Annotated in this window: 90 protein-coding genes, 2 tRNA genes and 2 pseudogenes (1 of these 94 running past the window's edge); 27 read left to right on the top strand and 67 right to left on the bottom strand. The window is 38.0% G+C overall.

Going from position 1 to position 115343, the window contains the following annotated elements:
• Positions 1–2350, top strand: the 3' portion of a protein-coding gene (locus PVV70_RS04615; protein ID WP_273758121.1) for an EAL domain-containing protein. 536 nt of this gene lie to the left of the window's left edge; 2350 of the gene's 2886 nt are visible here — the last part of the coding sequence; its start codon lies off the left edge, out of view; it ends in the stop codon at positions 2348–2350.
• A gap of 402 nt (positions 2351–2752) precedes the next feature.
• Here the strand turns inward: PVV70_RS04615 and PVV70_RS04610 are convergent, their stop codons facing one another.
• Positions 2753–3337, bottom strand: coding sequence for a YqgE/AlgH family protein (locus PVV70_RS04610; RefSeq protein ID WP_273718997.1), 585 nt, complete (start codon positions 3335–3337; stop codon positions 2753–2755).
• Between the two features lie 71 nt (positions 3338–3408).
• Between PVV70_RS04610 and PVV70_RS04605 the strand changes: the two genes are divergently transcribed.
• On the top strand, positions 3409–4287 hold the full coding sequence (locus tag PVV70_RS04605; RefSeq protein WP_273758120.1) for a protein-disulfide reductase DsbD domain-containing protein: 879 nt from the start codon (positions 3409–3411) through the stop codon (positions 4285–4287).
• A 28-nt stretch (positions 4288–4315) separates the two neighbouring features.
• Here PVV70_RS04605 and rnhA read toward each other — a convergent pair whose 3' ends face one another.
• From rnhA to cyoE, 4 genes are all read right to left on the bottom strand, one after another.
• Positions 4316–4783: a ribonuclease HI gene (gene rnhA, locus PVV70_RS04600; RefSeq protein WP_273758119.1), complete on the bottom strand. Its 468-nt coding sequence runs from the start codon at positions 4781–4783 to the stop codon at positions 4316–4318.
• Positions 4784–4788: 5 nt separating this feature from the next.
• Positions 4789–5748 (bottom strand): homoserine kinase, encoded by a 960-nt coding sequence (locus tag PVV70_RS04595; protein ID WP_273758118.1) that lies wholly within the window; start codon positions 5746–5748, stop codon positions 4789–4791.
• Positions 5748–6794 carry a 4-hydroxy-3-methylbut-2-enyl diphosphate reductase gene (gene ispH, locus PVV70_RS04590; protein ID WP_273758117.1) on the bottom strand — a complete coding sequence of 349 codons (1047 nt, stop codon included), beginning with the start codon at positions 6792–6794 and terminating at the stop codon, positions 5748–5750. The genes PVV70_RS04595 and ispH overlap by 1 nt, the downstream gene beginning before the upstream one ends.
• Before the next feature lie 189 nt (positions 6795–6983).
• The gene (gene cyoE / locus PVV70_RS04585) at positions 6984–7919 is read right to left on the bottom strand and encodes a heme o synthase (protein ID WP_273758116.1); all 936 of its coding nucleotides are present in this window, start codon (positions 7917–7919) and stop codon (positions 6984–6986) included.
• Between the two features lie 429 nt (positions 7920–8348).
• Between cyoE and PVV70_RS04580 the strand changes: the two genes are divergently transcribed.
• Positions 8349–8888, top strand: a complete 540-nt coding sequence (locus PVV70_RS04580; RefSeq protein WP_273758115.1) for an invasion associated locus B family protein — start codon at positions 8349–8351, stop codon at positions 8886–8888.
• 130 nt (positions 8889–9018) lie between these two features.
• The gene (gene tldD / locus PVV70_RS04575) at positions 9019–10440 is read left to right on the top strand and encodes a metalloprotease TldD (protein WP_273758114.1); all 1422 of its coding nucleotides are present in this window, start codon (positions 9019–9021) and stop codon (positions 10438–10440) included.
• A 540-nt stretch (positions 10441–10980) separates the two neighbouring features.
• On the opposite strand, the gene PVV70_RS04570 is transcribed toward tldD, so the two are convergent.
• The 8 genes from PVV70_RS04570 to PVV70_RS04535 all read right to left on the bottom strand — a co-directional run bounded on the left by PVV70_RS04570 (position 10981) and on the right by PVV70_RS04535 (position 19607).
• On the bottom strand, positions 10981–12234 hold the full coding sequence (locus PVV70_RS04570) for a class I SAM-dependent RNA methyltransferase (protein ID WP_273758113.1): 1254 nt from the start codon (positions 12232–12234) through the stop codon (positions 10981–10983).
• Positions 12231–12974 carry a TlyA family RNA methyltransferase gene (locus PVV70_RS04565; RefSeq protein WP_273758112.1) on the bottom strand — a complete coding sequence of 248 codons (744 nt, stop codon included), beginning with the start codon at positions 12972–12974 and terminating at the stop codon, positions 12231–12233. Before PVV70_RS04565 ends, PVV70_RS04570 begins: the two co-directional genes overlap by 4 nt.
• Positions 12975–12990: 16 nt before the next feature.
• Complete coding sequence (dxs, locus tag PVV70_RS04560; protein ID WP_273758111.1) at positions 12991–14898, bottom strand: 1-deoxy-D-xylulose-5-phosphate synthase; 1908 nt, start codon at positions 14896–14898, stop codon at positions 12991–12993.
• Positions 14899–15142: 244 nt separating this feature from the next.
• On the bottom strand, positions 15143–15397 hold the full coding sequence (locus PVV70_RS04555; RefSeq protein WP_273758110.1) for an exodeoxyribonuclease VII small subunit: 255 nt from the start codon (positions 15395–15397) through the stop codon (positions 15143–15145).
• A 7-nt stretch (positions 15398–15404) separates the two neighbouring features.
• Entirely contained in the window at positions 15405–16508 is a 1104-nt protein-coding gene (gene ribB / locus PVV70_RS04550; RefSeq protein WP_273758109.1) for a 3,4-dihydroxy-2-butanone-4-phosphate synthase, read from the bottom strand.
• 15 nt (positions 16509–16523) lie between these two features.
• A complete protein-coding gene (gene aroC, locus PVV70_RS04545; RefSeq protein ID WP_273758108.1) occupies positions 16524–17612 on the bottom strand; it encodes a chorismate synthase in 1089 nt (362 codons plus the stop codon).
• 145 nt (positions 17613–17757) lie between these two features.
• Positions 17758–18576: an enoyl-ACP reductase FabI gene (gene fabI, locus PVV70_RS04540; RefSeq protein WP_273758107.1), complete on the bottom strand. Its 819-nt coding sequence runs from the start codon at positions 18574–18576 to the stop codon at positions 17758–17760.
• Positions 18577–18704: 128 nt separating this feature from the next.
• Positions 18705–19607 carry a J domain-containing protein gene (locus PVV70_RS04535; RefSeq protein WP_273758106.1) on the bottom strand — a complete coding sequence of 301 codons (903 nt, stop codon included), beginning with the start codon at positions 19605–19607 and terminating at the stop codon, positions 18705–18707.
• A gap of 331 nt (positions 19608–19938) precedes the next feature.
• Between PVV70_RS04535 and pdxH the strand changes: the two genes are divergently transcribed.
• Positions 19939–20562: a pyridoxamine 5'-phosphate oxidase gene (pdxH, locus tag PVV70_RS04530; RefSeq protein ID WP_273758105.1), complete on the top strand. Its 624-nt coding sequence runs from the start codon at positions 19939–19941 to the stop codon at positions 20560–20562.
• Between the two features lie 380 nt (positions 20563–20942).
• Here pdxH and ubiA read toward each other — a convergent pair whose 3' ends face one another.
• Entirely contained in the window at positions 20943–21947 is a 1005-nt protein-coding gene (gene ubiA, locus PVV70_RS04525) for a 4-hydroxybenzoate octaprenyltransferase (protein WP_273758104.1), read from the bottom strand.
• A gap of 90 nt (positions 21948–22037) precedes the next feature.
• Between ubiA and purD the strand changes: the two genes are divergently transcribed.
• Positions 22038–23312 (top strand): phosphoribosylamine--glycine ligase, encoded by a 1275-nt coding sequence (gene purD, locus PVV70_RS04520; RefSeq protein ID WP_273758103.1) that lies wholly within the window; start codon positions 22038–22040, stop codon positions 23310–23312.
• 875 nt (positions 23313–24187) lie between these two features.
• Here the strand turns inward: purD and PVV70_RS04515 are convergent.
• The 7 genes from PVV70_RS04515 to PVV70_RS04485 all read right to left on the bottom strand — a co-directional run bounded on the left by PVV70_RS04515 (position 24188) and on the right by PVV70_RS04485 (position 31126).
• The gene (locus tag PVV70_RS04515) at positions 24188–24715 is read right to left on the bottom strand and encodes a DUF6101 family protein (RefSeq protein WP_273758102.1); all 528 of its coding nucleotides are present in this window, start codon (positions 24713–24715) and stop codon (positions 24188–24190) included.
• 143 nt (positions 24716–24858) lie between these two features.
• Positions 24859–26268, bottom strand: a complete 1410-nt coding sequence (locus PVV70_RS04510) for an FAD-binding oxidoreductase (RefSeq protein ID WP_273758101.1) — start codon at positions 26266–26268, stop codon at positions 24859–24861.
• Between the two features lie 2 nt (positions 26269–26270).
• Complete coding sequence (locus PVV70_RS04505) at positions 26271–27233, bottom strand: L-threonylcarbamoyladenylate synthase (protein ID WP_273758100.1); 963 nt, start codon at positions 27231–27233, stop codon at positions 26271–26273.
• Positions 27230–27871, bottom strand: a complete 642-nt coding sequence (locus PVV70_RS04500) for a ribonuclease HII (RefSeq protein WP_273758140.1) — start codon at positions 27869–27871, stop codon at positions 27230–27232. Before PVV70_RS04500 ends, PVV70_RS04505 begins: the two co-directional genes overlap by 4 nt.
• 280 nt (positions 27872–28151) lie before the next feature.
• Positions 28152–29060: a 4-(cytidine 5'-diphospho)-2-C-methyl-D-erythritol kinase gene (locus PVV70_RS04495; RefSeq protein ID WP_273758099.1), complete on the bottom strand. Its 909-nt coding sequence runs from the start codon at positions 29058–29060 to the stop codon at positions 28152–28154.
• Between the two features lie 242 nt (positions 29061–29302).
• A complete protein-coding gene (locus PVV70_RS04490) occupies positions 29303–30148 on the bottom strand; it encodes a S49 family peptidase (RefSeq protein ID WP_273758098.1) in 846 nt (281 codons plus the stop codon).
• A 189-nt stretch (positions 30149–30337) separates the two neighbouring features.
• Positions 30338–31126 carry a tRNA1(Val) (adenine(37)-N6)-methyltransferase gene (locus PVV70_RS04485; RefSeq protein ID WP_273758097.1) on the bottom strand — a complete coding sequence of 263 codons (789 nt, stop codon included), beginning with the start codon at positions 31124–31126 and terminating at the stop codon, positions 30338–30340.
• 259 nt (positions 31127–31385) lie between these two features.
• On the opposite strand from PVV70_RS04485, the gene PVV70_RS04480 reads away from it, so the two are divergent.
• From PVV70_RS04480 to glyS, 4 genes are all read left to right on the top strand, one after another.
• On the top strand, positions 31386–32402 hold the full coding sequence (locus tag PVV70_RS04480; protein WP_273758096.1) for a polyprenyl synthetase family protein: 1017 nt from the start codon (positions 31386–31388) through the stop codon (positions 32400–32402).
• A gap of 94 nt (positions 32403–32496) precedes the next feature.
• Positions 32497–34191 (top strand): tetratricopeptide repeat protein, encoded by a 1695-nt coding sequence (locus tag PVV70_RS04475; RefSeq protein WP_273758095.1) that lies wholly within the window; start codon positions 32497–32499, stop codon positions 34189–34191.
• Positions 34192–34288: 97 nt separating this feature from the next.
• Positions 34289–35230, top strand: a complete 942-nt coding sequence (locus PVV70_RS04470) for a glycine--tRNA ligase subunit alpha (RefSeq protein ID WP_273758094.1) — start codon at positions 34289–34291, stop codon at positions 35228–35230.
• Positions 35230–37452, top strand: coding sequence for a glycine--tRNA ligase subunit beta (glyS, locus tag PVV70_RS04465; protein ID WP_273758093.1), 2223 nt, complete (start codon positions 35230–35232; stop codon positions 37450–37452). The genes PVV70_RS04470 and glyS overlap by 1 nt, the downstream gene beginning before the upstream one ends.
• A 1535-nt stretch (positions 37453–38987) precedes the next feature.
• Here glyS and PVV70_RS04460 read toward each other — a convergent pair.
• From PVV70_RS04460 to PVV70_RS04425, 8 genes are all read right to left on the bottom strand, one after another.
• The gene (locus PVV70_RS04460; protein ID WP_273758092.1) at positions 38988–39482 is read right to left on the bottom strand and encodes a F0F1 ATP synthase subunit B; all 495 of its coding nucleotides are present in this window, start codon (positions 39480–39482) and stop codon (positions 38988–38990) included.
• An 11-nt stretch (positions 39483–39493) separates the two neighbouring features.
• Positions 39494–40060: a F0F1 ATP synthase subunit B gene (locus PVV70_RS04455; RefSeq protein ID WP_273758091.1), complete on the bottom strand. Its 567-nt coding sequence runs from the start codon at positions 40058–40060 to the stop codon at positions 39494–39496.
• Between the two features lie 129 nt (positions 40061–40189).
• Positions 40190–40420: a F0F1 ATP synthase subunit C gene (locus PVV70_RS04450; protein ID WP_012231167.1), complete on the bottom strand. Its 231-nt coding sequence runs from the start codon at positions 40418–40420 to the stop codon at positions 40190–40192.
• Positions 40421–40474: 54 nt separating this feature from the next.
• Positions 40475–41233: a F0F1 ATP synthase subunit A gene (locus PVV70_RS04445; protein ID WP_273758139.1), complete on the bottom strand. Its 759-nt coding sequence runs from the start codon at positions 41231–41233 to the stop codon at positions 40475–40477.
• A 7-nt stretch (positions 41234–41240) separates the two neighbouring features.
• The gene (locus PVV70_RS04440; protein WP_273758138.1) at positions 41241–41675 is read right to left on the bottom strand and encodes an AtpZ/AtpI family protein; all 435 of its coding nucleotides are present in this window, start codon (positions 41673–41675) and stop codon (positions 41241–41243) included.
• A gap of 1820 nt (positions 41676–43495) precedes the next feature.
• A complete protein-coding gene (gene der / locus PVV70_RS04435) occupies positions 43496–44920 on the bottom strand; it encodes a ribosome biogenesis GTPase Der (RefSeq protein WP_273758090.1) in 1425 nt (474 codons plus the stop codon).
• A gap of 4 nt (positions 44921–44924) precedes the next feature.
• Entirely contained in the window at positions 44925–45596 is a 672-nt protein-coding gene (locus tag PVV70_RS04430; protein ID WP_273758089.1) for a tetratricopeptide repeat protein, read from the bottom strand.
• Positions 45597–46059: 463 nt separating this feature from the next.
• Positions 46060–47832, bottom strand: coding sequence for an SLC13 family permease (locus PVV70_RS04425; RefSeq protein ID WP_273758088.1), 1773 nt, complete (start codon positions 47830–47832; stop codon positions 46060–46062).
• A gap of 356 nt (positions 47833–48188) precedes the next feature.
• Here PVV70_RS04425 and PVV70_RS04420 point away from each other — a divergent pair, with 356 nt between their 5' ends.
• Together PVV70_RS04420 and nhaA are read left to right on the top strand one after the other, a co-directional pair.
• Positions 48189–49895: a hypothetical protein gene (locus PVV70_RS04420; RefSeq protein WP_273758087.1), complete on the top strand. Its 1707-nt coding sequence runs from the start codon at positions 48189–48191 to the stop codon at positions 49893–49895.
• A gap of 150 nt (positions 49896–50045) precedes the next feature.
• Positions 50046–51407, top strand: coding sequence for a Na+/H+ antiporter NhaA (gene nhaA / locus PVV70_RS04415; RefSeq protein WP_273758086.1), 1362 nt, complete (start codon positions 50046–50048; stop codon positions 51405–51407).
• A 493-nt stretch (positions 51408–51900) separates the two neighbouring features.
• Here nhaA and tmk read toward each other — a convergent pair whose 3' ends face one another.
• A complete protein-coding gene (tmk, locus tag PVV70_RS04410) occupies positions 51901–52560 on the bottom strand; it encodes a dTMP kinase (protein WP_273758085.1) in 660 nt (219 codons plus the stop codon).
• A 557-nt stretch (positions 52561–53117) separates the two neighbouring features.
• Positions 53118–54374 carry an aspartate kinase gene (locus PVV70_RS04405; protein WP_273758084.1) on the bottom strand — a complete coding sequence of 419 codons (1257 nt, stop codon included), beginning with the start codon at positions 54372–54374 and terminating at the stop codon, positions 53118–53120.
• A 189-nt stretch (positions 54375–54563) separates the two neighbouring features.
• Between PVV70_RS04405 and ubiG the strand changes: the two genes are divergently transcribed.
• A complete protein-coding gene (ubiG, locus tag PVV70_RS04400) occupies positions 54564–55307 on the top strand; it encodes a bifunctional 2-polyprenyl-6-hydroxyphenol methylase/3-demethylubiquinol 3-O-methyltransferase UbiG (protein ID WP_273758083.1) in 744 nt (247 codons plus the stop codon).
• Positions 55308–55344: 37 nt separating this feature from the next.
• On the opposite strand, the gene grxC is transcribed toward ubiG, so the two are convergent.
• Positions 55345–55599 (bottom strand): glutaredoxin 3, encoded by a 255-nt coding sequence (gene grxC, locus PVV70_RS04395; RefSeq protein ID WP_273758082.1) that lies wholly within the window; start codon positions 55597–55599, stop codon positions 55345–55347.
• Positions 55600–55645: 46 nt separating this feature from the next.
• The gene (locus PVV70_RS04390) at positions 55646–56434 is read right to left on the bottom strand and encodes a ComF family protein (protein WP_273758081.1); all 789 of its coding nucleotides are present in this window, start codon (positions 56432–56434) and stop codon (positions 55646–55648) included.
• A gap of 197 nt (positions 56435–56631) precedes the next feature.
• On the opposite strand from PVV70_RS04390, the gene PVV70_RS04385 reads away from it, so the two are divergent.
• Entirely contained in the window at positions 56632–57510 is an 879-nt protein-coding gene (locus PVV70_RS04385; protein WP_273758079.1) for a methyltransferase domain-containing protein, read from the top strand.
• Between the two features lie 7 nt (positions 57511–57517).
• Here the strand turns inward: PVV70_RS04385 and PVV70_RS04380 are convergent, their stop codons facing one another.
• Entirely contained in the window at positions 57518–58861 is a 1344-nt protein-coding gene (locus PVV70_RS04380) for an L-cystine transporter (protein ID WP_273758078.1), read from the bottom strand.
• A 723-nt stretch (positions 58862–59584) separates the two neighbouring features.
• Here PVV70_RS04380 and PVV70_RS04375 point away from each other — a divergent pair.
• Positions 59585–59809 (top strand): hypothetical protein, encoded by a 225-nt coding sequence (locus tag PVV70_RS04375; RefSeq protein WP_273758077.1) that lies wholly within the window; start codon positions 59585–59587, stop codon positions 59807–59809.
• A gap of 862 nt (positions 59810–60671) precedes the next feature.
• On the opposite strand, the gene PVV70_RS04370 is transcribed toward PVV70_RS04375, so the two are convergent.
• Entirely contained in the window at positions 60672–62045 is a 1374-nt protein-coding gene (locus PVV70_RS04370) for a glutamate--cysteine ligase (RefSeq protein ID WP_273758076.1), read from the bottom strand.
• A gap of 68 nt (positions 62046–62113) precedes the next feature.
• Positions 62114–62857, bottom strand: a complete 744-nt coding sequence (locus PVV70_RS04365) for a 16S rRNA (uracil(1498)-N(3))-methyltransferase (RefSeq protein ID WP_273758075.1) — start codon at positions 62855–62857, stop codon at positions 62114–62116.
• Between the two features lie 231 nt (positions 62858–63088).
• Between PVV70_RS04365 and PVV70_RS04360 the strand changes: the two genes are divergently transcribed.
• Positions 63089–63232 carry a hypothetical protein gene (locus PVV70_RS04360; RefSeq protein WP_273758074.1) on the top strand — a complete coding sequence of 48 codons (144 nt, stop codon included), beginning with the start codon at positions 63089–63091 and terminating at the stop codon, positions 63230–63232.
• A gap of 322 nt (positions 63233–63554) precedes the next feature.
• Here the strand turns inward: PVV70_RS04360 and PVV70_RS04355 are convergent, their stop codons facing one another.
• Positions 63555–65435, bottom strand: coding sequence for an AsmA family protein (locus tag PVV70_RS04355; RefSeq protein ID WP_273758073.1), 1881 nt, complete (start codon positions 65433–65435; stop codon positions 63555–63557).
• Positions 65436–65755: 320 nt separating this feature from the next.
• On the opposite strand from PVV70_RS04355, the gene folD reads away from it, so the two are divergent.
• Entirely contained in the window at positions 65756–66655 is a 900-nt protein-coding gene (gene folD, locus PVV70_RS04350) for a bifunctional methylenetetrahydrofolate dehydrogenase/methenyltetrahydrofolate cyclohydrolase FolD (protein WP_273758072.1), read from the top strand.
• Positions 66656–66721: 66 nt separating this feature from the next.
• Here the strand turns inward: folD and edd are convergent, their stop codons facing one another.
• The 5 genes from edd to PVV70_RS04325 all read right to left on the bottom strand — a co-directional run bounded on the left by edd (position 66722) and on the right by PVV70_RS04325 (position 73681).
• On the bottom strand, positions 66722–68545 hold the full coding sequence (edd, locus tag PVV70_RS04345) for a phosphogluconate dehydratase (protein ID WP_273758071.1): 1824 nt from the start codon (positions 68543–68545) through the stop codon (positions 66722–66724).
• Between the two features lie 57 nt (positions 68546–68602).
• Complete coding sequence (gene pgl / locus PVV70_RS04340; RefSeq protein WP_273718948.1) at positions 68603–69355, bottom strand: 6-phosphogluconolactonase; 753 nt, start codon at positions 69353–69355, stop codon at positions 68603–68605.
• 10 nt (positions 69356–69365) lie between these two features.
• Positions 69366–70838 (bottom strand): glucose-6-phosphate dehydrogenase, encoded by a 1473-nt coding sequence (gene zwf, locus PVV70_RS04335; RefSeq protein ID WP_273758070.1) that lies wholly within the window; start codon positions 70836–70838, stop codon positions 69366–69368.
• A gap of 120 nt (positions 70839–70958) precedes the next feature.
• Positions 70959–72242, bottom strand: coding sequence for an FAD-binding oxidoreductase (locus tag PVV70_RS04330; RefSeq protein WP_273758069.1), 1284 nt, complete (start codon positions 72240–72242; stop codon positions 70959–70961).
• An 11-nt stretch (positions 72243–72253) separates the two neighbouring features.
• Positions 72254–73681, bottom strand: coding sequence for a glutamine synthetase family protein (locus PVV70_RS04325; RefSeq protein WP_273758068.1), 1428 nt, complete (start codon positions 73679–73681; stop codon positions 72254–72256).
• A 334-nt stretch (positions 73682–74015) separates the two neighbouring features.
• Here PVV70_RS04325 and PVV70_RS09805 point away from each other — a divergent pair.
• Both PVV70_RS09805 and rhuM read left to right on the top strand, forming a co-directional pair.
• Positions 74016–74626, top strand: a pseudogene (locus PVV70_RS09805) (virulence RhuM family protein).
• Entirely contained in the window at positions 74592–75002 is a 411-nt protein-coding gene (gene rhuM / locus PVV70_RS09800; protein ID WP_404977259.1) for a RhuM family protein, read from the top strand. Before PVV70_RS09805 ends, rhuM begins: the two are co-directional and overlap by 35 nt.
• 131 nt (positions 75003–75133) lie before the next feature.
• On the opposite strand, the gene PVV70_RS04315 is transcribed toward rhuM, so the two are convergent.
• From PVV70_RS04315 to PVV70_RS04290, 6 genes are all read right to left on the bottom strand, one after another.
• Positions 75134–76477, bottom strand: coding sequence for an MATE family efflux transporter (locus tag PVV70_RS04315; protein WP_273758067.1), 1344 nt, complete (start codon positions 76475–76477; stop codon positions 75134–75136).
• Between the two features lie 627 nt (positions 76478–77104).
• Positions 77105–78334: an MFS transporter gene (locus tag PVV70_RS04310; RefSeq protein ID WP_273758066.1), complete on the bottom strand. Its 1230-nt coding sequence runs from the start codon at positions 78332–78334 to the stop codon at positions 77105–77107.
• Positions 78335–78671: 337 nt separating this feature from the next.
• Positions 78672–81866, bottom strand: a complete 3195-nt coding sequence (locus PVV70_RS04305) for a DEAD/DEAH box helicase family protein (RefSeq protein ID WP_273758065.1) — start codon at positions 81864–81866, stop codon at positions 78672–78674.
• Positions 81867–81894: 28 nt separating this feature from the next.
• Positions 81895–83811, bottom strand: a complete 1917-nt coding sequence (locus tag PVV70_RS04300) for a site-specific DNA-methyltransferase (RefSeq protein ID WP_273758064.1) — start codon at positions 83809–83811, stop codon at positions 81895–81897.
• Between the two features lie 664 nt (positions 83812–84475).
• Positions 84476–84748 (bottom strand): hypothetical protein, encoded by a 273-nt coding sequence (locus tag PVV70_RS04295; protein WP_273758063.1) that lies wholly within the window; start codon positions 84746–84748, stop codon positions 84476–84478.
• A gap of 240 nt (positions 84749–84988) precedes the next feature.
• Positions 84989–85477 (bottom strand): hypothetical protein, encoded by a 489-nt coding sequence (locus PVV70_RS04290; RefSeq protein WP_273758062.1) that lies wholly within the window; start codon positions 85475–85477, stop codon positions 84989–84991.
• 348 nt (positions 85478–85825) lie between these two features.
• Here PVV70_RS04290 and PVV70_RS04285 point away from each other — a divergent pair, with 348 nt between their 5' ends.
• Genes PVV70_RS04285 through PVV70_RS04275 form a run of 3 tightly spaced genes read left to right on the top strand, consistent with a single transcriptional unit; the run spans position 85826 to position 88719 of the window.
• Positions 85826–87247 carry a coproporphyrinogen-III oxidase family protein gene (locus PVV70_RS04285; protein ID WP_273758061.1) on the top strand — a complete coding sequence of 474 codons (1422 nt, stop codon included), beginning with the start codon at positions 85826–85828 and terminating at the stop codon, positions 87245–87247.
• A 10-nt stretch (positions 87248–87257) separates the two neighbouring features.
• Positions 87258–88583 (top strand): MFS transporter, encoded by a 1326-nt coding sequence (locus PVV70_RS04280; protein ID WP_273758060.1) that lies wholly within the window; start codon positions 87258–87260, stop codon positions 88581–88583.
• A complete protein-coding gene (locus PVV70_RS04275) occupies positions 88576–88719 on the top strand; it encodes a hypothetical protein (RefSeq protein WP_273758059.1) in 144 nt (47 codons plus the stop codon). The genes PVV70_RS04280 and PVV70_RS04275 overlap by 8 nt, the downstream gene beginning before the upstream one ends.
• Before the next feature lie 91 nt (positions 88720–88810).
• Here PVV70_RS04275 and PVV70_RS04270 read toward each other — a convergent pair whose 3' ends face one another.
• The 11 genes from PVV70_RS04270 to PVV70_RS04220 form a co-directional block, all read right to left on the bottom strand.
• Positions 88811–89002, bottom strand: a complete 192-nt coding sequence (locus tag PVV70_RS04270; RefSeq protein WP_273758058.1) for a hypothetical protein — start codon at positions 89000–89002, stop codon at positions 88811–88813.
• Positions 89003–90316: 1314 nt separating this feature from the next.
• A complete protein-coding gene (locus PVV70_RS04265) occupies positions 90317–90820 on the bottom strand; it encodes a DUF6622 family protein (RefSeq protein ID WP_074380593.1) in 504 nt (167 codons plus the stop codon).
• A 1-nt stretch (position 90821) separates the two neighbouring features.
• Positions 90822–91223, bottom strand: coding sequence for a hypothetical protein (locus PVV70_RS04260; protein WP_273758056.1), 402 nt, complete (start codon positions 91221–91223; stop codon positions 90822–90824).
• A 454-nt stretch (positions 91224–91677) separates the two neighbouring features.
• Entirely contained in the window at positions 91678–92592 is a 915-nt protein-coding gene (locus PVV70_RS04255; RefSeq protein WP_273758055.1) for a hypothetical protein, read from the bottom strand.
• 2 nt (positions 92593–92594) lie between these two features.
• Complete coding sequence (locus tag PVV70_RS04250) at positions 92595–93482, bottom strand: hypothetical protein (RefSeq protein WP_012231114.1); 888 nt, start codon at positions 93480–93482, stop codon at positions 92595–92597.
• Complete coding sequence (locus PVV70_RS04245) at positions 93475–94308, bottom strand: hypothetical protein (protein WP_273758054.1); 834 nt, start codon at positions 94306–94308, stop codon at positions 93475–93477. The genes PVV70_RS04250 and PVV70_RS04245 overlap by 8 nt, the downstream gene beginning before the upstream one ends.
• A 137-nt stretch (positions 94309–94445) precedes the next feature.
• Complete coding sequence (locus PVV70_RS04240; RefSeq protein ID WP_273758053.1) at positions 94446–94601, bottom strand: hypothetical protein; 156 nt, start codon at positions 94599–94601, stop codon at positions 94446–94448.
• Complete coding sequence (locus PVV70_RS04235; RefSeq protein WP_273758052.1) at positions 94598–95497, bottom strand: hypothetical protein; 900 nt, start codon at positions 95495–95497, stop codon at positions 94598–94600. Before PVV70_RS04235 ends, PVV70_RS04240 begins: the two co-directional genes overlap by 4 nt.
• Positions 95498–95585: 88 nt before the next feature.
• A complete protein-coding gene (locus tag PVV70_RS04230) occupies positions 95586–95900 on the bottom strand; it encodes a hypothetical protein (RefSeq protein ID WP_273758051.1) in 315 nt (104 codons plus the stop codon).
• A 545-nt stretch (positions 95901–96445) separates the two neighbouring features.
• Positions 96446–96522: transfer RNA gene (locus PVV70_RS04225), tRNA-His, on the bottom strand.
• 139 nt (positions 96523–96661) lie between these two features.
• The gene (locus PVV70_RS04220) at positions 96662–97744 is read right to left on the bottom strand and encodes a quinone-dependent dihydroorotate dehydrogenase (RefSeq protein ID WP_273758050.1); all 1083 of its coding nucleotides are present in this window, start codon (positions 97742–97744) and stop codon (positions 96662–96664) included.
• 1245 nt (positions 97745–98989) lie between these two features.
• On the opposite strand from PVV70_RS04220, the gene mscL reads away from it, so the two are divergent.
• Complete coding sequence (mscL, locus tag PVV70_RS04215; RefSeq protein ID WP_273758049.1) at positions 98990–99397, top strand: large conductance mechanosensitive channel protein MscL; 408 nt, start codon at positions 98990–98992, stop codon at positions 99395–99397.
• 18 nt (positions 99398–99415) lie between these two features.
• Here the strand turns inward: mscL and PVV70_RS04210 are convergent, their stop codons facing one another.
• On the bottom strand, positions 99416–101116 hold the full coding sequence (locus PVV70_RS04210) for an ATP-binding protein (protein ID WP_273758048.1): 1701 nt from the start codon (positions 101114–101116) through the stop codon (positions 99416–99418).
• Positions 101117–102262: 1146 nt separating this feature from the next.
• Positions 102263–104857 (bottom strand): DNA translocase FtsK, encoded by a 2595-nt coding sequence (locus PVV70_RS04205; protein ID WP_273758047.1) that lies wholly within the window; start codon positions 104855–104857, stop codon positions 102263–102265.
• A gap of 462 nt (positions 104858–105319) precedes the next feature.
• Here PVV70_RS04205 and PVV70_RS04200 point away from each other — a divergent pair, with 462 nt between their 5' ends.
• From PVV70_RS04200 to rpoH, 3 genes are all read left to right on the top strand, one after another.
• Positions 105320–106750, top strand: coding sequence for an aldehyde dehydrogenase family protein (locus PVV70_RS04200; RefSeq protein WP_273758046.1), 1431 nt, complete (start codon positions 105320–105322; stop codon positions 106748–106750).
• A gap of 29 nt (positions 106751–106779) precedes the next feature.
• Complete coding sequence (locus PVV70_RS04195) at positions 106780–107784, top strand: RluA family pseudouridine synthase (RefSeq protein WP_273758045.1); 1005 nt, start codon at positions 106780–106782, stop codon at positions 107782–107784.
• Positions 107785–107933: 149 nt separating this feature from the next.
• Positions 107934–108818 (top strand): RNA polymerase sigma factor RpoH, encoded by an 885-nt coding sequence (gene rpoH / locus PVV70_RS04190; RefSeq protein ID WP_273758044.1) that lies wholly within the window; start codon positions 107934–107936, stop codon positions 108816–108818.
• Positions 108819–109007: 189 nt separating this feature from the next.
• On the opposite strand, the gene PVV70_RS04185 is transcribed toward rpoH, so the two are convergent.
• The 3 genes from PVV70_RS04185 to PVV70_RS04175 form a co-directional block, all read right to left on the bottom strand.
• A complete protein-coding gene (locus tag PVV70_RS04185; RefSeq protein WP_273758043.1) occupies positions 109008–110429 on the bottom strand; it encodes a hypothetical protein in 1422 nt (473 codons plus the stop codon).
• A 238-nt stretch (positions 110430–110667) separates the two neighbouring features.
• Positions 110668–111957 carry an adenylosuccinate synthase gene (locus PVV70_RS04180; RefSeq protein ID WP_273758042.1) on the bottom strand — a complete coding sequence of 430 codons (1290 nt, stop codon included), beginning with the start codon at positions 111955–111957 and terminating at the stop codon, positions 110668–110670.
• A gap of 387 nt (positions 111958–112344) precedes the next feature.
• Positions 112345–113508, bottom strand: coding sequence for a phosphoserine transaminase (locus PVV70_RS04175; RefSeq protein WP_273758041.1), 1164 nt, complete (start codon positions 113506–113508; stop codon positions 112345–112347).
• Positions 113509–113909: 401 nt separating this feature from the next.
• On the opposite strand from PVV70_RS04175, the gene PVV70_RS04170 reads away from it, so the two are divergent.
• Positions 113910–113985, top strand: a tRNA-Phe gene (locus PVV70_RS04170).
• A gap of 100 nt (positions 113986–114085) precedes the next feature.
• On the opposite strand, the gene PVV70_RS04165 is transcribed toward PVV70_RS04170, so the two are convergent.
• The 3 genes and pseudogenes from PVV70_RS04165 to PVV70_RS04155 all read right to left on the bottom strand — a co-directional run bounded on the left by PVV70_RS04165 (position 114086) and on the right by PVV70_RS04155 (position 115084).
• Positions 114086–114454, bottom strand: a complete 369-nt coding sequence (locus tag PVV70_RS04165; RefSeq protein WP_273758040.1) for a helix-turn-helix domain-containing protein — start codon at positions 114452–114454, stop codon at positions 114086–114088.
• 112 nt (positions 114455–114566) lie between these two features.
• Positions 114567–114836, bottom strand: a pseudogene (locus PVV70_RS04160) (type II toxin-antitoxin system YafQ family toxin).
• 2 nt (positions 114837–114838) lie between these two features.
• Positions 114839–115084 (bottom strand): hypothetical protein, encoded by a 246-nt coding sequence (locus PVV70_RS04155; RefSeq protein WP_273758039.1) that lies wholly within the window; start codon positions 115082–115084, stop codon positions 114839–114841.
• Positions 115085–115343 lie beyond the last annotated feature (259 nt).

Below are 115343 nucleotides of genomic sequence, written 5' to 3'. Positions count from 1 at the left end.
CGCCATTAATTCTTATACGCTTTATCATGGTATTCTTCTTGGGATATCAGGTCTCTTGGCACTTCTGTTAACCGTTCTCTTCGTTGTCCGTGGGACAGGGCTGTTTCCTGCAACAGCTGCTGTCGCTTGGGCTGTGCTTTTTTATATTGGTATTGACTTCAACTTTTTAAATAAATTCTTTGCAGTTACACTCACAACACAACCAATCTGGCGTGCAGGTACAGAAGTAGCCCTTGCTGCAACACTCTTCATTTTTCTTTTTACCTATCTCAATCTCAATCGCTGGCATTATCATTTTAGTTATGGTGCTATCGCTTGGACCATTGCCTTTTGTAGTCTAGGAGCCTTTGCTATTTATGATCCAATCAGAGCAGCAGGTATTGCCCGTCTATCATTTGGTCTTACCGCTGTGCTTGGTATACTGTTCATCATCTATTTTTCAATCCGAAGTTATGATCGCGCCATTATGCTTATTCCAACATGGTTGCTTATTAGCTTTTGGTGTGTGGGAGCCTATGCCTGCATAGAAGGACATCTAAATAATGACATTATCCAGCCAGCATTAGCGGGAGGATTAGTTCTCATTGTTCTTCTCATTAGCTTTACTGTCCTGCAACAAACTTTTTCTCATGACGCTTTCCATGAAGGAATATTTTCCGATCTTGAACAACAAGTCCTCGCAGCAAAAGGAGCTGGAAATATTATTTGGGATTGGAATATTGAGCGTGATCGTATTGTTGTTCATCCAAACATGAAAACCCTTTTTGGTACTGAAATCCACAACCTCAATGGGACGATGCGCAACTGGATCTCAGCCTTGCATTATGATGATCGTGAACGCTTCCAAGCGGTATTGGATATCATTCTTAAAAATAAAAAAGGGCGTATTGATCAAATTTTTCGGCTTTCTTCTGGGGGTGGTTATTATCACTGGTTTTCTCTTCGCGCACGTCCAGCGATGCAAAAAGATGGGAAAATCACACGTGTCATTGGAACCATTGTCAATATTACGAACCATAAAAAATCTGAAGAACGCTTATTGCATGATGCAATTCACGACAGCTTAACTGGCCTTCCTAACCAACAAATTTTCTTTGATCGGCTACAAAACTATACCTCTTTGGCAAAAGCAAATATTAAAATTAAACCGACCGTCTTTATGATTGATTTTGATAATTTTCGCCAAATTAATCGCAAGTTAGGCATAGCCGTTGGGGATACTGTACTCCTTATAATCGCCCGTCGTTTAAATCGTCTTATTAACTTTCAAGATACCTTGTCGCGCCTTTCAGCAGACCGTTTTGCAATCATTTTACTCAGTGAAACTGAACCACAAAAAATTGCAGCATTTGCGGATCATTTGCACAAAACAATTTCAGCACCTATTTCACTTTCGGAAAATAAAATAATTCTTTCAACGTCTATCGGATTAGTTACATGGAGTGAAAGCCGATCAACAGCTAAAGATATTTTTAATGATAGTGAATTAGCAATGATTCGTGCAAAACAAATGGGTGGAAACCATATTGAACCTTTTCGTCCTAATTTTCGCACTCTAGGTCTCGAACAGAATACTCTGGAAAAAGATATTCATTATGCTATAAAGCGTCATGAGATGAAAATTCTCTACCATCCTATTCTTAATTTATCAGACGGACATATTATTGGTTTTGAAACCATTGTGGAATGGCATCATCCAACTTATGGAAAATTAAATGTCTCTGATTTCATAAAAATCGTAGAAAATGAACAAATCGTTATGGATTTGTCACAATTTATCATCGACAATGCCATTATCGATCTTATGAATGTAGAAGAAAAATTTCCCCAGCAGTCTTTCTTTATTTCAATTAATTTACCAAGCGCAGAAATGATTCATCCTCGTTTTATCAGTCAACTGCGTGCCGCTCTGCTTCGCCATCCGCTCCACAAAGGGCGCTTGATGATTGAAATATCGGAATTTGTCTTAAGAAACAATCCTGAACAATCAGCACACTTTCTCGAACAAATTAAAACACTTGGAATGAACCTCGCACTCGATAATTTTGGAACAGGTTATTCGTCACTGACCTATCTCGTGCGTTATCCATTTGATATGGTTAAACTTGATCGTTCACTGATCTCTATCGACTCTCTCAAGAAGAAACTTGTTCTCAAGTCTATCATTAATATGGCAACAGATCTTAACTTGCAAATTATCGCAGAAGGTGTTGAAAATGAAAAAGAAGCAATCTTTCTCCGTCAAGAAGGCTGTAAATATGTTCAAAGCACACTTGTGACAAAACCAATTGCCATAGAAGAGTTAATCACTCTCGTTCAAAGCCATTTCCCTTATAAGCAAAAATATTGATTTATAATAATAAGTTAGCGTTATTCAACTTGAATTAAAACTCTAAATATCATAAAATTCTCTTATTTCAAACTCTCTCTCATGTTTGTTAAATCAATCAAAACTACTCGATTGACTTATCACAAGTAGGGAGAGCCTAGGTGGAGAAATAACTATTAAAAAAGGGGGAAAATGCCTTTTCATGAATCGTCTTAACTGCCAAGCGCTGTTGCAACATTGAGGGCTGACAAATATGACGATAGTGCCCAGCTTGTTACTTTACAAGCGTAAAGATGGGGGACTTAATGGGGATACCGTAAGATCACTTACAAAAGCCATTGCGAAATGAGCTTGGGCGTACTGAAGGATATTTCCTTAAAATAAAAACATAAGGGATAGAATAACGTGTAAAGTTAAAAAGCTCTATGCGTGTCCCATTTCAGAAGCAAGATAAGTTGGATCAATCCCCATGCGTGTTAAACTTTTATCATATTTGCAACTTAAATCACTTTCAAAAAGAAAACTAGGTGATGTAGAACTGATTAACCAACCGTTTGTAGAAATTTCCGCCTCAAGTTGCCCCGCTTTCCATCCAGCATAACCTAATGCTACCAGTGCATGTTGCGGGCCTTGTTCACAACTGATTGCTTTTAATATATCAATTGTCGCAGTAAAACAGACCTTATCAGCAATAAAAACAGTTTCTTCACAAGCATAATCATCTGAATGAAGGACAAAACCGCGCGAAGGATCAACAGGACCACCATAGCGAACTGGAAACTGTTTTATTGGTTCAGAAAGATGTTTTTTTTGTCTACTGTCTATGACTCCAAGGTGAAGCAAAAGCTCTGGAAAATCAATATGATGCAATTGATTGAGAATAATGCCCATCGCACCAGAATCAGAATGCGCACAAATATAAATAACAGAACGAATAAAGCGTTTGTCATTCATCCCAGGCATTGCTATGAGTAATTGTCCACCCAAAAAGCCATTACATTGCTTCATTAATCTGTTATTCTCCATAATTTACATGATAAAAGTTCGTCCATTTAGTACACTAGGAAAATAAAACTCCAATGAGAAAAAGTAACATATTTACAAATTTACAAAATATCGCAACTTTCTTTTATAAAAAGCTTGTCGTTACTTTAAGCTTAACACTCATAGTTTTAGAATTACTTAATATTCCTGTAAAGGCTCAAACAGAACAAAAACGCCAACTCTTCCCAACATCTTGGTATGAATCAGAGGGTGGTCGTATCCGATTAGCGATCACTCAACCTTCTCTTTCTGGAATAAGAGAAGGCATTATTGAAATTGAGCTTAAACTAGGATGGAAAACTTATTGGCGTAATCCAGGTAATTCAGGCATGGCACCCTTTTTTAATTTCAACCAACAAGTTTCTTATGAAATTTTTTATCCTACTCCACAGCTTTTTGAAACAGAAAATGATTGGTCATTAGGCTATAAAGATGAAGTAATATTGCCCTTTAATGTATCTTCTTCAAGCCAAAATTTAAGTGGTACTTTCACTCTTGGATTATGCCATAAAATCTGCCTTCCTTTGACTGTTAACTTTGATTTTTCGCCATCTTCTCTTAAAAATAAACCTCTGCCCATTTTCTTGTTAAAAAATGCCCAAGAGTCTTTGCCGCGCACAACGCAAAATGCCCTAAAAATAAGTGCTGAAACAAATAACAATACCCTTCTTATAAAAATACAAAATCATAACAAAAACACTCCTTCCTCTCTCTTTTTAGATGGAGGAGAAATGCAAATTGGGACTGCAAAAAAAATCAGCGAGAATGCAGAATATACACTCTTTAGCGCTCCACTCTATTTCGTACCAGAAGAAACCAACCATAAAATTTTTTATACAGTCTCTTTTAAAGAGCACGCCTTAAGTGGAACATTTATATTCCATACGCCATCAACCCCTCTTGCTATCCCATGATAAAAGAGAGAAGTTTCTCAAACAATAATTATGCTGGGAAACGCCCATTTTCGCGATATTGCGCAATTGCTTTGCGAGCAAGAGCATCAGCACGTTCATTCTCTAGATGGCCCGCATGTCCTTTGATCCAGTGCCATCTGACTGTATGGCAAGAACAAACCCCCTCAAGAGCTTGCCATAGCTCCATATTTTTTACAGGACTTTTTGATGCAGTACGCCAATTATTCTTTTTCCAACCTTCAATCCACTTAGATATACCGTTACGCACATAAACTGAATCTGTATAAAGATCGACCAAACAAGGCTCTTTAAGTGCCTTTAATGCACAAATTGCCGCCATGAGTTCCATTTGATTGTTTGTTGTATGAGCCTTACCACCATAAAGCTCACGTTCATGACTATTCCAGCGTAAAATTGCTCCCCAGCCTCCAACTCCAGGGTTTCCTGAGCAAGCACCATCTGTATAAATTTCAACGACTTTTTGTTGAGTTGCCATAAAATTTAAAAACCTAATTCACTTAGCGAATTTACATTACTGAAAAAACACAGCTTGTGCCAATACTCCCATGGATCTTTCTTAATAACAAAGCTATCAGGCGGTGTATTAAACCAATCATAAAGACGTGTGAGTAAAAAACGTAAAGACGCACCACGAACCAATAAAACAATCTTATCCAATTCTAAAGGAATCAAGGGTCTTATTTTTTGATAATTTTCCAATAACTTACGTGATTTTGTAAGATTATAGGAATGATCAGGCTCAAAGCACCAAGCATTCAAACAGATTGCTAAATCATAAGCAAAAGAATCATTACAAGCAAAATAGAAATCTATCATCCCAGAAAGACGATGATTCACAAAAAAGACGTTATCATTAAATAAATCCGCATGAATAATGCCTTTTGGTAAATTGAACGGCCAATTTTCCTGTAAAAAAATCAATTCCGACTCAATTTTTTGTCCAAATTCTTTTAACAATGCATCTTCTGTGATTTGACAACGTTGCCACAATACCTGCCAGTCCATAACAGAAAGCGTATTTTTACGACTGAGTGTAAAATCCTGTCCTGCTAGATGCAATTGTGCTAACCCTGTCCCCACTTCGCCGCAATGACCTATATCGGGCTGACGGATCCACTCTCCTTCCAGAAAGGTAATAATAGCAGCAGGGCGTCCTGCTAGTTCACTAATCATCGTCCCATCATTTTGAAGAACCGGTTGTGGACAAGGAATTCCACGTTTCCCCAAATGCTGCATCAAACGACAAAAAAAAGGTAAATCATCTTTTGAAATACGCTTTTCATAAAGTGTTAAAATAAACCGCCCTTGTGTTGTCTCCAGCATAAAATTAGAATTTTCAATCCCTTCCTCTATCCCTTGATAAGACAAAAGTGCTCCTATTGCGTAACGGGTTAAAAACGCTTTTAAATCATTTGGATAAATATCTGTATAAACGGCCATTATTCTGCTTTCGTTGTAGACATGTCTGTATTATGATTTGCATTATTTTCTTGACCATTCACAAATGCCATATCTTGAGACGTTAAAATGACGTCACGCAATTCGCGACTCACTAGAAATCTTTCCGTTTCCACCACTGTTTCAGCTAATTCTATTGTCACATCATAACGCGCACGAAACGCTGAAATAATTTCATCAATAATAATTTCAGGTGCCGAAGCCCCTGCTGAAAGACTCACAACAGAAAGAGCTTTTAGGTTTTCAAAATTAATTTCATCAGCGCGTTGAACTAAAATAGCTTGCCGCGCACCAGACTTTTCAGCAACCTCTACCAAACGTCGTGAATTAGAAGAATTTGGCGCTCCAACAATCAAAAACAAATCACTCCCCTTTGCTGCTGCCTTAACCGCATCTTGTCGATTCGTTGTCGCATAGCAAATTGACTCAGCTGCTGGAGCTGCTAATGTGGGAAAACGTTGTTGTAATACATTGAGAATTCCTGCAGTATCTTCAACAGAAAGCGTTGTTTGTGTAACAAATCCCAACTTATCTGGATCATTTGGTTGATAATGCAAAGCATCTTCTATCGTTTCAATAAGCGTCACAGCCCCATCTTCAAGCTGTCCCATTGTCCCTATAACCTCAGGATGCCCCGCATGACCAATCAATATAACATGGCGACCATGACGTTGATGGCGTATCGCTTGTTTATGAACTTTCGAGACTAACGGACATGTTGCATCGAGATAAAACAAATTATAACGTCGTGCCTCTTCTGAAACAGACTTTGGTACACCATGGGCAGAAAAAACAACCGGTTGATTGCGATGCTCTTCTGGAATCTCATCAAGCTCTTCAACAAAAACAGCTCCCCTTTGCTGTAATCCCTCAACCACGTAGCGGTTGTGTACAATTTCATGACGAACATATACGGGAGCACTATATTTTTTTAATGCAAGCAGAACTATCTGGATAGCACGATCAACCCCTGCACAAAATCCACGTGGACCACAAAGACGTATCCTTAAAGGGGGAAGTCCAGACATAAATCATCCTTAATCTCTATAGCTTTAGTCTCATATTTAAACAAGCTATCATTATACATGAATAAGCAATGTAAAAAAAACGTGCAATATCACCTTTTGTATAAGAACATACTCTACCGTGTCTTTTTACAGTATTTTCTTACAGAAAAACTTTTTTAAAATTTACTTTTTCATTTTATTTTTATTTGCCTAAAGATCGGTAAAATACCAAACAAGAGATTCAATTAAAAGAGCTCCAAAGATCGCTGCCAAATAAAGTAACGAAAAGAAAAATGTTTTTTTGGCCATCAAAATAGTTTCATCATGGGTATCAGCTTTCCACAAACGATAGGCATAATAAATAAAAATAATACCTAAAATTGTCGAAAAAATTCCATAAAAAACTCCACCAAGACCAGTAAAATAGGGAGCAGTGGCACATAGTACCATCAAAATAGTATAAAATAAGATCTGTTTTTTTGTTGAGTATTCACCTCGTACATTAGGCATCATCGGAATACCTGCCGCCTCATAATCAAGAGATGAAAAGAGAGAAAGAGCCCAAAAATGAGGGGGGGTCCACATAAAAATAATTAAAAATAATAAAAAACTATCAAAACTTACTGTCCCAGTTGTTACAGCCCATCCAATCATTGGTGGAAAAGCCCCAGAAGCACCACCAATAACAATATTTTGTGGTGTGATACGCTTTAACCAAATTGTATAGATAACGACATAAAAGAAAATTGTAAACGCAAGAAAAAGTGCCGCAAACCAATTAATGAAGCTCCCCATAACCAATACCGAAAGCAGAGACAGAGCCATGCCAAAAATAAATGCCTTTTGGGAGCTGATTTTACCCATAGGAATAGGGCGCTTTTTGGTCCGTTCCATCACGGCATCAATGTCAGCATCATACCACATATTCAGTGCTCCCGCACCACCGCCGCCAGCAGCAATACATAAAATTGCTAAAAAACCATACCACGGATTAATGGAAAGGGGAGACACCATTAAACCAACCAGTGCTGTAAAGACCACAAGTGACATAACACGTGGCTTTAATAATGTGATATAATCACCAATACTGGACTTTGGTGGCATTGATTTACCATTCGCAACCGATAACTCTCCTGAAACAGACATTCCACTCAAAACCCTTTTCCTTTTCCGTCATTCACAAACAAATATTATTTAGCAAATACTCTCTAGCGTATGAGAATGACCCATTAAGACCAACCGTATTTTTGAGAAAAGAAAATATGGCATACCCTTCTTGTACCCATCCCCTAAAAATCGATAAAAATATTTGTAACAAAAATACATTTTTTCAATCAACATTTTCTCTTACATGACAAATTTATCATAAAAATGTATCCTACCAAACATCATAAAGCCATGCTGAAAATTTATCTCCTATAAAATGCTCTTTCTGCTCATTTTCCTTTATTTTTTGCATAGAGATGACTATATTTGGTAAATATTGGTTTTGTGTTATAGGTTTTATGTGGGGAATTCATTTTTTATGCAAATCTATGCATGATTGTGTATGTGTTGAATCGGATAGGATTTTCTGTGATACTTTATAAATTATTCAAAAAAACTTTTTTTGTTGGCGCTGTTCTTCACACACTTTTTAGTAGTTTGATCAATCATGCTTTTGCACAAACGCCCTATGCGCAAAATGTCCCCGCACCACAAACCTATGGTGCATGGACAAAGGTTTGTGCTCTCCCACCAGGGACACCTAATATGCAGTGTGAAGTTGTACAAAACGTCCATACACAAGGTCGTCATGATATTACCTTGCGCGTTACATTTTATAAACTTCCTCAAAAGCAAGGTGCTTTAATGCGTGTTTTTGTTCCGATTCGTGTTGAGTTACGTCCTGGCGTTGGAATTAAAATTGACGGTAAAAATATGGGCCGAATGGAATATCGTCGTTGTCTTGGTGATAATTGTGTTGCTGAAGCTTTTCTTAAAGAGGATATATTACAACTCTTTTTAAAAGGAAAAATAGCAACCTATTTTATCTTTACAACCCCTGAGCAAGGAATTGGAGGTCTCGTTGACCTACATGGTCTTGGCGATGCTTATGCAACTTTACCCACATGAATGAAATCAACGCACATGGAAAATCAACGCACATGGGATGATTAAAATCTCCTCATCTATTTTGAGAACGTCTTAAATTAGATCAATAAAAATCTTCTACCCCCCCCCCCAATAAAATAGGATAATTCTTATGAAATCGCTGATTGATCATTTTGATATTGCTTCCCCTAAAGTGCAATCACTTGTACAGGAAACGCTTCATCATGCTGATGATGGCGAACTCTATCTCGAGTATAAAGAAAGTGAAACCCTTTTATTTGATAATGGACAACTTAAAAATGGCTCTTTCCATCAAGATATGGGGTTTGGTCTGCGTGTCGTTGCTGGAGAAGCGACTGGATATGCACATTCGAGTGAATTATCAGCTGTTGCACTCAAACGTGCTTGTGAAGCAGCTAAAGCTGTTACCTATAATAATCACACTGGACCTTATAGCATAGCTCCTCAACAAACAAATAAGAGACTTTATCAACCGCATAATCCTCTTGATGCCCCATCATTTGAAGAAAAAAGTGCTCTTTTGCAAAAAATTGATGCTTATTTAAGGACAAAAAGTGATAAATTGCATCAAGTGACAGTTTCTCTTTCTGGCTCACTACAACACATCGAAATTTTACGTGCAGATGGATATTTGGTTCGGGATATTCGTCCTCTTGTACGGCTTTCTATCTCTGTGGTTGCGGCTGAAGGCAATCGACGTGAAAATGGTTTTTATGGATGTGGAGGGCGACAAGCATTTGACCAATTTATTCGTGAAGACAATTGGAAACAAGCCGCGGATGAAGCCTTACGTATGGCTTTAACAAATTTAGAAGCAGAAGCAGCACCTGCGGGAACATTTGATGTTGTCTTAGCCAATGGATGGCCTGGCGTTATGCTCCATGAAGCCGTAGGTCACGGCTTAGAAGGTGACTTTAACCGCAAAAAAACATCTGCTTTTGCTGGACTTTTAGGACAACAAGTTGCGGCAAAAGGTGTAACAGTTGTTGATGATGGAACCATTCCTCATTGCCGTGGTTCTCTAACTATCGATGATGAGGGGACCCCTTCAGGATATAACGTTCTCATTGAAGATGGAAAACTCGTTGGCTTTATGCAAGATAGGCTTAATGCACGACTTATGGGAGGACAATCAACTGGAAATGGACGGCGTGAATCCTATGCTTATGCCCCAATGCCACGAATGACCAATACAATCATGCTAGGAGGAGATAAAACACCTGAAGAAATCCTTTCTTCCCTTAAAAGTGGTATCTATGCTGTTTCATTTGGTGGAGGACAAGTAGATATTACTTCTGGAAAATTCGTCTTTGAATGTACTGAAGCATACCGAGTAGAAAATGGTAAAATTGGTGCACCCATCAAAGGTGCAACTCTTATTGGAAATGGACCAGATGCTATGAAACGTATCACTATGATTGGAAATGATAGTAAACTGGATAACGGTATTGGTATGTGCGGAAAAGCAGGGCAAAATGTTCCTGTTGGTGTTGGACAGCCTCATCTGCGAATCAATAATATGACAATCGGTGGAACTGCGCTTAAAGAATAAATTTGCTCATTTCTGCCCAATATTGCCTTTCCCGTCTATTCAACCGATTTATGAGAGAGAATATTTTTGATGCAAGGCATTGATTTTAAATATAATATAGCGTCATTCAACTTGAATTAGAACCTTGATACCGTAGGATTCTCTTATTTTAAATCTGTATATGTTGAATCAATAAAAACCATTGTTTTGTACGCTACAAGCGGAGAGAGTCGTGTGGAGTGAAACTGTACAAGAAAGACATGCCTCTCATAAACCGTCTCAAATGCTAAAGGCTGTCACAATATTGGGGGATGGCAAATATAATGATGGTGCCGGCTTGTTCAGATATACCTTTTTTGTAATATGTTCATCTTTTATGTGGGAGTAACACTATCTTTTGTATTTCATAATAAAAAAAGTTTAAAATAAAAACACTGTCTATATTCAGTGCTCTTAATTCAATGAGAAAAAAGTTATTACTATAGATAAATTTTGAAGAGATTTTTATTAATACGAAAGTAAACTTTTTATAAATCTTCATAGCGTTAAAAAAAATTTAGGCTAAAGCTTCCAGCTTTTCTTCTTTTTCTTTTTGCTCAAAACAGCAACAATTTCAACATGGGGTGACCATAAAAATTGATCAATTGGTGTGATTTTTTCTATTGTATATCCCCCTGAAGTAAGAAGAGATAAATCACGTGCAAATGTAGCAGGATTGCACGAAATGGCCACTATACGGGGTATTGTTGCCTTCGCCAGTTCACGGACTTGTTCCTCTGCACCCGCACGAGGAGGATCAAAAACAACACTCTCAAAACACTCAAGTTCCTTTACAGAAAGTGGATGGCGAAAAAGATCGCGTTTTTCACAAGTGACTGTTTTTAAACCTGTTGAAAAACGTGCTGCTGAACTTAAATTTTCTAATGCACTCTCATCATTTTCTATTGCATGAACATTCATCTTTTTTGCCATACGCAAGGTAAATGTTCCTACCCCTGAAAACAAATCAAGAGCATTCTTTGTTTTTTTTAAATGAGTCAAAATAATATTGCCCATTATATTTTCGGCTTCACAGGTCGCTTGAAGAAACCCCCCAGAAGGAAATTCAACACGGACATCTCCAAAGTAAATAACTGGTTTTTCTCGTTCAATCAAAACTTCACCGTCAACAGATAAACGTGTAATCCCATATGAAAGCGCTGCGCTGATCATTTTCTGACGAAGTGATTCATGGTTTACAATGCAACCACTTAAAGCAACATCTAAGCCATTTTCAACGCGTGTTATCGTAACATGAAACCGTTTGGTAGAGCTGCTTAGAAAAGCACAGAGCTCTCTAATATTATGCAATTGAGAAATAAGTTCTGGATGGCTTACTGGACATTCCTCAAGAGCTACAATCTCATGAGAAAGATAACGGTTAAAACCAACTTTTTGACCTTGCGGAGTCATAAATGCCGTTAGAGTTATCCGCCGTCGGCTATAGGGTTTACATTCTATTAAAGGTGCAACCACACTATTAATTCCATAGTTTTTAAGCGCATCAACAACCAATTGTCGTTTCCATACGCGATAAGCATCAGTACGCCAATGCTGAAGAGTACAGCCTCCGCATTCTCCAAAATGCCGACAAAGAGCATCAATGCGTTCTGGTGATTTTTGTTTTAATGCTATATATGTTGCATATTTTCCATGAACAATAATTTCTGCACACTCTCCTGGCAAAGTAAAAGGAACATCAACAAAGCCGTACGGCGTCTTAGCAGCACCATAACCATTTGCTCCTATATGGTCGATTATGACATTGTCACTCACTGTTGCTTTTCTCCGAATAGTAAATATTCTACATTACCATCACCCCCTGTAATGGGGGAAGGAAGTAAATCTTTTGCACACCACCCTGTTTGAGTATTTAACCAGACAAAAAGTTCTTCAGCGGTTTCTTTAGCTCTTGATGGATCTAATACTCCTCCCTTACCAAGGTGTTTACGACCAACCTCAAACTGAGGCTTTACCAGTAAAACAGCTTGGGTTCCCTTTTGGGCTAAAGAAAAAACAGGAGGCAATGCAAGTCTGAGAGAAATAAAGCTAACGTCTGAAACAATAAGATCAATTTCCCGCCCGCCTAAATGTTCCTGTTGAAGGTCTCTAACATTCAAGCCTTCTAATAAGGTTATAGCACTATTGCCCAATAAACGTTTATCAAATTGATGATGTCCAACCTCAACAGCAATGACATGTGCTGCTCCACGCTCTAAGAGAACTTGTGTAAAACCACCTGTTGATGCACCAACATCAATGGCCGTCACTTTATCCGTTACAATTGGAAATGCATCAAGTGCAGCAATCAATTTTAATGCTGCCCGTGAAACATAATTCTGAGCTGGATCACAAACAACAATCTCTGCATCATCAAAAAAAGTTTCCCCCGCTTTAAAAACTCTTTCACCATTAACTTTAACAGTTTGGCGCATGACAGCATCACGTGCGCGGGAACGTGTCGTAAAAAAGTTTCTTTCAACTAAAAGAATATCGAGCCTTTTTCTGGAAGCCATCTCATACTCGAATTTTCTATTCCATTTGAATTTTGCGTCCCAAAGCCATCAATACCGTGTTGACAATACCCACCGCATCAAGCCCAATCATTGAGAGAACTTTTTCTGGTGGACCATGATTCAAATATTCATCAGGAAGTTTTAATGTACGAACTTTCAAACCATGCTCTAAGAGCCCTTCTTGTGCTAAAAATTGTAATAAATGCGCTCCAAATCCACCGATTGCCCCTTCTTCAATTGTCACCAATACTTCATGCTCACGAGCTAAACGACGCATTAAATCCTTATCCAAAGGTTTTGCAAACCGTGCATCTGCAACCGTTGTCGATAACCCTTTAGCCCCCAACCTATCAGCAGCTCGCAACGCTTCTGACATTCGTGTTCCAAAACAAACCAGAGCGATCCTATTTCCTTCACGCAGAATACGCCCTTTTCCAATCTCTAATAATGCACCACGTTGCGGTAAATCTATACCAATACCTTCACCACGTGGATAACGAAAAGAAATGGGCCCCTGATCATAAGCTGCAGCTGTACGCACCATATGCATCAGTTCAAGTTCATCTGAAGGCGCCATAACAACAAACTCAGGAAGCGTAGCTAAAAAAACAATATCAAAACTGCCAGCGTGCGTTGCACCATCTGCCCCCACAAAACCTGCTCTATCAATAGCAAAACGTACCGGTAACTTTTGAATTGATACATCATGAATAATTTGATCATAAGCACGCTGTAAAAAAGTAGAATAAATTGCAACAAAAGGCTTATACCCTTCACAAGCAAGTCCGGCCGCAAAAGTTACTGCATGTTGCTCAGCAATCCCAACATCAAACATCTTTTTAGGAAATTTTTCTGCGAAAGCATCAAGGCCTGTCCCTGTTGGCATCGCTGCCGTTATGCCAACAATCTTATCATCATGGCTGGCTTCTTCTATTAAAGCTTTAGAAAATACCTTGGTATAGGGTAGAATATTACTTGATGCTTTAACCTGTCTTCCTGTTGTGACATCAAAACGGTTAACACCATGATATTTATCAGACGAGGCTTCTGCAGGTGGATATCCCTTTCCCTTATGCGTTACAATATGCACCAAAACAGGACCATGAGGATATTGGCGAACATTTTTTAAAACAGGCAATAAATGCCCCAAATTATGCCCATCTATGGGGCCAACATAATAAAAGCCAAGCTCATCAAATAACGTTCCTCCGACCAAAAGTCCACGCGCAAATTCCTCTGAACGACGTGCTTTATCCAAAAAAAACTTTGGCAATTTTTCGCTCAATATCTTTACGCGTTCACGCAAATGACGATAAGAAGGACGAGATACTAATCGTGCAAGATGCCCACTCATAGCACCTGTAGGCGGTGCGATAGACATATCGTTATCATTTAGAACAACAATCAAGCGTGCATCCAAAGCACCAGCGTTATTCATTGCTTCATAAGCCATGCCCGCAGACATTGCACCATCACCAATGACAGCAATGATATTGCGTCTTGTCTCTGCTTTCAAAGCACTTGCCACCGCCATGCCCAGCCCCGCGGAAATAGAAGTCGACGAATGCCCCGCTCCAAATGAATCGTACACACTTTCTGAACGTTTTGTGAAACCTGATAGCCCCCCCTCTTGACGTAATGTGCGAATTTTTTCTCTACGCCCCGTTAAAATTTTGTGCGGATAGGTTTGATGACCAACATCCCAAATAATCCTATCCTCTGGTGTATTAAAAATATAATGTAACGCAACTGTAAGCTCAACAACACCAAGTCCCGCCCCAAGATGACCACCTGTTACAGAGACCGCATCAATTGTTTCGGTCCGCAACTCATCAGCCAACTGTACCAAATCAGACTCAGGTAATGCCCGCAAATCTTGCGGAAAACAAACACGGTCAAGCAATGGTGTTAAGACCTGAGACAAAAAAATTCCTTCCTATTATCTTAACTCAAGAGAAAGCAACAATAAAAATATATCTTTTCTACTCTTTTATTGAGAGTTTTACATCTTTTTCACTGAAAAAATACTCTTCTCTCTTTGAGATGATTGATGATCTTTCCTATTTTTAACTTATTTTATAAAAAAGAAATCAATAAAATTCACTCTCTATCAATGAAGATTATTGCATTTCTTAAGCCCCACAATAAATATCCCCAAATATTTAATATTATTGAGTGTCAAGCGGCTCTACTCCTTCTGGAGAACCTTCCTGTGAAAGCTGAATTTTTTCAACTTTGGCTTCAGCAACCTTCAAGAGTTTTTCACAATGTTTCTTAAGCGCTTCACCACGTTCATAAATATCAATGGATTGTTCCAAAGGCACATCGCCACGTTCTAAATTTTCAACAATAGCTTCAAGTTGCTTAAGCGCTTGCTCAAAGCTTAAGGCTGTAATATCCCCCTCTTGTATCTCTTTTTTCATATGAACCTCAAAAAATTTCTGTTCTAGATATACGAATTCCAAAACCTTCTAAACCTACATAATGATGCTCTTTAGAAGTATAAACAATAACAGAGCCTATTCCTAAATATTTTAAAATTTGCGATCCTAAACCGATTTTGCGCCATTCTTCTTCGCGTTCAATCGCCTGCAAATGGTTTTCTACACCGTCTCTTGCCATATTTTGAATGCCAATCGTTGATTGTATAACAGATCCTTCACGCAAATAAACAAATACGCCACGTTTTTCTTTTTCCATCATACGCTGCATCATCACCATGATATCTGAAGATTGACAAAAAACGTCATTTAGAATGTTTTCATGATGTAAATGCACAGGGATATCCTCTCCCTCATGAATATCACCAAAAATAATCGCAATATGCTGAACAGCTTCCCAAGGAAGTTGATAACTTTGAATAATAGCAGGACCTACAGGTGTTTCAATCGGCATTTCTCCAACATGCTTGATCAATATTTCTTTACGCTGTCGGTAAGCAATTAAATCTGCAACCGTTATGATATGCAACCGATGTTCTTGTGCAAATTTTATAATCTGATCACCATGTTTAACGCTTCCATCATCATTGACTAACTCACCAATAACACCAACCGGCGGCAAACCAGCTAATTGACATAAATCAACAGCGGCTTCCGTGTGACCTGAACGCATGAGAACCCCCCCTTCATGCGCAATCAGAGGAAAAACATGCCCTGGACAAACAAAATCATCCGCACTTGCATTCGAATTTGCAAGATTACGCACCGCTAATGTACGGTCATGCGCTGAAATCCCTGTTGTTATGCCGTGTTTAAAATCAACAGTAACCGTAAATTGTGTCCCGTGTGCAGAGTTATTATCTCGTACCATAGGAGAAAGATTAAATCGTTGTGCTTCTTTTTTAGGCATAGGTGTACACACAATACCCGTTGTGTGACGAAGAATGAATGCCATCTTTTCTTCTGTACAATGCGCTGCAGCAACTGTTAAATCACCTTCATTTTCACGGTCATTATCATCTGTCACCACAACAATTTCACCGCGTTCAAAAGCTTTAAGCGCAGAAACAATTTTTTCTTCATTATACGCCATTATTCACCTTCTCAATCACCCAACTTGACCGCGATGTCTTAAATAATGGTCAGCAAGTGCACAAGCAACCATTGCTTCACCAACAGGAACAGCCCGAATCCCAACACATGGATCATGACGTCCCTTCGTTATTACGTCTACATCATGACCATCAACATCAATGGAGCGACGAGGCGTTAAAATGGATGACGTAGGTTTTACAGCAAAACGTGCAACAATTGGCTGTCCACTCGATATTCCCCCTAAAATACCACCAGCATGATTGGATAAAAAAAGTGGTTTTCCATCATTCCCCATCCGCATTTCATCGGCATTTTCTTCTCCCCTCAAGCGAGCTGCCGCAAAACCATCACCAATTTCAACCCCTTTTACCGCATTAATTGACATAAGGTATGATGCAATGTCTTGATCAAGTTTTGCGTAAATAGGTGCTCCTAAACCTGCCGGAACATTTTCTGCAACGATCTCAATAACCGCACCAACAGATGTACCATCTTTACGAATTTTACGGATATAATCACTAAAAATTTGAACCATCTCTGCATCAGCTGTAAAAAAAGGATTATTCTCAACCTCTGACCAATCCCAACGATCACGATTAATCTTATGGGGACCAATTGCTACCACAGCTCCTCGTACAACCAAATGAGGAACAACTTTACGAGCCAATGCTCCAGCTGCAACACGCGCTGCTGTCTCGCGTGCTGAAGCACGCCCTCCCCCTCGAAAATCACGAATGCCATATTTAACATCATACGTATAATCTGCATGACCAGGACGATATTGATGAGCAATTTCTCCATAATCTTGAGAGCGTTGATCTGTATTTCGAATCAATAGAGAAATTGGTGTGCCTGTTGTAACGAATGTTACCCCATCTTCCTGAACAATTGCTCCTGAAAGAATTTCTACTTGATCTTGTTCTCGGCGCTGCGTTGTATATTTAGATTGCCCGGGTCTACGCTTATTAAGATAAGCTTGAATTTCTGCACGCGTAAAAATAATTCCGGGTGGGCAACCATCAATGACACAACCAAGAGCAGCACCATGACTTTCACCCCATGTTGTTATACGAAACAAATGACCAAATGTATTATGCGACATGAAAAAAGATCCATTTCTCTGTCAAATATACGCAACGACAACGCATGTTGAGCTTTACACAAAACCGCTCTTTACTTCAAAATATTCTTAGCCGCTTTAAATTTGGTCAAATCACCGCTGTCCAATACGGGTCCTTAAACCAAACTTATTCTTTAACGACGGAAATATCTGGTGCATCAACGGCTTTCATACCGATGATATTATAACCTGAATCGACATGATGAACTTCACCGGTAACAGAACGAGACAAATCCGAAAGAAAATAAAGGGCAGAATCACCTACCTCTTCAATTGATACCGTACGACGTAAGGGAGCATTATATTCATTCCATTTTAGAATATAACGGAAATCACCAATACCTGAAGCTGCTAACGTTTTAATGGGTCCAGCAGATATCGCATTAACACGAATATTTTGGGGACCTAAATCTACCGCTAAATATTTCACGCTCGCCTCAAGAGCTGCTTTGGCAACCCCCATGACATTATAATTGGGAACAACCTTTTCTGCCCCATAATAGGTCAATGTTAAGATTGAACCACCGCCTTGCATTAACTTTTCTGCACGCTTTGCTAGAGCTGTTAGCGAATAAACAGAAATATTCATGGTCATCATAAAATTTGATTCGCTGATGTCAATATAACGACCACTTAATTCATCTTTATCAGAAAAACCAATAGCATGAACTAAAAAATCAAGTTTGCCCCATTTCTTCTCTATGGTTCTAAAGGCCGCATCAATAGAGGCACTGTCAGAAACATCACAATGTCCACAAACAAACCCCTTTAATTCGTCAGCCAAAGGCTCAACACGCTTTTTCATTGCTTCACCCTGATAGGTGAAAGCAAGCTCTGCTCCTGCAGCACTCGCTGCTTTAGCGATTCCCCAAGCGATGGAGCGATTATTGGCCAACCCCAAGATTAAACCACGCTTACCATACAATAAACCATTACCCTTAGCCATCAGCACTGCCCCATTGTTACTTAAAATAATATTATTCATCTGCCTATGACACAGGTCAACTTTTTCTTCAAGTAATTGGTTTAAAATCAAACAAAAACGACGCTTTGTATATATAAAAATTTTAAAAATTAATCCTTTTGCGTTTGCAAAAACTGTTCTAGCGCAGCATTTCCACCCTCCGGCAACATAACACGAACATGCACATAAAGATCATCTCTTGTACCATTTTTCAAACGAAGCCCTTTTCCTTTCAACCGCAAAACGCGATCAGAACTTGACCAAGCAGGTATCGTTAAGACCACACGTCCTTCCAATGTCTCAACTTCTTCTTTTGCTCCCAAAACAGCATGTTTAAGAGAAACTGGTAAATCAAGATGGAGTGCTCTTCCTTCAACCCGAAAACGACGATGTTTTTGAATTTGAATGGTTATCAACGCATCTCCTGCTTGTCCGTGAAGAACCTCTTCTCCCTGACCTTTTAAACGAATAGTTTGCCCATCTTCAATATAATCTGGAAGTTTAATTTTTAACTTTTTTCCATGAGGGAAAACAGCTTCCACTTTTTCTGCACCAACCATCTGCTCTAATGTTATGGTAAGATTAGCGCGAATATGGTCTCCTTGTTGAGGGCGATTATAGTGTGTGGAGTTCGAGAAGCTACCGGCTCCTCCAAACAGATCGCGAAAAATATCACTCGCATCAAAACCTGCCCCCCCTGAAGAGGAAAAATCAAATCCTTTTGCTCTTCCTGAAAAGGGATTTTGTTTATTGCTAAAATTTTCACCAGCACCATAGGCTTGATAAAGCGGTTTGCCTTCTATATCAATTTCACCGCGGTCAAATTGTGCCTTTTTATCTTTATCACCTATAATCTCATAAGCTTGATTAATTTCAGCAAACTTTTCTTTAGCCTTTGCATCATCTTTATTGTGGTCTGGATGATACTTCTTTGCTAATCTTCTAAATGCTGATTTAATCTCTTGCGGTTTTGCGGTACGTGTCACACCCAGAATCGTGTAGGGATCACGCATATTGCCCTCTTTTCAATTTTTTCGTTTTCACAATATCAACGGATATGTTGCTCAATATTCCTCATAGCTTCATCTGTCTATTCTAGAGAATAATTTCTTCTTTCCTTTATATGTCTATCAAGAAAGTAAAATACCAGATAAAATGAGATATTTATTTAATATAGCTCATTGTCTTCTACGCTAAAGACAAAAATAATGAAACCACCATAAAAATACTTGTTAAAAATATATAAAAGCATTGGCTTTTTGAAAATAAGAAAAAATGGTACTTTACTTCTTGATAGAAAAGTAAATGAGAAAATGTCCATGATTCCTGCCATTTGGAGACACTATGAGTGATAAAACACCAATAGACGATCATTTTATGCACATGCAAAAACCTTTTGAACTTTTTGCAAAGTGGCTTGAAGAGGCAACGATAAGCGAAATAAATGATCCGAATGCTATGGCACTCGCGACAGTTGACGAAACAGGACTCCCTAATGTTCGAATGGTTCTCCTTAAAGACTATAGTCCTCAAGGCTTCGTCTTCTATACCAATTATGACAGCTGTAAAGGACAAGAAATTTTAAAATCAATGAAAGCATCCTTAGGGTTTCATTGGAAATCACTCCGTCGTCAAGTTAGAATAAGAGGAATTGTTGAAAAAGTAACTCAGCAAGAAGCCGATACTTATTTCCAATCGCGCCCCCGTAGGAGTCGAATTGGTGCATGGGCATCTAAACAATCTCAACCATTAGAAAATCGTTTTGTACTCGAAAAAGCCATTGCCCAATATACTGCGCGTTATGCTCTAGGCAAAATTCCACGACCACCTTATTGGTCTGGTTTTCGTGTTAAACCCCTTTCTATAGAATTCTGGTGTGATCGTCCATTTCGTTTACATGATCGTCTACTTTTTACCCGCGATTGTGTTGAACACAACAATTGGAAAAGACAAAAACTCTACCCTTAATCCTTCAAGCTTCATCGTTATAAAGTTTTTCCTCACGGTTAAACGATTATTTTCTATTTGCGAAATTCTAAAAAGAGGTGTTTTATTTCATTTCAAGAAGAATTTTATTTTTCTATAAACGTTGGTTGATAATATCCTCCATCGCTTGAAGCTAGATTAGCGACAAACTTATTGAAGAAAAAAACCGCATTCACCAAAACGATGATTTCACTTTTGAACTTCTAGTAAGAGAAACAGTGATATGCAAAGAAAGACTAGAATAATACAATTATCATATATATTTTGATTCTAATGAATACATAGAAAATGCACTTTCAATTAAAAAGTTGTTCATTCCTCTCCCCATCATCACAGAACATATGACTTTACCTAACGTGTTGTTAAACTGCAGGATAAAATATCATCCATAAACCACCACAAACTAAACCAGTAAAAATTACAAAACCAATAAGCGAATTGGATTTGAAAAGCCTGAGGCATTGTGCACTGTCATCGATATCAATGACTTTAATTTGAATAAACATATGGATGCTTGCTAAAAAAATTCCTAAAAAACTCAATGGAGGAACTTTAGCCAAATAAAATGCTAAACTCACGAATACGACAAAACCACCATACAAAAAGACTAAAGCACGCTTAGTTCCTTTACCAAAGAGAAGCGCCGTAGAACCAATACCAACAGTAGCATCATCCTCTTTATCTTGATGTGCGTAGATGGTATCGTATCCTATGGTCCACAAAATTGATCCCACATAAAGTAAAATTGGTGCCCAGCTTAAACTTCCAAACACAACGGCCCACCCCATTAATGCTCCCCAATTAAATGCAATACCTAAAAAAAACTGTGGCCAATAAGTTACGCGTTTCATAAAAGGATAAAATGCAACAGCTATTAAAGACGAAATACCTAGAAAAAAACTAAACCTATTAAATTGTGACAAAACACCTAAACCAACCAAACATTGTACAAGTATAAAAACTTTTGCTTGAAACCGACTCACATGACCTGTCGGTAATGGGCGAGAACGTGTTCTCTCTACCTGAGAATCAATTTTATGGTCAATAAGATCATTCCAAGTACATCCTGCCCCTCGCATAGCAATGGATCCCAGAAAAAAAAGGAAAAGATACCAAATCCAATGAAGAAGCATTGGTAAAAGAGGCTCATATTGCATGTCATAAGAGAGAAAAGCCATTGTTGTTGACCAAAAACAAGGCCACATCAACAATTGCCATCCGATAGGCCGATCCCAACGCGCCAATTGCGCATAAAACCATAAAGAACACGGAAGAAAATTATAGACCCATTGTTTGGCAGAGGCATCCATAACCCGTCCTTGGCTATCATAGGACTGAACATGAGGAATATTTTTATTTTTTTTCATCAAATGATTTACCTTTAGTCTTGCGATAGAGACATTTCATTCTTATGAGAAGAGGATGAGATTAATCATCTTTTATGAGAGGAGCAAGCAATGAATATTCTTCTTATTGGCTCAGGTGGGCGAGAACATGCTTTAGCATGGAAAATAGCGGCATCACCACTGCTCAAAAAGTTATATTGTGCTCCTGGAAATCCTGCAACAGCAGAATTTGGTGAAAATGTTAATTTAGACATTGATAACCACCCCCTTATTATTGCTTTTTGTAAAGCACATTCTATTGATCTTGTGATTGTAGGGCCAGAAGCACCATTGGTTGCAGGTATAACCGACTCTCTTAATAGCGCCAACATCTGTGTATTTGGTCCGACTCAAAAAGCTGCTCAACTAGAAGGTTCAAAAGCCTTTACAAAAGATTTATGTCGTAAGAATAACATTCCTACAGCAAGTTACCAATGTTTTAATGATGCGGCTAAAGCCAAAGCTTACATTCATCAACAAGGTGTTCCCATTGTCATTAAAGCGGATGGCTTAGCAGCTGGCAAAGGTGTCGTGGTTGCAACAACGATAGAAGAAGCATTGAACGCCGTTGATGCCTGCTTCAAAAATGCCTCCTGTGATGCAGGAAACAAAATTGTTATCGAATCTTTTCTTGAAGGTGAAGAAGCAAGCTTCTTTTGTCTTTGTGATGGTAAAATTGCCCTTCCTTTTGGATCTGCTCAAGATCATAAACGTGTGGGTGATGGCGATACTGGAGTAAATACCGGTGGTATGGGGGCTTATTCACCAGCGCCAATCATGACCGAAGAAATGGTGAAACGTACCCTCAAAGAAATTGTTGAACCCGCTTTAAAACGCATGCATGAAATGGGCACTCCCTTTAAAGGCATCCTCTTCGTTGGATTGATGATAACGCAAAAAGGCCCTGAACTCATTGAATTTAACGTACGATTCGGTGATCCTGAATGTCAAGTTTTAATGGTGCGCCTCAAAGACGATATTTTGCCGATTTTTCTTGCTGCAGCTCAAGGAAATCTTGAAAATAAACCTCTTCAGTGGTCTGAAAAAGTTGCTCTCACCGTTGTTATGGCGGCGAATGGTTATCCAGGCTCTCCCCAAAAAGGAACTGTTATCCGTAACGTTGATAAAGTAAACACCCTTCCCGATGTGAAAGTTTTTCACGCTGGTACCGCATTGCGCAATGGAGAACTTATTGCAAATGGTGGACGTGTTCTCAATATAACAGCAACAGGAAAAACGATTACACACGCACAAAAGCGTGCTTATGAAGCCGTTGATTGTATTGATTGGCCAGAAGGCTTTGTTCGTCATGATATCGGATGGCGCGCCATTGCGCGAGAAAACTAAATCCTTTGAATATTTTTTTAAGATTTGATTCTTTCACCTAACAACATGATACACGCATTCTCTTGTTTTTGAGTTTTTCATGACTTTGGAAAAAAACGTGTATATTTTCCTTTAAAAATAAAATACCTAAAAAGAACACACTTCATGCTATTTGCGCACAAAACAATATTCCTCATGCTCTTTCCTCCATTACACGATATTAACCGTGGAGAGTATAAATCGATTTCACCATCTTTATTGAATAAAGACAAAAACTGATATCACCCCGTTGTACCCAACGCCCAATGTTACGATAACCCTTGTTATTTAGGAAATTTATCAGAGAGTTTTTGCTCTGTTTTAATGGTTTTCATCCACATGAGCATCCCCTCCTTGTAACGTGCAAAAAAAAATGATTTATTCTTTTTATAAATCAATAATTTGTTTTATAAATCTGTTCGTGTTTTTTATGATCTAGAAAAAAGCAAAAATTGTACACCGACACAACGGTTTCTATTGTTATGAAAACCGTTTTTATTTCTCTAAAAGAAGCATTTAATATGGCCTTTTAACCGATTCCAGCTGCCCATGTATGCTGTTTAAAAAACTCTCATTCACAATCATTGACTTCTTTTTTGCCTAAAAGAACGAAGACTCATACCAAATCTCGTCTGTAAATAATATGGATTCTTATTGGGTGGATTGCCTTTGATTTCCACTCATATGCTTCACTTATACAAAGACAGACAGGAAAACTTAAGAATATTTACCTCATCCTTTTAAAAATACTTCATATGTAAAGCTTACAAGCCTCACATCACCACCCTAAACAACGATGTTGTATAGCGTAACAAGATCGATGCTTATGGTCGCATAAAAATGAATGCATATGAATGTTACTGGAGTGCCACTCGATTCGCAATCACCAAACGCAAGCCTAACGGATTGCTATAACGAAGTAAAAAACGCTTTTGTTTAGAAAGCCTTGTTGTATAAAAAAACCGATGTAAATCAGAACGATCTTTTACAGTCACAATACGATTATCTTCATTAACCATAAGCATGGGAAGGCCATAAGTATCCGCCCATAATCGCCAATCCAGAAGAACATTATTCAAATCTCTAGAAACCAAAAGTGGAATACAAGATTCTTCATCTGCATGAAATAATTCTAATGCAACAGCTCTTTCTCCTGAACGTGTTTTTACAGTACGTGCCGCAATTCCTTTGAAATGATAAGGAGGTACTAAATGCGATAAGCTTGAAGGTTTATCCGTTTTAAAAAAAACACCGCGTTCATTTAACGAACAAATGACCTTATTACCCGTTTTAGATGAAAAATACGTTGTCGTTTGTGGCAAATGGCACGGATCCAACCGAAATTCAAGCACCGCTTTTGCCTGATTAAAGCATTGATTAGCCATATACAGTGTCCCAATTTATCTTAAATAACATACACCTTTTAGCAACTTTTCCTCATTGGATTATTAAAAGTTTGAATAAAAAACAACTTGTTTCTTTTTTGGTTATTAAAACCTAAACAAAAATATAGATCAGCATTCTTGAATTATAATACTTTTCTAGGATTCATGATCCCCAAAGGATCGAGTGTTTTTTTTATCCCTCGCATAATATCCAATGCGACAGGCGATTTAAAAGAACGAAGTTCTTCTCGCTTAAGCTGACCAATTCCATGCTCAGCAGAAAATGCACCTTGATAGTCCATCACTAACCTATGAATACGATGGTTCATTTTTGACCATAACTGCAAGAATACTGTCATATCAGCGCCTATTGGTTGTGTAACATTATAATGCAAATTTCCATCCCCCATATGTCCAAAACAAACCACTCTTGCCCCTGGAGCGATATCTTCAACAATAAGTGCTGCTTCAGCAATAAAATCAGGAATGGAAGCAAGTGGTACTGCAATATCGTGCTTAATCGATCCTCCCGCTAACTTCTGTGCTGGTGATATAGCTTCACGCAATTGACAGAAAAAATCTTGCTGTTTTAAAGATTGTGCAACAATCGCATCTTCTATCACCGCCTTTTTTAAGGCTTTTTCTAAAATAATACTCAACACGGATAATGCTTCATCATTGCCTTGCAACGATGAAATATTCATTAATACATACCATTCATGTTTTTGCTCAAAAGGAGACTTCACACACATCTTATAATCTAAAGCCATTTGAAAACTGAGATTTCCCATGAGCTCAAAACCCGTCACCATCCCTCCTCCATATTCTTGAGCCAGAGATAAAAACTCTAGAGCCTTTTCTGGACTATGTAACCCCACCAAAGAAACGGCTTTTCCTTTTATTTTTGGAAAAATCTTCAAAACGGCCGCGGTTATAACGCCTAATGTACCTTCTGCACCAATAAAAAGATTTTTTAAATCGTAACCGCTATTATCTTTTTTAACAAAGCGCAAATCATCCAAAAGGCGACCGTCCGGTAAAACAACTTCTAAACCAAGACAAAGATCACGCATATTGCCATAGGCTAAAACAGCAGTTCCTCCAGCATTCGAAGAAAGATTTCCCCCTATTTGGCAAGAACCTTCAGATGCCAAAGAAAGAGGGAAAAAACGACCTGATTCATCTACTTTTTTTTGTAAATCCTGTAAAATCACACCAGCTTCTACAACAGCAAAATTCCCCTCAAGATTTATCGCTCTCATCTTATTTAACCGCTCCATAGATAAAAGAACGCTCTCTCCTCTTTCATCTGGTTGTTGCCCCCCCACAAGCCCTGTGTTTCCACCCTGAGGTACGATTGGTGTGCGTGTTTGGCTCGCTAACTGCATAATCAACGAGATTTCTTGCGGTGAAGATGGACGTAAAAGTAAGGGTGTTCTGCCATGAAAAATCCCTCGCTCTTCAAGCAAATACGGTGCAATCAATGCCTGATCTGTTATAGCATGCTTGGCACCAACAATTTCTCTAAACCTCTCAATTAATTCCTGCTCCATGTTCATTTCTCCCTTGGAGCTGCAGCCCTTATAAGACGATCATTGATAGCCTCCCCTAATCCATATGATGGAATAGGTTCTACTGCAATACATCTCACTTTAAATGAATCCAATTCCTTCATGTATTGAAATAAATGAGAAGCTGCCTCTTCTAACTTTCCTTCTTCGCTAAGGTTTAAAATAAAAACTGCATTTTCAGCTCCCATAACGCGCTTTGGGCCAAATGCTAAAAGCGCTTCACCATTTTCCACCTTTTCTATATTCAAACGAATCGCAGCATTGGGAGCATAATGTGACTTTAACATCCCTGGAGCTTCAATCGCCGCCCTTTGATCTCTCCGTTTTAAAGACTTCCCCACAACTTTTTCAATTTTATCAGCTGCAAGCCCCCCTGGACGCAAAAGATAAATATTTTCACCACAAATCTTAATAATCGTTGATTCAAGCCCTATTTTAGCAGGTCCTCCGTCTAATATCAAAGGAACAGATTCCCCCAAAGATGCAAAAACAGCCTCAGCCGAAGTAGGACTAAGACGCCCCGATTGATTCGCACTAGGAGCAGCAAGTGGACGGCCAAAACATTGAACAATTTCCGCAAAACGACTGTCTGGAAAACGAATAGCTAATGTATTTAAACCAGCAGTCGTTAAGGGATGGATATCATGTTGTGTTTTTAAGGGTAAAACAAATGTCAAAGGACCTGGCCAAAACGCTTCCATGAGTTGGCGTGAAAGAAAATCAATTTCAACATAGCGCTCCGCCATTTCAATACCGTTGACATGCGCAATAAGAGGGTTAAATTGCGGACGCTTTTTTGTAGAAAAAATAGAAGAAAGTGCCCTTCCATTGGTTGCATCGCCCGCTAATCCATAAACAGTTTCCGTTGGTAATGCTACTAACCTTCCTTGTTCAAGAAGCGCTATTGCTTCTTTTATCGAAACGCTATTAAGTGGTCGAATCGTCATAACACATCATTCCTATAACGCTCTTTGAGTGGCGCAAAACTATAACGATGTAATCCTACAATTGGCCCCTTTTTATCAAGAGCTGTACGATGAGCTAGCGTTGCATACCCTACATGCTTCTCGAAACCATATCCTTTATAAACTTGTCCAGCACATTCCATCATCCGATCACGTGTTACTTTCGCAATAATAGATGCGGCTGCAATTGAAACCGAACGCTGATCACCCTTAATTAATGCCGTTGCGGGACAGGAGAGCTGAGAGGGAATATCACGTCCATCAACAAGGATATAGTGAACTGGAACAGCTAGCCCTGTAATACAGCGCCGCATTGCTTCCAAAGTTGCTTTTCTAATATCAGTCTGATCAATTGTAAGGGCGCAAAGACTAGAGACTGAAACCGCTAATGCACTTTGCAAGATTTCATGATAAAGTTTACTACGTTGAAGGAAAGAAAGCTTTTTTGAATCATTCAACCCATCAGGAATATGATTTTTATCCAAGATAACTGCTGCCGTTACCACAGGTCCAGCGAGAGGTCCCCGTCCTACTTCATCAACCCCAGCTATATGCAAAAAACCTTGGTTTTGCAAATCCAATTCATATGAAAAGTTTGGCTGAAGCGGCAAATTAAACATCTTTAATAAATCACAAATACAACAAACACCCACCTATTCCTGTAACCTGCTTATTTATTGCAAGCATTACAGTTTTAAATAGCTCTTTAAATATTGCATGAATTCTTGCACAAAAGATAGAAATAAAATGTGAAATGAAAGAATATCCTAACGTCCATTTTCTCTTCTAAAAGCTTATTCTAGTATGTATTTATTTCATCCAGAAAACAAAAAATAGATTTTTTTAGCCCCCTCTTCATTATGTATAATAGAATCAGGGTAAAATAGAAGTTTTTATTTCTCAAATCGTTCCCAAAGTCATGATCGGTTTTACAAACCAATTTGGGTGCATTGATTTGATAAAAAGAGCTGCCTGTTGTGCTGCTTGTTGATTTTTAAAAATACCAAAACAAGTTGCCCCCGTTCCAGACATACGAGAAAAAAGAGAGCCACATTCATCTAATATAGATAACACTTGTGTTAATTGAGGTGCCATTTTTAAAGCAGAGACAAAAAGATCATTACGCGTTTCTTGTAAAGCTTCAACCAATGAATCAACGCTCTTTAAAGCAACTGGATCAATTTTTAAAGAAGGATGATGGCGCTTATCTAACGCTTTAAAAACAGCTTGTGTTGAAATCTCCTGTCCATGATTAACCAATACTATCGCAAGAGAACAAGCTTCCTTTAGTCGTATAATCTCTTGACCAATCCCTTTAACTAAAAGTGGCTGCTGATATTCCAATGCAAAAAGACACATGGGAACATCAGCACCAAGAACTAAACTCATTTTTGCTAATTTTTCACAAGAACAATCAAGATTCCACTGTTGACGCAATATACTGAGAACTCCTGCGGCATCGCCTGAGCCACCACCAATGCCTGAAGCAATAGGGAGCATTTTTACAAGGCGAAAAAAAGCAGGTTGAGCCCTTTCAGGAAAAGTTTTACGCATAAAATCCTGTGCGCGAATAACCAAATTATCTGAATGAGATACAAGTTCTTTTGCAAACGGTCCCGTTAAAACAAACTGGTCACTTTCACACGGCGCATAGTGTAGATAATCACCGCTAAGACTAAAATAAACCAAACTTTCTATTAAATGATAACCATCAGCACGTTGTCCTACAACATGCAGAGCTAAATTCAATTTAATGGGTGTAAACACATAAGAATGTCTTTGGAATGAAACTTGTACATCCGATGTCATATGACGTAATATTCATTTTTACAGGAATCTTTTACAACTCTCCCCCTTTTATTCATACTTTTAGCACCTGCCCTATAAATCGTTCGAAATATTCTTAATTTTTTTCTAAACAAACAATAAATATTATGAAGAACTCTCATACAAAATAAACACCATGTTCTCATTCGTATCATTTCAAGCCTTTTTTCTTCTAACATCTGTTTTTAGATAAAAATCCCTTTTGCTTGAATGATCTTTTTCCATCATAAACCATAATGCTGCCAAAGTGCCCGCTCTTCTGCGGCCATCAAAGCACTGTCAACAGCCGTATAAACTGCATGTGCCGTCACTCCTGAAGGCGTTTTAAACCCTAAAAAACTTTTTGGAGGTGTAATAAGTCGAATTTTTGCATCATTACCAAAGCGTTCCTTAATAACAGAGCGTACATCATTCAACCCGTCAATCAGACCAAGTTCAACGCCTTTCTTTCCACTCCAAAACATTCCTGTAAAAATATCTGGATCATTTGATAACTTCGCTGCACGCCGTTCTTTCACCAAATCAATAAAAGTTTGATGAACTTCAAGTTGGAGAGATTTCAAATGCTCAATATCAGCTTTTTTTTCAGGCTGAAATGGATCTAGTGTAACCTTATTCTTTCCTGCTGTGTAAACGCGTCGTTCCACACCAATTTTCTTCAAAAGCTCCGGAAAACCAAAGGAAGCTGAAACCACCCCAATGGAACCAACAATCGAAGAAGGATCTGCAAAAATTTCATCTCCCGCACAAGCAATCATATAACCACCAGATGCTGCGATATCTTCAATAAACACAAGAACTTTTTTATTGTTTTCTTCTGCTAAATCGCGGATACGCTTGAAAATAAAACGTGATTGCACTGGAGAGCCACCAGGAGAATTAATAACAATTGCAACAGCCGGTGCTTTTTTGTACGCAAAAGCCTTTTCTAAAAGATTAGCACATCTACTGAGGGAAAGCGTACGAGATATAGACGATGAATCCATAATTGCCCCTTTAAGGCGAACAACAGGAATTTCAAATTTATTAGAAGAAAAACGGCGTGGAATAAGATTTTTTAAAATATCCATCAAAACAAAATCTCCTTAATTTAAGAACAATTAAATAGGCAAGGACACAAAAAAGGCAGAACGCGATACCATCCAAAAGCGCCAATCAATCCCCACATAAAAACCAGAAATATAACTTCACCCAAAGATAAGCCTCCTTAACAACAAAGTTTAGACTTTAAATAATAAACTGAAAAACACAAGAGAACATTACAAAAGTTCCCACAAACTTATACATCCATTATTGATTACATCAATCCGTGGTGAAAAAGCATGCCCTTCACCTTCATGTATAACCAACGCTGGTAAAATCGATAAAGCTGCTCTGCTCCCCCGTTTTGCGTAAAATAAAAGACGAATTGCCGGAGTTGACGCACGTGCATGAATGGGAATGATACAGATACTCCCAAAGCGGCCTTCTAGAGTATGTAAGATATCCCTTAGTGACTGTGGACGCGCAATGAGCCCTAAATATCCACTTGGTTTAACGATGGCTGCTGCACTTCGAAACCAATGATCAAACATCGCTTCAGGCATAACATGTGCATCAGACTTCTGTTCATCAGGTGTTTTGCGATCCACAGGATTGTTAAAAGGCGGATTCATAATGGCAAAATCAAAGCTATTATCTATCAGACCTGCTTTTACACGAGCATTCCCTTTGAGACTAACATCTGCTTTTAATAAACAAACTCGCTCAGCAAGTTTTTCATTTTGCTTTAGCATAAGTGTTTTTTGTGCATAAGATACCATAAAAGATGAGCGTTCAACCAATGTAACATGAACTTGTGAACAACGCGAAGCAACAGCCAACCCTGCTGCTCCAGCTCCCGCCCCTAAATCAACAACCTTTCCCTTTAAATCAGTGGGAACCAAGCTGGCTAATAACATAGCATCCATTCCAGAACGATGACCATGTTTATGGGGTTGAACCAAATAAAATTTCCCGCGGTGAAAACTGTCTATTGTTTCATCACTCTGATTCGTTGTTTTATCCATTTAAAAGCCTAATATTCATTATAAACTGAACTTTTCTTATCAATGACGCCTTAAATAAAGCTGTTGCAATTTTTTTCCTTACCCCTCATAGAAACAATATTATACAAGCTTTTAAAATATACTCTTGCACAGATCATTCAAAGTTTGCACTTCAAAGCAACATCAAAGGCTTGAGTCAAAACAAAACCCCCTTTATGCTAATATTTAAGAAAATAGAATTCATAGATGTCCATTGCAATACTCTGGGAGTCAACATATTGTGAGTGTAGCCACAAAACTAGATCAAACACAAAATAATCAAACATCCCTCCAATCTCTCATTCGTCTCACAAAAGATGATATGGAGCGCGTCAATCAATTTATTCTCTCTATGGCAAAATCAGAAGTTGAAATGATCCCTGAAATTTCCAATCATCTTATTTCATCAGGAGGAAAGCGGTTACGCCCAATGATCACATTAGCTGCCGCTCATATGTTCGGCTATCAATATGACGGGCATATAAGACTTGCAACAGCCGTTGAATTTATGCACACAGCGACTTTGTTACACGATGATGTGATTGATGAAAGTGATTTACGACGCGGAAAATCTACAGCACGAATGATTTGGGGAAATCAAGCAAGTGTCCTTGTTGGAGATTTCCTATTAGGACAAGCTTTTAAAATGATGGTTGATGTTGGCTCTATAGAAGCGCTCTCTGTCTTAGCAAACGCTGCTGCAATTATTGCTGAAGGAGAAGTTATGCAACTTTCTGCCGCAAAAAATATCAAAACCAGCCCTTCAGACTATCTGAAAATCATCAATGCAAAAACAGCGGCACTTTTTTCGGCAGCTGCTGAAGTAGGTCCCATTGTTGCTGGTTATGGAAATAAAGAGCGTTCTGCATTACGGGACTATGGAACATCTTTAGGATTGGCTTTCCAATTGATTGATGATGCACTTGACTATAGCGGTAGTGCTCAAAATTTAGGAAAAAATATAGGGGACGATTTTAGGGAAGGAAAGATCACAATGCCTGTAATTCTCGCATATGAGCGTGGGAATATGGGTGAAAAAGCTTTCTGGAAAGAAGCACTTGAAGATGGCAATAGCAATGACGAAGCCTTTGCACACGCGCAATACTTAATGGAGAAATATAATAGTATCACAGATACCATAGAACAAGCACGCATCTATGGAAAACAGGCAATTAATGCTCTTATTCCTATGAATAAAAATCTTGCTTACAATGCTCTCGTTGAAACTGTTGAGTTTTGCATTGCGCGCGTAAACTGATTCTTTGCAAGAATCGCAGTATTTCTTAAAAAAGTAATGAGATATGATTTATAAACGACACAATCGATTGATTATCTTAAAAAGGATTAGCTCCATGTGCTCTGCAACGGTATCCCGACTTTTTACCTTCTTTATTGTGGGTATTATGCTGATGCCATCCCCTACCTACAGTAAAATAAGCACGGCGACTCATACAAGTTCATTTACAGGTGCTTATTTAGCTGGAAGGGTTGCAAATCATGAAAATAAAATAGATCTTGCGATCAATTATTTTAAACAGGCACTCGTTTATCAACCTGATAACATCGAAACACAAAAAGAGCTCCTCGAAGCTATGCTATCGGTTGGAGACTTTAAAGAAGCTGTACAACAAGCTAAAAAACTCAAAGAGCAAAATGTTATAACTCCCTTTGTTTCCTTGACGTTATCAATAGAAAGTCTCATCAAAAAAGACTATAAGGATGCCAAGCTTCTTCTACAATTGAAAGAACCTCCCACAGCCAATAACCCAATACCTGAACTCATCGGTGCTTGGATTACATTTGGATCTGGACAAAAATCTCAAGCAATTGCTGATCTTAAGAAGCTCAAAGGTCCTGTCTGGTATGAGCTTTTTATATCTTATCATCTAGCACTTATGAGCGACCTTGCAGAACGACCACAGGCTGCAAAAAAATATTTTATTAAAGCATTGAATAACAAACAGGGCACTCTTATCGCTCCTAATACCTATGAACGTATTATTACAGCCTATGCCTCATTCCAATTGCGCCATAATATGCATAACCAAGCTCTTCAGACAATCCAGCATGGCGAACAAATGTTGTCAGCTCGAGAGGTTTTCAAAAACTTTCGAGAAAAAATTGAAAAAAATACTTTCTTAGAAAGGTTGATTAAAACACCTCAACAAGGAGCAGCCGAGGTGTTGTATAATTTTGGAACAGCCCTCAACCACAAAAACTCAGGACGCATTGCACGTATTTTCAAACAATTATCTTTCGCCTTATATCCTCAAAATGACGCAACACTGTTTCAGCTCGCACATATTTCTGCTAAATTGGATGATCCTCATCAAGCCATCAAACTTTATCGCGCTTTATCCCCTAAATCTCCTTATTATAAAGATGGACAAATTCATCTTGCATTCCTTCTTGCCAATAACAACAATTATAAAGAAGCAATAAAACTACTGACATTGTTAAATAAAAAATTTCCTAATGATCGTAACATTTTGATAACGCTCGTTGCTTTTTATATGCAGGATCATAAATTTCTTGAGGCGACTCAAACTCTAGACTACGCTATTGCTCAGATAAAGAACTTTCAGCAGGACGATTGGAAACTTTTTTATCAACGTGGTATTGCTTTTGAACGTTTAAAACAGTGGGCAAAAGCAGAAATTAATTTGCGAAAAGCCCTTGAATTTTTTCCAAACCAACCGCAGGTTCTAAACTATTTAGCTTATTCGCTTGTAGAACGAGGTGAGAAGCTTGAAGAATCACTCCATATGCTGCAAAAAGCTTCTGCTTTGCAAGCACACAACAGTCATATTCTTGATTCTTTAGGATGGGCTTATTATAAACTAAAAGAATACAACAAAGCAGTCCAAATATTGGAAAATGCTGTCAGGTTACAACCTGAGGATCCAACATTGAATGATCATTTAGGGGATGCCTATTGGAAAGTTGGACGTAAACGTGAAGCAATATTTCAATGGAATCACGCAATTGACGGAAAACCAGAAAATTCTAAACAAATTCAAGAAAAATTGAAATTTGGTTTGCAATAAACAATGCTTAACCGTAAACCACATAAAATAATAAACAAAGAGACTAAAATTTCTTTGTCCGCTATTTGTATCGTTCAATATTTAAAGAGTATAAAGTGTGAAACTGCCTGAACATCTTAACCCTAAACATTCTTTTCAGGGACTCATCTTAACTTTGCAAAATTATTGGGCCCACTATGGATGCGCAATTTTGCAACCTTACGATATGGAAGTTGGAGCTGGAACTTTTCATCCAGCAACAACGCTACGCTCTCTAGGTCCACGACCTTGGAAAGTCGCTTATGTCCAACCCTCTCGGCGTCCAACAGATGGCCGATATGGTAAGAATCCAAATCGTTTACAACACTATTATCAATTCCAAGTGCTTCTCAAACCCTCTCCACCCAATCTACAAGAACTTTATATAAAGTCGCTACAAGCTATCGGGCTTGATACACAACTGCATGATATTCGTTTTGTTGAAGATGATTGGGAAAGCCCAACCCTTGGCGCTTGGGGACTCGGATGGGAATGTTGGTGCGATGGGATGGAAGTCTCTCAATTTACTTATTTTCAACAAATTTGCGGCATTGAATGCGCCCCAGTTTCAGGAGAGCTCACATATGGTCTTGAGCGTCTAGCGATGTATATCCAAGGGGTTGATAACGTCTATGATCTTAACTTTAATGGTTTGGAGAAAGAAAATAAAATAAGTTATAGAGATATTTTCCTACAGGCAGAACAGGAATATTCATATTATAACTTCGAATTTGCTGATACAAAACTGCTCCACCAACATTTTATCGATGCTGAACGCGAATGCAATACACTTCTTGATGCGGGAAAACCCAATAAAGAAAATGCATTCCATCGCTGTGTTTTTCCTGCCTATGATCAATGTATTAAAGCGAGTCATATCTTTAATCTTTTACAAGCACGTGGCGTTATTTCTGTAACTGAACGACAAAATTATATTCTTCGCGTTCGTGATCTTGCACGCCGTTGTGGGGAAGCCTTCTTACTCACAGAAGCTGGACAAATATATACTGGAGATGCCTAATGTCTGATCTTCTTCTTGAACTTTTTAGTGAAGAAATCCCTGCACGTATGCAACGAAAAGCTGCTACTGATCTAAAAAAAGCTGTTACAGATCAACTTGTGAATGCTGGATTGACCTATAAAGCTGCTCGTGAATATTGGACCCCCCGTCGACTAACATTGGATGTACGCGGACTTTCTATACGCTCAAAAGATATCTATGAGGAACGCAAAGGTCCCAGTACAAAATCACCACAACATGCAATTGATGGCTTTCTACGTGCAACGGGGCTCAACGATATTTCTGAAGCACATATTGGGCATGATGATAAAAAAGGTGATTTTTATATTGCTAAAATTGTAAAAAAAGGCAGGGCAGCAGAAGAAATTATTGCCGATATTTTACCAGATATTATCCGTAACTTTCCGTGGCCAAAATCCATGCGTTGGGGAAAAGATTCAGCAAAAAGTGGTGCTCTCAAATGGATTCGACCTTTACAAAATATTCTTTGCATCTTCGGACCAGAAATTGGTGAAACGCATGTTATTCCGTTTACAATTGGTTCTCTTGAAAGTAACAACCTAACTTATGGTCATCGTTTCTTAAGTGACGGAAAGCCATTCCAAGTGCGCCGTTTTGATGATTATGTGACGCAACTTGAAACTCATAAAGTCATTCTGGATGCCGAAAGACGAAAGAATATTATTTTAGCTGATGCCCAAAATCTTTGCTTTGCAAACGGTTTAGAACTGGTTCAAGATAATGCACTCCTAGAGGAAGTTGCTGGTCTTGTTGAATGGCCTGTTATCCTTATGGGTGATTTTGACAAATCATTCCTTGATATTCCTCCCGAAATTATTCGCTTGACCATTCGGGCCAATCAAAAATGTTTTGTCACCCGGAAACAAGGAGAAAAAATAAAGCTTTCTCATCATTTTATTCTTGTTTCTAATATTCTTGCAAATGATGAAGGCAAAGAAATTTCGAAAGGAAATAGTAAGGTTGTCCGTGCCCGTCTTTCTGATGCCCTGTATTTTTGGCAAACAGATCAGCGTGATTTGCCCGATATTCAACACTTGGAATCTTCTGTAAAAAAATTTGATCTTGATATAAAGAAACCTCTTGATCAAAGAATGGCGCGACTTGATCATTTAAATGTAACTTTTCACGCCAAATTAGGTACGCAAGGTGCAAGAGTAGAACGCATCGCTAAACTCGCACAAAAAATAGCACCTTTAATACAAGCAGATCCTCTCTTAGCAAAACGTGCAGCAATCCTTGCAAAAGCTGATTTGCAAACGGAAATTGTCGGAGAATTTCCTGAACTGCAAGGGGTTATAGGACAAAAATATGCTCTTCTTCAAGGGGAAGATCCTCGCGTAGCTGTCGCAATTGAAGAGCATTATAAACCTCAAGGACCAACAGATCGTCTTCCTCAAGAACCACTTGCTATAACCATTATGCTCGCCGACAAAATTGACATGCTGGTTGGCTTTTGGCTCATTAATGAAAAACCAACGGGCTCGAAAGATCCCTATGCATTGAGACGAGCAGCCTTGGGAATTATTAGGCTTGTACTTTCGCGGGATTGGAAAATTAATCTCATGCCACTGTTTCAGTTGGCAACGAATCTTTTCGTACAACAAAAAAATAAATATGAAATCTCTCAAAGAGAAAATCCACAATTGCAAAATCTTTTTCCAGAAAAAACAGAAGCTATTTTATCTGATCTGTTATTCTTTTTTCATGACCGCCTAAAAATCTATCTAAAAGAAGAAGGGGCTCGCTACGATGCTCTTGAAGCCGTTTTAAATAAAGATTCTGATGATTTTTTATTGGTTGCACGTCATGTCGAATCTCTTATTGCTTTTATCAATACCCATGATGGAATGAACTTTGTAGCCTCGGTAAAACGTACAGCCAATATTCTTGAAAATGAATTTCAAAAAAACACAACAATCGCAAATGAAATTAATCCTGATCTCTTTATTGAGACAGAAGAAAAGCAGCTCTATCATGCAATCTGTGAAGTAGAAAGAAAAGTTTTTGCTCCCATCAATGTAACAAATTTATCATTTGCACTCGATATTCTAGCGCCACTTGGAAAATTGATTGATCTATTTTTTGAAAAGGTATTGGTGAACGATAAAAACCTTGATGTTCGTGCTAACCGTCTTGCTCTTCTCAAACGTACTCACACAATTACACAAGCGGTTGCAGACTTCTCGAAACTTGTCCTTTAAACCTAAAATGTCCATTAACTGATAAGAAATAATAAAGGTAAATTTTTTCTTCTTTTTATTAATGAATATTCCAAAATCTTAGAAAGAAGTTTTCCGTGAGATTTGATCTCACTTTAAAAAGCAGTAGAATTTTTATCGTCAATGACACTTTATATCGTAATATTTTCTTATCATAAGTCCCTTCTCTCTTATTGAATCAATCAAAATCATATTCTTGCACCTGACAAGCAGGAGTAGTTTGTTGGTAACATATTGAAGACAATAGTAAAAACGCTCCTCATGAACGGAGCCAAGTGCTGTTGCAAAATTAGGAGAATTGGCCAAGTAATATAGGTACTATCGATCTGAATTTTTATTAAAACAAAAAGATGGTTACACTCAGTAGATTTTATACACTTTACGGGGAGGTACTACTCTTCACGGATGTCGTCGTAAAATAAAGGAAGAGTATATGTTGAAAAATATCTTTTAAAAACAAGTACATAAATGTTTAGCACATAGGTATTCTGTAAGACAAAATGCCATTGGATTGCGCATTCATTGGTTTTTTTAAAGAAAAATTTCTTAAGCCCCCCCAAGCCCTTTTCACAACAAAACCCATGAATGGTATTGTGATAAAGCCATTGAGTACCACCATCTTTACCGCTTATAAAGGAGAGATCGAGCTCTGTCACACACTTTGCCTGCCCCAAATGCTACCGATAACCCTTAGCTTTTGAGACGATTCATAAGAGAGTGTTCTTTCTTGTAGAATTTTTGCCCACAAACCACCCCCGCTTGTCACGTGTAAGAAAATGATTTTGATTGATTCAATATAAAACAGATTTGAAATGAGAAAATCTTACGGTATTCAGGATTCTAATCCAAATTGAACAACGATAAATTAGTTATATAAATTAATATATTGCATATTAAAATACTCTATTTTTTTATAAAGAGCGTACTTCCATTTAAAAACATTTCTCTGTGAGTTTTGAGATAACTTTTAAAAAATTATAGAATCTCCAGTGAAAATGATACTTTGTAATGACTTGTCAAAAAATTGAATAAATCATCAAAAAGCAAAATTATTGATTTATAATAACCAACTTATCGCTTTCGCATATTCAATGAGAATATAGAAAAAAATCTCTTACTTTAAACTCTTCCATCATGAGTAATAACCGTCTTTAGATGATGGCGATAGATAAGAGAGATAAAAAACTGATAAAAAGAATTCTTAAAAAATGAGAGAGGTGCTTTTCATAAAACCGCTAAATATAAAAGCAGTTGTTCAATAAAAAAATGGCCGTAATATCTTAACTGATAACACAATAACGATACTCGCTTATCGCTTCATAAAAATAAAGACAATAGCACTCCTCATTATAATCTTTATGAATAGAATCAAAAGACGAATCTAAGCTAGGGAATAGTGCTCTCTAAACTCAATGCATAACCAATTCAAAACTAGCATCACGACATAATAGATTAAGGCATTCAATAATGAAAAAATTATGCACCTAAAGAAGCAGTTTCTTATCTCTAAAACACCATTAATTAAGATGTGTTTTCATTTTGCTCAATGATTCTTTCGAAAGAGCTTCTTTAACGGGTTCATCTGCCCCGTTAGAATCTAATTCCTTTGCGATAAGGATACGTGCCGTAGAAATTGCCAAATCGATAGCCGATGCAGAAACCATGCGTATTGCATCCGCTTCTGCCTGAGCGATTTTTTGCTCTGCCAATTTATTGCGGTTTTTTACATATTCTTCTGCTTTTGTACGCGCCTCAGCAATAACAGATTCAACTTCATGCTTTGCTGCTGCAATAATTTCTTGCGCATCTTTTTCTGCTTCCGCGTGTTTGCGTTGATATTCAGCTAATATTTCCTGTGCCTCTTCACGAAGACGCAAAGCCTCATCCAACTCATCTTTGATACGCTTTGCGCGTGCATCAAGATAGTGTATAATCTTCTGTGGAATTTGGAAATAGACTAAAAGAGCTAAAAAAAGAACTAATCCAACAAAAGCCCAAAAAGTATCACTCATCTTTGTCTTCCTTAATAATCCGCAGTTTTCACAACTGAACGAACAACCTCTTTGCTGATATCAACATCAATCAATTTTTTCACAATTTCAAGGGCGACTTCTTCAGCGATAGAATCAACATTTTGCATCGCTTTATCGCGAATTTTTGCTATCTGTTTTTCAGCATCTGCAAGTCTTTTCTCTAAACGCTCTTCAATTTCCTGCCGTTCAAGTTCAGCCTTTTCTTTTAATTTTTCACCAGCTGCTTGTGCTATAGTATGAGCTTTCAAACGTGCTTCTGCTAATTCCCTCTCATAAGTTTCAACAACAGTGTCTGCTTCCTGCTTCATGCGCATTGCTTGATCTAAATCAGATGCAATTCGATCTCGACGTGTTTCAATAACACCACCAATACGCGGCGCAATCACACGAGAGATAAACAGATAAAAAAGTCCGAAAGAAATTGCCAACCAGAAAAAATGCGAACTAAAATGAACAAAATCAAAAGGCGGAAACACACGATTTGCATGCTCTGCCACTTTTTTGATATGTTCTATCGACGTTTCAGTGTTCTGTGCATAAGCGCTGGAAACAAACATCTTCTTTCATCCTTTAAATAGCTTAAGCCCTCTATCACCGATGGTAACTGACGAACATTTTTCTTAATTGAGAGCTAAAAGGGTAAATCTTTCCTCATAGCGAGAACAAACATACCCTTCTGATGATGATTAAACCCCAAAAAGAAGTAATAAAGCAATGAGCAATGAAAAAATACCCAAAGCCTCTGTCACAGCAAAACCAAAGACGAGACGTCCAAACTGACTATCTGCTGCTGATGGATTACGTAATGCACCAGAAAGATAGCTTCCAAAAATATTACCAAGCCCTAAAGCTGTTCCAGCCATACCAAAGCAAGCAAGACCAGCACCAATATATTTTGCTGCAAGCACTATTTCCATATTATTCTCCTTTAAAGCGAAATTGCACTATTCGACGGAAAACCGCCAATTCTATTAATGTCCTGGATGAATTGCATCATTAAGATACATACAAGTTAAAACTGTAAAGACGTAAGCCTGAAGAAATGCAACCAAAAACTCAAGAGCCGTAATCGCTACAGTCATAATAAGGGGCAAAATCGAACCACCAACGCCTACGATTCCTACCCCAATCATTGAAACAACAAACCCAGCAAACACTTTGAGCGTAATATGACCAGCAAGCATATTCGCAAAAAGACGAAGAGAAAGACTGATGGGGCGAGAGAGAAAAGAAATAATCTCAATCATTGTCACTAGAGGCAAAACTACCACAGGAACCCCACTGGGAACAAACAGTTTCAAAAAACTGACCCCATGCTTATAAAAGCCATAACCAATCACCGTTAAAATAACCACCATTGCCAACGAAAACGTGATCATGATCTGAGAGGTCACCGTATAAAAATAGGGGAAAAGACCAATAAAGTTAGCAACCAAAATAAAAGTAAACAGAGAAAAAACTAAAGGGAAAAACTGCATTCCCTGCACACCAGATGATTCCCGCAGAGTCGACGCTACAAACTCATAGGCCATTTCTGAAAGAGATTGCATCCGCGTTGGAACTAATCCACGACTTGATGATGAAATAAAGAGAAAAACGGAGGTTATAACAACCGTAACGACTGTAAACAATGATACATTTGTAAATGATAAATCCATATTTCCTATGGAAATCTTAATCAGCCGTGAAACCTCAAACTGATGAATAGGATCTGGAGCGTGCACTGTCACTTCAACCTCATTTATCGGACCTCTCATGGGCCCCTTTATTTTGTTCATCTTGGCGCAATACGCCTTTTTGTCCTAATTGACTGGAGGAAACATATCCCACAGACCGAAGAATACTCAATACACCAGCAGCAAATCCAAGAAAGAGAAAGAACACCAATCCCCACGGCCATGAACCTGCTAACTTATCAAACCCCACCCCCAAAACAACACCAACAATAACACTTGCTAGAAACTCACTGGAAAGCTTAATCGCATCCGCTATCCTTCCTTGTGATTTTTTCCGCCTATCCTTATGCTCCCGCTTCCTTAACGCTTGCTTACGTCCTAAAGCTACGCTTAAGTTTTTACTACGACATTCCAAATCCTCTGAATGAAAACACTCTCTTTGCTTTTTTTCTTCAGCCTCCTTGCGGCTTGTAACGGGTTTTTCGCCCATCGCCATCATCGGCTCCTTTATCAAAAAGCAAAGTAAAAATGCATCTCATAAAACCGTGTGCATCATATTGTTCCCGAATTTATTCGTCAAGACACTAAAAGAAATCTATCACAAATTATCGTATAAATTTTATCGCATAAATAACCTATTTTTCAATTCACATGATTTTTTTAAAAGATATTTCTTAAAGCCCCTAAACCAATTCCACAACATCACCCAAGAATACATAAAAGCTTCCGTAAATAATATAAAACTTTTAAGTTCTCCATCTTTATGCTTATGAAGAAACAAGCTGGCACCCTTATACACTTTGTTAACTCCAATGTTGCAACAGTCCTCGTCTTGAAAGAACGCATAAAAGACTTTTCTTTAATCGTTTTTACTCAGACATCAATCCGACTTGTGATGGCAAGGACACCATTTTAATTAATTCAATATGAACATGTTTGAAATATAAAGAAGCGTACGATATTTTGTGTTCTTAATTCAATATAAAAAGTGATAATTTATTATTATAAATCAAACTATTATTAAATTAATAACACTAAACATTAACACACTTGCACATCATCATTCTAGCTTGCAAACAAATGGAATGCTGTCTTGTTTTCCGTCAAAATCATATTTTTCCTCATATCATTTAAATATTCTGAACGTATGTAAATTCATCTACCCAAAACATACAAAATATATCGTGTAACACTTTGATAAGATAGCACAAACATAACTGATGTCTTATTCTTGGTAACAATAATATACTAAACACATATTCACTGAATGTGAATCAATCGCGTAGGCTTTACCCATCATGCGTTAAGGAAAATGGAAGCTATTAGTTTTTTTGCGTTATTTTAGCGCAACGTATTTATTTATAAGGATAATTTATAATTTTCACTTTTAAAAAGAACTCTGATAAGATATTCTTGCGTATTCATATTGAAGTCATCAAAACTGTTTTTGTATATCACAAGAAGGGTTGATGTGTGCTTAAAAACGGTTGAAAAATTGCTTTTTATGCTCTCTTTCAAAACGAGAATTGGTACAAATAGAATTGATACACTATTGAAAGCTGAAAATAATATGAACGCATTAGCTTGTGGCTTTTATTCAAGTAAACTTGTACTTTTTGTTTAACTGAAAATTCTCAACGGGTTGTATATGATTCCACTTGCAAAGTATTTTACGTTATCCTCTATTTACAGACACCATCGTGAAATAGGCTTAGAAGCACAAAGAGATTTTTCTTTAAGTACGAGATATAATAAATTTACAATTTTAAATAGAGCTCAATAAAACTTGAATACGACCGCTATACCGCTTTATACAATTTTAATCCACTTTTTGAATCTCACCCTTTGCAATTGAATATTGTTAGATTCCGCAAATATTTTTGCTTTTTATTTAGAAAAACTATCGCAAGCAAAAGCGCTTATGAATACCGTCTATTTTTATGAAAAGATAATTTAATGCTTCTTTTCAAATAAGCATCATCATTATATTTCCCTCCCCTCAGATTGCATTTATTTTTGCATTAAAATATACTCTTAAAAGGATTGTGTGCTCTTTCTTAAATACTCCCCATTAAATTCTTCTCATAACATGCGCATAGGGAATCTTTATCAAGAGAAAATAAAATGAGAAAGCTCTATAGCACTCATTATGAATGATTATTGATGAATCAAGACTTTAGAAAATAAAAAATTTTTTCTTTTATAAAAAAGGAGATGATTGTCTGTTGAAGTTATCATTTCATTTTCGATATTTAGAACACGACAAATCATGCAACAGCTTATTTTTAAGGTTCTATAGATTTCATTCACTTTTAATCATTTCTTTTGAGAGCGTGTCGCAAAAGGATTATCAGAAGCTCGTAATGATAGGCGCACTGGTATACCAGACATATCAAATGTTTCACGTAGCCCATTGACAAGATAACGCAAATAGGACTGAGGCATGACTTTGGGACGTGAGCAAGAAATCATAAATCCAGGGGGACGTGTTTTCACCTGTGTGATATATTTAACCTTCAATCGACGTCCCGAAACCGCTGGTGGTGGATGATGTGCCACAACAGTTTCAAGCCATTGATTCAATTTAGCCGTAGAAATGCGACGATTCCATACACGATGCATCATCATGACATTTTCCATGAGTTTATCAATCCCTTGACCATATTGTCCTGATAAAGGAACAGCTCTCAAACCGCGAACTTGAGGAAGAAATCGTGCACATTTTTCATGCAAATCAATCAATGTAGCCTGACTATCTTCAATAAGGTCCCATTTATTGAAAGCAATAACTGGAACACGCCCTTCGCGAATCACAAGATCAGCAATTTGTAAATCCTGCTTTTCAAAAGGCATCGTTGCATCAAAAACAATGACCACCACTTCTGCAAAACGAATGGCACGTAAAGTATCAGCAACCGATAGCTTTTCTAATTTTTCTTGAATTTTCGATTTTCGACGTAAACCTGCAGTATCAAAAAGTTGAATATGACGACCACGCCATTCCCAATCGACAGAAATAGAATCGCGTGTCAATCCTGCTTCTGGTCCTGTTAATAACCGATCTTGCTTCAGCATACTATTGATAAGGGTGGATTTTCCTGTATTGGGACGACCCGCAATAGCAATCCGAATGGGCTTGCTTTCATCGTACATAAGCCCCTCTTCTTCCAAATTGTTTATATCACCACCAACAGATGCAGGCTGTACCGTCATATCTTCTTCTTTGTTGTTGCCAAAAGCGCGCTCTGACCCAACAGCCTCTATAATGGCATCACGAAGATCGCTAAGTCCCAAACCATGTTCAGCCGATATCGGACACGGCTCTCCCAAACCTAATGACCACGCCTCATACTCTCCCCCTGTTGCGGCTTTTGACTCAGACTTATTGGCAACGAGCACAATCGGCTTCCCTGATTTGCGAACCAGTGAAGCAAAATTTAAATCACTCGGTGTTATTCCGCTCTTTGCATCAAATACGAATAAAACAAGATCTGCTTCATCAATCGCAGCTTTTGTCTGAGAACGCATACGCCCCTCAAGGGTATGATCTCCTGCTTCTTCCAGCCCAGCCGTATCAATCACATCAAAACGTAGATCTTGAAGTTTTGCAGCATGAATACGCCGATCACGTGTTACACCCGGCTTATCATCAACCAAAGCCAATTTTTGCCCAACCAAACGATTAAAAAGTGTTGATTTCCCAACATTGGGACGACCAACGATAGCAATGGTAAGGCTCATCGATTTATTCCTTATTTATCTTGCCCTCAGCTTGCATAAGCTCAAGCATTATTCGAGCCCGATCTGTTATATTTGATCTCAACACACCTTCTTCAGAAATTTTCTGAAAATAATCAACAGCCTCATCAATCTTCCCTGCTTTATAAGCAGCTAAGCCCAAAGCCTCTCGTGCGGACATACGCATAGGATCAATATCACTTGCCATATCTTTGACGCGCTTTTTGACATCCTCCAAGCTCCCTGTATCAACTAAAATATAGGCTGCTCGGATTTTTGCAACTTTCCGCAAAATCTGCGGTGCTTTCTCATCCGCTGCAACAGAATCAAAGATCTCTACCGACTTGATAAAATCACCTTGCTCCATGCGTAAAGAAGCCTCCCGCAAACGGGCAAGAAAAGGATAGCCCCCAAAATGAGAGTCTTTAACATTTTCCAATTGCTTTATCGCCTCATCAAAATGACGTGTATCCGCAAAATTAAGGCTTTTTACAAATGCATCACCAATATGGCTAGCTTTCTTTATTTGCGCATGATGATAAATTTGATAAGCAATTATCATGAGGATGAAAAGAAGAGCAGCCCCAATAATTGAAAAACCATACCGTCTCCAAAAAGCAAGTGCCTTTTCCTGACGAAATTCTGCATTAACTTCAGCAATAAAACTATCATACGACATATAACATACCTTGTAAAACAATTTACCTTCTACACTTTTACGCATAAATGAACAGAGATGGTAGCCCTCATTCACGAAAAATCTTTAATAAATTGCTCCGTTTATTCATTTTAAAGCAATATGTATTCCAATCGATTAGGCTTTTGCAACTGTATCAATTAAAAATGATGTAAATATCCTTTTGTTTCACATGACAATTTTTATATAATTTGAATTTATAAAAAAATCATGACCGTAATGTCGTACATGCGCTTGTTGATAATGTTAATCATTCTTTCCTAATTCAATGTATACCAAAGACAATTTTTAAAGTCTTTTAAAACAACCTGTTCCTTGTCTTCGGTTGTAGAATGGCATTAAATATACTCCCTAGGCTTTAAGTAAAAATTTTTATATATCTCTTCAACTTATCTTTCGATGAACAATCTTTTGGTATCGATCCTTAAAGCTTTCAAAAAATATCCTATTGTAATGGCCAAACCCACATAAGCATAGGAACAGCAACAATAATGATCAACACCGCTAAGGGAGCCCCCAAACGTGGATAATCACTAAAACGATATCCTCCTGGCGCCATCACGAGCATATTGCTTTGATGTCCAATAGGTGTAAGAAATTCACACCCCGCACCAATGGCAACAGCCATCAAAAAAGCTTCAGGCTTATAATGAAGAGAATGAGCAAAACTTGATGCGATGGGAGCGACCATCATAACCGTCGCGGCATTATTTAAAAATGGCGTGACCAACATGGCTGTCACCAACATCAGTGCTAAAGCACCAGATGGCGGAAAAAATATTGCCAATTGGCTCAGCCATTGACCAATGAGATCCGTACATCCCGTTTTCTCTAACGCTTCACTCACTGGAATAAGAGCCGCTAATAGGACTAATATTGGACCATCTAATGCCTGATACAGATCACGCGCAGGCAAAACGCGAAAAATAACCATTGCAGCAGCAGCAGAAAAGAAAGAAAAAGCAACTGGCACAATATGAAAAGCTGTAAAAATAATGGCTATAAATAAAATGGCTAAAGATATAAAACCATGTCGTAAATTTCCAAACACAATATTTCGTTTTGCTAAAGGTAAAGATTTCAATTCCCTTAATAAATTTGGAATAGCCGCATCTTGTCCTTGCAAAACAATCACATCTCCAAGATGAAAAATAATATCATCAAGTCTTCCTCGCACTCTTTCATGTTGACGACTTAATGCAAGCAAATTGACATTATAGCGATCAAAGAGTGAAAACTCTTTCGCACTAATGCCAATAAGAGGCGAATTATGCGTGATGACCGCTTCAATAATATCAATGTCACTGTCCTTATCTCCTGTAGAAAGAGTTCGTTCCTTAGAAAACTCTAAACGAGCAGAATTCATCACACTATCTATTCCTGTATGCGATCCTTCCAGCAAAACAATATCGTTTTCAGACAAAACAAAATCTGGTAGTGGCGAAATAGATACCTTGTTTCTGATGATTTGAATCACCATAACATCACCACTTGATGGCTTAACCAAATCAACAATACTTTTCCCCACAATAGGTGAATTTATTGGAATATGCACTTCTACAACATAATTACGAATATCAATGGCATCATCAAACGATCCACCCGAACGCACACGCACTGGCAAAAGCCAATAAAAACAGACCAAATATAAGACACCAACCGTCGCAATAACCGCACCAACTGGTGTAAAATCAAACATCGTAAAAGGTGTTCCTGCTAAACGTTCTTGCATCGCTGAAATAACAACGTTAGGAGACGTTCCTATCTGTGTCATAAGCCCCCCCAACAAAGAACCAAAAGCCATGGGCATCAAAAAGACAGAAGGAGAAACCTGAGAACGACGAGCAAACTGAAAAGCGATCGGAAGCATAATAGCCAAAGCACCAATATTTTTAACAAACATTGATAAAACGACAACAGAAAAAACCAAAAAAGCTAATTGAAGGCGCACCGATTTCACATCTGGCCATATACGCTGAATAATAAATTCCATTATACCAGAGCGTGATACAGCCGTACTGACAACAAACACACTTCCCACGATAATAACAATATCATTACTAAAACCGCTAAAAGCTTCCTTTGGACTGACAAGACCAACAGCACACGCTATTAATAATGTACAAATAGCGACAAGATCATAACGAAATCGATCCCAAATAAATACAACCATCATGAGACCAATGATCGAAAAGGCCATTATTTGATTTTCTGTCATAATACTCACCTCTCCCCATTAAGTTATAATGAATAAAAACATAACTTTATATGTTTTAAATATTCCTATAAACAGCCGTAAGATAAAAGCAGACATAGGAATATTTTATGATAATTTAAAGTGATAAGAAATATGATGCGCGTAAACTTACTTCTCCTTCATTATGCGTGCTTTTCTATAACGTACTCAATCCAAATAAAATCAATAAAAATTGATAAAGCGATATTGCAAAAAAGATGAGAATAACTCTAATATAGGAGGGTAGATGACTGTTGAAACTGGTACACGCTATATTTTAACCTTTGTCGTTGCTTAAAAGAGTTTATCTTCACTCTCAATTTTAAAGAGTGATAAAAATGAAAGAAAAAAGAATGGTCAAACTTAATAGTGGGTATCAAAGTAACCTGAAATATTGGCTCACTTGCATTATTGGATTTATCGCCATCTTAGCAATTATAGTTGTTGGTGGATTCTATATCGCAAAACCCTATCTTGACAGTTTTGTAAAACAAGAGATAGCCCGTCGTGCCATAAAAGCAGAAACATCTGAAGTCAGCATTCTAGGTAAAGTCAATTTAACAAATGTTACACTCCCCGTCCCAGCCGGTACATCACTGAAAATTGGTGCCATTTCTGCCCGTCCTCCTCTTTCTTTTATTCCTGGAACTTTTACATTTTATAATGTTGATTTAAAGCATAATAATATTCATGTAAAAATACCCCAAATTTCTCTTAAGAATGTATCCTTAAAAGATAAAGACAGAACAATCACATCACGTCTTTTACAATCAATGATGCGTATTGATCTTGCATCAATGAGTGCTCCGAATATACAGCTTTCTATAGAAAATAAAAACAAACAAACAGAAACAGTTGAAGTCAAGAACTTCCAGCTTTCTGATTTTAAAAATGGACATATCCGTTCCGTTAGTGTTAAAAACATGGATCTTAAAACGGCCGTAGTCAATGGCGACAAACAGATGCAATTGATGGCTAAAAGTGATACAATAAAGGCTTATGATATCGACATCAATTATGCCTATTCTATTATTTTCGGAAAAAATAACGCTCTCAATCAAGGGAAAACCGTTACAGGTCCTATTTCTCTGAACAATATAAGTGTCGATATTTTTGAAGAAGCAGAAAAAAATAGCTCTTTCTTTCTCGGCCAATTTAAAACATCTGGTCTAAAGATGAAACCACTTGAACAAACGCCTGAAAAACTAGTCAAAGCTTATCTTAATGCAAGAAAAGAGAAGAATAAAGTTGCGGAAAAAATAGCCCAAAATGGTCTCCTTCTAAACATACTGCTCGCCATTACCTCAGCAGATGCCAAAGTTGATAATGTCACCATTGATATTCCATCATTGAAAGCAACACTTGAATCATTTCAACTTAAACCAAGCTTGTGGAAACATCCTATCCCCAAAAAGCTTTTTCTTTCTCTCAATAACTTTTCCATTTTACCTAAAAAAATGAATGAAAAAGATTTAGAACTTTTAAAAAAGATGGGATTTGAACAAATTGATATTTCAGGAAAACTTGATATTTCTTACGATGAAAAAAAACGTATGCTCTTTCTTGATGCAATGACTTTCAATATGAAAGACGTTGGATCTGGGAATATATCGGCTAAGGTTATTGATGTTGATGAAAAACTTTTTTCTGGTCAACAAAGCATCATGATTGCTGCTTCTCAAGACCTTGGCATCAATGAAATTGATATACAATATCGGGATGCAGGTTTCATTGATAAACTTTTTTCTTATCTTGCAAAAAACCTTAATGACAGCCAACATGATCTTAAAAAGGAACTCTATGACGATTTCTATTTAATGATGACGCAAACCCCCAAAATGCTGCTAAAAAATCATGATGAAGCAGAAAAAATTTCAAAATCCTTAGGTGAATTTGCTAAAAAACCACAAACATTGATCATAAAAATTAAAGCAAAAGATAATAAAGGGCTCACAATGGTTGACCTCGAATCTGCTCTACAAAATGATCTATCCAAGGTGTTAAACAAAGTAGACCTCGCTATTAAAAATGAAGCATCGCCTTAAACATATTGTGCTTTAAACATGATGATCTTGTCTATAAATTAAGAACTTTATTCCTCTTTTTGCTTTTATATGATACAGAAAACATCATAATAGAGTCACTATACACAGAGAATATAGAATCATAAAATTGTCGATAGTTTGGAGTTGTTCATGTCTGATTTATCTTCAAATCGCTTGCCTAATCGCGCTTCTCGTGTCACCAATCAAGCGCTTTCAGCTATCGAGCGTTTTCTTCATATTGAAGCTCTTAGTGGTATTGTTCTTTTACTCGCTGCTGCTTCTGCCCTCATTTTTGCCAATTCTCAATATGCTGCTCTCTATGAATCTTTTTGGCATACACCTCTTGGCTTTAATTTGGGTCATTTTACGCTTTCATGGGATTTACATTTCTGGGTTAATGATGCCCTTATGACTATTTTCTTTCTCGTCGCAGGAATGGAAATTCGACGCGAAATTCATGAAGGTGCTCTTGCCGATTTTAAACAAGCAATCTTACCAATTGTTGCTGCAATAGGCGGCGTTTGTGTTCCTGCGATTATTTATTTCATCTTCAACTTTAACGAGGGACATATCCGTGGTTGGGCTGTGCCAACAGCAACAGATATTGCCTTTGCTCTTGGTATTCTGGCACTTCTTGGAAAAAAAATTCCTTCTAATCTTCATGTCATTCTTCTCTCATTAGCGATTATTGATGATATTATTGCTGTTCTCATTATTGCTTTTTTCTACTCAACAAATATTGATCCTAGTGGTCTATTGATTGCAGGGGGAGGTATTGCTCTGGTACTTTTTTTTCAATGGATCGGGCTTGCATCAGCATGGCTTTACATTTTACCTGGTTCAATCATCTGGTGGGGATTAATGGTAACAGGCGTTCATCCCTCACTTGCTGGTGTAATCTTAGGTATGATGACGCCCGTTTTTCCTACACGCACTCTTGTAGCGCCACTCACCATGCTCAGCAACGCTATGCAAATTCTCCAAGAAAAAAACACAAAAACAGACCTCCATCATATTTCAACTGCATTGAAAAAAATGCGCAAAGGACAACGGGCCATGATTGCTCCAGTAACGCGTGTTCAAAAATCATTACATCCGTGGGTTGCATACGGTATCATGCCCATTTTTGCCTTTGCAAATGCTGGTGTCAGTTTTGTAAACTTTGACCTTTCTTCTGGCAAATCATTCTTAATTGTTCTTGGTGTTGTCATTGGTCTTTTCGTTGGTAAGCCCCTTGGCATTATCACTGCCAGTTATTTAGCCGTGAAATCAGGACTATGCCGCCTTCCTCCTCAAATGACATGGTCCAGCATTTTACTCATTGGATTCTTAGCAGGAATTGGCTTTACAATGTCTATCTTTGTTTCAATGCTCGCTTTTAAGGATATTATCCTTCTTGATGCTGCCAAAATTGGGGTGCTTTGTGGTTCTGGTTTATCTGCTCTTATTGGTCTTGGATATGGATTTATTTATATTAAGCGCAACAAAGAAATTTTTCATAGTTCTGAATAAAACCAAACAATCATTTGCTTTGTTAGACTGATCTTTTAGCATAACCAAGGTATTACCTACAGTTTTTGAAATGGGTGTATCTGCTTGTTAAAATATTTTTATCTTATGTTCTTTCTGGTTAAAGAAACAATTTGAAAATCCCCATAAAGGCGTTAAGAAGTGTTTTTGTTGTTTCATTTATCAGAGATAAGAATATTAAAGTCTCAAAAATCGCTATATTCGTCTTTACGAGAATAGAAATACCATGATCACAACAGAGATTAATAATCTTTTTGGAAGAGCTTTCCTCTTTCAAATTTTTTAAAAAAGTGCGTTATAATTTAATGATTACCAATCGTCTCAATTAAAATATTAAGATATATAATATTTTTTTCAGTACTCTTAAATTATCGTGAGAAAACCTTTAAAACTCTAGATCCCACATAGAAACTAGATCATAAAGGAGAATAGATCACAGATAAATTTTTAAATGATATTCATAAATGGGTATATTTTATTTATTATCAAAACAAGTCTTGTCTATATGATGTCGTATTTGATTATGGATTAAAGAAACAGAGGCGGTTCCATCAATGACGATAAATCGTTCGTCTATTTCTGATAAAAGTTGATATCCTTCATAAACTTTTTCAATCAATGAGCGTTTTTCTTCGTATTTTAAGACTAAACCATCCCTTTTTTGCAATCGTTCGATGAGAGCAGCAGGAGGCAAATGAAGGTAAAATGTGATCTGAGGTCTTGGAATAGCTTGATTTAATTGAATCACACTTTCAAGAGAAAGACCTCGAGCGTAGAAATAAACAAGACTAGAATAAACATATCGATCACTGATTAATAAATTTTGCGATGAAGTTAAAGAAGGTTCGATAATTTCAAGCGTATGTTTGCGTCTATCTGTTGCAGCTAAAAGAGCTAAAAGCAATGGATCAATTTGTTTTCCACTCTCTAAATAATCTCTTACCTCTTGATTGTTTCTATACCAATGACTGGGTTGAAAAGTTTGTATGATATGTTTTTCTTGTGCGTAATGGCGAGAAATTTCTTTTGTTTGAGTTGTCTTTCCACTCCCATCAAATCCGCATAGAGCAACAAAAGAACCGGAATATTGCTTCAAAGACCACATGGAATTATAAATATCTTTACTAAGATACATTTTCTCTCCATTCATATAATTTACATCACTTTACACCTAAAATTTTCTTGTTGAGAGAGAATGTATTTTACCTCTCGGTATCAGAGGTATAATATCAACCAGCATCCTCCCCTTCAGCATGAAAGCTTAAATTTTTTATAACTTATTGACTGCTAGGATAACATTTTTAATTTTTAGCCAACTAAAAAGCAAATTCTGTAAACTCTATCATATTGATTTTGAATTATACATCCCCCTTTTATAACATACATATGGTGCCTATTCTTCTTCCTCCCAATCACCTCTTGTAAACAGTTCTCCTTTTCCTTTTTTTTATATCTAAACGATTCATAAGAAGCATCTTGTGTTGTCTCTGAAATAGTTTTTATTCCTATGCCAATCTTGCTTTTAACACGCAAACAAATAGTTTTTTTCTTCACTATAAGAAAATTTTAAATTAAAAAATTTCACTGTATTCATTATTCTTATTTAAACGGAATGTCTAAATTATGCTTATAAAGCAAAGCATTCATACATATGAAAACTTTATGTTCTTAAAATTGAGCGTTTTAAAATATTTAACTCTTATCCAGTCCATAAACAGCATGTAATGTTCTCACCGCAAGTTCAGTATAAGCGCTATCAATCAAAACAGAAATCTTAATCTCAGAAGTCGTGATTGCTTGAATATTAATACCTTTTTCAGCCAAAGCCTTGAAAGCTGTAGCCGCAACACCTGCATGGCTGCGCATTCCAATACCAATCACAGATATTTTGGCAAGATCGCTTTCAAATTGGAGAACATCAAATCCTATTTCTTTGCGATTTTTCTCAAGAAGTGCAACAGCTTTTTCTACATCGGCTGATGGTACAGTAAAAGTCATATCCGTTTTCGAGCCATCTTCAGAAATATTCTGCACAATCATATCAACATTAATGCACTCTTCAGCCAAGGGACCAAAAATTGCTGCCGAAATCCCCGGACGATCAGCAAGCCGACGCAGCGAAATTTGTGCCTCATCCTTAGCAAAAGCAATACCAGTAACATTTTGTTGTTCCACGATCTCATCCTCATCGCAAATAAGTGTTCCAGAAGAACTCATTGGATCCTCCATGCCTAATGCATCAGGATCCTCAAAACTTGAACGCACAAAGGTACGAACCTTATGAACCATGGCCAATTCAACAGAACGAACTTGTAAAACTTTTGCCCCAAGAGAAGCCATCTCTAGCATTTCTTCAAAAGCTACTTTCGGTAAACGGCGCGCTTTCGGTTCTATACGTGGATCTGTCGTATAAACACCATCCACATCTGTATAAATATCACAGCGATCAGCTTGTACAGCTGCTGCTATAGCAACAGCACTTGTATCTGATCCCCCACGCCCTAAGGTAGAAATCCGATTATCCGGCGCTAACCCCTGAAAACCAGCAATAACGGCAACCTGACCTTTCTGAAAACACTCTATTAAAAAAGATCCATCAATATCAGTAATACGCGCACGGCCATGCGCATTGTCTGTATGAATAGGGATCTGCCAGCCAAGCCATGAACGTGCATTGACACCCATTGCTTGAAGTGTCAAAGCCAACAAACCTGAAGTGACTTGTTCACCAGAAGCAACCACAACATCATATTCCCGAGCATCTCTATGTATGGATGAAGCATCACACGTCCACTGGACCAGCTCATTGGTTTTACCCGCCATCGCAGAGACTACAACAGCAACCTCATTGCCTGCATCAACCTCTCTTTTGACATGCCGTGCAACATTATGAATACATTCAATGTTTGCGACAGATGTTCCACCAAATTTCATGACAATGCGCGCCATTAATAACACTCTTACCCTTACATCTCTTATCTTAAACGATAATGAGAGTGAGATGCTGTATCAACTAACCATTTTCTCGACATAGCGAATATCTATCATTTGTGCAAGTTTCATTATGGTTATATTAATTTTTCTTGACTTTGTATAAAACCTACTGGACTTGATCATTAAAAATAAAAGGAAGGCAGCATGATAGATGAAACACAAACAACAGTTGATCAAAGTGAAATTGATCACTTCTCACGGATTGCTACAGAATGGTGGAATCCACAAGGAAAATTTCGACCTCTTCATCAATTTAATCCAACACGTCTTGCTTACATCAGAGAAAAAATCTGTTTAGAGTTTAATCGTGACCCTGTTTCACTGACGCCTTTTGATAATTTGAAAATTCTTGATATTGGCTGTGGAGGAGGCTTGTTATGTGAACCCATGGCACGTCTTGGCGCTATCGTTGTAGGCGTTGACGCCGCACAAACGAATATTGAAGTTGCAAAAATCCATGCAGCCCAAAATAACCTTTCAATTGATTATCGCACGACAACGGCAGAAGCACTCGCCAATGAAGGAGAAAAATTTGATATCATCCTTAATATGGAAGTTGTTGAACATGTCGCTGAGGTTAATCTCTTCATAAAAGCGACAGCAAAAATGCTAAAACCACAAGGGTTGATGTTTGTTGCAACACTCAACCGCACGTGGAAAGCATGGGGACTTGCTATTGTAGGCGCTGAATATATCCTCCGTTGGCTCCCTAAAGGAACCCATGATTATAAAAAATTCCTAAAACCTCAAGAGCTTAAAAATTTCTTATCAAAAAACGCTCTGTCTGTCATTGATGAGATAGGGATTACTTATAATCCATTAAACGACAGCTGGAATCGCTCAAAAGACATGGATGTTAACTATCTCCTTCTCGCAAAACGGTCTTAAGGAATGTAATAATCTTAAAGGTAGTTATTTACAGCGATTATATGTCTTGCAATAAAGAATTGAGTTTTCCCTCAGCTTCTAAAGCATAAAGATCATCACAACCGCCAACGTGATAATCACCTATAAAAATTTGTGGAAATGTATTACGTCCATTCGCGCGCTGTACCATTTCTTGACGAAGGGACGTGGAAGCATCAATATCTGTATATTTTACGCCTTTTTTATCAAGCAAATCACGTGCTTTTGTGCAATAAGGACAGTTAGGACGTGTATAAATGATTATCTCTTTCATAAGTATTATCCTCCAAGTATTTTTTAATAATATCCACTTTAAGTTCCTATTGAAAAGAAGGAAAAATAGAATCTTCTTTAAGGACACGCGAAAATGTTAGCACATCAACCCGTCGTGCGCCTGCATATTTTAATGCAGCAGCAGCTGCTGTAACTGTTGCACCCGTTGTAAATACATCATCAATCAGTAAAATAGAACATCCTTTGAGATATTTTTTAACTTTATGCGAAACCTTAAAGGCATTTTTTACGTTAAGTTTTCTTTCTCTTGAAGAAAGACTAACCTGCGGGCGCGTATGCCGACAACGAATAAGCCAACTGGGTTTTAAAAGTTTTTTTTGTGATGCTGCAATATAACGTGCAAGCTCAGCAGATTGATTATAACGCCTTTCCCAAAAACGACGAAAATGCAATGGAATGGGAATAATAACATCACACTCATCGATAACCTCACGTCCAGCAGATATCATCCAATTGGCCATAAAAGAGGCCAATTCTATATGATCACCATATTTTAAGCGCGTTACCAAAGTGCGTGCAAGTCCTTTATGAATAATGGCTGAGCGAACGCGTGAAAAAGGGTAAGAATTACGCAGCGCTTCACCACTGAGAAAACCATCCCCCATATCACAAACAAAAGGCGTCCCCATAACAGGACAATAAGGTTTCGTAATAAATTGGAGGTCTTTCCAACATTCAGAGCAAATCGTACCATAAGCAGAAACATTTTGCTTACATCCAGGACAAATTGGTGGATAAAGCATCGTTTTAAAGTGCTCAATGAATTGACTGAGTACATCCCCGCTATTTAAAGCCGCTTCTCGAAAGTAAAACATTATAAATTTAGGCTTTTACAAGTTCCCCGTAGAACAAAAGTTCCTTTGTCTTTCCTCAATTTATAAATTTAATTTCTTTAAAAACTCTTAAGCTCCTATAAACTTATTTTTCTTTCACATTATAAACTTGACAGAGCGCGCACAAACATGAACCTTTTCAAAATATATTCTTTCATAGATCGAAAGTGTTCCATAATATGCCGTATCCTTTAATTTTTGATCATAACCGCATTGAACAATTCCGCAAACGTGCTTTCCAAAAAGCAAAAAAAGGATATGACTTTTTACTCTCTCTCACGGCAGAAGATCTCTATCAACGTCTTAGCACTGTTGACCGTATCTTTACATTAGCCCTTGATTTACACAGCCATACAGATCTTGCCACGCAAGCTCTCATAAAATCTGGAAAGGTTTGTTCTATCGAGCGTATTGAAACCGATACGCTTTATCAAAGCCATGATAAAAAATTTCATTTACGTCATCGAGAGTTTCTTGATTTCCCTCAAAATTATTGTGATCTTATTGTTTCACTTCTTTCATTACAATTGACGAATGATACCCCTGGAGTTCTAAGCCAGATAAAAAACACCCTTAAACCAGATGGCTTATTTTTAGCTGTTATGACAGGAGCTGATACTCTCAAAGAATTACGTGAATGTCTCCTACAGGCTGAAATTGAAATTTATGGTGGAGCAAGCCCTAGAATCTATCCTTTTGTCGACATTCGTGATGCAGGCGCTCTTTTACAGCGTGTTGGATTTGCTCTTCCTGTAACCGATGTTGAAGAGATTACAATACGTTATAATACAATGTTTGACCTTATGCACGATCTTAAAGCGATGGGAATGCAAAATGCCCTCATCAATCGCTCACGACGCCCTGTCTCCAAACGCTTTTTTCTCCGCGCTGCTGAAATCTACGCACAAAAATTTAGCGATCCTGATGGACGTATTCGTGCCCATTTTTCTTTCATATGGCTCTCTGGTTGGGCTCCTCACCCCAATCAACAAAAGCCTCTACACCCTGGTTCTGGGAAAATATCTCTTACAGAGGTTTTAAAACCCAAAAAAATATAACCCAAAATCATTTTTCAAAAATACTTTTATCCGTTGCTCGTAATATTTGACTGGTGATCGTTCCTGCTATCATCGAATCACTCACATTTAAAGCGGTACGTCCCATATCAATCAGCGGCTCAATAGAGATAAGGACAGCGACCAAAGTCACAGGAAGTCCCATGATTGGTAACACAATCAATGCTGCAAAAATAGCCCCTCCTCCCACACCAGCAACACCAATGGAACTCAATGTTACAATCCCAACAAGCGTCGCAATCCAAGTAGGATCAAGAGGATTAATTCCCATAGTTGGTGCAATCATGGTCGCAAGCATCGCTGGATAAAGACCAGCACACCCATTTTGTCCAATTGTTGCCCCAAAAGAAGCTGCAAAACTCGCAATGGATTGCGGTACACCTATCCACTGTGTTTGTGCTTCAATATTCAAAGGAATACTTGCAGCACTTGAACGACTGCTAAAAGCAAATGTTAAAACCGGCAAAACCTTTTTGAAAAAACGAAAGGGGTTAATTCCTGATATGCCGAGCAACACACCATGAATGCCAAAAATTAAAATAATACCGACATAAGAAGCAACGATAAAAACGAGTAAATTTAAAATATCTGCAACATGCGAAGATGCTCCTACTTTCGTCATAAGTGCAAAAATACCATAAGGCGTTAAAGCAATCACAAGACGAACTAACCGCATAATCCAAGCTTGTGCCACTTGAATAAATAAAAGTGCTTTTTCCCCTTTTTCTGGCTCATCTTTCTTCAAAAGAAGAACCGCAGCCCCTAAAAATGACGCAAAAATAACAACACTGATAATTGATGTCCGCTTGGAACCACTTAACTCAGCAAAGGGGTTTTTAGGAATCAAGGATAAAATCATCTTTGGAATATTCATATCTCCAAGTTGAGAAATACGATCTCCAAGAACAGTAGAAACATTTTGCCCTTCATGCACCAAACCATTTGCGGTTAAACCAAAGGCATTCACGACTAAAACGCCAACCAACGCTGAAAGAGCCGTTGTAAAGAGCAATATTGAAATGGTCATTATACTCATTTTTCCAACAGCATAAACAGAATGCAAATGAGCAACCGCTGAAACGATAGAGATAAAAACCAATGGCATAACAATCATTTGGAGTAACAAGATGTAACCATTCCCAACAATGTTAAACCATTCAACGGATTTCAACAAAGTAACTTCACCTTCTCCATAAACAACCTGTAAAACAGCACCAAAAATCAAGCCAAAGATAAGCCCCAACATGACACGGCGTGAAAGACTCCATTGCATTCTCTTACTTTGAGCAATCCACAATAAAAAAATAACAAATAGAAATAAATTAAATGTCATTGTCTATGCCCAGTCTATACCCACTATTAGTTATAATTGATGGTGAATATTATGCATCATTCAAAAGCAATGCATAATATTTAAAATTAAGGTATAAAACTTATAAGGATTTTAAAAAATCATTATTTTTTTAATTTATAGATTAAAAGAGAATTTTTTATCTACGAATAACTGTTTAAAGAAAATAAATAAATTTATTTCTCCACTCTTTAAAATTAAAGAGCTTATCAAATAGTTTAAAAAGAGAAATATAAACACCCTTCATTGCATTTTAATACTGAATAATTAACAACCTATCTTATTCTATCAAAGTCCTTATTACTCTCTTTTTCCCTTTAAGTTGAAAAAAGCTTTCTTAAAAAATGATTCATTAACAAACAAACATTCATGAATTTTCTGAAAAATTAACCATCTTACAATTTTATGGACTGCACTCTCAAAAGCTTTTTAGGAAAGCTTTTTTACTTTTTGAAATTCCCTTAGGCACAAAAATATGCCCTCTCAATAACAAAAAAATCGCAAATGTGAAGGCTTGAAAAATCACGATCCTATTGAAAGGAAATACAACCAATAATGAATAATATTATTTAACACAACCTAAAACATAATACCAACAAAAATAGCCTATATCCTGTTGATATAACCAAATTAAGTGATATCAACCGTCATAATAGCCGTATTCAATATCGGTCTATTTATCAAAGATAAGGAGTTAAATCACTCATGAAACGTACCATAACATTTATTATTTTATCTTCTCTATTAATACTTTTGTTTGCTGTATTAATATCACTTGGATATACAAAAGTGAACGATATGAATCTGTACGATGAACTTTATCAGTCATATCTCAATAGAAACTCAGGATATCGCGAAAAAGGGGAAATAGCAAAAGAATATATAAAAATATTTAACAGTAAGATGGAACCTGTCACATCTACAGAATAGGATAAGGGATCGTTTTAGAAATCATTGAATAGAACAACAAATGAATCTTCATAATTAGATATCTTAAAGCATTACCACACGATACTTATCTTTTATGGACGCTGCTTGATTTTTAAGTAAAGAACCCAATATGAAGATCTGCTAAATAGTCAAATAGAATGCTATTTTATTTATTGATAAAAGACCTTTTCCTTAAAAAACTTGAAGCAGACTTTTAGTGATCTGATGTTTGAATACGTAGAAAATTTCTAGATTCTCCAACGAGCATTAACCAAAAAAACACATTATCCGTATAGAGAAAATGATACCTTGTAATTTTCCTACCGTTTTTGAAAATCCAGCTATTGCCTTCATGATGAAGGTATAACGATATCGTATAATGTCACAAAAAAAATATAAGCCCCCCATGCAATCTTTCTATTAAAAATGGAAGCAACAAAAAATGAAGAGTTTGTGGCTTATCAGCATAACAAACTGAGGTTTTGCATTTTTACTCTTCAGAATAAAACACTTCGTATTTTTATAAGCATAGTGTTGAGACTATTGAATATAAATAATATTTTTTATCTCTTATTTAAAAGTAATAAAATTATTCTCTATCCCCCCGTCATAAGAGAAATAAGCCAAGCGGATAAAAAATGTTTTATAAAAAGCTAAATAGATCAAATCATCTTTAGCACTCCGATATAACATGGAGGTTACAGAAATATCGTCATCGTTGTCATCTTTAGTATTCTTGAGATCTTTATATTATATTCCTTATGAGCAATGTTGAAAGAAAGGGGGATATTCTCTCTAAAACAAATGAACCACTATGATAATATACAGTTTTTAAAAAGTACAAAGTGTCTTTGCCTTCAATTTAATAGGCGCATTCTAAAAATACAGGTTCGACAGACTCATTCCAAATAGAAGAGTAATGAAACAAAAGTTTTTCAGCATCTGTTTGCCCTGTTGCCACAACCTCTTCTAAAGGATTAAGAAAATTTGTTTCATCAAAACCATTTGCATCATACTGTTTGCGATTTTTTAAGCCCTTGCGTGCAATCGCGATAGCTTGACGGGCTAATTCTAAAAGAATGGTTTGACGAAAAGGGGTTTTTAACCCTTCTTTGGGAACGCGTTGGCGCATGTCTAAAACTTCTTCAAAGCACCAATCTTTGGTCAAAGCCTCTGCCTCGTTAAGCGCTTCTCTATCATAAAGAAGCCCAACCCAAAAAGCCGACAATGCACAAATGCGCTTCCAAGAACCGCAATCAGCGCCTCTCATTTCTAAAAATCTTTTTAAGCGGACTTCAGGAAATAACGTTGATAAGTGATTAATCCAATCTCCCATGTTTGGAATTGAATTTGCAACGTATCCTTTTAATGCTCCATTCATAAACTGACGAAACGTTATATGTGTACAATCATAATAACGGCCATCACGTACAACAAAATACATGGGAACATCAAGGGCCCATTCAACGTAATCAGCAAAACCAAAATGCTCAGAAAATATAAAGGGAAGAACGCCTGTCCTGTGATTATCCGTATCACGCCAAATTTCAGAACGCCATGACAAAAAGCCATTTGGGCGTCCTTCTGTAAAAGGTGAACTTGCAAATAAGGCGGTCGCAATGGACTGTAATTTCATAGATACTTGCATTTTTCGCCGCATATCACTTTCAGAGGAAAAATCAAGATTAACCTGGACCGTTGATGTGCGATACATCATATTAAGGCCATTATGCCCAACTTTCGGCATATAATCAGTCATAATCTGATAACGTGATTTAGGCATTTTCGGCGTTTCAGCTAACGTCCACTTCGGGCTTGCTCCCATCCCCAAAAAACCAATACCCAATGGTTCCGCAATTTTCTTGAGAAGAGCTAAATGCTCCATCAACTCGTGATACGTATGGCCCACTGATTTTAGTGGTGCACCAGATAATTCAAATTGTCCCCCAGGTTCCAAAGAAATAGCTCCCTGATCAACTGATCCTACGAGCCCAATAATATTCTCTTCATCTAAAATAGGGCTCCATCCTAAAGCGCTTTGCATCCTCTCTAAAAGCGCTCGGATTCCTCTCTCACCGTCATAAGGAACAGGACGAAAACCATCTCTATAAAACGGAAATTTTTCATGTTCTGTACCAATACGCCAATCTTCTTCTGCTTTATACCCCCCTTGGAAATAGCTAACCAAGGAATCTAAGTTATAAACTTCACTTTCATCCATTACATCAAGCGCCATAACTTATCGTATCCTATCATTGGTATCATCATCTTAAATGAATTGTTTAGAATGATTTTACAGATATCTCAATCCATTGACCAATCCCCCACGGTAGCATTAAGAAGAGCCAAAGCCGCAACAGCGGCAGTGTCAGCGCGTAAAATACGCGGGCCTAATGATATTGGAACAACAAAAGGATGTTTTTTTAAAAAGCTCCGCTCTTCTTCACTAAATCCACCTTCTGGTCCAATGAGAACACCAGGTGCTATAACGTCACGCTTTTTAAAAGAAGCTAATGGATTATGCGATTGATGCTCTTCATCACAAAAAAATAAAGGCTGTGTCTCATCCCACCGTCCTAAAAGCTCTGCTAATGATAGAGCCGATACGCATTTAGGGAGAGATAAAATGCCGCACTGTTCAGAAGCTTCAATAACATTGGCTTCCATACGCGCCATATTAATACGCGTAACCTGCGTATGATGCGTTATAACAGGCTGCAAAATCGATACCCCCATTTCAACAGCTTTCTGCACCATATAATCCAACCGCGCATTTTTGAGTGGAGCAAAGCAATAAATAAGATTGGAATGCGTCGCTTGTAATCTTTCTTGATGGATAAGCTGAACCACAACAAATTTCTTCTTAACAATGATAAGTCTAGCAAGCCACTCACCATCCTGTCCATTAAAAAGTAAAATTTTCTCTCCTTCCTTCATCCGCAAAACATGCACAAGATAAGAAGCTTGTGCCCCCTCTATTTTTATTTCTTCATTCAAAGCCAATGTCTGTCGGATAAATAATCTTTTAAGTTTATAATTTATGCGCATAAAATCTTGCCAATGCTCACTATCGTCATCAAGAAATGAAAAAATATATAACAAAAAGAAAAAATTATATCTATAGAACTATAATATATTAAAGAATTATAGAGTTTTTTTAACTTTATGAGATAATGATAGGAACCAATAGATCGTTCAGTGATTCTGCTTTCATAAAAGTTTAAATAATACACCATTCATCTTTGCATTCAGTCATTGATGCATCAGTGGAGGAAAGATATGTCTGCTAAAAAAGCTACCATTATTACGATTACAACTCTCTTAGCCTTTATTTTGATTACAGTGGGAATTGGTTCTGTTGGAGCAGATGGAAAGCGTGCAGTTACCAAAGATGGTTATGGTATTTCTTCTCAGATTCAATAAACACTGGCTGATATGCCCTTAATGTTTTAAGGCAACAAAATATTTTTTAACAATTTTCTAAGATTTGCACGCATATTATGACTCTCCTGTATTTGGAAAATTCCAGAGAGAGGCGTTTTTATTCCTCTCTTAAATTGTTTATCCACATAACAACTGCATTTATGTGAGGAAGAGGAAGATTTTTGGTTTCATCACGAATAGATTTAAAGTAGGAGAATCTTATGATCTTGAAATCTCTTATTTAAATTTAAAAACGACTTTAAATTGCAAAGAGACAAAATATTATTATAAAATAGAGCGTTATACAGATGAAAAACAATACTCAATCTGTGTCAATGTCTTTTGTAACCCAAAAATTACCATGATCTTGTCCTTTAGAGCTCAGAGAAAATGTAAAAGGCCACGCAAGGCTGTTAGCAAGACATTGGACATCTTTACATAAAGTTTCTGATCTATGATTTTTGCGTAATTGTGCCTGTAATATCAATTCATTCTGCTGCCCTTGAGCAAGAGCAGTTGTAACAGACCCCTGTATGGATAAACTCAAGTCTGTTGTACACATCAATGACTCTGTCACCTTCATCATAGCTGCTGAAAAACTTGTCTGAATATCCCAGTGATCAAAACTTGTGGAGAGAGAATCATTATTGGTTAAAAGAAATTGTTGTTTGCTTGAAAGTTTTGTTTGTAATTCATTCAAATCATACCCTAAGAGCTTCCCAGAAGACATCTTTAGCGTTAATCCACCCTGCATTTTTGTAAAAACTTCCATCCAAGAACCCACAAGTGTTTGTATCGCTGCGGTAAAATTTGTTTTGCTCTGTACAAATGGAATAAATCCTAAGGCTTCTAAAGCCTCCTGCGTATCAATAGAAGCCCCTGAAATAGTTCCTTCAATACGTATTTTCTGTCCAGCTGGCGTAACTTCAATATTACTTTGAACGGATCCACCCCAAATATTGACATGTCCAAGATCAAAAATCCCATGCCCATTTCTTATTTGCATCGCAGCTGCTAAATTTGTAAGTGAAATATTTCCTATTTTGGCTTGTGGCGCAGAAAGTCGTATATCCACCCCAATACGATCAAAAAGCGCCATATCAAAGAATGAATTTTTCTTTTTATCCGAAAAAAACATTGAGTCCAAGAGGTTAATGTCTAAGTTATCAAATGCTAAAGAGCCCATGACACTTGGTACATAATCTTGAAAATCAAGTTCCAAAGCCCCACGTGCATTGGATTTCCCCATCGTAAATGCAACACTGTTCATTTGGATATGCATTGGTCGCGCTAAAAAATGAGATTCCCATACAATGGGTATTGTTAATCTATGTCCCCAAAACTGATTCTCTCCAATCCAAGACAATGTCTGATTCCAGCTTGGTGAACGCATCGACACCTTTCCATCAAAAATATAATATTCAGATAACCGAGCCTGCCCTGTAAAAGTTATTCCCCCACGTACAGAATTAAGACTTGCCTTAACCTGGCTTTTTCCTCCTGCCAAAAGCAACAATGCTTGAGAAGCATCAATTGATAATTTTGTAAATTCTCCGCGCCAACGAGCATCTGCACGCAACCGTACTTCCTCAGTCGATTCTGGCCAATCTAAAGTCGCATTTAATCCTGTTATTTTTTCTGCTACTCCTGAAAAGCTGTCATGATACACAAGAGCACCATTTTTAATAACAATCCGCCCAAAAGGTTGTTTTAAAAGGTGTTCTATCTCTGGATGTTCAGGGTTATGTTTTAATATTTCACGTGCCTTGCGTATGGCTAACCCTAAGGCGCCTTGTGAGTGAGAAAATCGATCAAAAAAATCTGCCATTGTTTTAACGGGCTTTTCCATAACAAATTGAGGACGCACAATCCGCGTCTCTGAAAAAGAAACACGCCCCCAAAGAAGATCGACGACAGAAAGATCAACTTCTATTGATTCAGCTTCCATTAATGGTGCAACATCATCCATTTTTGATGTTAAAGTAATGCCAGAAAGCAACGCTTTAGGATAAGGAAAAAGATTTAACCGCGGTGGATCACGCAATTGCACATTATACCCCGTCCATGCACTCAACTCTTGCCCTAAACGAATACGAATCACATCCGTAGAGACAAGATACGGTAAAACGAAAATCCCCACCCCAAATAAAAAGATAACTGTAATAAAAATTCCGCTCAAAAATTTTATTATTCTGATGCGCACAATATCCCTCTACACGAATCCCCCTAGTAACAGATTAAAAACAAACTTAAATAATCCATTAAAAGACTTTTTATAACCCTATAATTCACCATATCCATTTTGTATTTTCATCATTTTTGTTCTTTATCCAAAGTTTATTTAAACAGTAATATTGCTGCTTCTTTATAAAGCAATTATTTAAAAGTCTTCTAAAACTATAAATCCACAACATTATCAAACCATTCTCACCGTTCCCCTATAAATATTGCTATAAAACTCTATCGTATTATTAGAAAATGCTTTACAAAAAAATAAACAGCCTTACCGAAAGGATCTCTCTCATGAATAATATTATCGACGGAAAAAAACTTGCTGAAGAGATTATTGTGAAAGTTAAGGCTGAAACCACAAAACTCTGCAATAACTATAATATACAACCTAGTATCGCTGTTATTATCGTTGGAGACGATCCCGCAAGTCAAGTATATGTCGCCTCAAAAAATAAAAAAGCTGAAGAATGTGGGTTTCTTTCAATCAAACATGTTATTTCCAAAGAAACGCAAGAAAAAGAGCTCCTTCAACTTATTGCAATGTTAAATTCTGATCCAAAAATTCATGGTATTTTGGTACAGCTTCCTCTCCCCGCCCATATCAATACAAACCGCATAACGCAAGCTGTTGCTTTCCAAAAAGATGTTGATGGTTTTCATTATATCAATGTAGGAAAACTCGCAGCAAATGCACTTGAAGATGCTATTATTCCCTGCACACCCGCTGGTGCTATGATGATGATTGAACGACATTGTGGGCGAGATTTATCTGGACTTGATGCTGTCGTTGTTGGACGCTCTAATATTGTGGGAAAACCTATGGCTGCTCTTTTAACAGCGGCCAATGCTACTGTGACAATTGCCCATAGTCGTACCCGTGACCTTGATGATGTATGTCGGAGCGCCGATATTCTCGTAGCGGCTGTAGGCCGCCCACAAATGATTAAAAAAGACTGGGTGAAAAATGGCGCAATTGTTATTGATGTTGGTATTAACCGCATTGCCGCGCCAGAAAAAGGTGTAGGAAAAACGCGTCTTGTTGGGGATGTCGATTTTGAAAACGTAAAAGAAAAAGCTGCCGCAATCACCCCTGTTCCAGGAGGTGTTGGACCCATGACAATTGCCATGCTTATGGTTAATACACTCAAAGCCGCTGCCCGATTACACAATCTTCCTATACCAAAATTCTAAGAATTGTAATAATTCATTGTTCATGATTTCATTGTATATGGTTCGCCTTGTTTCTTTTTGCATTTCTCATGTCATAAAAACAGATGCCCCTTGATCTGCACGATTAACCGATTGACGGAAAACACGAAAGAGTTCGCGTCCAAGACCTTGTTCATTTTTTGAAAGATCTGGAGGTGTGATTGTTCGCGCGTTAAATTTTTCTAAATCCTCTAAAAGAGTTAATTTTCCCCCATGAACATCAAGGAAAACAATGTCACCATCCTGCAACTGCGCAATGGGACCATTATCCAAAGCTTCTGGTGTCACATGGATCGCAGCAGGAACTTTTCCTGATGCTCCGGACATACGACCATCCGTTATCAATGCTATCCTTTGACCACGATCTTGTAAAACACCTAAAATAGTGGTTAATTTATGAAGCTCTGGCATACCATTGGCTTTTGGTCCTTGGTAGCGAATAACAGCGATAAAATCTTTATCATGTAACGCTCCAGATTGAAAAGATTTTTGGAGCTCCTCTTGATCATTAAAGACAAGGACTGGTGCTTTAATTTGCCAATATTCTGGTTTAACAGATGAAACTTTTATAATAGCGGTTCCCAAATCTCCCGATAAAACACGAAGGCCACCGTCCGGTTGAAATGGTTTTTTCCAACCTGCTAACACCTTATGATCACCACTTTCCTTGAGAGCTGCTTCACGCACCACACAGCCATCAGCAGAAAGCTTTGCTTCAATTGCATAAGCATTGAGATCTTTACCAAAAACTGTAGCAACATCTTCATGCACTAAACCGGCCTCAATAAGCTCACGAATAATAAATCCTATACCCCCTGCTGCATAAAAATGATTGATATCAGCCAAACCATTCGGATAAATTCGCGCTAAAAGAGGCACATGGCATGAAATTTCTGCAATATCATGCCATGTCAATTGAATACCGCAAGCCGCAGCGATAGCTATCAAATGAATCGTATGATTGGTAGAGCCTCCTGTTGCATTTAATCCTACAATGGCATTCACAAAAGAACGCTCATCAATGATCATACCAAGTGGTCTATAATGATCACCAAGATCGGTCATTTCAAGTACACGCTTTGTAGCTTCTTTTGTTAAAGCATCACGCAACGGTGTATTCGCATTGACAAAAGAAGCTCCCGGCATATGCAGCCCCATCATCTCCAGTATCACCTGATTTGAGTTAGCAGTCCCATAAAATGTACATGTCCCTGGACCATGATAAGAACGGGCTTCTGATTCCAGCAATATTTGGCGATCTATTTTATTTTCCGCGTAAAGTTGACGTATTTTTACTTTTTCATCATTACCTTGCCCCGTTGTCATAGGACCAGCGGGTATAAAAATTCCTGGTAAGTGACCAAATGTGAGTGCACCAATCAATAAACCGGGGACGATTTTATCACACACCCCAAGATACAATGCTGCATCAAAGACATCGTGTGATAAGCTTATAGCTGTCGCCATTGCAATCACTTCACGCGAAAAAAGGGAAAGCTCCATCCCCGCATTTCCCTGCGTAACACCATCGCACATCGCAGGAACACCCCCTGCTACCTGTGCAACACCACCAACCATACGGGCCGCCTCTTTAATTAAGTTAGGAAACTTTTCAAAAGGTTGATGTGCTGAAAGTATATCGTTATATGCCGTGATAATGCCAATATTCCCAACGATATTTCCCTTCAAACGCTCTTTGTCTATTGCACCACAAGCAGCAAAACCATGAGCCTGATTAGCACATCCCAAAAAACTCCGCTTGGGACGATGAGTCTGTGCGTTCGCGATACGATCTAAATAAATTTCTCGTGTAGGTCGAGAGCGTTCATAAATCCTTCGTGTAACTGTGGCAATTGTCTTGGAAAGTGCCATATTTACTTCCCCCCTTCATTGATGCTCCCCCTCATTCATTAAAGAGAGAGTGCGTTTCTATTCACCTTGTCTCTCATATTTTAATTCACTTATTTCATTTTCTGCAGGCGACCAATAAACCTGCACAAGATGAGGAGAATTACGCAAAATCGCCCGAACCGGTTTTTCTATTTCAGACCCATCTTGACAAGCTTCTTCAAAACAATCGCGTTTCTGAAAACCTTCGAAATGGAGAATAATGCAACGAGATTGCATAATAACTGGCAGCGTTAGAGAGAGTCTTGGCTCAATGGCACTTTTTGCATGAAGTGGTAGAACAAGTGCTTGTGTTCGAAGATCAAGTGCTTGCTTTAGACGATCAGCATCAGGAAAAAAGGAAGCCGTATGTCCATCAATCCCCATTCCTAAAACAACAACATCAAAGGGTTTAGGCAAACTATTAATACGATTTGCTGCTGAAAAAGCAGCAAGTTCAGCAGTAATTGCTTTATGATAAAGCCCTACAAAACGTGCTTTTGCAGCAAAATTCTGTAATAAATGACACCGTACCATATGTTCATTTGAACGTTCATCGTGCGCAGGGACAAAACGTTCATCAACCAAAGTGATAATGATATTTTGCCAATCAATATCTGCTTTTGATAAATAATGAAAAAACAATTCTGGCGTTTTACCACCAGAAACAGCTAAAATCGCACGCTTGCGCTCTAAAACAGCTATACTAAGCTCTGCTGCAACACGGTCAGCCAATGCTAAAGCAAGAGTTGTGGGTGTTTCAAAATTTAAACGGTCAATATTCATTCTATACATACTTACTGCTCTAAATTAAATTGTTCCATATACGTCCATCACGTTCCATAAGGATTGTCGAAGCAGTGGGACCCCATGAACCAGCACTATAACCATGAACAGGCTGTTTTATTGCTTCCCACCCCTCAATGATTGGATCAATCCAACGCCAAGCAGCCTCAACTTCATCACGACGCATAAAGAGTGTTTGATCTCCACGAATAACGTCCATTAATAAACGTTCATAAGCATCAGGGTTACGTTCAAAAAATGCAGAAGCAAAACTCATGTCTAATGGAATATGACGAAACCGCATACCGCCATAACTCGGATCCTTAATCATCAACCATTGTTTTACACCTTCATCCGGTTGGAGACGAATAACAAGCCGATTAGAAAAAATTTCATCTAAATCCACATCAAAAATATTATGAGGAATAGGTTTAAATACGATAACAATTTCAGACATTCGCGTGAACATGCGCTTACCTGTTCTTAAATAAAAAGGTGTATCGGCCCAACGCCAGTTATCAATCTTAACCTTAAGCGCGACAAATGTTTCGCTCTCACTTTCTCTTCCCAAGTCATCAAAATAAGACTCTACAGATATACCATTTGATAAACCAGCAAGATACTGCCCACGCACAGTGTTCTGCTCTACATTATGCACATCAAGAGGTGTTAAAGAATGCAAAACTTTAAGTTTTTCATCACGCACAGCATTGGCACTGTTGATAAATGGTATTTCCATCGCAACCAAACAAAGAAGCTGCAGCATATGGTTTTGAACCATATCGCGTAGAGCACCAGTACTCTCATAATATTCTGTACGCCCCTCCAACCCTAAAGATTCAGCAACGGTTATCTGAACATGATCAATATAGTTCGCGTTCCATAGCGGTTCATAAAGTGTATTCACAAATCGCAATGCCATTAAATTTTGGACAGTTTCCTTCCCAAGATAATGGTCAATGCGGAAGATCTGTTCTTCATTAAAAACACTTGCAAATGCATCATTAAGCCAAACCGCTGTTTTTGCATCACAACCAATTGGTTTTTCAATGATAATTCGTGTTTGTGGTGTTACCAAATTGCTTTTCCCCAACTTCATCGCGATATCAGCAAAAAGTGACGAACCAACAGCCAAATAAAAAGCTCGAATATCTGCTGAATCTTGTGACAAAAAAAGGGCTAAATCCTCCCACCCTCGGTTTGAGGAAACATCAACAGAAACGTAAGTTAAACGTGCAAGAAAGCGATGGAGTTCAGTTGAATTGAGATCTTTTGGATGGATATGTTTTTCTAAACAAGCTTGGACAAAATTTTGATATTCTTCACGACTTAAGGAAGTGCGCGAAACGCCAATAATACGTGTTGGCTCACTAAATTGCCCAACACACTGGCAATGATACAAGGCCGGCAAAAGTTTGCGTGAAGCCAGATCACCATTGCCACCAAAAACAATACAATCAAAAGAAGAAACTGGAGTAATTTTACGCGCCATGAACTTATTTATTTTTCTATTCGATTATGAAATCCCATATTACTTATAAAAGCTTCCATCATTAAAGCAGACAGATACTAAATAAGCCATTAATTTTCTACATTTCAATCAATGTTTCTATTAAAGGCGATCCATTAAAGAAAACCAACGCATTGCTAAAAATATAAGTGGATAACGCAAAACGCTTCCTCCCGGAAAAGATGAAATCTTTAAGTCCTGAAAATAAGCAAAACGTTCATGATTCCCTGTCAACCATTCTGCGTACAATTTTCCCATAAAAGGAGCAAGCATAACGCCATGCCCTGAATAACCGCCACAATAAGTCATCCTTGAGAAAAGTTGGCGAACATAAGGCATACGCTCAACCGTGATGGCAACCGTTGCCCCCCAACGATGGCTGAGATTGATAGAGTGTAATTGAGGATAAATTTCAGCAATTTGCCGTTTTATACGTACATCTAAATTTATAGGATTCTGATTATTGTAACTTTCTACACCACCAAATAAGAGACGATTATCGATGCTTTTGCGAAAATAGCGCACCATAAAACGGGAATCATCAACTGATTCACCGCCTGCGAGGATTGAACTGTTCTTTGGTAATGGTTCCGTTGCTCCAATATACGAGCGAATAGAAACAATATTTTTCTGAACAAAATGCTGCAAACCAAGTTTATACCCGTTCGTTGCGAGTAAAACATGCTCTGCTGTTATACTCCCTTTTTCTGTTATTACATTCCAAAGAGCTCCCTTGCTCTTCACGGTTGTTACTTGTGTCTTCTCATAAAGCTTAGCACCAGCATCTTTAGCCCTTTTTGCCAACCCAACAATCAATTTTAAGGGATTTATATGGCCGGTATCCGCATCATAAATACCACCACAATAAAAAGACGATCCAAGTCGCCTAGATGTTTCAGCCCTATCCATAAAAGTAAGCGCGTGATAGCCATAACGCTGCATCGTCTCAATATGCCGTTGATAAGAGAAAAGCTCACGCCTTTTATGGGTTACAGAAAGCTGTCCTGCCATAAAATCGCATTGAAAATCAGGCATTGCACATAAAGATAAAATATCTCTTTTAGCTTCTTCTGCTAAATCAAATAGCACTTTACTGCGCTCAAAACCATATTTTTTCTCTAACGTTTCAACCCATTGCCGTTGCCCCGTTCCCAATTGTCCACCATTGCGCCCTGAAGCTCCATCCCCAAAATGTGATGCTTCACATAAAACAACATCCACTCCAGTGTTCGCTAAATGATAAGCAGCTGAAAGGCCTGTCAATCCCCCCCCAATAATGACCACATCACACTGTCTATCTTCACAAAAAGAAGGATAAGAGGGGCGTTCTTCTAAAGTATCTTCATACCAAGAAATTCCTGGAGAAATTGGATTAGAGCCAATCATCGTGATAAACCTCAAACATTAAGCAAGAGATATTCGCGCTCCCACGGGCTAATCACTTCCATAAAAGTTTCAAACTCTTGTCGTTTGATCGCAGCATAAGTACTGACAAACACATCTCCTAGAATAGCACGTATTTCTGTATCTTGTTCAAATAAATTAACCGCTTCAATAAGACCACGCGGTAACTCAATATTATCAGCATTCACATTATTTGTTGTTGGCTCATCCGGTTCAATTTTTTGCTGTAAACCAATGAGACCACACGCTAGAGAAGCAGCAAGGGCTAAATAAGGATTCGCATCTGACGAAGGAAGCCTATTCTCGACACGCCGCGCTTGAGGAGCAGAGCGAGGGACACGAAATGCTGTGGTACGGTTATCGTATCCCCATCGCAAATTAACAGGTGCTGAAACATCCGGCATAAGACGTCGATAAGAATTGACATAAGGCGCAAGCATGACAAGTCCCCCTGCCATATGTCTTTGTAATCCACCAATAAAATAGCGAAAATAAATACTTTCTCCACCATCTTCCTGCGTAAAAATATTCATCCCTGTCTTCTTATCAACGACTGATTGGTGAATATGCATAGCAGAACCCGGCTGTCCTTGAATGGGCTTAGCCATAAAAGTTGCATACATATTATGTTTAAGTGCTGCTTCACGAATTGTACGTTTGAACATAAAAACTTGATCAGCCAATTCAATCGGATCACCATGGCGTAAATTGATTTCAAACTGACCGGCCCCTTCCTCATGAATAAGCGTATCAATCTCCAATCCTTGCGCTTCCGAAAAATGATAAATATCATCAATGAACTCATCAAATTCATTCACACCGGCAATCGAATACCCTTGCCCCCCACCAATTGAACGTCCAGAACGACCAACAGGAGGAACTAAAGGATAATCAGGATCTGGGTTTTTCTCGACTAAATAAAACTCAATTTCTGGTGAAACAACCGGCTTTAGATCCATTTGCGTATAAAAGTTGACTACTTTTCGCAAAACATTTCGTGGTGTATAATCAACGACCTCTCCATTTTGATATACAAGATCACAAATCACCTGTGCTGTTGGAGCATCTTCCCATGGCACAATGCTTAGCGTAGATAAATCAGGCTCAAGACGCAAATCACCATCAGTTTTAGGATATTCAAAGCCATGACCATCTTCAGGATAATCTCCTGAAATTGTTGCCATAAAAACCGCTGAAGGTAGCGCTAATGATGTTTCCGATGTAAATTTTTTAGAAAGCATCATCTTGCCACGCGGCACACCTGCTTGATCAGGCGTAATACACTCAATATCTTCTACATTACGGAAAGCAAGCCATTGTAAAACTTGTTCCCAATTGTTTACACCCCGCAAGTTTTTAAGAAAACCAGAAACAGGCTTAGAACCCTTACTTTTTATTTGTTTACCATTTTTCACAGCCATAACACACCAACTTAAAACACAATCAAGCCCCGCTATTATGGTACCATCCCATGCATGAATGTCACAAAAAATATTTTAATCAACTTAATTTTTATAGAATATATAACGTCTATCAAAGCAAAATCGTTCTTATCATCATTCTAAGCTGCTGATTGTATCAAACATGATGGGGAAATGGTACTGCACGTCATATATCGCGTGCTAATCTTCTTCTTATATAAACAGTGCAAACGAGCGTGAATTATTGTCCTTAGCCTTTTGCCAATATCGTTTGACAGCCAACAGAAAACTCGTAGCATTCAGCAGCAAAAGACGCGTTTTAAGAAGGTATCAGATGCCCCCTAAAAAATTAACCATCCGCAATAGCACTGCTGAATTTCTGATTTTCACTCAACAAGCTGGTGAAGACAGCATTAAAGTTCGCTATGAAAATGATACAATCTGGCTTAGTCAAAAGCTCATGGCAGAGTTATTCAGCGTAGATGTACGTACAATCAGAAAACATTTAAAAAATATATTTGAAACTCAAGAATTAGATGAAAACTCAGTTATCCGGATTTTCCGGATAACTGCCTCTGATGGTAAAAACTATAATACTCAATTTTATAACCTCGATGCCATTATCGCTGTTGAATATCGGGTTAATTCCAAACGCGCGACACAATTTCGACAATGGGCAACGCAAATATTACGTGATTTTGCAATTAGAAGCTATGTCATAGACAAAAAGCACCTTGAGAACGGCATGACTCTTAATGAAGATTATTTAGAACATTTACTCGCTGAAATAAGAGAAATTCGCCTTAGTGAAAACGGTATCAAAAAATTACACATATTTATACAACCAGTATAGATTATAACAAAGATGCGCCAACGACACACGAGTTTTTCGCAAAAGTTCAGAATAAGTATGCATTTCGCTGTGCACGGACAAACAGCAGATGAACTGATGTTTAAGCGAGCAGACAGCAAAAAAGAACATATGGGCTTAGCAACGTGGGAGAATTCTCCACATAGTAAAATTGTAAAAACCGATATCACAATTGCTAAAAACGACCTAACACAAGATGAACTTAAGCAGCTTGGCTTAATTGTTAATGCTTATCTTGATTTAGTAGAGAGCCGCGCAGAGCGAAAAATACCAATGACTATGGAAGATTGGGCAAAACAATTAGGTAAGCTCCTTGAGCTTGAGCAGCGAAATATTTTACAAAATTCTGGCACAATCACAGCAAAGATTGTCAAAGACCATGCCGAAACTGATTTTGATAAAGCAATTAAAGCCCTTGAGAAACCTCGGCGTAAAAAAAGTGATGACTAAACTCGTAATAAGCTTGAATAATGTTGAATCGCAGCACTTTCCACAAATGTGTCTATGCACGCAAAAACACTCCCAGCACAAGCCAAAAATCCCGCATTCATAGCCACCAACAACTAATTCCCGCCTCAATCTCATCCCGCCCCAAACATAGGATTGCGTTTTATTAAATACCCCACGCGCATATAATTAAAGAGAGAAACGATTAAACTGGCACCAATCATGCCAAGCCAATAGCCAATAAAGCCATATTCAAAAAAATGTGCCATGAGAGCTCCCCCAAATAAGCCTATCCCCCAATAGCTTATTGTTACAACAATTGTTGGCCAAAACGTATCAAGCAAACCCATAAGTATGCCATTGAGCATGGCTCCTAAAGTGCCAAAAGCAAAAGACAATAAGATAAACGGAAGCAACTCCCAAGAGAAAACAATAACGTGGACTGAAGAAATGTCAAAGATGATTGAAAGAATGAATTCATAAGAAAAATAAACACCCCCTGATAAAAACAAGACATAAGCTATAGCAAAAATTGTGACATTCATACGTAACTGTTTTAGAGCCATATGATTCCCATCTGCCCTATACCACGCTGCTATTGTCGCGGCTGCGCTAGAAATACCCAAAGCCACCACAGAAATAAGCATATCAAGACGCATTCCAATCGTATGTGCTGCCAAAGCTTCAACCCCAAAAGCTGTAATCATGAAGGCAATGACAGAAGGAAAACCTTCCGCAATAAGAATACGTATACCAATGGGAAATCCTACGAACAGCAATTTTATGATTCGTGAAATCTCAAACTTTGGTCGCAAATAATGAAAGTGAAAGGAATGAAAAGCAGAATTGTGGGACAGAATGATTGCCACTGCCATAACAATCAAAATACGGATCAAACTACTCGCAATTCCAGCACCAAAGACACCTAATCCGCTTGCAGGACCTATACCAAAAATAAGCAGCCAAGAAATAAGAAAATTCATAGGGATAGCTGCAAGCATAACAAAAGTTAAAGGCTTGGGATGACCAATTGCTGAAAGTAATCCACGGCTATTTACATAAAGATAAAAAAACACCACCCCTATAGCAGCACCACTATTATATTCCTGCGCTATCTTAGCAATTGTCTCATCTTGTTCGAGAAGACACAAAATATTCCTCGTATTGAGTAAAATGATTGCACTCATCATTCCAATCAAAAGGGAAAGCCATATTCCTTGATCAAACCACGCCTTCAATGCATATCTATCTTGTCTGCGAAAACTTTCCGCAAGTTTTGGTGCAACCGCAGTAATAATCCCTAGCCCCAACAACATCACAAAACTAAACAGACTCAGAGCTAACATTGTACCACTTAAGGCTTGAACACCTAAATGCGCCACAAGCGCTGCATCTGTAAAGGAAATCATCATCTGCGAGATAAACCCAACAGCCAGTGGCATGCCAAGAGAGAGCAATTGCTTCATCACAACAAACATTGTGAAATACCCTTCCCTATTGAAGAACGTATTAAGCTTGAATCTTTTAAATAAAACGCATTGATTTTTTCCGTAAAGTCCTTCCATCGCAAGTCTTGCCTAAAGGATGCATAATGAGCACTCATTAAACTAAAAGGAAATGAGCAGTTCTGAGAAGTGCAATGCACTTTTATGCGTTTTTTGGACCTCATGCCATGCGTTTTTTTATACAATATTATGCCCCCAAGCAGCTACAGTCGTTGATAAAAGATCCTCAGCAAGTGTTTGTTCGTCTTGCACATCCATTTTTAGTATTTTTAATAAAACTTTTGGTACTGCAAGTCATACACCAGTGCTAACCTTCTCTTACCCGCTGCTTACATATGTAAAAAAACAAAGCCGACCGAGTTGTCAGAAAACGCAGGTACTTTGTTATGCTCGTTCGCGATATTTCTGACTAATAAGCAGCACAATTATTTGACGCATTCAAATCGGTAAGCATCTCTCCTAAAAACGATGGACAGCTATTAATTTCGACTAAATCCATATAAGATGACTCACATACTATTTTTTCCTGTGTCTTTATGTAAGTCATAGGCAAGACCCTATTCAACTGTATCTTCACCCTCAACCCCTCTCATCTTTTATTCACTTTTTATCCGTATAAAGCCAGGCCAAATTAAGCGGGATAACGAAACATATACAAAGCAAGGCGAAACAAAAAGCCGCTTCTATACAAACACTCTTCGCCAACCAACCAATCAGCACAAGCGCTAAAATACCAAAAATACGTGCAAGAAAACTAACAATGGATAAAACCGTATTTGCATTCTTTTGTTGAATATGTTTAAAAAATTCTGCTTCAAACTGCGTCATAGGGACAGAAAAAAAACTGTGAAATACGGTGAATAAAATAATAGGGGCCCAACTGTTTGCAACGAGAAGCAGCGCAAGCATAACAACAGCACTCAGGACGAGTGAGCACAAAGTTATCGCCATAGGAGCATATTTGTGCATAAGATATTTAATTACAAAGCGATTAAATAAGTATTTTACGAAAGTATAAGACACAAAGCACAAACCAAGAATAAGAATTTTCGTCTTTCCCGTTGCGTTGTCTAATACTCCTGTTTGTCCCAAAATAAAAGGTTGCCAAAAATGAAATATTGGCTGCAATGCGGCAACAATAAAACCACATATCAATATATAATATAACCCGATTTTTGAGGTAACTAAATGAGAAAAAGCTTCTGTTGCATGCAACAAAGAACCCGAGTCTATTGACTGACTACCCGAAACGGATGCAATACCTATCCCCCTCACCCGACTAAAAAAGAATACAAGCACGAGAAACCCGAAAGAACAAAAATAATATGCCGACTGATAATTATCCATACACAAAACAATAAGGACACCTAGCGCACCAGCAACCGTATTCATGAATGCTGTCAGTTCTCGCTTATAAGCGTTTACTTGGTGATAGATCAAACTACCCTTGTAACCACCACCATCGATTAAACCTTTAATCCATGTGCTATCAGCGCCAGAACACAAAGCAAAGCCTAAAGCATAAATAATTTCTGCCGGAATTAAGACAGAAAGATTAGGCGCGTAGATACATAAAAAGAAGAAGAGCGAAAAAAAGATACATGATAAGGTAACATTTTGTTTAACGCCGATTTTATCTCCTAAAATCCCGCAAGGCACTTCAAAAATACAAATAGCCACGCTAAACACAATTTGCAATAAAGCTAACTGTGTTATACTAACGCCCATAGACAACAAAAAGAAAGCATGGAAGGAACCTGTAATTAGCCGAACCCCGCTCATTGCCGCACAGCCATAAAGCAGCTTTTTAACTTCATAATCTATCGTCATTAATATATCCAAAAGCTATAAAGCTAGCAGCTTTTTTGCCGCCAGCTTTATATATTTTAAAACCTCAATTCGTAAAAGTGCCTCGAGAAGCCATTTTCTGCTTACTTGCTCAGACGTTTAGCGCAACAACATCAACCCGCTTAATTTGATTTTTTTCAGTGGTTTATACATACTTTTAGTTTTCATAACTTTACCTCCCGTATTCAATGAAAACAATTAAATTTAGAATAAAGTACACATTATAGCTATTTTGTAGCTACCTTTTATCAATTTATCATCTTGATATAAAAAGCTTTGCTCTTCCCCACGCACTCACGTTAAGTATTTCATGCACCAATCATTCTGCAACAACCACCGCAGCACTTGAAAACTCACGCTCCCCTTCTGGCAAAGTACGCTTATATTCACGCCAATTTGTCACCGGCTGTTCGTTAAACGCAACACTCGTTCGCAGCGCGGCAAAATGCGCTTTGCCGCATTTAATCTTCAGTATTTCTTTAAGACGTAAATCAAACTCGCTGTTCGCCCCTTTTGTCTCTAGCACAAAGTAAAGCTTTTGTTCGCCATCCCGCTCTAAAAAGACCGCCCAATCAGGCGTATAAGAACCTATGGGAGTGGCTATTTTAAAACTTCTTGGCAGTTTAAAAAACAATCTGACTTCAGGATCATTTTCAAGACTTTGTGCAAACTCTTTCTCCACACTGCTTTCATAAACCACATGATCATACACACTCTTCTCACTCGCAACAGCTGTACGCTCTAAATTCGCCACAAGCTCTTCACTGGTAAAAAGCTCTTGCACACTATATTCTTGCCCAACCAGCTTTAAATATTTGATGCCATCAATTGTAAGATTAACATGGGTTTTATCGAGTATTTCTTCTATGCGCTCTAAAAAAGCTTGTGGATTTTTCACAAATTCATGCTCACGACCACTCTTTATCAAAATACCAATAATTGTCTTTGCGGTTAATTTCAGCTTTAAGGTCAAATAATGTACAATATTCGGCAATGCACACCAACTATAATCAAGCGCACTCTGCTTTAATAATTGCTCTTCATAGGTCACACCAGCACTATCCAGTTCTATCTCTGCTGTTTGATAAACCAAATGCGCAGGCGCAACTGGCGCCATTTTTTCCACTGCATCCACTGCTTTGGCGACAAACTCTGTGCGATCAAACTTTGCACGATAAGTGGTCTTTTTATTGATCTTCTCCCACAAGTCCAAAAACTCGGGCGAAACCACTGTTTGCTTTTTAAGCTTAACCCGCACCTCGCGCGTAGCATTACGAATCGGCATAGCTTGGCTCGCTTCTAGCGCCTGCAGCACAGCCCGCTTTTGCCCTTTACTAAAACGTTCACTTAAATCCAACGTCCCAGCCGCACATTGTGCTTTTAATGTATCTGTGATTTTTCCTGCTGATGTAAGCAAAGCTTTTTCACGCAACTCAACCAATATATCAGCAGCCTCTTGCGGAGACAGAATCTTTTTTTCCGTCACAGCTGTCACATAAGTCACATCTTGCAGTGTCTCAACATTAATAAGCGCGCCCGCGTCAATTTTTTTCACAATTTCTTGACGCAATTCGCATGACATTTCCTCCGCCCCTATAGCTTCAAATTCGCTCGCCACTAAATCTTTATCTACTTTAACGGCACCCGACTCATCAATCAAATCTTTTGCAACAAGTGTTTTAACAATTTCTTGTGCTTGCGATACTTCCACTTTAGCGGCAACATATTTTACATCTTCATAAACACGGCCAACCAACTGCTCCATCTGCAATGTACCAAGTTTATAACCAATATCCGCCTCTAATTCTTTTTGCAATGTACTCACAAACTCAGCAAAGCTTTCATTCACCATGACATGCAGCACATTTATATCTTTATCTTCCACCTGTTCACCTTGTTGGTTTACGCACAAGCGCAAACCGCGACCAATCTTTTGCCGTGTAGTAAAATTCGATTTTTGCTCAATCAACATGCACACTTGAAATACATTTGGATTATCCCAGCCTTCTCTCAAAGCCGAATGCGAAAAGATAAAACGCAAAGGGCATGCAAAAGATAATAACCACTCTTTATCGCGCATAATCGTGTTATAAGTGTCATCATCAGCTTGGCTGTCGCCCTTTGTATCCTTATACACACCCTTCTTGTCTTGTGAGAAATAACCGCCGTGCACGTTTCGAACATTTTGAGCAAATTTAGTCCGCAAGGAGGCATATTTCTCTTTCGCCAACAACTCTTCATAACATTCTTCAAACATACGCTCATAAAGTGCTGGCTCTTCATCAGAGCTACGATATTTAGCCACCTCATCAATAAAAAAAAGTGATAAAACTTTAATCCCTAAAGGCACAAGCCGCAATTCCTTATCTAAATGTGTTTCTATCGTGCGATAAATTTGCGCGCGTTTAAGCTCTATTGTATTCACATCACCAAGCGCGTGGCCAAATTTGACAATTTCAGTATCAGAAAATTCAACAGCTTCATCCCCTGCCATACAATTAATACCCGAAACAATATAACCCCTATAAAGCTCACGCCCGCCCGTAACGTGATACAGATCATCGCCTTGCCTCACTGTAACTGTTTTGCGGCTAACAGTGCCATTCTTTCCCGCAATATCCAATTCTAAGCGCGCCTTAAAGCCATGTTCGTGGGATACGGATTTCAAGGCAATATAGGGACGGTTAAAATCTTGCTCTATCTGGTTAGAAGAGACACAAATTTGCTTCACTAGTCCTTTTTGATAAGCATCAACAGGTGTTAAACGATATAAAAGATTAATCTCATCTTTATGCGTGGCACTATAGCGAAAAACACAAAGTGGGTTAAGGCTTGCAATAGCCTCCTTCGCTTTTGCTGTATTATCCACCGATTGCGGTTCATCTATGATCACAATCGGATTTGTGTCTTGGATATAGCGCATAGCACTTTCGCCATTCAGTCTATCCTGCGGAAGGTTGATAATATTTTCTGCTTTTTTAAATGCATCAATATTGATAATCATAATTTCAATATTGGTCGAGCTTGCAAATTGGCGAATTTGCGAAAGATCTTTTGAATTATAAATAAAATAACGATAGGGTAGATTATTAAACTCTGCTTGAAAATGCTCCCTCGTTACCTGCAGTGATTTATATACCCCTTCGCGAATAGCAACACTTGGTACAACAATGATAAATTTGGTAAAGCCATAGCGTTGATTTAACTCAAAAATCGTCTTGCTATAGACATAAGTTTTGCCTGTCCCCGTTTCCATCTCAATAGAAAACTGCTTTTGCTCTAACGTCTCACTCGCCAAAAGTTTATTGTTCTGTTGTACCTCTCGTAAATTTGCTAATATGCTTTCATCACTAATCAATAATTGATTACCATAGCCAAATTCCTTTAACGCTAATTGTCCTTGTTCTGAAAGCAAGGAAAAAGAAGAATCCCATTGTGGTTGGCCTTTAAATAAACCAATGACGCTTTTAACCGCATCATTTTGAAATTCTTGTTGTTTAAATTTAAGTTTCATATCGCCGCCCCAATCGTCTCTCTATAGTTTAAATTTTATCAAAACTTACTTCATTGTCTTTAAAGATAAAGTCGCAATTAATAAGCGCTTCATCACTTTCAAAGGCCGCATCAAGCGCTACGATTTTTACGGGGAAATACTTTATCATCTCTTCCGCATCTTCGGGTTCAAAGGGCGAGTCTATGGCTATAATCACCAAGACATCGCCTTCGCTCTCACCTATGTAATAGAATTTTTTGCCATTGATGGGTAAAGGATAAATTTTTAAATCCAGTGGCCAACCATATTTAAGTATGATCTCAAAGATAATATCTTGATGAGAGCGCTCGGGATTCACCCCCTGCAAAATACGATCAAAGCGCATTTTCAATTGTTCTTTAACATCAAGTGTATTCGGATCAATCGGGCTATCGTCCCATATGGGAAAGTTGGAACTATCGAGTTCTAGCACGCGAAATCCGATGTCTAGAGGCTGCTCGCTTGTGCGTTCTGCTTCATGCTTTTGCTTGATTTGTGCACCAGCACGGCGAATACGTTCGCTACCTATATCGCAGATAGTTTTGTAACCAGCCTTATAAGCTTCGCTCTTTTCATCACATAATTCAGGTAATTGCACCATGATGAATTTGCGATTACCATCATCTTCTGCATTCAAAGCCATCACTGCATGCGCCGTTGTGGCAGAGCCAGAGAAAAAGTCGAGAATGAGGTCGTCTTTGTTCGTGCCGATTTGCATGAGCAATTTTATGAGTTTAGTAGGTTTAATATATTCAAATAGTCCTTGAACATGCATTAATTGATCAATTTCACGTTTGGAAAAAGCGGTATCACCTGAAAACTCTCGTTTAAAAATTCCTGCAAATTCTTCATCAAAATTGGTATCGATTTCTTTGCCGAAAAAAGTCGTAGGAACCAACCCATCTTGAGTCTCATTTAAAAACCTTTTAATCATAGGGTAGGATTCTCCTTCACCCCATACGATCTCATTATTAGCAATTTTCTCTTTCAAAACTTTTTCGCTAAAACGCCAATATCCCCCTTGGGGGCGTTTTAACATGACACCATTAGGCTTCGTAATTGTATAATCTGCCGCATAAGGCTTATGCGCAGTAATAGGGTCTGCTTTCCAAGGACCCTTGGGGTGATTATCTGGATTCTTATATGCAGAGCTATCCTGCCGTGGTAGTAAATTCCTTTTAAAGTTTTCCTTATACTTTGCGTAGCATATAATATATTCATGGCTGACAGAAAAATATTTCGCTGAATTCTTGCGTGTGTGAACCTTCTCCCACACCAATTGAGCAACAAAATTCTCTTCGCCAAACACCTCGTCGCACACTTTGCGCAAATTATGCACCTCATGATCATCTATTGAGATAAAGATCACACCATCATCACGCAAAAGCGTCTGCGCCAACCGCAAGCGCGGATAAATCATATTGAGCCACGCTGTGTGGAACCGCCCCATTGTTTCAGGGTTCGATTTTGTCGTTTGGCTCGTCACTTCCTTATAGCGCGCCAACGGGTCCTTGAAATCATCTTCATAAATAAAATCATTCCCCGTATTATAGGGCGGATCTATATAGATCATCTTCACTTGGCCAAAATAAGCCCGCTGAATAAGCTTTAAGACTTCAAGATTATCGCCCTTAATATAAAGATTACGTGTATTATCAAAGTTTACGCTCTCCTCGCACTTCGGGCGCAATGTCGCAAGTGAAGGCTTTTGCGCAAGCTTTAAACTTGCTCCTTTGCCCTTCCATTCAAATTTGAACTTTTCAAAATCATTATCGATATATTCGCCGCATAGATTAAGAAGTTGGTCTATATCCAGCTTTCCCTCGGCAAAACATTGCGGAAAGGCTGCTTTTAACTTTTCTATATCTGGATTAACTGGGCTTTGACTCATGCCCTCTATTTTATGTTTACCCGCTATAATAGTCATTTACGCACTTCCCCGTGACGTTTAGAATAAAATGTCTATGAATAATATATTTTGTCAGAATCAATATTTCTTAGTTTATTTATTTCTTTCTCTTGTGTCAGTTTATTTTATATTTGCATAAAGCTTAATCTGAGCGCGCTCGTTTATATCATAGATGCTTCACGCATGATGTGCTTGCTAACCCCAAAATCGCGAACTTCATAACGAATTGAAAATAAATCATAAAATGAATCGAGACCTTTTGCGACAAAGTCTCGGCTCAAAGAGACACTTTGTCCTATTTTAGCAAAAGACGCAAAAAATCACGTGTGCAAGGTCGCAGCTATGTTTTTGCTCAACCACGAAAAAGGCGCGGAGTTTCAACCAAGCAAAATCCGCCAAACATAAGAATAAGAAAAGTTAGGGAAGAAGAAATGGTACTGCAGATGATACATCGGTGCTAACTTTTGACTAGTATAAAAGATCGACGAATCAAATTAAATATGTTTTACAAATAAGTACGAACATTTTACACCGCACTAGATTTTATACAACTGCAGAATACCTCCTTTATTCGACAGCAACTATCGCAGCGCTCCTAAAACGACCACACTTTGGAATAACCTCCTACCAAGCTACCCACTCGCAACTAAAGATTCACCATAAACCAGAAAGCACTTTATGACTAGATGCGCTCCAACAAAGTACAATACCGAATAAGCAAAGCGATAAACTCCATACGAATAGCCATTTTCTTCAAAAAATAATAACATGATGCTTTTTGAGGCCGCATTCGAATCCAACCTGGCGCGTTTATGATATCATAGCTCCCACATGCCGGCAGCATAAATTTGTCATCTAAGGATAAATCCAATGGGATAGATATATCTCTTACAAGAATATCATACTCATAACAATTTGAACCAACGACATCCGCTAAACTAAATTCACCGCTCATATCTCGAAAAGACAAAATTTGTAGCACTCTATTCTCGTGATACTGTGCAGACTGAGCACACGTCCCCAGAGCCTAGATGTAATTAAGTTCGTACCATTCCGCTCTTTTATAGAGCTAATATTTGAAAATAAATAACCATAATCTTCAGATACAATATGCCTAGATTTAATAATTACCGTAAGCTTATGTAAATCACAACCCAATTGTGACAATGCCTCATAAATTTTACGAGAGTATTCGTCATTGACCGTCACGGCATCGCAGAACGCTGTGGAAATCAGATATCCCCCACCTAGACTGATAAAAACTTATCTGATCCTTCAATGCGTAAATATCCTTTCCAGTCTTAGTTAAGGTGGATACGATTAACTCAGTCGAATTCAAATTAGAGCCCACATGCAAATGCACCCCATTAAGCTTAATCCTATTGGATTCTAGCGAAGATAATGCGGCACGTAACTTCGCCGCAGTCATACCAAAACGCGATCTATCCCCGTTTGCCAGTACATGGCACAATTTCAATGAGATTTTAGGTAATATGTCAAAATGGCGGGCAAGAGCGATGATGTCATGTAATTCGATAATATTATCACATTGGACATTTATATGTTTTCTAGTAGATAATTCTATCTCTTCTCGAAGTTTTACAGGAATATTAAAAAATGTATCTCTACCTTTAAAACCATCTTTTTGCGCTAATGATATTTCATAACCAGACGCAAATTCCAAGTCCCAGCAACATAACAATGATGCCCCGCATGTCCATTAAAATACCCTGCTTCTTCTCGCTCTAGGCATTCATAGCCCGACCACGTAAAACAGGATACCAATTACAATATCAGACCATAAAACTGCAAGAGAAAGTTCTTTTATAAATAGACATTTTTTTATCTTTACATTGCCTCTTAAACAAACTAGCCCGTTTATATAACAAGTTATATGTATAATACATATAACTTCTACAAAAGGAGGATTTATTATGTTCCGTGAAAATCTTTGGTAATACAGCCGGACAATTGGATCACTAGTCGCCCGTCGATAATATATTGCGCGTTAAGAAATTGGGGGAGGTGAGTTATGCAACTCGTGGATCATCCTTTTGTGAAGTTCGATCAACTCAAGCCGATTTATAATTTTACATATCCGCTATTTCGTACTATTTCAAATGAATTTTACAATTACCTAGACTTTAATAAGCTAACGCAGAGTAAGCAGATTCCACAAGCGCGTACCATTTCTCTTTATTTGCATATTCCCTTTTGCGAAACCATCTGTTCCTTCTGTCCCTTTCAGAAAGGGGCTTACAAGCACGTTAAGCAAATCGAATCTTATATGTCAGCGCTTACCACAGAGATCAGAACCAAAGGAAATTTCATTCGCTCGCTTAGAGGGCCCATCCGCAGCATCTATATAGGGGGCGGCACACCCTCGCTTTTGTCCGCAGATAATATCCGACACATCGGAAAAGTATTGCATGCCGAATTTGAGCTCTCTTCCTTAACCGAGTTTACACTGGAAAGCGAACCGAAGAGCGTCACACGTGATAAACTTTATGCTGCCCGTGAGATCGGCGTTAACCGGATCAGCTTCGGTATACAGAGTTTCATTGAGCGTTTCCGATCATTGTTTAACCTCACCTCAACACGTGAACAAATCAACAATACCGTGGCTTGGTCACAAGAGATCATTGGACATGTCGGTTTCGACCTACTATATGGCATGCACAACCAGCAAGCCGAAGAACTATTATACGATTTGAAGCAAGCAAGTGAGCTTCACCCTGAAACCATCAACCTCTACGCAATCAACAATCTAGCTATCACGCCACAACTGCATAAGTCTTACGCACAAAAAGGGCTAAAGCCATCCAGCCTACAGCATCGACAGATGCTTCGCTTATTTAGCGACATCGTTATGCGCAGCTGCGGCTATGCGCCGTGTAATGGGCATTCCTATATCAAAATTGCCAATAACACTCCTCTAACGCTCGCTAAAACGAGTTCAGCTAATTATTTCCGCTATCACAAATATTTGCATGGTTATCATGATGATTATGTGGTTGGCTTTGGGGCGTCAGCACAGTCGATTCTCGGCTCACTCGTCACACGAGCCAATCCTAGTCGAAGCGAATACATTACCGACATACAACTTAAAGGCAAATCCAAAGTATACTACAATTGGGTATCAGCGGAGCAACAAGCCTCCAAGGCTTTGTGTATGCGGCTACCTTATAACGGTTATGCCAAAAAAGAAAGAATTGACTGGACCGCACTCCCCTCTTTCGTATACAATAACCTACAACAGCTCATAGGTGCAGGTCTCATCGCAGAAAGTGATAACGATCTCCAGCTGACTCAGCGTGGTTGGCAATGGTATTCCAACCTTATGTATTTTCTTCTACCTCAGGCAGATAGGAATATCTTGGACGGCTATGTCGCAAACATGCTGAATACAACCGCCGTACTTGATGGACCAGCGGAAACCTGTGTGGCATCTTAAGGAGAAAAGAATGTTCACGCTTTTTGCCAACAAGAACATACGCTATTTTTGCCTAACCGTTAGTCTGCTCGCCTTACTCAGCGGTGCTTTGCGCACTGCCATCCCGCTATTAGCAAGACAATCTGGATATGGCGTAGTCGGAGTAAGTTGGGCGCAAGGTCTCTTCTCATTAGCGTGGCCAATTTTCGGTATCCTTGCAGGCGCTTTACTTGATCGCTGCGACAAAATAAAACTTGCCACCTCGGCTCTCCTCATCTTCATGCTACTGCATATTGTACTGTTCGTACTGCTTATGATACAGATTGCTCCAGCCGAACAAATTTTCTTCTATGCAACCATTGCTGGATTCATCGTCGTTTCTGCCGAAGCTTATATAATGACGATTCCACCACTTATCATGGAGGGAGAGCGATTGATGACCTTCTACTCAATTGTCTTGTTTTTAGATTTCGGTGTCTCCTATTTTCTTGCCCCTGTCATAACAAGCAGCATTTTAGCGCATAGCACACTGCTATTTCTTGGCCTGTTAATCGTGCTTTTTATCACATTGATTTTTACCGCTCGCCATGCTGTTCCAACATCGCCAACACTTGATAAAGAAAACATCACTTTCCGTTATATCATTGCCGGCTTTCGTTTCATTTTTTCAAATCGGCATCTTACCTCCCTTACATTACTCACATTCTTTCTATCGGTAGTATTTGGAGCATTCCTAACCTCGTTCATCTTCTTCGTTACCGACGGTCGGTATCTGGGCCTACATAGCAGCCAATATGGCGTGATGTTTGCAGCCTACGCGCTTGGTACAATGGCAGGTGCCCTATTTGCGCCGCGTATACGCTATGCACCGGTGCGCCTAGCTGTTCTCATTGACGGTTTAGGAACGGTTGTCTTGCTGCTAATTCCAGCCTTTTCAAAAAGTGCTGTCGTCGTATGGGGCGTCACCTTTACTGCTGGTGTTGGAGCAAGCTTATGGTTTATTGGTGTTACTGCCTTCAGGCAGCGCCTCACACCAAAGCAACTTCTCGGGCGAGCTAATTCTGCTTTTCGGGTGATCGGCTATGCTGGAATGCCGGTCGGAAGCTTTTTGGTCGGCGTCCTTGGTTCTTTTATATCATTGCAGTTTGCTGCCGCCTTTATCGCTGGACTACTATTGGTGGCTATCGCGATAACGCTTCCATTTCTTTGGCAGGCTGATCATATAGACACCCCCCAACCCTGCCACGAGATGACAGCTGCTTTAAAAAAAAACATTGGTCGGAAAAGGCACACATACCCTATGACGCAATCAATTGATCTGTTCTTTGGACGAGGAAATTATCATCATAATGGCTGATAGAGCTAAGGGGCACTATGGCAGCAGCCAAACAAGCGCTAAAGGCAAAACAGCCCCTTTAAGTTGCATTGGGCGATGGTCTCAACGCCTCTATGAAGGATGCAGAGAGCTTATAGCGTCGAAGTGCAATTCTTAACCAAAAACGCCGCCCTCGCAATACCCACTTATACTCCAGTTAATCCATCACCCGCTATTATACTCATCTTTGCGCTTCTCCGTTACGCTTATTATAAAATGTGTCTATGAATATTTCTTTTGTACGTCGCAATTCCTTTTATCCTATTTATTTCTGTGTCCTCTGCAAATTTACTTTCATGCAAAGTGTCATATAAGCTGTTCTCTTTATTTTTCAAAGTTTCTTGTGCTTGTTTTCTCTCTTTTCGCTTACGCAAATCATCTAGACCAATTCCAATTACCATATTTTGATATTTTGCCTTGCTTTGCAAGAGCAATAATTTCGCGCTCTAAATTGGCGCGCTGTTTCGCATAATTAAAGACGGCGATTTTCTATTTCCTCTTGTGCACTATTATGGCACTTACAAATATTATCAGCAAGCTTATCAATTGGCACAAGCCCATCCCCAATATGGCTATATTCTGGTGCCTGTCACATTTCTGACAAATCGAAGAGCTGAATCTCCAATTTGACGATGTCACCATGGATAATTTTAAAATTGCTTCACATGCGGCATAGCCAAACACAATCTAGAAAAAAACTCAATAATGACGGTGTCTGCCAACTATATGCCTAAGCTTGTTGTTACTATAAGCCTACTGCACGCCCAAGCTTACAGGTTTGCATCTTATGTCTCATCATAAGATGCACTTGCACACTCAAAAGCAGAAATTCTCTATTCCATTGAAAATAAAGCAATAAATCTAAAAAATACCTTTTTAGATAAGATCTCTGCTCATTAAGACGCTTTGGCTTTTTTGAACAAAAAAAGAAAAACACGAGAGAAAGGCTTTTTGTTTTGTTACCACTCACACGTGAAAAAAACCAAGAAGTGCAGAGTTCTTAAGGGCAATAAACAAAAGAAATGAGAATAGTTGCACAAAGCTAAATGGTACTGCACGCGATACACCGGTGCTAATGTTCTCTTAAAAAACACACAGATAATTAATCAGTTTCAAAAAAACAACCTTACCAATGAAGTACTAGCGAGAGGGTTGCATGCACAACGCAATAATGACACACTGATCCCGCAAGCGTGCTTCACATATCGTACGCGTAGCCTGTACGGAGTCTGCCGCTCCTAAATACTCAAACGTAACGCCACTGGGTCGTACAACCCTTAAACACCGGTTCCACCCCTATCATAATGCTTGACAAAAGCATCATGCCATCATAGCAACCGCTTTGCATATAGGTTTCACAACATAGTTCTACAAATTGTTGACGCATTGCCAAGCTAACAGTTTTCTTGCCCACCTACGCCAATGAGACCATCACGATCCTCTTTTTGAATCGTAAAACAAAATGATTTACTATCAGCGATAAACCATCTGCTCAAAGTCCAACTAGCTTAAACTCATAGCATTCTAAACCTTTAGGCTCGCCCTTCCCCCAAGGGGGCATAGTCAGATATATCACTTCCCTCACGTATTCACGCGCTGGGACAAGAATCTGAAACTATGAGGCAACGCTGCATTTGTATGCAGCGTTGTTGTTAGGTATAAGCTTCTATTGAGATAGTTCTGATGGGAAGCACCCACAGCTAATGGTATAGGGATTAATTTGGATTCTTTCGAAATGCTATATATAAATTTAATGTGCCGCCCCACAACACACCACCAGTAAACCCACTTAAAAGACCAAAAAGAAGGTTAAAATCAAATGCATATTTCAAATCAGGTACAACCTTGAGAAAAACAATCAATGTGAATTTGATGACAAAAGCGATAAGAATAAATGTCAGCGTCAACGGCGTACCAGGCAGAATAATGAAATCCGTTCCCTCTTTGATTTTTAAACGCGCAGTAGCACGCCAGAGCAACCAGCCAACGCCAAAGCCGATCATCAGCCCTGCCAACATTGCGATTGCTCCCCAGCGTGGGAAAGCCAGCTGGTTAATCACATCGCTTGCGCCCAAAAAAAGAAAGACTAACGGCAAGAGAAAAAGGCGGTAAACCTTCGTTTCCCTATCTTTCAATGCGATTATTCCCCTCGCAATGAGAAAAATAAGCAAAATCCAAGCCCATAAAGGGGTTCCAGTCAGAATGTTAAACAATGACATATTATGCTCCATGATGTTTGATGCGATAAAAATATTGCATGATGTTAGGAAGATATTTAGAAAAAAGAATACCAGTACAAATTAAACCCATAGTGATTAACCAAATCTGGGGGGGCCATGTAAAAAAAGCCACTAGAAGACCATTGGCAAAAAAGATGATTACCCAAATCCATGTAATATATTTATTGATGAGATAAAATAGGATATGTTTGCGTTTTTCTTCAGAAACACCAGCACTGGCATAAAAAATGGTAAAGGGTTTCTTTACCAGCAAGCTCATCAATGAAACCAGAGCAAGTGACAGATAGCAAAAAACTGTGGGGTAGTTCAGTAAAAGTGTAGACCATCCAGCGAAATAATTAACAAACAGGACAATAACTGTCAGAATGTTCGTAATCATCATGAGCTCCCCCCGTCGGACAATTTTAATATTCACAGCAATAATGGACAATAAAATCACAGTCAAGATGAGAGAGCATTCGACCAGAGTTAAAACGTTTCCATTGATAACCCAGGAGTAAATACTCCACGGAATAAAGAGACTATTATGTTAAACACGGTGCATCCTCCTTGCAATAATGCGTCATCGCCGCCTCAAGATTCCCATCTTCAATCTCATGGAGGATAATAGAAAGGAGGACACTAGAAAGTTACACGATAGCATATTTGCAAACTTCCATATGCGCGTGGCCAGTGGCACACCCTCCCCCCAATTAGTGCAGAAATGACGTCGCTCTTGGTACTGGACGCGTTACCTCGGTGCTAACCTTCTCTATTTTTTTGCAGAGCAGAAAGCGCGTATCAGGCTCTCTAGCCATACTTAGAGTACGCAAAGTTATTCATCACTCTACAACACTTTAAGCGCGCAATTTTATGTTTTGTATTAAAGGATTTTTGCTTTCAAAATATACGAACAACATCACACAAAGTAGAATAAACAAGCTGCCCCCAACATTAAACCAAACCTTGCCTGTAACCATCACTGTTGCACCGAAACAGTTAACAATAGCGTGGACAAAAAAAGGCGCACACGCATAAAATTTAGAGCGCGTAACAACACTACGATACGCCAAGCATGTGTTTAAAATATGCATGAGTATGACGCTCATTAAAGCACACAAAAAAATACTCGCTTGCGTCCAGGAATAAAAAATTACATATTCACTGGCTAATAAGCTAGATCGAATAGGCCAGCCATTATAAACAAGGAAAGGCCCGAGCGCCTTGTAAACTAATTCGCATAAACCCCAGCCTATGCCAATATTCAGCGGCAAACGCCACAAAAAACTAGGCGAGCACCGATAAAACTTAGTAACTAACAAACGACGCATGGCTTCTTCTGCTACAACAAAAAAAACCGTAAATGTTAAAAATAAAAAAACAAGCGCCAGCCCCTGCTCTGCACGACTCTTGGTTTCAACAATATTCATCATATAAAGCGTTTTTATTACAGATTGCTCCCAAAAAGCAAGAAGCCCGCCACCAATGCAGCTAGCAACAAACCATCCCACAGCACCGGCGACAACCAATTTGAACTTCAGAAAATGATGAAACACACATAGAAGAAAAACAACGCCAAGCACTTGCAGCAAACGTAAGGCATCAAGTTTATGTTCTGTTTCCCAGTAACGCCATACTAACAGCACAATCACCCCAAAAACTATGCCGCTCAACAGCACATTTATCCAACTAAATGTAGAGCGAAAAAAATTATAAATGACAGCGCCATAAATAAGGCCTGCGAGAAGCGAGGTAATAAATAAAACCAACATTATTATGCCCCCTCATTTACTACAGCGTAACTGCTATTTTTCTTCATGGATAATCTGTCTTGCACAAAATCATAAATTTGCCGCATAAGAGCAAACATAAGAATAGTAGCGATTGTATAATGCCCAATTGCAAGAAGTTCTGGCTCAGCGGCCCGCCATGAAAAGCGCGCCCAAGCCGCCAAGCATTGTAAAAGCAGGATAAGAACAAAAAAACGCCATTTCTTGTCAAGGCAAACCAAAAGCATTAAGAAAGTTGATAAAAGACTCAGACCTATAATAAACGCATAATATATTACCGTCTCAAGTAAAAAAAGTAAGGCGTCCCTATCAAGACTAAAGGCCCCTTTTAGGATCTTCACAGCTTCTGGTAGAGATGTAAGCAGTGCAAGCCCTATAGCAGCCCCCCAAATTCCTATTCCCACGCCCAGTGCTGCCTCTACACCATTGCCATTATCTTCTGCCACCCAATGAGAGAGCAAAAAAAACTGCATAATCGCCATGCTTATAGGGAATAGACCAACAGCAAAAACAATATTAGGCGTACTATAAGCAGCAAAATCAAAAATCAAACTGCCTATCATACGCATAAAGCCGTATAGAAAAAAAATCAAAAGCACATAACAACCAGCGCTTGACCCAATAATCGCCTTCGTGCCTTTAAACGCTTTAACCAAAGAGAGTAACCAGCGGTACCCCAATATAAGCGAAAGCGCCAAAACACAATAAGGAAAATAACTCACAGCGCCATAAACATAAAGAAAAACAAGACACAAAACAACGAGCAAGAAAACCAAATGTTCAACCAATGTTTTTTTCTTCATCAAAGGAAAAATAATCAGCACCAGACAAAAAACGGCGCCGATAACAGATAATGTCAATTTGTCAAGCATTATAGTAAGCCTCAGAAATAGAATTTATTAATATTGCGTAGTCTGAAGAAATGCCAAACATAGACAAAAGACCAACAGCAAAATGAATTACAAAAGGCAGATAGAAATAGGCCTTTCGCTTATCTTCGAAACCAAGATACATAAAGCGCGTATTTACAACATGCATCAATACAATCATGCCCGCGGCAATAAGATAGCTGATCGCTTGTGGACAGGATTCAAATGCGACATAGCCCGCCATTTGTGGCTCCCTATCAACACGGTAATTCAAGTAAAGAAAAAGAGCTGGGAGGGTCTTATAGCATAAGTCTAGAACACCCCAGCCCAGCCCGAAATAAAGGACCTCACGCGCAGCTAATTCTGGCTTATATACGCGAAGCAACCACAAACGCAAAAGCTCCGTAGTTAAAACTGATATCAAAAGGATAAAAAAGGGATAGCTTGCAGCAACCAAACTCATGTAATGCACCACCTGCTGCTGGCTATTATGAGCAGCAGACAAAGCAGGCAATGGCAACAAAGAGCTCAAATATACAAAACCTGCCCCAATACACAAGGCAGCAACTGTACCACAGAATCCAAGAACTAAATATTTATATAAGGAGCGCTCGTGCAGAATTAAAAGCATGCCAAGATAACATACCAAAAGCAAAGATAAGTCTGGAAGCCCACTTTCACTATGTGGATAAGCGAAGATGATAGCGCAGGAAAGACCAGCTAGCCCCCCAAAAATGACGCGCTCGCCCAACAAGCCATTGTTTTTAAGGACACGAGGGCTGGAACTTATCCCAAAACTAAGCAGCATTCCAAAAATTAAGTCAGTCATATAATTTCCCTAAGGCGCCTTGCCCTCCCAAGTATACCAAGATATTATTGTGGGAGAGCCCCCCCTGCTAAGAGGCTGATAGCGTACCCCTTAGCAAGGACTTTATCTTGTTCACAAAGCTAGGTCAAACAACAATTTCACCATTTAGAGCAAGCACAATCCCAACCAGCTTTAGCAATACCTGCGGCTGCGCCACGGACCCCGGCTACTATTGCTCCAGAAACTGCCCCTCTTGGGAGGGTTGCTCTAGGCTTTAGGATAACCCAAAGAACTACAGCCTCCTGTCTTCTCACTCAGTTTTCCTTTTAAACGGGTTAATCACGCTAAGCTTCACATTCTTTGATTTAATGTAACGCGCGTACACATAAACAACATACATCAAACAAATCCACCTTATAACCATTCTATACTTATCATCTGTATGAACAAACGCTACAGAATAAGAAACAAAGAGGCTAAAAAACAGCTCTGCAAGAACATCAAGGACCAACCAATAATATTTCTTTGTAGTAACAAAGAGAACCATCAAAAATGTCAAAAAAACTTGGCCCGTTAGAATAGCGAAACCAAACACTGCATAATCAAACATTTTTTTCACTGCCTCCCTGTTTGCAAAACCTATCTGTTGATAGATTTCTCGAAGGTCTGATAAAAGCAGTGATGACACAAAAAAGATGCCTATGGCAAACCCACAGCCAATGCAAATGCTTAAATCTAGCACTGACATAGATTTTTCCTTCAAAGCTTTAGCAATTAGGACATAGCGAGCACCCGCTATCATCAACGGAATAATGAAAAGCAGATAAATATAGCTCGAAAGCTGCAGATCAAAAAAATCTAACAGAAGGTCATCACCCATAACAATAAAACCAGCAGCGATGAAAAAAATGGGGCAACTTGCGATGATGGCCAAACTAAAGCACTTTATATTGTTTACTATATTGGGTATAAATTCCATGCAAAAAGAAAGAAAGAACATAATTATAGCAACATGAGAAGATGTTATCGGCACATCATCTATATACTCAAAGATATATATGATGGGAAGAACAACCAATGCCGCCACTATGAATGCAACCATGCTCCCTTTGTATAACATGCTTTTTCCATTAATAGCAATAGTTTTGAAGAATAGATACATGCCAAACCACAGACAAAAATAAGCGAGCACTAAACCAAACGCGCCCATAGCTCCTCCTGTGTAATATTCCAAACATAAAGGTGGCACCTTTTACAGCACCACCGTTCTAGGCTTTAGGATAACCCAAAGAACTACATCAATAAAAGTGCATCAACCCATGACCTGAATTAGCCATAGATTGACCCAACACCTGTGCGCCACACTGGAAAGCAGCCACACCATAACCACCATAACCGCCTATGGTGTCTCCGAATTCATTGCCTACAATTTGCCCAAAGCTTGCTGAGGTCATTGCAGCATAAGGATTACGCCCTACCGCTGCTCCTATGAAAAGACCACCCGCAAAGCCAACCTTACCACCATACTTGCTACCAAACGCAAAACCAGAGTTATATTTGCTACTAAAATTATCGGCACTGCAATAATCGTACGAACTACTTGAAAATCTCATTTATTTTCTCCAATTTAGTGTATAGATAAACTCCCCCAAGTTTACTTATGTCCCCGCGCCAGAATGGCCTACCCATAATCAACCACCGAAACACCCCTGGAGATATGAATGCACTTTCATGCAAGTTCATATTTATAATATAGAGTTACAAAGTCAAGGAAATTGTGTCAAAAATATGGTGTATTTTAGTAAATTTATGTTTACTTATTTTATGTGTTTAAACTTAATGATTTATATTATGAGCAATAATAATGAAAGGCAAATAAGATTCTCTTTGTTTACAAAATATACTAAAAGTATATAAATATACTGATAGAGATATTTATTGTTACAATTGCAATCAGAATCGTAGATTTAATTAACTCATTTATATTTCAAGCGATTATTGATCGTATCATTCCTTTTTGGGCAAAATTTGAGAAAAATCATCCACGCAAGGTCTCTGCTCCGTGACGGCTCACACGCAAAAAAGACCGCCAAGCGTGGCTTTTAACCGCCTCACAAAACGCCAAAAATAAGAATTAGAAAAGTTGTAACAAGACAAATGGTACGGTTGGTGGGATTTGAACCTACGACCTCTGGTGCCACAAACCAGCGCTCTAACCAACTGAGCTACAACCGCATAAAAGAAAATGTATCATAACTGTTCACGATTTCGTAAACAGTTATTCCTATGCTTATGTGACATAAGGAAAATCAACAAAGTTTGCAAGCCCCTTTAAAAAAATCTCGCAATTTTTTGTGAAGAAAAAAGCGTTTTTTTACAAAGAACATTTTGCCCAATGCTCAAGACTATGATCACGATAGTCTTTTATGTTATCAACACCGTCTTGTTGCATCATCTGCAAAATCTCTTGCAGAATAGTTATGACAAGATTTGGACCTTCATAAACCATCCCACTATATAGTTGAATTAAATCTGCACCTGCTTTTACTTTTTCCAAAGCGGTCTCAGCATCCTTTACACCGCCAACACCAATAATGGCAATCTCCTTCCCTAATTTTTGACGCATTTTTGCAAGCACAATCGTAGAACGCTCAAAAAGTGGACGTCCAGAAAGCCCCCCCTCTTCATTACTGAGGTGACTATTGCTAAGACCTTGGCGTGAAAGAGTTGTATTCGAAACAATCAGTCCATTAAAATCAGAAAGTTTTATTTCTTCAGCAACATCATCTAATTCTTTCTCTGATAAATCGGGAGCAATTTTTAAAAAAATGGGAATGGAGAATCCATGCTTGTTCTCTTGCTCTTTTCGCGCTTTCGAAATTGCATTCAACAAAAGATGCAAACTGTCACGGGCCTGTAAATCACGTAAACCTGGTGTATTAGGAGACGAAATATTAACTGTAAAATAATCAGCAACATCATAAAAACGAGCAATACCAACAGTATAATCATCAATCTTATCGACCGTATCCTTATTGGCTCCAATGTTGACTCCTACAACACCTGTTTTTTTACACGCACGCAATCTATTGTAAACAACTTGATGTCCATCATTATTAAAGCCCATTCTATTAATAATCGCTTCATCTTCTTTTAAACGAAAAAGCCGTGGTTTAGGATTTCCAATCTGAGGCTTTGGTGTCACTGTCCCAATTTCAGTAAAACCAAATCCTAAACGAAAAATACCATCCACAACCTCTGCATTTTTATCAAACCCCGCTGCAAGACCAATAAAATTTTTAAACTTAAGCCCTGCAATAGTTACACTCAATCGCTTATCAACAATCTTTTGACAACCGCTTAATCCACTTTTCAATCCAACAATCGCTAAGCGGTGCGCATGCTCTGGATCTAACATAAATAAAGCAGAACGGCCAATACAACGAAAAAAACTCATCAATCCTTCTCCATAACACAAAAATGATCCATCACACCTCACATATACCTTTTAACACAAAAGATCGCCAAGAGAGCATATTATTCAAATAATATCTCCCCTTCTATTAAGAATAGTTCATCACGTCATCATCATTCGCGTGGATATTTATGAACCCTGAATAAAAAAAATTATTCTGGAAAAAACATTTCTCTCTTTTACACTTGTTCAGTTAGCTAAATATGTATCTAAATCCTAAATCTTATAAAATGTAAAATGCCCGTACGAGTTGAGATATCAATGCCTCTTCACCAAACCATAATCTTATCTCTTGCAAGCAAGCTCGTAATATCTTTAAAAAGGCAAGAAAATTATCTCTATTCCCAAGGTTCTTTTATGTCATTAAAGTTTCTTTGTGTAATTTTGTGTCCCCAAAAACAAAGCTTGTTCTATAAAGCTGTTTTCCTCATAAATTTATAGAATATACGGTTCGTAAAATCATCTACATTTATGCCATTACTACACCATTAAATTAGCAGCATGGTTTATACTGTATTAATAAAATTTTGAAAAATCTGTGTTGCTTCCTTTGCTGTTGCTATTGATTATAGAATGAACCTATCATACCAGAAACTTCTAAACCAACATGCTCTTGCAAACTCTATAGTTCTGCTATCTATAAATTGATACAATCTTCCAGCCAATAATAATATGCTTGCTTGCATCAAAATGATGATCACTTTCAAACTATGCAACACAGTATAAAGAGCTTTTAGATCATCTTATGCCCCTAATTTCTCTATCGCTTGTTGAATTAAGAGGAACTATCTGGCACTATAAATTTTACTCCCGCCTTATCTATCCATTTCTCCCATCAGTACTGAAATATAATTTTTATTCTCAATTCTCTTTTTATGCCAAATATAATACTTCATTCGAAAAAGTTCCTGATATATCAACTCTCAAAACTTCTAACTTTGTGGTACTATGTAAAATTTTCTTTTTTAAATGTTATCATAAAGATGCGAGAAAATTATATAACTTTTCGTTGGAAAAAGCAGATACAGTTTTTATCAAAAAAGCTGTTCTCTACGAAATATATACATTCAAATAGACTCCATAGAGCTCTTTATTAAGCCTCATAAAATTCTTGGAAAATAATATTAATGTTGTAGTATACTCCTAAAAATAAAATCTGCCCTTTCCTTTTTCATCAAAAGCGGTAAGTAGATTACCGTATATCGCTTATATAAAGGGGAAACCGCAATGTTTAAAGAATTCAAAGAATTTGCCCTAAAAGGTAATATGATTGATCTTGCTATTGGTGTGATTATTGGGAGCGCTTTTGGTAGCTTAGTCAACTCAATTGTCAATGATATTTTTATGCCAATCATTGGACTTATTACAGGTGGAATTGATTTTTCTAATATGTTTATTCAACTTGCTGGCGAAAAACAAGCGACATTGAGTGCTGCCAAAGCAGCTGGAGCAACCATTAGCTACGGGCACTTTATCACTTTACTTATCAACTTTCTCATTATTGCTTGGGTTCTCTTTTTATTCGTTAAAGCTATGAATAAAATCCGTAGAAAAGAAGAAGAAAGCCCCAAAAAAACGTCTTCAGAAGAACAGCTTTTAACAGAAATTAGAGATCTTTTGGCTAAGAAAAAATAATTTTATGCAAGATTTACATCATGGAACACGAGGAAAAAACATTTCCACAGTTGTTCCATGATTGGGTTTTGAGAATAATAAAAATTGCCCCCCACTTTCTTCCACCATTGCTTTACACATTGGGAGGCCTAAACCTGTTCCTATAAAAGCGCTATCGCCAGATCGTCCATCTTTGCGCTCTACTTGACCATAAGGTTGCAGTGCCTTTATAATCTCTTCTTCGTTCATCCCTATACCATTATCACTCACTGAAATTTTTATGCGTTCTTTTCTATAAGAAACATGAATAATAATCTGACCACCCAGAGGTGTAAAACGAATGGCGTTGGAAAGAAGATTCCATATAATCTGGCGAAACATTTGTTGTGATACAGGAATAAATGGAACATGTGGTGGAGCAACAATGCGCATGATAATGCCGTTATGATTGGCTTGATTTTCAAGAAAAGCTATCGTCGCACGTAAACAAGATATCACATCAAATGTTTCAGAAATAAGCGAAGAATCAATCTGGTTATTGGAACCAGAATAATTGATCTTCGAACATTCTAGTAATTGATTAATTAGTGATAATATATGTTTTCCAGAGGAAATAATATCGCGCAAATATCCATGGTAACGTTCATTGTCTATCAAACCAAAACGGCCCTCTCTCATAATTTCTGCAAAACCAATAAGGGCATTCAAAGGTGTTCGTATTTCATGAACAACGCCAACGATTTTATTCTCTTCTGCTTTTTTTTCTTCTGATGAAACTGTTTTTATCATATCACGCAACATAACAGCATAATTGCCTTGCTGTGCCAAAAATACAATCGTTATAAGAACGGTTCTATTTTTATGACTTTTCGTCATTAAATCAGCTGTTTCATTGCACTTTAAAACATGATTTTTCCCCTTCATACGGATTACTTTAAAATATTTTTCAACCAAAAAGCGGCTTTGCAAAGTAAAGAGTGAAGAGAGTGGCTGTCCTCGTAGTTCATTTATTTCATAACCTATTAATGCTAAAGCAGCCTTACTTGCCGATTGAATAAAGCCCTGTTCATCTAACCATAAAACACCATCTGTTGCTGTCTCCAACAATGATAAAACTGCAGCAGGTTCTTTTATGAGCACTTGTTCTATAGCATTTACTGGCAATGTTTGTGGATGTGGTAACTGGATAGCTGTTTCTTCAACAAAATTCTCTTCTTTTATCGATGAATTCAATTCATCACGTAACTGCTCTGCAATCTCACGAAAAGCTGAGCGTTCTATCTCCGTAAGACGTGGCATTTCTGTCGCCAGCTTTTCATCTCTTTTTTCTTGAACTTTTTCTTGTATTTTTAAAACACCAAAGCCACAAAACCCCTTAAGCTGCTTTTTAACATCAAAAATTGGCGAAGCCGATAATTCAACATCAAGCCATTGTGAGCTACCATCAATGGACCATTGAACAATTTCTTTACTCCACGGCATGGCTGCTTCAATAAAATGACTGAGAACCAAATATCTCTCATCATTAAATTGATGAGCAAGCTCATGAAAACTACAGCCTAAAATAGAAGAAGAGAGAGGACCAACAACTTCAGCTAGCTCTTTTGAGACTTCACTAAATAAACCATTGTGATCAATTTTCCACGTAAAAGGTCGAGGCAAAAGCTCTGGTATAAAACAAAAAGCTTCTTGCTTACATTCTAATTCACTTGTACTTAACTCATCTGCTTTTAATGACATAACTAAAACTAAAAAAGTGTTGGATTAACTCTCAAACGAATAATGCTCATTTATTTAAAAATACCTGCTCTCATTAAAATAACTTGATATCTCATTATCAATTATCTGTAGCAAAATTTTGACTGTTTCACCCACAAACCAAGAGTAAAAAGAATCTTCCAACACTGTTGCTTATTCACCTATTATTGTAACAAAGCTTGTTACAAAGAAAAATGCCTCTCACATAAAATAGTACTCTCAGAAGAATATACTTGCGTACTCATACACCTGTCTTAAAGAGACAGCTTGTTCCAAACTTATTTTATGGCAGTATCAGTAAATGTTGTAATATAAAGGCCCCATAAAGGATATCAAGGCAGTATGCTTTACCTCTTTATCCTTCTAAAAGAACTCGCTCGCACTATTATTATACTCGTCTAGTCCATAATATAGTATAGCCAATGGCTCTTGTGTTTGAAAATGTTCTAAGAGGCATTTTTATTCCTTTTAACTGTTTTTTACCCTCCGCCGCTTCTACTATGGTGTACAAAAAACGGTTTTGATTGTTTCAATATAAACAGAGTTGAGACGAGAGAATTTTACGATACTTGAGACTTTTATTCAATAGGCATAAAGACAAATTATCATTACAATTCAATATATTGTATTATCCAATACCTGAAATTAAAAAAAATTCAAATAAAGTTTCCCGTCACTACACCCTATCTTGCACCAAAACATCAAATGATCATAAATTCAGCGTAGCGTTTTAAAATATCCTAGATCTTTTGGGACTTTTCTTATGATGTTTTCCAGAATACTTTAAAGCCCCTTTTTTCATCAAAACCACTATAGAAAAAAACAAAAAATATACCACTTGAATATTTGACCAAAGAATCTTTTTGTAATCATAAAAAAGAACAAAAATCATCTGTTCTCCTATAAAGATTTATTTCATTTATTCACATTCAGGGCCCTTTAGAAATATTAAAAAAATCTTCGCCCTTTTGTATCAGCCTGTTCTCCGCATGAGCAGTTAAAAGGTTGCTTTATTATTCTCTACTCAATTTTTTAATAGGGCTCTCAAAAAAGTAAACCATGTATTGGCCCTTTAAATAATGACTGTCAGACATTTTAAAAATCGCATATTTTTATAAATATGCTCGTTTATTTTCCTTCATTGAGTAAAATTTCACGTTTTCCAACGTGATTGGCGGCTCCCACAATGCCTTTTTCTTCCATACGCTCAACAAGAGAAGCTGCTTTATTATAGCCGATTGAAAGACGACGCTGTATATAAGATGTTGAACATTTTTTATCACGCATAACAATCTTTACAGCTTGGTTATAAAGTCTCTCACTCTCTTCATCAAAATTTTCTTCCTCAGAAATTTCAGCCGTTGAATCAGTAGAAACATCCTCATTGTTTTCGTCTTCATTATCCGTGACCGTTGCTAAATAATCAGGTTTTCCTTGCATTTTAAGATGAGCAACAATCGATTCAACTTCTTCATCAGAGACAAAAGGTCCATGAACGCGTACAATGCGCCCCCCACCTGCCATATGAAGCATATCTCCTTGACCTAAAAGCGTTTCAGCCCCTTGTTCACCTAAAATCGTACGACTATCAATTTTTGATGTAACCTGAAAAGAAATGCGGGTAGGAAAGTTTGCTTTAATTGTCCCCGTGATAACATCAACAGAAGGACGCTGTGTTGCCATAATCAGATGGATACCTGCCGCACGCGCCATTTGCGCTAAACGCTGAATGGCATTCTCTATTTCTTTCCCTGCCACCATCATAAGATCAGCCATCTCATCAACAATCACGACAATATAAGGAAGCTGTGTAAGATCCATGGCTTCTTCATGATAAAGCATTTCCCCTGTTTCTTTATCAAAACCCGACTGTACAGTACACATGATCGTTTCGCCTTTTTGAGCCGCAAGTGCAACGCGCGCATTAAAACCATCAATATTACGCACACCTAATTTCGCCATTTTGCGATAACGCTCTTCCATTTCTCGAACCGCCCATTTTAAAGCAGTAACCGCTTTTTTAGGATCTGTTACAACAGGTGTTAAAAGATGTGGAATGCCATCATAAACAGAAAGCTCTAACATTTTAGGATCAACCATGATCAAACGACATTGCTGAGGCGTCATTCGATAAAGAATCGACAAAATCATTGTATTAATTGCAACAGATTTTCCTGATCCGGTTGTTCCTGCAACCAATAAATGAGGCATTTTTGCTAATTCTGCAATAACAGGTTCACCATTAATCCCTTTCCCCAAAGCAAGAGCAAGCTTAAATTCACTTTCACGAAAAGAACGCGTTTGGATTAATTCCCGTAAATAAACAGTTTCACGAACCGCATTAGGCAACTCAATCCCAATAACATTCCGTCCAGGAATAACAGCAACGCGTGTAGAAATAGCAGACATAGAGCGTGCAATATCATCAGAAAGATTAATAACACGCGATGACTTTACACCTGCAGCAGGCTCAAATTCATACATTGTTACCACTGGCCCCGGATGAACATGGATAATTTCACCCTTAATGCCAAAATCTTCCAAAACGCTTTCCAAAAGCCCAGCACCACGTTCTAATGTTTCCTGAGGAATCATCGTCCCTTCATGAAAAACAGGTTTCTGTAATAAATTAATCGGAGGGAATTCATAAACATCACAGTCAATAGATTGAATATTTTTCATAAAAGAAGAATTATAATTGCTTGATGGTGCGCGGGTAGATTGCAATGTTTTCGTTTTACCGCTTTCTTGCATCACAGACAATTCTTTTGAATTCTCTGTGACATCCTTTGTTATGCAATCGATCTTTGTTATGCAATCGATAGCATTATGGGCGACAGCATTATGGGTTTCTTCAATCTCTATAGCATCCCCAGTGTCACTTAGCACTTCAGTATCATTTAACATATGAACATAATCTTCAACAAAAAGCTTAGAATGACACTCCTTAGACCCCTTCATAGAATCATTATTCGTATTCATTAAATCAGAAATTTGCTCAACGCTTCTCATCCTTTCCGCTGGAGTGTCTGATGTAATTGAATCATAGAGTTGCGGAAAGCGGTATTCAAGTACACGGTAAAGAGCTGTTATTGACTCATCAAAAACAGAAGGAACATCAAGTATCCTTTCATTTGTCGTATCAATCGATGTGCCATCCTCTTTTGAAGTTTGAGTATCTACATGTTCAAATATCAAAGATCCACACTCAAAAAATGCATCATCAGAAAGATGTAAAGCAGGCTTTATTTTTTGTAGCACATTTTTTACTTGTAATTCATGCTCTTGTTTATCTTCCTCAAGGGGGATATTGGCTGATTGTATGCTAATCGTTTGCTGTGACAACTTCTTTAAAACTGTTGAATGAAAAACTGAGGTTTTATTTTCTATCGATTGCGGATTAATGGCTTTTTTTGTCGATGGAATATTTGTTGTTTTCTTGTTAGAATGTACAATATCTGTAATTTTTTTTCCATCTTGCTTCGTAAAAATTTTAAACTGTTGTGCAAAAATTGGATCTGTTTCTATACGACGACGCAAAATCTCAACTTCTGGGGTTCGTGTAAAACGGACATTTTTTCCGAGGGTAAATGCCTTTTTCCACACTTCCGGATAAGGAAATATCTCTGTAATCTTAATAGATGAATCTTCTCTTGATGCACCTTTCGTACCATCATCAGACAAAGAAGACGTAGAAATAGATTTTGTTTTCGAATTATGCATGGGCACCCAACAAATTTATAGCAATGAGAAAAATGATCTTTTCAAAAAGAATTTATAGAAGCTATCATATGAAGGTTAATAACCTTTTGCTGATGGTTATTTTTTAATGAAAAAAATAATTCAAAATGCATAATATTTTCTTTTAAAGTTTATGACAGAAATTGCTAAGGTTTATAGTGTCTTATCATGCGTATTCCATTTATTTTAAAGAAAACTTCATGATAAAAAGCGTCAAGAAAATTGTCTATATCCCTCTTCCCCTCCCATTTTATAAAAACGATGAGCCCCAATAATCAAACAGTTATAGAAGCATTGCTCTATTTAACGCTCCATATTTGATGATCATAATACAATCAATTTCTCGCGTTTTCATAAGATTATCCTTGTTATCCTCGTTTAAAAAGGCTTAGACTAGGATAATCATAATTACATAAACACAAAATAGAAAAAAGGGAGTGAATTATGTTTAATAAGCGGAAATTTTATATCAATGGTCTATGGGATGATCCAAGTACGCCTCACGATTTTGACGTCATTAATCCATCAACAGAAGAAGCTTGTGCTGTTATTAGCCTTGGAAGCACAAAAGATGCTGATAAAGCAATTAATGCAGCGAAAGAAGCGTTTCCAAAATGGAAAACAACTCTACCTCACGAGCGTCTTAAATTCGTTGAAAAAATTTTAGAGATCTACGAAAAACGTTCCAAAGACATGGCGAAAACTATTTCAATGGAAATGGGAGCACCAATTGATATGGCGCTTAATGCGCAAACCGCAACCGGCAGTTCTCACATTCGCGATTTTATCGAAGCTTATAAAGAGTTTTCATTCCAAAAAACTTTAATAAAGGGAAATGAGCAAGCAATCCTTCACTACGACCCTATCGGCGTCGTAGGATTAATTACGCCATGGAATTGGCCCATGAATCAAGTGACTCTTAAAGTTATCCCCGCTCTCTTGGCTGGCTGTACCATGGTGCTAAAACCCTCTGAAATTGCGCCTCTTTCTGCTATGCTTTTTGCTGAATTTTTAGATGAAGCAGCACTTCCGTCCGGTGTTTTTAATTTAATCAATGGTGATGGTGCAACTGTCGGCTCTTACCTTTCAGCTCATCCTGATCTAGAAATGATCAGCTTTACTGGTTCAACCAGAGCAGGAAAAGATATTTCTAAAAATGCCAGCGCTACTTTAAAAAGAGTCTGTCTGGAACTTGGAGGAAAAGGCGCAAATATTATCTTTGCTGATGCCGACTCAGATGCTATTCAGCGTGGTGTACGACATTGCTTTTATAATAGTGGACAAAGTTGTAATGCACCGACTCGCATGCTTGTAGAACAGAACATCTATGACAAAGCCATAAAAATAGCCAAAGATATTGCAGAAACGACAAAAGTAGGACCAAGCTGCCAAGAAGGTAATCATATTGGACCCGTCGTTTCAAAAAAACAATATGACAAAATTCAAGATCTTATCCAATCGGGCATTGATGAAGGGGCGACTCTTGTTGCAGGGGGAACCGGTTTACCTATAGGGATGGAACGCGGTTATTATGTCCGTCCAACAGTCTTTGCTGATGTAAAACCTCATATGCGTATTTTCAAAGAAGAAATCTTTGGTCCAGTTCTCTCGATTCTTGCCTTTAGGACAGAAGAAGAAGCCATCGCTTTAGCAAATGACACTGAGTATGGTCTTACAAACTATATTCAATCGCAAGATCGTAACAAATGTCGTCGTATTGCGGCACAAGTACGCTCTGGTATGGTAGAAGTTAACGGACATGGATTACCTGATGGAAGCTACTTTGGAGGTGTGAAATTCTCTGGGCGCGCCCGTGAAGGGGGACATTGGGGAATTAAAGAATTTCTCGATAGTAAAGCAATTTCATACTGGTAAAATCTTATTAAAAACTTAATAGGAATCGTATGGTCATACAGAAAATAACGGATGATGGTGCTCTTGGACAACGTCTTGATCAGTGGCTTGCAAAACAATACCATACTGTGCTCTCACGTTCGCGTTTGCAAACCCTCATCCGTGAAGGTTGCCTTAAGATTGATGGTCAATTAATAAAGGAACCAAAAACAAAATTAAAACCTAACCAAATAATTGAATTGGCAATGCCTGACCTTCGTGACGCAGAACCTAGCGCTGAAGCCATTGCATTGGACATTCTCTTTGAAGATGATCATGTCATTGTTATTAATAAACCAGCCGGTCTTGTTGTTCATCCTGGCAGTGGTAATTGGACTGGTACGTTGGTTAATGCCCTTATTTACCACTGCGGAAATAGTTTATCTGGTATCGGTGGTGTTAAGCGTCCTGGCATTGTCCATCGCCTTGATAAAAATACAAGCGGTGTTATGGTTGTTGCAAAAAATGATCTGGCTCATAAAGGTCTCAGTGCTCAATTTTCTGATCATGGACGGACCTGCGCACTAGATCGACGCTATCACGCTTTGATTTGGGGGATACCTCACCGCAATGTCTGGACAATTGATGCATCACTTGGCCGCTCACCCCATAACCGAACAAAGCAAGCTGTCGTCCAGAACCAAAATCCTTATGCTCGTCATGCTGTTACACATTTTTCACTGCTTGAAAAATATGGTACTCATGCAGAGTCGACGTCTTTTGCTAGTCTTCTGGAATGTCGTCTGGAAACCGGACGTACCCATCAAATCCGTGTTCATATGGCGCATATCGGACATCCTCTCGTCGGTGATACGGTTTATGGAAATGCTTTTAAAACAAAATCAAACACTCTTAATCCCACTCTTAAAAATGCAATCGATCAATTCAATCGACAAGCACTCCATGCCGCAAGTCTTACTTTTGAACATCCTTCTTCCGGTAAAATTATGTCGTTTTCCGCACCGCTGCCTCAAGATATGGCTAAACTTATTAAGCATTTTAAAAAAATGAATTGAAACTTTTTTCCATCTCAAGATTTCACAATAAAATATCTTTTTTTGAACAAAATTGAAAAATATGCTAAAGTGAAGTTACAAGGATAGTTGGCTATCTTAAACATAGAATTTGCCTTATTTAGGGAATTCAGACAAAAGGAGGGTGCTATATGGCCCATATGAATTTGTTATCAGTCATAACAGGTGATGGTGGATTAAACCGTTACTTGGAAGAAGTGCGTCGTTTTCCAATGCTTGAGCCAAAAGAAGAGTATATGCTCGCTCAGCGTTACCGTGAGCATAATGATTTAAAAGCTGCACATAGGCTGGTCACCAGTCATTTGCGTCTCGTCGCTAAAATTGCGATGGGATACCGTGGTTATGGTCTCCCCATTGGGGAAGTCATTTCAGAAGGTAATATTGGACTCATGCAAGCTGTTAAGCGCTTTGAACCAGAGCGTGGTTTTCGTCTTGCGACCTATGCAATATGGTGGATTAAAGCATCAATCCAAGAATATGTATTGCGGTCTTGGAGTTTGGTGAAAATGGGTACAACAGCCAATCAAAAGCGCTTGTTTTTCAACCTTCGTAAGTTGAAAAATAAACTTCAAGCACTTGATAGTGGCGATCTCAATGGAGAACAAATAAAAGAAATTGCAACCCAGTTGAATGTCACAGAAGATGAAGTTGTATCGATGAATCGTCGACTTGGTGGTGATACTTCACTCAACGCACCCCTTCGTACAAAAGAAGGAGAAAACAGCGAGTTGCAAGATTGGTTGGTGGATGAATCTAACAATCAAGAACAAATTTTAATTGAAAAAAGTGAATTGGAAAATCGTCGTTCCATGCTTGTCAATGCTATGGACAATCTCAATGACCGCGAAAAGCGTATATTCAAAGCACGTCGTTTAAATGATGTACCATTAACTCTAGAAGAGCTTTCTGGTGAATTTAACATTAGTCGAGAGCGAGTAAGACAGATTGAAATGCGTGCATTTGAAAAAGTGCAGAATTCTATCAGAGATTCTGCTTTATCTCAAAACCAAGTATAAAACTCTAGAATTAGGTATAAAGCCAATTGCTTGCACATTCTTAAATTGGAAATGAGAAAAGCATCAATTGGTTTTATACTTGTAAATGGACCTCTCAAATGAGTTATTGATGTGTGAGCTTTATTGAGTACGTTTAACTATAACGGATAAATACAGATGGTGAGAAATAATCTTTTATCTTATTTGCAGCTATGTTCTATTTTTTTGACCAAGAACTGTTAACTTATCTTGTTGTGCAAGCCATTTTCCAATAACTTCATTAAAAATAGACTCACCTGTTGGTCCTTTTGCAAAGGTTAATTCATTTATACGTCCGTTTTTATCCGTTAATACCAAACGCATCCAATTTAATTCTCGCATCAATTGTAAATTTCGGTCTAGAAACGGATGATTACCACTCAATGCAACAAGAAAAAAATCATCGTTAATCTTTGCAGATATAGTTCTTGTTAAAGCCTGCCCGATGGATTGTTCACTTGCTTTAAAGGTTAATGCTTGAACATTGCTTATAGCTTTACCTGAAAATTTATCAGAAAGAATAAAAATAAGGTCCATCATATATGCAGCAGGAAATGACCGATCGGTATTACGACGTAAAATTAACCGTAATGATAACCCTTCATCGGGAATTGTTATATCACCTTGTATAGCCATTTCTTCTGGAGCCCCCTTTACATGAGATTCCCTTATAAGCGTCCAGCGTGCGCTTCCCGTTGCTACCTTTTCTGCATCATAATTTGTACGTGCTTGATAAAAAACAGCTGCGCCTGATTTTTCAAGCGATTGCAAATTGCTGGCAACAACTTTTGAGATTCCTTCTTCATCGGAAGAATCTGCTGCTTGTTTTAAACCAACATCAACTTCACTCCCATCCTCTAATAAGCGTTGTGTTAACTTTCTCTTAACCGAAAGTACCTTTGGTACCCCCTGAGAAGCTTGAAGAGTTTCTCCTAACAACTGATGATCATTTGATACAAATACACGCCCCCCAATAAAAAAAATACCAACAGTTAAAACAACAAAACTCACAACAGAAATAGCACTTATCACAATACGCCTTTGCACCAATGATTTATTAGCACGACGTAAAGCTTGAGAAAAAATATGCGAAACAATATGCGGATTATCTTCTTGTGAAGGAGATACCTTTAACGCACAGCGATTAACATGCTCAGAAGGCAAATAAGCCTCCATATTAACAGGCTCTGCCTCTGGCATATCTGATACACAAAGCCCATCAAGTTCCTTATTATCCTTTAAGGTTTTAACAAGATTCTGCTTGCTTTTTATGTTTACCACTGAAAATTCATTATTCTTTGGTAATATAGCTCCTTTTGTATATTTTTTATCTTCATTTACATTTGTGGGATTCCACCCCATAACTGAAGAGAGCAACTTCTTTTCGACTGCTAAATATTCTTCTTCAACAGTTGTAATAGCACCTTGAAGAATCTTTCTTTGTTCATTTGCTATTGCTTGCGGTATTTTCGCTGTTAAAAATTGATGTTCTAATGTTTCGGTAGCCCGTTTATAAATCCGCTGACGCACTTGTGGTGTAACATTATTTTGCGCATTAATTGCCTTTTTTAAGATTCCAATGAAATCTACCATTTCCTCTATAATCTCTCTTAAACTGAGAAAAGAAACCCCAGCCCTAAAGCCAAAACACCTTTTAGCCTCATAAATTAATTGTCATTTATATTGGTGCAACTATCGTAATAGTGTAAAATGAATATGAAAAATAAACAACGTTATTTTACACCTTTCCCTCACGCGCTCTTAAAAAACGCTCTTTGTTAAAAGCCACAAAAATAAACAAAGAATCTATATGGAAGCCTAAAAACAATAATCAATTTCCAAAGGGATCTGTAATAAGAATAGTATCTTCACGTTCTGGACTTGTGGATAATAAAGCCACTTTTGTATTAATCAGTTCTTCGATATAGCGTATATATTTAACAGCCTGCACTGGTAAATCTTCCCACCTTAATGCATGAGCTGTTTTTTCCTTCCAACCCTCTAATGTTTCATAAATAGGTTTTACACGGGCTTGTGCTCCCATGGAAGAAGGTAAATAATCAACCTTTTTACCATCAAGCTCATAACCAATACAAATTTTTATTTCATCCAAACCATCCAGAACATCAAGTTTTGTCAATGCTATACCTTGAACACCACAAATTGTGACCATCTGACGAACTAAAACTGCATCAAACCAACCACACCGACGCTTTCGGCCCGTTACAACACCAAATTCATGCCCACGTTTCCCAAGAAATTCACCAATATCATTTATCTGCTCTGTCGGAAATGGCCCTTCTCCAACACGTGTGGTATAAGCTTTTGCAATACCCAAAACATAATGAATGACTCCAGTCCCCATCCCAGATCCTGTACATGCCTGCCCAGCAACTGTATTCGATGATGTTACATAAGGATAAGTTCCAAAATCATTATCGAGTAAAGCACCCTGCGCCCCTTCAAAAAGAATGTGCTTTCCCTCCCGATAGCCTTCATCTAAAAGACGCCACGTACAATCCATAAAGGGCAGAATTTTATCTGCAACTTGCATCAATTCATCATAAAGCGCTTGAGAATCAATCTCTGCAACACCCATCCCACGGCGCAAAGCATTATGATGCCTCAAAAGCCGCTCAATCTTAGCCATAAGTGTATCTTTTTCTGCTAAATCCATCACACGAATCGCACGACGTCCCACCTTATCTTCATAAGCAGGCCCAATACCACGCTTTGTTGTCCCAATTTTTAAACCTGATAAACCGCTTTCTCGAATTGCATCAAGATCACGATGCAAAGAAAGAATTAAGGGAGCATTTTCAGCAATCCGTAAAATTTCTGGTGTAATTTTTATACCCTGATCACATAGTTTTTTTAATTCTGCAACAAAATGATGAGGATCAACAACGACACCGTTACCAATGATTGATAACTTCCCACGCACTAAACCAGATGGTAAAAGTGATAATTTATAACTAACTCCATCAATAACCAATGTGTGGCCAGCATTATGCCCCCCCTGATATCTCACCACGATATCTGCTCGCTCAGACAACCAATCTACAATTTTACCTTTGCCTTCATCACCCCATTGTGTACCGACAACAACTACATTGGCCATAATTTTCTCCGTCGCGTGTTTGGTCAAAAAAACCAGCATTCAAAAACAAATACTTCTTTATAACGAAACCTTAGAGCAAGTGCGACTCCTCATTTCAGATTTTTCTCAATCTTCAAGTAATTAAATTTTCAAATTTATGATAATAAAGATAAGCAAATACCCCAATATTCTAAATCTGTTATTTTTACTACAAAAAGTAAAAAATTAGAGATTTCAATTTGTGTTTTGCCAACCCATGACAAATCATTCATTTCCCCTCTTAAGCTTTTACAGTTCATGTAAATTATTTAGAAGTTGTTTATCTGATACAAGAATACGAAAGATCATCATAATCTCTCATATCCTTTTTCTGTTTAAAAACGCATCGTGAAAATCACCGGTCATTATTTAAAGCTGTGCTTTTTCAACTTGGAACGCCCATTCAAGCCATTGTGTTAAAATTTCAAGATCGGAAGCCTCAATTGTTATACCCGCCCAAATTCGAAGCCCAGGAGGAGCATCGCGATACGAACCGATATCATAAGCAACACCTTCCTCATCAAGACGATTCACGACGGCTTTTATAAAAGATACTCGCTTTTCAGTATCTAAAGCAGTAATTACTGGATCCACAATATCTAAACAAATAGAAGTATTAGAACGCACTTCAGGATCTTTTGCCAAATATTCTAACCATGGTGTTTTACGAACAAAAGCATCAAATACAGAAAAATTTTTCTCAACCCGTGCTCTTAGTGCCGCTGCACCTCCTAGAGACTTTGCCCATTTCAACCCATCAAGAAAATCCTCAACACAAAGCATAGAAGGCGTATTGATTATCTTTCCTTTAAAAATATCTTCGTTCAATTTTCCATTTTTTGTCATACAGAAAAGTTGAGGCATAGGCCAAGCTGGAACATGATTCTCAAGCCTCTCAACAGCACGAGGACTTAAAATCACCATACCATGTGCTGCTTCACCTCCCAAAACTTTTTGCCACGAAAAAGTAACGACATCTAATTTTGAAAAATCAAGATATTGCGCAAAAGCTGCAGACGTTGCATCACAAATGGTCAATCCTGCCCGCTTATCCGGAATGAAATCCGCATTAGGAATACGCACACCAGAAGTTGTCCCATTCCATGTAAAAACAACATCACGATCAAAATTAAGTTGGGTTAAATCTGGTATTTCACCATATGGGGCTTCAAAACGGCGCACATCAGAAAGTTTTAATTGCTCAACAACATCTTTATTCCACCCAAATCCAAAACTTTCCCATGCCGCCATATCAATGCCACGCTCACCTAATAAAGACCATAGAGAAGCTTCAACAGCACCGGTATCTGAACCTGGCATAATTCCTATACGATGATCAGAAGGAACCTCAAGAATCTCACGGGTTAAATTAACAACTTCAGCAAGTTTTAACTCTGCTTCTCTCGATCTATGCGAACGCCCAACTAATGCATTTTTAAGAACATCAAAAGTCCAACCAGGCCGTTTGCTACAAGGACCTGAAGAAAAATTAGTATTCTTGGGACGACTGCTTGGTTTTTGTAACATTATCATTATTTCTCCCCTTTTAGATGTTTTGCTTCCTTTATAAAGAAAAACAAATTGTTATAAAGACTAATCAAGAGTCTTTTTAGAAAAAAGTCAAAAATGTTTTCTATTATTTCGTAGGCTTAAAAATCACGGAAACTTTGTAAAAAAATCTTTCTAAATCATGCCTCTCAATTGATTCTTTTATTTTTTTTCGTATCATCACCACGATAAGATAGCATTCTGATAACGATACACTAACGTATCACAACATACCTATCAAGTTTATTTTATGATACAGATTGATTGATAACTCTCTAGAATAGGGAGATAAACTTATTAAAAAATCAATTATTTTTCTTTTGATGACTGGACAGAGAAAATTTTAATGTTATAACCGCACACGCTCTATGTTTTTTATGAAGCATGCCCAGATAGCTCAGTAGGTAGAGCAGCGGACTGAAAATCCGCGTGTCCGTGGTTCGAATCCGCGTCTGGGCACCATTCTCTTTTTTATTCCTAATAATTTATTGTTTATACTAGTATTTTTAAAGGTAAGGGAAGCCCGAATAAAGTTAAGGGAATAGGATTTTGTGACGTGCCTCTATAGGACCCCTGTTTTTTTATCAAATTTCTCTAACAATTTTTTAAATCTTGTTAAGTCTTGTTGTGAAAAATTCTCTAAGCTTCTAACAAACATGCCAATAATTTCACAACGAAATGGATCTGAAGATTTGATTGTAAAACTCTTGCGACATGCATAGGCTTCTTTTCTTAACAATGAAGCCTTCTCTTGATCTAAACCGTACAGCTCTATGATCTTCTCTTCCACACCAACCGGTACTGATTTCTTGCCAATTTCTACAGAAGATAAAAACGCTACAGATATACCTAATGTCTTAGCCATATCTAAGAGGCGTTTTGAGTGATCAATGCGAAGTTTACGTAAAATTTTACCAAAAGATGTAACCATATAAAAAGCCTGTTAGAGAAGAAATATTTCTTCTGATTCTAACAAATCTTCTTGAAAAGTTCTTCAATTATTGCGAATCAAGAGTTCTTTTCGGGGATTGAGAATTAAATTCTTATCTAAATAAATCTGAATGTGTTCCTGTTCTATCAAAATGGACTCGGTCTTCATCAACTATATAAATTAGTAACCAATCGGGTTCTATATGAAGATCTCGACGGGGCTTCCAATTTCCTTGTAAGGCATGATCATTTAAAATAGATGGCAATTACTTCTTATGAATCAGAAGTTGCATAACTTCTGTAAGCTTTTGCATATCTTTTCCACGCTTTTTTGCCCGTTTTATATCCTTTTTAAACTTTCCTGAATAACTCACTGAACGCATAATTAGAGATCCAGTTGCTGGATTAAATCAGCTATATTTTCAGCATAAAAAACATCTTCATTTCTGTCCGTTTTATGAAAAGTTTCAAGCGTTTCCTTATTAGAGATCTTGTTGTTTTCAACATAAACACGAATAAGATCACGTAAAATCTGAGATGCGGGGCGGTGTTTTCTTTCAGCTATAGCCATAAACGCATTTTTTAGATTTATATCTACTTTAGCTGCTATAAGTTCACTTTTTACACTCATCACATTGCTTCTTTAGAACTTTAATGGTTATACATTATTTAACTTAGTTAAACATAATTTAACCTACCGTTAATATCAACCTTTTTTCTTTTAAAGGAAAGATTTTGTAGGCTCTAACTTTTTGTTATCCACTTTTTTAAATGTGAGAAGCTATTCCCTAATGCGTCCATGAAACGGGATAAATCAATTACAAACATAAAGACAATAAAGGCTAACCACTTCACAATACGTGACATCATCTTTAAGCCTTGATAGGTTT

The sequence above is a fragment of the Bartonella sp. AU55XJBT genome (assembly GCF_028618525.1).
This window is presented reverse-complemented; position numbering and strand designations above follow the sequence as displayed.

Excerpts from the sequence above, each read along its gene's own strand:
- PVV70_RS04610 (WP_273718997.1), bottom strand. The coding sequence starts at position 3,337 with ATGAAGCAATGTAATGGCTTTTTGGGTGGACAATTACTCATAGCAATG.
- PVV70_RS04605 (WP_273758120.1), top strand. The coding sequence starts at position 3,409 with ATGAGAAAAAGTAACATATTTACAAATTTACAAAATATCGCAACTTTC.
- rnhA (WP_273758119.1), bottom strand. The coding sequence starts at position 4,783 with ATGGCAACTCAACAAAAAGTCGTTGAAATTTATACAGATGGTGCTTGC.
- PVV70_RS04595 (WP_273758118.1), bottom strand. The coding sequence starts at position 5,748 with ATGGCCGTTTATACAGATATTTATCCAAATGATTTAAAAGCGTTTTTA.
- ispH (WP_273758117.1), bottom strand. The coding sequence starts at position 6,794 with ATGTCTGGACTTCCCCCTTTAAGGATACGTCTTTGTGGTCCACGTGGA.
- cyoE (WP_273758116.1), bottom strand. The coding sequence starts at position 7,919 with ATGTCTGTTTCAGGAGAGTTATCGGTTGCGAATGGTAAATCAATGCCA.
- tldD (WP_273758114.1), top strand. The coding sequence starts at position 9,019 with ATGAAATCGCTGATTGATCATTTTGATATTGCTTCCCCTAAAGTGCAA.
- PVV70_RS04565 (WP_273758112.1), bottom strand. The coding sequence starts at position 12,974 with ATGGCTTCCAGAAAAAGGCTCGATATTCTTTTAGTTGAAAGAAACTTT.
- PVV70_RS04555 (WP_273758110.1), bottom strand. The coding sequence starts at position 15,397 with ATGAAAAAAGAGATACAAGAGGGGGATATTACAGCCTTAAGCTTTGAG.
- ribB (WP_273758109.1), bottom strand. The coding sequence starts at position 16,508 with ATGGCGTATAATGAAGAAAAAATTGTTTCTGCGCTTAAAGCTTTTGAA.
- aroC (WP_273758108.1), bottom strand. The coding sequence starts at position 17,612 with ATGTCGCATAATACATTTGGTCATTTGTTTCGTATAACAACATGGGGT.
- fabI (WP_273758107.1), bottom strand. The coding sequence starts at position 18,576 with ATGGCTAAGGGTAATGGTTTATTGTATGGTAAGCGTGGTTTAATCTTG.
- PVV70_RS04535 (WP_273758106.1), bottom strand. The coding sequence starts at position 19,607 with ATGCGTGATCCCTACACGATTCTGGGTGTGACACGTACCGCAAAACCG.
- pdxH (WP_273758105.1), top strand. The coding sequence starts at position 19,939 with ATGAGTGATAAAACACCAATAGACGATCATTTTATGCACATGCAAAAA.
- ubiA (WP_273758104.1), bottom strand. The coding sequence starts at position 21,947 with ATGAAAAAAAATAAAAATATTCCTCATGTTCAGTCCTATGATAGCCAA.
- purD (WP_273758103.1), top strand. The coding sequence starts at position 22,038 with ATGAATATTCTTCTTATTGGCTCAGGTGGGCGAGAACATGCTTTAGCA.
- PVV70_RS04515 (WP_273758102.1), bottom strand. The coding sequence starts at position 24,715 with ATGGCTAATCAATGCTTTAATCAGGCAAAAGCGGTGCTTGAATTTCGG.
- PVV70_RS04510 (WP_273758101.1), bottom strand. The coding sequence starts at position 26,268 with ATGGAGCAGGAATTAATTGAGAGGTTTAGAGAAATTGTTGGTGCCAAG.
- PVV70_RS04505 (WP_273758100.1), bottom strand. The coding sequence starts at position 27,233 with ATGACGATTCGACCACTTAATAGCGTTTCGATAAAAGAAGCAATAGCG.
- PVV70_RS04500 (WP_273758140.1), bottom strand. The coding sequence starts at position 27,871 with ATGTTTAATTTGCCGCTTCAGCCAAACTTTTCATATGAATTGGATTTG.
- PVV70_RS04495 (WP_273758099.1), bottom strand. The coding sequence starts at position 29,060 with ATGACATCGGATGTACAAGTTTCATTCCAAAGACATTCTTATGTGTTT.
- PVV70_RS04490 (WP_273758098.1), bottom strand. The coding sequence starts at position 30,148 with ATGGATATTTTAAAAAATCTTATTCCACGCCGTTTTTCTTCTAATAAA.
- PVV70_RS04485 (WP_273758097.1), bottom strand. The coding sequence starts at position 31,126 with ATGGATAAAACAACGAATCAGAGTGATGAAACAATAGACAGTTTTCAC.
- PVV70_RS04475 (WP_273758095.1), top strand. The coding sequence starts at position 32,497 with ATGTGCTCTGCAACGGTATCCCGACTTTTTACCTTCTTTATTGTGGGT.
- glyS (WP_273758093.1), top strand. The coding sequence starts at position 35,230 with ATGTCTGATCTTCTTCTTGAACTTTTTAGTGAAGAAATCCCTGCACGT.
- PVV70_RS04460 (WP_273758092.1), bottom strand. The coding sequence starts at position 39,482 with ATGAGTGATACTTTTTGGGCTTTTGTTGGATTAGTTCTTTTTTTAGCT.
- PVV70_RS04455 (WP_273758091.1), bottom strand. The coding sequence starts at position 40,060 with ATGTTTGTTTCCAGCGCTTATGCACAGAACACTGAAACGTCGATAGAA.
- PVV70_RS04450 (WP_012231167.1), bottom strand. The coding sequence starts at position 40,420 with ATGGAAATAGTGCTTGCAGCAAAATATATTGGTGCTGGTCTTGCTTGC.
- PVV70_RS04440 (WP_273758138.1), bottom strand. The coding sequence starts at position 41,675 with ATGGCGATGGGCGAAAAACCCGTTACAAGCCGCAAGGAGGCTGAAGAA.
- der (WP_273758090.1), bottom strand. The coding sequence starts at position 44,920 with ATGAGCCTTACCATTGCTATCGTTGGTCGTCCCAATGTTGGGAAATCA.
- PVV70_RS04430 (WP_273758089.1), bottom strand. The coding sequence starts at position 45,596 with ATGTCGTATGATAGTTTTATTGCTGAAGTTAATGCAGAATTTCGTCAG.
- PVV70_RS04425 (WP_273758088.1), bottom strand. The coding sequence starts at position 47,832 with ATGACAGAAAATCAAATAATGGCCTTTTCGATCATTGGTCTCATGATG.
- PVV70_RS04420 (WP_273758087.1), top strand. The coding sequence starts at position 48,189 with ATGAAAGAAAAAAGAATGGTCAAACTTAATAGTGGGTATCAAAGTAAC.
- nhaA (WP_273758086.1), top strand. The coding sequence starts at position 50,046 with ATGTCTGATTTATCTTCAAATCGCTTGCCTAATCGCGCTTCTCGTGTC.
- tmk (WP_273758085.1), bottom strand. The coding sequence starts at position 52,560 with ATGTATCTTAGTAAAGATATTTATAATTCCATGTGGTCTTTGAAGCAA.
- PVV70_RS04405 (WP_273758084.1), bottom strand. The coding sequence starts at position 54,374 with ATGGCGCGCATTGTCATGAAATTTGGTGGAACATCTGTCGCAAACATT.
- ubiG (WP_273758083.1), top strand. The coding sequence starts at position 54,564 with ATGATAGATGAAACACAAACAACAGTTGATCAAAGTGAAATTGATCAC.
- grxC (WP_273758082.1), bottom strand. The coding sequence starts at position 55,599 with ATGAAAGAGATAATCATTTATACACGTCCTAACTGTCCTTATTGCACA.
- PVV70_RS04390 (WP_273758081.1), bottom strand. The coding sequence starts at position 56,434 with ATGTTTTACTTTCGAGAAGCGGCTTTAAATAGCGGGGATGTACTCAGT.
- PVV70_RS04385 (WP_273758079.1), top strand. The coding sequence starts at position 56,632 with ATGCCGTATCCTTTAATTTTTGATCATAACCGCATTGAACAATTCCGC.
- PVV70_RS04380 (WP_273758078.1), bottom strand. The coding sequence starts at position 58,861 with ATGACATTTAATTTATTTCTATTTGTTATTTTTTTATTGTGGATTGCT.
- PVV70_RS04375 (WP_273758077.1), top strand. The coding sequence starts at position 59,585 with ATGAAACGTACCATAACATTTATTATTTTATCTTCTCTATTAATACTT.
- PVV70_RS04370 (WP_273758076.1), bottom strand. The coding sequence starts at position 62,045 with ATGGCGCTTGATGTAATGGATGAAAGTGAAGTTTATAACTTAGATTCC.
- PVV70_RS04365 (WP_273758075.1), bottom strand. The coding sequence starts at position 62,857 with ATGCGCATAAATTATAAACTTAAAAGATTATTTATCCGACAGACATTG.
- PVV70_RS04360 (WP_273758074.1), top strand. The coding sequence starts at position 63,089 with ATGTCTGCTAAAAAAGCTACCATTATTACGATTACAACTCTCTTAGCC.
- folD (WP_273758072.1), top strand. The coding sequence starts at position 65,756 with ATGAATAATATTATCGACGGAAAAAAACTTGCTGAAGAGATTATTGTG.
- edd (WP_273758071.1), bottom strand. The coding sequence starts at position 68,545 with ATGGCACTTTCCAAGACAATTGCCACAGTTACACGAAGGATTTATGAA.
- pgl (WP_273718948.1), bottom strand. The coding sequence starts at position 69,355 with ATGTATAGAATGAATATTGACCGTTTAAATTTTGAAACACCCACAACT.
- zwf (WP_273758070.1), bottom strand. The coding sequence starts at position 70,838 with ATGGCGCGTAAAATTACTCCAGTTTCTTCTTTTGATTGTATTGTTTTT.
- PVV70_RS04330 (WP_273758069.1), bottom strand. The coding sequence starts at position 72,242 with ATGATTGGCTCTAATCCAATTTCTCCAGGAATTTCTTGGTATGAAGAT.
- PVV70_RS04325 (WP_273758068.1), bottom strand. The coding sequence starts at position 73,681 with ATGGCTGTGAAAAATGGTAAACAAATAAAAAGTAAGGGTTCTAAGCCT.
- rhuM (WP_404977259.1), top strand. The coding sequence starts at position 74,592 with ATGCATTTCGCTGTGCACGGACAAACAGCAGATGAACTGATGTTTAAG.
- PVV70_RS04315 (WP_273758067.1), bottom strand. The coding sequence starts at position 76,477 with ATGTTTGTTGTGATGAAGCAATTGCTCTCTCTTGGCATGCCACTGGCT.
- PVV70_RS04310 (WP_273758066.1), bottom strand. The coding sequence starts at position 78,334 with ATGACGATAGATTATGAAGTTAAAAAGCTGCTTTATGGCTGTGCGGCA.
- PVV70_RS04305 (WP_273758065.1), bottom strand. The coding sequence starts at position 81,866 with ATGAAACTTAAATTTAAACAACAAGAATTTCAAAATGATGCGGTTAAA.
- PVV70_RS04300 (WP_273758064.1), bottom strand. The coding sequence starts at position 83,811 with ATGACTATTATAGCGGGTAAACATAAAATAGAGGGCATGAGTCAAAGC.
- PVV70_RS04295 (WP_273758063.1), bottom strand. The coding sequence starts at position 84,748 with ATGAGCGGTGAATTTAGTTTAGCGGATGTCGTTGGTTCAAATTGTTAT.
- PVV70_RS04285 (WP_273758061.1), top strand. The coding sequence starts at position 85,826 with ATGCAACTCGTGGATCATCCTTTTGTGAAGTTCGATCAACTCAAGCCG.
- PVV70_RS04280 (WP_273758060.1), top strand. The coding sequence starts at position 87,258 with ATGTTCACGCTTTTTGCCAACAAGAACATACGCTATTTTTGCCTAACC.
- PVV70_RS04275 (WP_273758059.1), top strand. The coding sequence starts at position 88,576 with ATGGCTGATAGAGCTAAGGGGCACTATGGCAGCAGCCAAACAAGCGCT.
- PVV70_RS04270 (WP_273758058.1), bottom strand. The coding sequence starts at position 89,002 with ATGGTAATTGGAATTGGTCTAGATGATTTGCGTAAGCGAAAAGAGAGA.
- PVV70_RS04265 (WP_074380593.1), bottom strand. The coding sequence starts at position 90,820 with ATGTCATTGTTTAACATTCTGACTGGAACCCCTTTATGGGCTTGGATT.
- PVV70_RS04260 (WP_273758056.1), bottom strand. The coding sequence starts at position 91,223 with ATGATGATTACGAACATTCTGACAGTTATTGTCCTGTTTGTTAATTAT.
- PVV70_RS04255 (WP_273758055.1), bottom strand. The coding sequence starts at position 92,592 with ATGTTGGTTTTATTTATTACCTCGCTTCTCGCAGGCCTTATTTATGGC.
- PVV70_RS04250 (WP_012231114.1), bottom strand. The coding sequence starts at position 93,482 with ATGCTTGACAAATTGACATTATCTGTTATCGGCGCCGTTTTTTGTCTG.
- PVV70_RS04245 (WP_273758054.1), bottom strand. The coding sequence starts at position 94,308 with ATGACTGACTTAATTTTTGGAATGCTGCTTAGTTTTGGGATAAGTTCC.
- PVV70_RS04235 (WP_273758052.1), bottom strand. The coding sequence starts at position 95,497 with ATGGGCGCGTTTGGTTTAGTGCTCGCTTATTTTTGTCTGTGGTTTGGC.
- PVV70_RS04230 (WP_273758051.1), bottom strand. The coding sequence starts at position 95,900 with ATGAGATTTTCAAGTAGTTCGTACGATTATTGCAGTGCCGATAATTTT.
- PVV70_RS04220 (WP_273758050.1), bottom strand. The coding sequence starts at position 97,744 with ATGAGTTTTTTTCGTTGTATTGGCCGTTCTGCTTTATTTATGTTAGAT.
- mscL (WP_273758049.1), top strand. The coding sequence starts at position 98,990 with ATGTTTAAAGAATTCAAAGAATTTGCCCTAAAAGGTAATATGATTGAT.
- PVV70_RS04210 (WP_273758048.1), bottom strand. The coding sequence starts at position 101,116 with ATGTCATTAAAAGCAGATGAGTTAAGTACAAGTGAATTAGAATGTAAG.
- PVV70_RS04205 (WP_273758047.1), bottom strand. The coding sequence starts at position 104,857 with ATGCATAATTCGAAAACAAAATCTATTTCTACGTCTTCTTTGTCTGAT.
- PVV70_RS04200 (WP_273758046.1), top strand. The coding sequence starts at position 105,320 with ATGTTTAATAAGCGGAAATTTTATATCAATGGTCTATGGGATGATCCA.
- PVV70_RS04195 (WP_273758045.1), top strand. The coding sequence starts at position 106,780 with ATGGTCATACAGAAAATAACGGATGATGGTGCTCTTGGACAACGTCTT.
- rpoH (WP_273758044.1), top strand. The coding sequence starts at position 107,934 with ATGGCCCATATGAATTTGTTATCAGTCATAACAGGTGATGGTGGATTA.
- PVV70_RS04185 (WP_273758043.1), bottom strand. The coding sequence starts at position 110,429 with ATGGTAGATTTCATTGGAATCTTAAAAAAGGCAATTAATGCGCAAAAT.
- PVV70_RS04180 (WP_273758042.1), bottom strand. The coding sequence starts at position 111,957 with ATGGCCAATGTAGTTGTTGTCGGTACACAATGGGGTGATGAAGGCAAA.
- PVV70_RS04175 (WP_273758041.1), bottom strand. The coding sequence starts at position 113,508 with ATGATAATGTTACAAAAACCAAGCAGTCGTCCCAAGAATACTAATTTT.
- PVV70_RS04165 (WP_273758040.1), bottom strand. The coding sequence starts at position 114,454 with ATGGTTACATCTTTTGGTAAAATTTTACGTAAACTTCGCATTGATCAC.
- PVV70_RS04155 (WP_273758039.1), bottom strand. The coding sequence starts at position 115,084 with ATGAGTGTAAAAAGTGAACTTATAGCAGCTAAAGTAGATATAAATCTA.